Here is a 113,425-nt window from a genome sequence, read left to right as displayed (position 1 = left end):
ATAAAAGTGCGCAGGCCCCCTGTAAGAGGATGAAAACGCCATTTCGATCGCCTCTGCGGCGGCGGCAAGCGCCAACCTGGCGAATCTGGGTAGCCGGCGACTTACCCGCGCAGCAACGCCCTCCAGCGGCGGTTCAGACTCCAGCAAAGCAAAAAAGCGCGCGTGGATCCCTGCCGCCGATTTATCGTGATAGCGATAGGCCAGGCGGCTGGCCATGATAGCCTGCCAGTTTTGCTGCGCATTGCCGCCCAGCGCGGTGACGGCACCGTAACCGGTGACCACCACTCGTCTTATTTTCTCCATGCTTATTCTCCTTGCCCCGATGCGAAAGCCTCGTTGCCGCCCAGCGCCAGCCAGAGCTGCATCGTGGCGTTCAGGTAGCGGTATTGCAGCGCCGACAGCGAGTTTTCGCTGGTCAACACCGCCTCTTGCGCATCCAGCAGCGTTTGCAGCGCGACGGAACCAGCCTGATATTGATGCCGCGCCAACGCCACGGCTTGCCGGCTCATCGCCAGATGCCGCCGCTGGTTGCCGATTTGCCGCTGTGCTTCCAGGCGTTGTCGCATGGCGTTGTCCACATCGGCCAGCGCGCGGTAGACCGCATCGCGAAATTGAATCTCCGCCCGCTGCGCCTGCAACGCCGCTTTGTCACTGGACAAGCGCATCTTGCGCCATTCGATAAACGGCAGCGTCAACGTGGCCCCCAGCGAACGCGAAGGTTCACTGAACCACCGGCGGAAAAGCCCACTGCCGGCATCCAACCCGGCTTCCAGGCTCAGCGTCGGATAAAAACTCAACCTGGCAGCCTCGGCACCGGCCAGCGCCGCTCTCAGGCGGCGCTCTGCCGCCTGAACATCCGGCCTGCGTGCAATCACCGCCGCCGGCAGGCGCTGCGCGATAGCCACCTCTTCAAGCGGCAACGAACGTCGTTCGCTATAGCGCAGCAGCGGCGATCGCCCAAACAATAACGCCAGCGAGTTACGCGCGTCTTCCCGCTGCCGCTCCAGCTCATGCAGCTGATTCTCTCTCGCCAACAGGTTCTGTTCCGCCTGCAACAGCTCGAATCGGCCAACGTCGCCCGCGGTGTGACGTGCAGCCACCAGCCGCAAAGTTTCACGCGCGATCGTCACCATCCGTTGCTGATGGATAACTTGCTGATTCAAATCGGCAATCTGCCAATACCCGCGCGCGGTAGCCCCTATCAAGGTCAACGCGGTATTGCGCCGGTCCAACGCCGAGGCGACGGCCTGCCATTCTGCCTGTTCGCGAATGCGCGCCAGCTTGCCCCATAAATCCAGTTCATAGCTCAGAGAAAGCCCTGCACGGTAGCTTTCCTGCGGCGTAGTCGTGCCCCGCAGCGCTCGGGTATTGCGGCCACTCAGGCTGGCGGCCAGATCCGGCGTCAAATTGCCCTGCGCTAACCCGGCCTCCAACATGGCCTCACGCCACTGCAATCCGGCCAGCGCCAGATCCTGATTCGCGATCAGCACGCCGTCGATCAGCGCCGACAGTTGCGGATCGTTGAAGTTTTCCCACCAGGCGATGCCCGCGCGCAGTGAACCGGAGCGCTCATCGACCACGCGCCACTGCGGCGGCAACGACGGTGGCGCCGTGGCGTCGATCGGCCGCCATCCGCAGGCGCTCAGCGACAGCATCACCAGCCCACAAACCCAAAGTCGGCTCATTCTCGCGCCAGCGCCTCCACCGGCTGCAGGCGCGCGGCGGTGCGGGCGGGAAAGAACCCGAACCCGACACCGATCAACGCCGAGAATCCGCAGGCCAGCAACAGCGGCGGCCAGGTAAAGATCATCGTCACCTGCGGCGCCAATCCGCTCAGAGCCCCTTTAACCAACGCGGCGCAGGCGATCCCCAACACGCCCCCCAGGCTGCAGATCACCACCGCCTCGATCAGAAACTGCCGCATAATGTCCCTCTCAGCGGCGCCCACCGCCAATCGAATGCCGATCTCATGGGTCCGTTCCGTCACCGAAACCAGCATGATGTTCATTACTCCCACACCACCCACCAGCAGCGAGATGGCGGCAATCGCGGTAATCAGCAGCTGCATGGAGTCTGAGGCGCGCTGAATGGATTGCGTCAGCTGATCGTCGGTCAGGGTGAAGAAATCCCGCCGCCCGTGTTCTACGATCAAACGCCGGGTCGCATCCCGCCCCGCCTCTTCCAGCGTCAGTTTTTCATTCACTCGCATCACAATGGATTCCAGCGGCATATCGCCGGCGATGCGGCCGGTGAGGGAGGTATAGGGCAGCCAGGCAAGCGGTTGAGAGCCGGCGTATTGGGCGCCGCGACGCTGCGCGACGCCAATCACCCGATAAGGCACGCCCGCTATCAGCAATACCGCGCCTACCGGGTCTTGCCGGGAAGAAAACAGCGCCTGCTTTAGCAAGGGATCAATCACCGCTACCGGTGCACGCTCACTCAGATCCTGCGCGGTTAACAGGCCGCCGGAAAGCAGGCGAATGCCCTGCGTGCGGAAATACCCATCGCCGACGCCCATCACGGCGAGTGGCACCTGTTTGCTTTCGCGAACGGCCAGCAGTTGGGTGCCGATCACCGGCGAGACGCTGTCGACGTAAGGCAGCGCCGCCAAAAATGCAGCATCGCGCGCGCTCAGCGAACGCGCGAAATCAGGGCGCGATTTTTCCCACCCGAGGCCAGGGCGAATCTCCAACGTGCTGGTGCCAAGCTGGCTGATTTCCTTGAGAATATTACGCCGTGTGCCTTCTCCGATGGCGATGGCGGAGACCACCGCCGCAATGCCGATAATGATGCCGAGCATCGACAACACGGCCCGGACCCGATGCCCCAGCAATGCCCGCCAGGCCATGCCGACAGCCTCTTTCAGCGCCACACCCGGTGCCATGCGCTTCAGGGGGGCCACCGGCGATAGCGGCCGTTCGAACGTAGCAGGCTGTCGGGAGGCCTCATGGCGACGATCCGCCACGATCTCGCCGTCGCCGATCTCAATGATCCGCCGTGCCTGCTCGGCGATCCGCCGATCGTGCGTCACGATAACGACGGTGTGCCCGAACGCGTTCAGCTCGTGCAAAATGGCCATCAACGCCTGACCGCTGGTGCTATCCAGCGCGCCGGTCGGTTCATCGGCCAAAATGATTTCCGCACCGTTCATCAGGGCACGGGCAATACTGACCCGCTGCTGTTGCCCACCGGAAAGCTGCGCCGGGCGATGACCGCCGCGCTGCGCCAACCCGAGCCGAGCCAACAAATACGCTGCCCGCTGGCGGCGCTCTGCGGCCGGCATGGCGGTATACAACGCCGGGATCGCCACATTCTCGCCGGCGGTCAGATAGGGCATCAGATGATAGCGCTGGAAGATAAAGCCGATATGCCGGCTGCGAAGCTGCGCCAGGCGATCGCCGTCGGCTTGCCCAATAGCCACCCCGTTGATGTACACATCGCCCTGAGAAGGCTTGTCCAGACAGCCGATGATGTTCATCAGCGTCGATTTTCCAGAACCGGAAGCGCCAACGATAGCGACCATTTCCCCCCGCTGAATGCTCAGGGATACGCGCTTGAGGACCGCAATTTTCTGCTCCCCGGCCTGAAACTCGCGCGAGACGTTTTCCAACGCAATAATGGGCTCGGCGTTAGCTGACATGGCCTTCCTCCGCATCAGGCTGCTGATCCAGCAGCACCCGTTCCCCTGCGCTCAGCCCTTCCAGCACTTCGGCATAGCGACGATCGCGGGTACCGATACGCACTCGGCGTACCACGGTCTGCTCGCCATCCAACACCTTGACCTGGTAATCCCCTTCATCCAATGCCTCGCCCAGCGCAGCCATCGGCACCCGCACCACGCCCTGCGCGCGTTCGGTAATGATAAATACCTGCGCCGTCATCGAGGTGCGCAATCGGCGTTCGTCGTTGGCGACGGCAAACACGCCGTTGTAATACACCGCCGCCGTTTGCTGGCTTGAATTCCTGCCCAGCGGGTCGGTTTCCAGCGCCTCCGCCGGCGCCTGCTGTATCGCACCCATGGCCCCCTCATATCGGCGGCTGGGATCGGCGGCGACGTAAAACCACAGCGGCTGCCCCGTCTTCACCTGCAAGATGTCATTTTCCGATATGCGGGTGTGCACCATCATGGTATCCACGTCTGCCATCACCAAAATGGTCGGCGCGCTTTGCGACGAGACGATGGTCTGCCCTTCCTGGGTGACAATGCCCAGTACCTCGCCGTCGATAGGGGCGGTAATACGGGTAAAAGCCAGATTGGCCCTGGCGGTTTCCTGCGCCACTTCGGCCTGGACGATCTGCGACTCGTTCACTTTCAGCTGCGCCAGTTGCGCGTCGCGCTGCGCCTGCGCTTTTTCCAAATCGCTGGCCACGCCGGCGCGGTCACGCGCCAGCGCCCTTTGCCGCGTCAGTTCCAGCTGGTACTGCTTCAGCTGCGCCTGGCTCGCCAGTTTCTGTGCCTGTGCGCTGCGTAATTCGGCCTGTGACTTGCGCAGCTCGTTAAGCTGCAGCGTCGGATCTATCTCGGCCAACAGCTGCCCCTGGGTCACCCTGTCCCCCTGTTTGACATACAGTTTTTTCAACTGCCCGTTGACCTGTGCGCCAACGTTCACCTGCCGGATCGGTTTTAGAATACCGGTCGCCAACACGCTTTTTTCGATGTCACCGCGCTCGACGCGCGCCGTTTGCGGTGGTTGCATGTCAGGAGACCGATTCATCAACGACAGCCCGCCAACCACCGCCACCAAAACGCCCAGCGCCAGCGCCACTCGCCGCCAGCGTCTCTTCCCGGACTCGTCACTCCACCGCAGCACAATCATTCATCCTGACGTCATGGGGGAATTCAGGCACCAACCGCCCCTGGGACATGCGCAAGACCCGATCGAACAACGGCAACAGCCGCGGATTATGGGTGACCGTCACCAGGGTTTTACGATTTTCACGGCAATGCGCCACCAGAGCCGACATCACCGTCGCCGCGGTCTTTTCATCCAGATTCGCCGTCGGCTCGTCCAGCACCAACACCGGGCAACGGCTGTACATGGCGCGCGCCAGCAACAGACGCTGGCGTTGCCCCAGCGACAGCCCGGCATGGCTCTCCCGCACCAGGGCATTCACGCCCCCCGGCAGCTGCGCCACCGCGTCCGCCAACCCCAGGCTGCGCAGCGCCTGCTCCACCTGCCGTTGCTGGCCCGGCGCCGACGGCGCGAACAGCGTGATGTTCTGCAACACCGAGGCATTGAACAGAATGTCCTCCTGGCTTTGCAGGAAAAACAGCCGCTGCGCGGCGGCGCTTGCCAGTACGCGCCCATCCAGCGCCAGCGCCCCCTGCTGCGGCGTCAGCAGACAGGCGAGCACCTTCAGCAACGTGCTTTTACCCGCGCCGGAACCGCCGCAAATGGCAATACACTCTCCCCGTTCCAGCGTCAGAGACAAATCGCGCAACACCGGTTGGCCGGCATCGTAAGCGAAGGTCACCCCCCGATACGCCAGCCGCGCGTCAAAATGGCTCACGCTTTCGTCCTCAGACGGTGCCCGAACGGATACCGCAGGAAACAGGTCCCGCGCGCGTTCATCGATGACGTGCAGCTGGTTTTTCTGCAAAACGGCGAAAAAGATCTTGCTGCTGTACGAGGTAAAGATTTCGCGCAGAAAGCTGTAGGCGAAGAATGCCCCCAGGCTGAGCTCGCCCTCCTTGAGCAGCGGCAACGCCAGCAGCATGAACAACACCATCTCCAGACTGCCGATCAGCTGGTAAATGCTGCCCTTTATCTGCTCATAGATCTTTTGCTGCTGCAGGCAGTTGAACAGCGAGCGGGCATGTTCGGCGAACCCTTCCTGCCGCTGGCCGGCCAGGCCGGCGGACTTGATGGTCGAAAACCCCTGGATGGTTTCCAGGATGAAGTCATTTTGCACCGCGCCTCGTACCTGCAGCTGCTGGGTGTAATGCCGATCGCGGTAGATGGCCCACACGCTGACCGCCCCCATCAGCAGCACGCCGACAACCGGCACCAGTGCCAGCATCGGGCTCAGATACCCCATCACCGCCAGCGCGATGGCCCCAATGATCCAGTCGGTGCGCAGGCCGTTATCCAGTTCGATTTTCTGGCCGGCGGCCATCTGCCAACTGGTGAAACGGCTGAAGATCTCGCCGGGGGCGCGTTTGCTGAAGAAATTGAGCGAGTTTTCCAGCAGGCGAGAAAAACCGGCGGCGCCGTGCAACAACACGAAATTTTTGATGAAGCGTTCGGTAAAGATGCGAGCAACCAGCGCCAACGCCGTGGACGCCACGAACGCCAATAGATAGTAGGCATAGGGGAACGCGACCTCGCCGGCCATGGCGAACACCTGATTGATCGCGCTGGCGACCATCATCGGCATGATGAACAGCGTCAGCGAGATAAAAAACGTCATCGCCGCCAAGCGATAAATGCCGGCGATGCCGGCGGTATCCTTCAGGCTTAAGCTGGCGAAAGCGCGCCGGCGGCCGCTGCGCGGGGCCGGTGCACCAGCCGGTATCTCATCGCGATCCAGCACCAACGCATAACCGCTGATTTCCGCTTTCAGGGCAGCGTACGGCAGCAGTTGCTGCCCCAATGCCGGATTCATTACGCATACGTACCCCCCCTGGCGATACGCCAGCAACACATAGTGGCCTGCGCCGTAATGCAAAATGGCCGGTAAAGGCAGCGCCGCCAGATCCTGATGCTCAAACGCCACCGGATAAGCCGGTAGCGCCAGCTCTCCCAAAATGGCGCACAGCGTCGCCAGCGAAGTGCCGTGCTGCGAAGCGGGATAACGCTCCCGCAGTTCCGTCAACGGTGCGCGAATGCCCTGAGTTTCCGCCAGCATGGCGATACAGGCCAGCCCGCACTCATTGATTTCGCTCTGCAAGACCGGCGTAGGAAGGATGTTTTCCATACGTAGTGATATCCCTGACTTATTCGTTGATGAAAAATAAAGAGTGCGAATGCCATAACAGCCAATCATCCGCATGCCGCCGGAGGGTTCGCTCGACGATCGCCGGCATGGCGCGGTCGACCCGGTCTGCAGCGACCGGCTCTTCGATGTGAATGCGGATGCCGCGATCGAAATAAAGCGAATAGAACACCACCTGAGCCCGTAGCGCCCGGGACAGCCGAACGAGGCCGCTGTGCAAATGCGCCGGCCGGCCGAACAGATGACAGGCCAGTTTGGCCGCAACATCCTGACTGCTGTGCAGGGTGTAATCCGGCGTGATGTCCGGGAAGAGGATGATGTTGCGCCGATGTTCCGCCGCTTCCAGCATCGCCTGCGATAAGGTACCGGCGATGTGCCGCGGATCGTCGTGAATCGAGCAATAGTCGAGCCGCTGCCGCCATTCGTCTTCCGGTGCTCGCCGCGCAAACGCCTGCACATCGCCGGAAACGATCACCGTGGCTCGTCTGGGATAAACATTCGCACCGACCAGCGTCGCCAACACGTCGGAGACCGTATGCATCGGCGCCAGCAGCACCGGCACGCCCGCGCGATGCAGCGGTTCCACGACCCGATCGAGCTGCGCGGAACAGTGCGCCAAATGCTTCATCAGCGCCGCATTGCGAGCATAGACCGCCGCGAGATCCAGCCACTGCCGCCGCTGCATCAGCCAGGCGAAGTCCAGCTTGCTCTCCCCCAACAGGCTCTGGCGGTTCGCCAGCGCTACCGCATGCCGGTGGCGAAAGCGACGCTGCGGTCTGCTTCCCCTCAACCGCCGGCGCACTTCCAGCCACAGGCGATAATCCACGCGTCGCAGCACAGCACACGTCATGCGGTTGCCCATCCCGGCACCCGTTGCCGATAAGCGGGCCATCGCGTCCAGACCGTTGCGCCAGGCCAAATACCCACGAACCGCGAGCAGGCGCATCACGGGGCCAGCGGCTTATCGTGCTGCAGCAGCGACAGCAGCTGCCGGCTGAAAGCAGAAAACTCACGATCTTGCAGCGCCAGCCATTTGCGATTGACGATAAAACTGGGGGTCGCGTTGATCTGGTAATAGCGGCTCACTGCCGTCATATACGCCAACAGCTCTTTGACCCGCTCTGACCCTCTGGCCTGCTGATAGGCAGCCTCATCGATACCGTTGGCCGTCAGCCAGGCGCTGAGCTGTTTGTCGTCCGCCAGGTTGAGGTTTTCTTTGATAATGGCGCGGTAAGCGGCGGGGCGATGCTGCGCTTCGATCCCCATGATCGTCAGCGTGGCGAACAGGGGCGCAAAGGCCGCCATGCCGGCTTGACTGTCGTCGCTAAGGTGCAAGCGCACCAATTTGGCCCCCGCCGGTAAACTTTTTTCCAGCTCGGCCACGCCGCTTTCGTTGACTTCACAATAGTGGCAGGCATAGGAGAAGACTTCGACAATGGTATTATCGTCTTGCAACGGGCTTTGCTCGATTTTTTCCGGGGCGATAAAGCTCAGGCTTTCTGCCTCCGGCGGTTGCATGACGTAATGTTTAAAATAAAAGGCGGTCAGAAAAGAAGAGGCAAAAATAATGACAAGCGTGTAGCTAATGAAAAGCAAGGGACGTTTATACATAACGGACGCATCCTGCGCATATATTAATACTCACCCGGCAGGGTGAATACATGAAAAAGAGTTAATACCGTAAATAATGAGAACGTAAAGATGACTTTTCGCCCGGTATCAGGCGGGCCAGCGCGAACGCTGCCCGCCTGCCCACCGCTAATCTAAATGCAGGGGATTAACCCGCCTCAGCTTGGCGTGGTTGGGTTAGACGGGCAGCTTGCTACCGGCGCCGGGTGATAAGTCTTTCTCACACCGCCAAACTTATCGGCACAGGTGGTGACCAGCTGGCAGGTGCGGTTATTGCCGCTGCCCACCCAAGCAAACTCCTTGGTACAAACAAAAGTACCGCCGACGATGTTTCCCGCTTCTGACAGATTGATTTTCTTCATTACAATATCCTTATATATATTAAAATATAAACACACTACCCATTACTCTGTCGGCAGACAGAGCAATTCTTCAATACATTTTAAAACCATCTAATTAATAACAATGAGAGCGCTTCGGGAAAAAGCATAGCCATCCCAAACGAGCAGATCAATACAATTATTTACACTGCAAGAGAAAGTTAATCGAATAAGTAAGCCGTGAATGCGGGACTATTCCAATTTAAATTAGTCTAAAAACAAGAAAAGTAGATCAAAGCCTATTAAAGCAAGAAAAACATAAAAGGATAATTCTCAATAAAATGAAAAAACAAATAAGAAAAATTCAGATCTGACCAGTTGGCGACGACGTGCAACACGCTGAAAAGATTGCTTCCTGCCGCGCCGGATTTACACTGGGCAGCAGGACTCTCACTCTACAGGATGCCCATGCTCGCCACTCACGAATACGCCAACGACCTGATTCTGTTCGCCCTGATTGTCGACTGCGGCTCGTTCAGCAAGGCCGCAGAGAGCGCCGGCATCACCAGCTCGGTGATCAGTAAACGCATCGGGCGGCTGGAAAAATCGCTGGGTGCCCGGCTGTTATACCGCACCACCCGCAGCCTGACGCTGACCGAAAGCGGCCAGGCGCTCTACCAGCAGGCCAAAGAGATCGGCGCCAAAGTGCAGGAGGCGCTGTACGCCGTCAGCGAAAAGAGCGAAGAGTTGACCGGCACCATTCGCATGTCGGTGCCGACCATTTCCGGCGAGCTGCTGCTGAGCGAGAGCGTGGCGGAATTTTGCGCTCTGCACCCCAGCCTGAAGGTCGAGATGCGGCTGGAAAACCGCTTTGTCGATCTGGTGGAAGAAGGTATCGATCTGGCGATCCGCACCGGCACCATGCCGGATTCGAGCCTGATTGCCCGGCCGATCTTCGATTCCCGCTGGGTGATCGTCTGCTCGCCGGGGTACCTGGAAAGCCACCCGGAACCGCGTAGCGCCGAAGACCTGCTTGGCCACAACTGCCTGACCTACACCTACCAGGAGAGCGGCACCGCCAACTGGCTGATGAAACGACCGGGACGCAACGAAATCTACGAGCTGCAGGTTAACGGCAACCTGTCGGCCAACAATGCGCGAGCGATCCGCAAAGCGGTGATCGGCGGCCACGGTATCGCCATGGTGCCGCGCTGCATGGTGTATGAAGATTTGCAGGACGGCAAGCTGACCGAGATCCTGGTCGGCCACTGCGGCAAAGTATTGGGCATTTACGCCGTCTATCCTTACACCCGCAATCTGCCGTTAAAAACCCGTCTGCTGATCGAACATATCATCGGTTCCTACCAAAATATCAGCCATTATTTTTGAGTTCCCTGCTCTGATTATTTCCCCGCGGCCGCAAAAAGCCGCGGGGATTACCGCATTTTTGGACATAATCTATTGAACATTACCGCTTAATTAATGTGAACCCACGCATTTATCACACAAAATCGCTTCCTATCAAACTGATTTTAAAGCAGTTAATTTAACCCCTTCTGCCGGCCAGTTTCCCACCGCCGCCGCCGTTCGCCGATGTTAAAAAAATACCGCATGGCATCGTCACCAACGTTGTGATTAGAATGAAAATGTTGCGGTAATTAACCTTTCAGCTACATATCTCTGCCCATAAAAATAATAACCCTGAGGATCTTATGCCCCTGCTTTTCAGTATTGCGCCCATCGTCCTGCTGATTTGGATGATGACCAAAAGGAATGGCGTGCCCTCTTACCTCGCCCTGCCGCTGACGGCCGCCGTGGTGTATGCCGTACAGCTCCTGTGGTTCGATGCCTCGCTGCGGCTGTTGCATGCCAATATCATCACCGCGCTGGTGTCGACGCTAACGCCGATCACCATCATCGCCGGCGCCATCCTGCTCAACAAACTGATGCAGATAAGCGGCGCGGAAAACGTGGTGCGGCGCTGGCTGGAAACCATCAGCCCCAATCCCGTGGCCCAGCTGATGATTATCGGCTGGGCCTTCGCCTTTATGATTGAGGGCGCCAGCGGCTTTGGCACACCGGCCGCCATCGCCGCGCCGATTCTGGTCGGGCTGGGCTTCAACCCGCTGCGCGTCGCCCTGCTGACGCTGGTGATGAACTCGGTACCGGTCTCCTTCGGCGCCGTGGGCACCCCCACCTGGTTCGGCTTTGCCAACCTCGGTCTGTCGGACGCCAGCCTGCTGGAGATCGGCCGGCAGACCGCGCTGATCCACTTTGTCGCCGGCTTCGTCATTCCTCTGCTGGCGCTGCGCTTTATCGTTTCCTGGCAGGATATCCGCCGCAACCTACCGTTTATCCTGCTCAGCGTGCTGAGTTGCACCGTGCCCTATCTGCTGCTGGCTCAGGTGAACTATGAATTCCCGGCGCTGGTCGGCGGCGCGATCGGCCTGGCGCTCTCGGTACTGTTGGCACGCTGCGGCATCGGCCTCACCCGCAGCGACAAATCGCAGAGCGCCGGGCAGGCGGTGCCGTTATTACAGGTGGTCAAGGCCATGACCCCGACCCTGCTGCTGATTGCTATTCTGATAGTGACACGCGTCCACCAGCTGGGCCTTAAAGCGCTGCTCAACAACACCGCGCTGCTGTGGCAGGAAAACCTCGGCTGGCTCGGGGAACTGCGCATCAGCCGGGCGCTGATCGTCGAACTGCAGCAGGTGCTGGGTACCTCCGCCGCTGCCGGCTACAAAACGCTGTATGTCCCGGCGCTGATCCCGTTCCTGCTGGTGGTGCTGCTGTGTATTCCTCTGTTCCGCCTGAATGGCGACCAGGTGCGGCAAATGTTCAGCGAAACCGGCGGGCGCGTCGCACGGCCCTTTATCGCCCTGTTCGGCGCGCTGGTGATGGTCAACCTGATGATGCAGGGCGGCGACAACGCGCCGGTGATCCTGATCGGCAAAGCGTTGGCGGCGCTGACCGGCGAGAGCTGGCTGCTGTTCTCGTCGTTCCTCGGCGCGCTGGGCTCGTTCTTCTCCGGTTCCAATACCGTCTCGAACCTGACCTTCGGCGGCATTCAGCAGTCGATCGCCCAGAGCAGCGGCCTTGACGTCAATCTGACGCTGGCCTTGCAGTCCGTCGGCGGCGCCATGGGCAACATGGTGTGCCTGAACAACATTATCGCCGTCTGTTCGATCCTCGGGATCGGCAACGCCGAAGGCAAAATCATCAGAAAGACCGTGCTGCCGATGCTGGCGTACGGCGGGATTGCGGCCGGTATGGCAGCGATCCTCACGCTCTGACTGAACACTCGTTATCGCAAGCAAGACAAGAAGGTAAACACTATGATCATCTCCGCGTCAACCGACTACCGGGCCGCCGCCCAGGCCAAACTGCCACCGTTTCTGTTTCACTACATCGACGGCGGGGCCTACGCGGAGCATACGCTGAAGCGCAATACCGCAGATCTGGCCGATATTGCCTTGCGCCAGCGCGTGCTGCGCAATATGTCCGAACTCAGCCTGGAGACCACGCTGTTCGGCGAACAGCTGGCGATGCCGGTGGCGCTGGGGCCGGTGGGGTTGACCGGCATGTACGCCCGCCGCGGCGAAGTGCAGGCCGCGCGCGCCGCGGCTAAAAAAGGCATTCCGTTCACGCTGTCCACCGTGTCGGTCTGCCCGATCGAAGAGGTGGCGCCGGCGATCGATCGGCCGATGTGGTTCCAGCTTTACGTGCTGAAAGATCGCGGCTTTATGCGCAATGCGCTGGAGCGCGCCAAGGCCGCCGGCGTGAAAACGCTGGTGTTTACCGTCGACATGCCGGTGCCGGGCGCCCGTTACCGCGACGCCCACTCAGGGATGAGCGGCCCTAACGCCGCGCTGCGCCGCGTGCTGCAGGCGTTTGCCCATCCGCAGTGGGCCTGGGATGTCGGCCTGCTCGGCAAGCCGCACGATCTGGGCAACGTCTCGGCCTACCGCGGCAAACCCACCAGCCTGGAAGACTACATCGGCTGGCTGGGCGCCAACTTCGATCCGTCGATTTCCTGGAAAGATCTGGAGTGGATCCGCGAATTCTGGGACGGCCCGATGATCATCAAAGGCATTCTGGATCCGGAGGACGCCAAAGACGCGGTGCGCTTCGGCGCCGACGGCATCATCGTCTCCAACCACGGCGGCCGCCAGCTGGACGGCGTGCTGTCGACCGCGCGCGCCATGCCGGCGATCGCCGACGCGGTGAAAGGCGACATCACCCTGTTGGCCGACTCCGGCATCCGCAGCGGTCTGGACGTGGTGCGCATGATCGCCCTGGGGGCCGACAGCGTGCTGCTGGGGCGCGCCTTCGTCTATGCGCTGGCGGCGGCCGGCGAAGCCGGGGTGGCTAACTTGCTGGATCTGATCGACAAGGAAATGCGCGTCGCCATGACGCTCACCGGCGCGAAAACCATCGCGGAGATCAACGCCGGATCGCTGGTCAGAAACGCCTGAATCAAAGCGGCTGCACGCCTTCTGGGTAGGCGTTGTAGCTCATCTTGCTGATGAAGGCCCCGGCCGGTGACACCAACACCCGGCCGGCGGCGTCCAGCCCGAGGAAGGTACCGGTGCAGCGCCCGGAAATAAAGTCGAAGAAGAACACCGAGCACACCGGGATAATCTTTTCCCGGAAGGTGAACAGGAACATCTCGTCCTCAAACTTGTAGTAGGTGGCGTAGTCCATATCGCCGTGGCCGAATTGCTCGCCGCGCAGGTTTTGCCAGGCATAGCGCTCGGTATTGACGTAGAAGTGTTCGTAATAGTGGTTGGGGCTGTAGACATTCAGCGTACGATAGCCGATCAGCTCGCGGGTCAGATGCGGCGCGACGCCACTCGGCGTGACGCCGACAATCCGGCCGACGTGGAAGCTTTGCTTGAGGCGCGAGCCCTTTTCCACCGTCTGTTCCGGCAACAGCGTGCTGCGCACCAGCAGCGCCCGGCCGCTGTCACGATTGAGTACCAGCGTCAGGCACTCGTTGCCCGGTGACTGCAGCGGAATATTGAAGAAATAGCGCGCGGCGGAGGTTTGCACCTCTTCGTAAGCATCCTCACCGCTCTCCCCTCCCCAGGCCCACAGCACCCGTTGCCGATCGGCACTGAAGCGCAGCGTGATTTCCCCGTCGTTGTCAAAGGCGATCTGCAGCGTTTTGCCCCGCCAGTCCTGGGTGCCCGGCAGGCGGTTAGTGTCGATACCGCGCGCGAAATCGTCGTAATTCTTCCAGTCCGGCTCGGCATTTTGATTCAGTACGGATTGTTCTGCTGACATCTTCGCTCTCCTTGATTGAATGGGATGAAAACCGCCTCAAACGTCGGCGACGCTCGCCGGTTTCACCGCTCTGCGGCTCACCACCGCGGGGGCGGTTTCATCGAGAAAACAACTCAGTACGCCGGCGCACACGGCGCCCGCGGCCGCCAGCCACATCACGCTGACCAGCCCGTAGCGATCGGCGATCAGCCCGGCGATAAACGGCGCCAGACAGCCGCCAATCACCTCGCCAATCCCCATCACCAGCCCCAACGCGGTGGCGATACGGGCCGGCGATACCGTTTCCGACGGGATGGTGGCCATAAACAGCGTGAAGCAGCCAAGGCCGGTATAAGACAGGAACACCAGCACGCCCAGCAGCCACGGGTTATCGACGTAGCTCAGGAACAGCGGGCAGCACACCGCCAGCAGCGAAAAGAAGATCAGCGTCGGCTTGCGGCCGAGGCGATCGGAAATCGCCGGCACCGCCACGCCCCAGAACACCCAGGCGGCGCCGATGGCGCTCATGATGCCGCCCATCGTGCCTTCGCCGAAGCCGCGGTCGGTCACCAAAAAGTTGGGGGTGAAGGTAATGATGATCATGAACCAGGTGACGAACACGCAGGAGATCAGAATGCACAGCGCCACATTCTTGATTTTAAACAGCTCGCCGTAAGCGGCTTTGTTCGCCGCCTTGCCGGCCGCCGGCGCGGCGCTGAAAGCGGGATCCTTCTTGCCGTTCACATAGCGATAGATCAGCCACGCCAGAATGATGCCCGGCACGGCGGTCAGATGAAACGCCATGCTCCAGCCCCATTTCTGTGCCAGATAGATGATCAGCGGCGGCGCGATAATGCCGCCCAGCAGCCCCGGCGCCGCCCCCTGGATCAGCCCCATGTTGAAGCCACGGCGCTGCGGCTGCGATTTTTCCACCATCAGCGATTGCGCGATCGGCAGCACCGGCCCTTCGGCGATCCCCATCAGCGCGCGGAAGATCAATAGCATGGCAAAGCCGCTGACCAGCCCCGACAGCGCGGAGAACAGCGAAAACACCAGGATCGACAGGATCAGCATCGGTTTACGGATATTGAAGCGATCGGCAATCGCCCCCAGCCCCGCCCCGGACAGCGCCCAGGTCAATGCCAGCACCGCCGACAGCGTACCAAGATGCACGTTGCTCAGCTTCAAATCGGCGGCGATCATCGGAAACAGGAAAGAGATAGTCAGGCGATCGACGAACACGCAGCCGAACACGAAGAATAAAATAATCAGCAATCGGTTCTCTTCGCTCAATCGCGAGCGCTGCCCTGGCGAGTTATTCATAGCGTCATTGGTCCATAAGTTAACTTATGAATGGCGAGCGGCCATGGCATAAGTCGATTAAGCGCGCAGCCAAGAGAAACATTGGCCATCGGTCACGATAACAACTCATTAACATATTAACGATATAAACTTATCTCAAGTAACGGGCATGTCAAACGGCCGTTGAAAACGACGACCGGGTGGCAAATCAGGTATTTTTCACAGAGCGCGAATGACATGAAAATAAATCAACATTATGTTTTTACTGATTTAAATAAAATTACCCGGCACTTTTTACTTTTATTGAAAAAGCCAAAATGCCGTGATTTATAAACAGGTTAATAAATAAAACTTAACCTTCCCTTATAAATTGACGCTATTTCCCTTTTCATCGGCCGCATTGCCCCACCCGCTTTATTATTTGAATCCGTTTGCTTTATCGCGGTTATGGCGCGAACGATTAACTCCATTGTGTTAATCAATAATCACGTTATGACATTATCAATGCTGAATAATAATAAAAGCGTAGGCCGTGACAGGAATCACAAACAGAACGCCCTTTAACGCCCTGTGAATGGGTTATTACCGGCTCGGCTAGCTTATGCCAACTCGATCCAACCACGGATGAAAAAACGGCGGCATGATAAGCAGCAGGTAACCAGCAAGGAGATGAACATGACGACAGCACTGACAAAAGCCGGTTTCTGGCGCAAAACCGCCGACTCTTCATCGCTGCGTGAGCCACGCGTGCTGATTCGGGTCTATGTTGGCGAAGGCGAAATCGATCGCACCATCGCGTTTTACGAGCAGCTGCACAGCGTAACGGCGGACATGCGCTTCGATTTTCCCGAGCATCGGCTGGTATTGGCGGCGGTGGGGCCGTTTCTGATCCTGGAGGGGGCGGAAGAGCAGTTGCGCCCTTTCCGCAGCACCGTCGGCACGCTGCTGGTCGATGACATTTATCCCTACCACCAGCGGCTGCTGGCCGCCGGAGCAGAGATTTTCTTCGGCCCGGTGGAGGTGCCCACCGGCGCCTGTTTCAATGCGCGCCTGCCGGACGGCACGACTGTCGAGTACGTGCATCACCGGCCGCGTGCAGACGAATAAACCGCCTCAGGGCAGCACCGGCTTCATGGCGTAACGACACAGATCCTTGCGCAGGCTGACCATGTACAGCACGATCACCGCCGAGAACGGCAGGCCGCACAGCACCACCGCCGTCTGCATCGCGCTGAAACTGCCGGCATACAGCAGGCCGGCGCATACCAGCGTAGTCACCGCCGCCCAGAATACCCGCAGCCAGGCCGGCGCGTCATCATGGGCGGAACCGCCCTGGCAGGAGAGGTTCGCTATCATCAGCGTGCCGGAATCGACCGGCGTCAGGAACAGCACGAAGCTTATCACCACCACAAAGCCGGCGGTCAGCTGGGTATAGGGCAAGTATTCGAACAGCTTGAACACCGCCATCGGCGGATCGCTTTGCGCCACCTGCCCCAGGATCGCCTGTCCGCCTTCCAGCACCAGGCTGATGGCGGTATTGCCGAAGATGGACAGCCACGCCAGCGTGAAGCCCAGCGGGATCAGCAGCACGCCGAAAATCAGTTCGCGAATGGTGCGTCCTTTGGAAATGCGCGCGATGAACAGCCCGACGAACGGCGCCCACGCCACCCACCAGGCCCAGTAGAACAGCGTCCAGGCGCCCTGCCACTGGCGCGCCTTGCCGTACAGATACATATCGAAGCTGCGGCTGACCAGCGAGGTCAGATAATCGCCGAGGTTCTGCAACATGCCGTTCAGCAGATTCAGCGTCGGCCCGGCCAGAAACACGAACAGCAGCAGCAGGCACAGGAAGCCGACGTTGATGTTCGACAACATGGCGATGCCCTTCTCGACGCCGGTGACCGCCGCCAGCGTGGCCACCACCATCATCACCACGATCAGGGCCAGCAGCACGCCGGTGCTTTGCGGAATATCGAACAGATAAAACAGTCCAGAGTTCACCAGCAGCGCGCCGATCCCCAGGTTAGTTACCATCGAGATCACCGTCACCAGAATGCCGAAACTGTCCACCAGATGGCCGACGCCGCCGTGGGTGCGCTCGCCGAAGATCGGGTATAACGCAGAGCGCAGCGCTAGCGGCAGGCCGCGGCAATAGGCGAAATAGGCCAGCGCGGTGGCGATCAGCGCATACAGCGCCCAGCCGTGCAGCCCCCAGTGCAAAAAGGTCAGCGCCATCGCCTGTCGCGCCGCCTGCACGGTACCGCCGCTGCCTTCCGGTGGCGACAGGAAATGATCCAGCGGTTCATAAGCGCCGTAGTACACCAGCGCAATGCCGATGCCCGACGAGAACAGCATCGCCACCCACGAGGGATAGCTGAACTGCGGCGGCTCGTCATCCTGGCTGAGGCGAATATGGCCGAAGCGCGACAGCGCCAGCCAGAAGACGAATGCCATACAGGCGACCATCAACAGCATGTAGTACCAACCGAACACGTCGGCGACCCAGCTTTGCGCGGCGTTCAGCCACAGTTTGCTGGCGGAGGGAAACAGCACGACCAGCGATCCCAGCAGCAGGCTCACCGCCGCCGAGCCGAAAAATACCGGAGCATTCAATCTGACAGGTTCTTCGTCAAGCGATGGAGGAGTTTTTGTTGTCATTGGCAGGCTTCCATGGTGCGAAAGACAGACGATTTCAATGCAACCTTCAGTTAACATTTTATCGTCATTTATTTGACATTTTTGCAGCATATAGAGTATTGATTGACCGTTCAATCAATCAAATCCAAAGTGTGATTGGCCTATCAGTTGGGGAAAATATGTACCGCAGAGATATTCCGGAGCAGCGTAAGGAGCAGCTGATTAACGCCGCCTTCGAGACCATTAACGTCGTCGGGCTGGCCGGCGTCACCCTGTCTCAGGTGGCGAAAGAAGCCGGGCTGTCGACCGGCATCGTCAGCCACTATTTTGGCGATAAAGAGGGGTTGCTGAGCGCCACCATGCGCAAAATCCTGCGCGATCTGCGCGACGCAGTGGCCGAATGCCGCGCGCAGGCGGCGAGCGACAGCCAGTCACAGCTGTTCGCCATTATCCAGGGCAACTTCCATCCCAGCCAAACCAACGCCGTGTCCATGCGCGCCTGGCTCGACTTCTGGGCCGCCAGCATGCACCAGCCGGTGCTGCGCCGCCTGCAGCGCGCCAACGATCGGCGACTCTATTCCAACATTTGCTGCCAGTTCCGCCGCGAGCTGCCGCTGCGGCAGGCGCGTGATGCCGCGCGCGGGCTGGCGGCCATGATCGATGGGCTCTGGCTGCGCGGCAGCCTGGCCGGCGACGAGACAGACCTGAAGCAGGACTGCCGCATCGCCTGCGACTACGTGGCACAGCGGCTCAATGCCGCGCAGCCGCTGGGGTGAACGCCCTCGTCAGCGCGATTCCTGCTCTTCGCTGTACTGGGTTTGCCACATCGCGGCGTAGCGGCCGTTCGCGGCCAGCAGCGCCTCGTGCCCCCCGCGCTCGACGATCGCCCCCGCTTCCAGCACGATGATCTCATCGGCGTCCACCACGGTGGATAGCCGGTGGGCGATCACCAGCGTGGTGTGGTTGCGGCTCACCTCGCGCAGGTGCCCCTGGATTTCACGTTCGGTCTGGGTATCCAGCGCGCTGGTCGCCTCGTCGAACACCAGGATGGCCGGATTTTTCAAAATGGTGCGTGCGATCGCCACCCGCTGCTTTTCACCGCCCGACAGCTTCAGCCCGCGCTCACCCACCCGGGTGTCGTAACCGTCGGGCAGACCGACGATAAAATCATGGATATGCGCCAACCGCGCCGCCCGCTCGATTTCTTCATCGCTGGAGCCGGTTTTGCCGTAGCCGATGTTGTAGCGCAGCGTATCGTTGAACAGCACCGTATCCTGCGGCACGATGCCGATCGCCTGCCGCAGGCTGGCCTGGGTCAGCTGGCGAATGTCCTGGCCGTCGAGGGTAATGGCGCCGCTCTGCACGTCGTAGAAGCGAAACAGCAGGCGCGACAGCGTGGACTTGCCCGCGCCGGAGGCGCCGACCACCGCCACCGTGTGGCCCGCCGGAATGGTAAAACTCACCTGCTTGAGGATCGGCCGGCGCGTGTCGTAACCGAAGCTGACCGCATCGAACCGCACTTCGCCGCGATCGAGGCGCAGCGGCTGCGCATCCGGGCTATCGACGATTTCACGCTTTTCCTGCAGCAGATCGAACATGTTCTCCATGTCGATCAGCGCCTGGCGCACCTCGGAATAAATAAAGCCGAAGAAGTTCAGCGGCTGATACAGCTGCAGCAGGTAGGCGTTGACCAGCACGAAGTCGCCGACCGTCATCGTCCCCTGCGTAATGCCCTGCGCCGCCATGGCCATCATCACGATCAGTCCGATCGAAATAATGGCGGTTTGCCCCAGGTTGATCGCCGTAAAACTGAATTGGTTCTTGATGGCCGCGTATTCGTACAGCCGGCGCGACAGGTCGAAACGCTCGGCCTCGAACTCTTCATTGCCGAAGTACTTTACGGTCTCATAGTTCAGCAGGCTGTCGATGGATTTGCTGTTGGCGTCGGCGTTGGCCTTGTTGAGCTCGCGGCGAAAGCGGGTGCGCCAGCTGACCGCCAGCACGGTAAACAGGATGTAGCAGCCGACCGTCGTCAGGATAGCCAGCGCGAACCAGCCGTTCAGCATATGCCACATGATCGCCGTGACCAGCGAGAGCTCGAACAGGATCGGCACGATGGAGAACAGCAGCCGCGACAGCACCGTGGACACCGCCTGGGTGCCGCGCTCGATGGACAACGACAGCCCGCCGGTCTGGCGCTCCAGATGGAAGCGCAGACTCAGCGCATGCAGCTGGCGAAACACCCGCACGCCCAGCAGGCGCGTGGCGTTCTGGCTGACGTGGATGAACATCACGTTGCGCAGTTCCTCAAACAGCGCGCCGCCCACCCGCGCCACGCCGTAGGCGACGATCAGCCCCAGCGGCACCGCCAGCATTTTCGCCGTCTCGCCGCTCAGCGCATCGACCATCGCTTTGTAGGCCAGCGGCACCAGCGTGGTGCTGACCTTGGCCGCCACCATGAACACGAAGGCCACCACCAGATACCCCCGCAGGCGCGGGTTGTCTTTCGGCCACAGGTAGGGCAGCAGGAATTTCAGCAAACGGGAACGATCCATCATGTAATATTCATCTTCTCGGTCGGGATCGCGGCACACGGCCGCGCGGGGGTTATGAGTTTGGCCTGGCCGGCGGCAAACGCCGCAGCCATCCCGTTGTCCTGCGGCGGCAACTCAGCATCATCCGTCAGGAGAAGCGGCGGCGGCTCGGGCAAAGTTCAGGCATGGAGGAGACAATCACATGACCCAGACGTACGCAAAGCGCTTTGCGCAGGTCTTTGACTATATCGATCGCCACCTGGACGAGGCGCTCACCGTCGAAAAACTGAGCGAAGTGGCCCACTTTTCGCGCTTTCACTTTCAACGCCAGTTTAGCGCGTATTGCGGCATCTCGGTGTGGCGTTATATCCAGTGGATGAGGCTCAAACGCGCCTCGTACCGCCTGGCGTATAACCCGCTGGAGCCGGTGATTGACATCGCGCTGGACGCCGGTTTTCAAAACCCGGAGTCCTTCAGCCGCGCCTTCAAACAGGCGTTCAGCCAAACGCCAAGCCAGTTTCGCAAACGGCCGGCCTGGATCGATTGGCAGCAGCGCTTTCCCGAGCCGAAACACAAAAGGAAACAACCCATGAAGGTAGACATTGTCGACTTCCCGGCCACGCCGGTGGCGATGATCGAACATCGCGGCCCGTCCGCGCTGGTCAACGAAACCGCCGCGCGCTTTATCGAGTGGCGCAAAACCAGCGGCCTGTCGCCGGTCAGAAGCAGCCGTACTTTCGGCATCGCACCGCACGATCCGGCCACCACCGAAGCGCAGGACTTCCGCTTCTTCATTTGCGGCGAGGTTACTGCGCCGATCCCCGAGGACAACGCCTTCGGCGTGGTGAACAGCACGCTGCCGGCCGGGCGCTGCGCGCTGCTGCGCCATCACGGCTCGCTGGATGGGCTCTCGGAAAGTGCCCATTATCTGTACCGCGAGTGGTTGCCGGCCAGCGGCGAGGAACTGCGCGATTTTCCGCTCTATTTCCACTACCACAACTTCGTGCACGAAGTGGCGGAATATGAACTGGTGACCGATCTTTACCTGCCGCTGAAGTAACTGACATCTGGCTCCGCAAGGAGCCAGATTGACGTTAACAGGACGGCGACGAACCTTGCGGCGGCAGATAGCGCTGCGGATCGAGCGCGGTCGCGCGGTAGCGGATCTGGAAGTGCAGGAACACCGAATCGGTGCCGGTGCTGCCCATGGTGCCGATCTTCTGCCCCGCCTTCACATCCTGGCCGTTGCGCACCAGCGTGGTGTCGTTGTGCGCATAGGCGGTAATAAAGTCTTCGCCGTGCTTAATCATGATCAGGTTGCCGTAGCCGCGCAGCTGGTTGCCGACGTACACCACTTTGCCCTTGGCGGAAGCGTAGATCGGCTGGCCGCGTTTGCCGGCGATGTCGATGCCCTTGTTGCCGCCATCTGAATTGGAGTAGGCCTGCACGATCCGGCCGCTGGTCGGCCAACGCCAACAGCGGGCAGCGCCCGGCGGCGGCGTTTGCTTGGCGATCGCGGCGGAAGAAGAAGAGGTTTTACGGCGCGTGGCGGCGGTTTTGGTCGGTGCGCTGCCGCTCAGCCGCAGTTTCTGCCCCACTTCCAGGCTATAGGGCGGGCGTATCTTGTTGATTCTGGCGAGATCGCTGACTTCGCTGTCGGTGATCCAGGCAATGTAGTACAGCGTATCGCCCCGTTTGACGGTGTAGGACTTGCCGGTGTAGCTGCCCTTCGGCAGTTTGTCGTAATCGCGGTTGTAGGTGTTTTTACCCGAACACCCGGCCAACAACAGCCCCAATGTCAGACACACCGCGATGCGGCGCCACCCAGCCCATTTGCTTCCTGTGCTCAAATCCAGTCCTCAGTCGTCGTTTCGGTTCTGATACGCGTCAGCCGCACAGTGTAACATTTGCGCCGGGTCAGTCAAAAACCCCCAGACGGTCTATGCTAAACAGGTAAGGATGACTGATTAATTACCCAACGACGAAATGGAGTACTGTCATGTTGAACCTCGACCGCAATAATCTGCCCCTCCTGAGCGAAGAACTGCTCAAAAAGCAACGCACCACCCTGCTGATCATCGCCTTCCTGCTGCTGGCGGGCGGGATACTGTGCCTGGTCAATCCTTTCGCCTCCGGCGCAGCGCTGAGCATCGTGGTCGGCATCCTGCTGCTGTTGAGCGGCGCCGGGCTGATTATCGCCATGATCGCTAACCGGGCACAGAATACCTGGCCGATGATCGGCGGCATTTTGCTGGGCGTGGCCTACCTGATTATCGGCTATGTGTTCATCACCAGTCCGCTGGCGGGCATTCTGGCGCTGGCGGTATACCTCGCCGTGCTGTTCGCGCTTGGCGGCATCGCTCGCCTGGCAGCGGGCTACATGCGCCGCGGGCTGCCGGGCAACTGGCTGCAGTTCGTTATCGGCGTGCTCGACTTGATCATCGCCTGGATGCTGATCGGCTCAGGCCCGGCGGCATCGGTCACGCTGGTGACGGCCATCGTCGGCATCGAGATGCTGGTCAGCTCCTTTGCGCTGTTCCAGGCGGCGAATCTGTTTAAACGCGCCTGACGCTACCGGCCCGCCGCCGCGGGCCTCATCGCTTTCGTTGTTTCCAGACAAAACAAGGCGATACCCCCTCTGCTTGTCCGTGGTTATCTTCATCGGTAAGTGCCAATATAGGCGCAGACAAGGGAGCTGAAACCGATGACAACCCATTCCAACCCGTTGAACTCGCGGGAAGTCTGCCTGCAATTACGCCACTTCAATCAGGTAATCGGGCAACAATGCCGCAATATGGCGCGCCAAAAAACCACCTGCCCATGCTGCCTGACGGACATTGCCACCGGCTGCGACGCCGGTATCAAACTATGCGGGCAACAGTTAGCCAAACCCAGCCCGCAAACCCCGTTATTCCAGCAGATTCGCAACTTGCTGCTCGATCTGCGCGCCGAAGCGAAAGGGGTTCGCCGAATCGAGACGCTTAATCGCACCAACAACGAAATATCCTGGCTGTTGCGCGAGCTGTATTTCGAGACGTTCTGACCCCGCCTTTGTCGGGGCAGCTAAAGCGCCAGACTGTAGTAATGTTCTTCCTTTTCAATCTTGCCGGTAAAGCGAAAGCCGAAGGTGAGATACAGGCTTTTGGCGACGAGATTATGTTCATCAATCATTAGCGTCACCTGCTCTATGCCGTGCAACCTAAAATCCGCGAGTATCGCGGCGAAGCTCTCACGCCCCAATCCCTGCCCCATAAACTTATGGTCAAGCATATAGCGACACAGCTCGGCCTCATGTGGGTTATGCGGCCAGCACTTGTACATGAAAAAACCGATGAGCTCGCCGTCGCGGTAAAGCGCGCGGGGCTGGCATTCCGGAAAAAACGCCGCCTCGGAAATAGAGATGGCGTTACAGCAAATAAACGCCTCGAACACGGTGCCAACGCCGTCTTGATTCGACGTCAGTTCGCACACGTCAAACAGGTTATCGCGGTTAATCTCGCGTATTTCAATCATAACGGTATCCCAGTAGAAGTAAGCGGCGAACTCCAGCATTCACCCTGGCGCTAACCATTGCTCTGCAGTCAGCTCGCTACTTTAACGCATCGCCGCCGGCATACAACGCTCCCACTGTTCACCCCACTTTACGACCGCCGTCACACCTCACCACCGCCAAATTGCGTTGGTTATAGAGTCGTCTACAATTCAATCGAATTACCCCCTACAACATCAGAAATTATTATTATTAGAGGTGATTATGTTACAGAAACACGAAAACGTAATAAGTATGACTGTGCTAAGCCCGCAAGCCACCCAACAACTGATGCCTTCGTTTTCCTCCTTGCCCCACACGCAACACGCCGACGGCAAATATCGCCTGCGCCGTTATTCGGTCGTCAAATACCTCAACCCCAACGTCGCCGAAGTGGGGCCGCGCACCTTCATGCAGTCCGATCAGATCAACCACTTCCAAGGCAACGTGGTGCGCCGCTTCGAGCCTATCGACAGTGCCGTGCTGCAGAGCGCCGGCATGGCGGAGATGTGCAACCTGTTTGCCGAAAATAACGAACTGCCGGAGGGTGCCGAGATAGAGATCCACCAAATGCGCGTGGTCGCCATCCAGAAAGATACGCTGGTGGCGCCGGAAGGCATTCACCAGGACGGTTTCGACCATATCGCCATGATCGCCATTCACCGGCACAACATCGTCGGCGGTGAAATCATGCTGTACGACGACAGCCACCACGATCCCTTCTTTAAAAAAGCGCTGGCAGACGGTGAGGCCGTGCTGCTGGCAGACAGCAAACTGTGGCACAACGCCACGCCGATCAACGCCGTAAGCCCGAAAGAAGAAGGCTATCTGGATCTCTTCGTCCTCACCGCGCGGGGAGAGAAAGCATGACCTTTACGCCCGAGCTCGCCCGCGCCCAGTTCAGCGCCCTGTCCCAGCACATCGACGGCAAGCCGGCGATCTTTTTCGACGGCCCCGGCGGCGCACAGGTTTCACGGGGCGTGCTGGAAAAAATGACGGACTACCTGGGGAAATACAACGCCAACCTGGGCGGCCACTACTTCTCCAGCCGAGTCACCGGCGAAGTGATGGGCCAGGCGCGAGAATCGGTGCGCGCCTTATTAAATGCGCCTTCGCCCGACAACATCGTTTTCGGCATGAATATGACCACGCTGACTTTCCATCTCAGCCGCATCATCAGCCGCGACTGGCAAGCCGGCGATGAAGTCATCGTCACCGCGCTCGATCACTACGCCAACGTCTCCAGCTGGCAGCAGGCCGCCGCAGACCAAGGGGCCGTGGTGCATCAGATACCGCTGGAGAGCGCCGACTGCGCATTGGACGCCGCAAAGGTGTGTGAGCGCATCAACGCCAATACCCGCCTGGTGGCAGTCAGCTACGCCTCCAACGTCACCGGCAGCATCGTCGATATCAAAACCATCGTCGAAGCTGCGCATCGGGTCGGCGCGCAGGTGTATGTCGACGCCGTGCACTATGCGCCGCATAACCTGATTGACGTGCAGGCGCTGGGCTGTGATTTCCTGGTGTGCTCCGCCTACAAGTTCTTTGGCCCGCACGTCGGCATGGCCTATATCGCGCCGCAGTGGCTGCAACGCCTGCGGCCGTACAAAGTCGAGCCGGCCACCGATGTCGGCCCCGGCCGTTTCGAGACCGGCACGCAAAGCTTCGAGGCGCTGGCCGGCGTCGCGGCGGCGATCGACTATCTGGCACAGTGGGGGACGCCGGGCGCGCCGTTAAGGCAGCGTTTGCAGGAGAGTTTCGCCGCCTACCACCGGCATGAAGAGGCGCTGTGCCGCCACTTTTTGCAACGGCTGCAGCAACTCGACGGCGTGCGGCTCTACGGCCATTCACAGGCGGACAGCACGCGCCGCACGCCAACCTTCGCCCTGACCTTCAGCGGCCAGACGCCTGACGCGATCGCCCGCCGCCTGGGGCAGCACAACATCTGCGCCGGCAGCGGGCATTTCTATGCGCTGGGCCTGATCCAGCAGCTGGGGTTGCAGGATGGCGGCGTGCTGCGCATCGGCATGATGCACTACAACACCCAAGGCGAAATAGACACGCTGTTTAAGGTGATCGCCGAAGATATCCTCAGTTAACTCGCCACATCGGCCCGCTCACCTTATTGAGCGGGCCATCGCGGCACGCTGGGGGTAGAATCAAGGGGATTTTATTTTAGAAATGGATTTTTACTTTGCGAAAATATGCAGTTATCGCCGCCGCATTGATGATGTCTTCCTGTGCCACGCCGGAGAAATGGGAAGCGCAAACGGCAACCCCTACGCCCCTTGAAGCGGCCAGAACCCACTGCCGGCAAGAAGCCGAACAGCGCTATCCCGTGAACCTGTCTTTGCACACCAGCTCGCCGACCTTCTCCTCCATGACGATCAACGGCACGGAGATCCCCAACGCCGGTAGCGGCGCTTTCCCCTCGGACAGCAATGAAATGCGCAGAAAAGAATTCGTTAATGCCTGCATGAAATTGGAAGGATGGGAAAATAAAAATAAGGTGACGGGATTATTGGCATTTTTATTTAACTAACGGCAACACAGAATAACTCGGAATTACCGCGCTCAGGCAGCGGTAATTCCGCCTTATTAACCGGCACCGACAGCCTGACTATTTTGCTACGATATAACAGGTTACACCTCTCCTCCATTCAGGGCGATAATCAAACAAATGGAATAAATCAATTTATGAGTGAGAAAGACACCCCCCTAAAAAAGCCGCAGAGCCATATCAACAAAGCGGTATTCTTCACCTCTGCAGTCCTCATTTTTCTTCTGGTCGCGTTCGCCGCCTTTTTCCCCGACGTCGCTGACAAGAACTTCAAGCTTCTGCAGCAACAAATTTTCACCAACGCCAGCTGGTTTTATATTTTGGCCGTGGCGCTGATTTTGCTCAGCGTGACGTTTCTGGGGCTTTCCCGCTACGGCGACATCAAACTTGGCCCCGATCATGCGCAACCCGATTTTCGCTACCACTCATGGTTTGCCATGCTGTTTTCAGCGGGGATGGGCATCGGCCTGATGTTCTTCGGCGTGGCAGAACCGGTTATGCACTATCTCTCGCCACCGGTCGGCACGCCCGAGAGCGTCGAGGCGGCCAAACAGGCCATGCGCCTGACCTTTTTCCACTGGGGGCTGCACGCCTGGGCGATCTACGCCATCGTGGCGTTGATTCTGGCCTTCTTCAGCTATCGGCATGGCCTGCCGTTGACTCTGCGCTCTGCGCTTTATCCGATCATCGGCGAACGTATTTATGGCCCTATCGGCCATGCCGTCGATATCTTCGCCGTCATCGGCACCGTATTCGGGGTCGCAACCTCGCTGGGTTATGGCGTGTTGCAGGTCAACGCCGGGCTTAACCACCTGTTTGGCGTGCCGATCAACGAAACCGTTCAGGTGATCTTGATCGTGGTGATTACCGGGCTGGCCACCATTTCCGTGGTTTCAGGGCTGGAGAAAGGCATACGCTTTCTGTCAGAGCTGAACCTTGGCCTGGCGCTGTTGCTCCTGGCCCTGGTCTTGCTGTTGGGGCCAACCGTCCTGCTGTTGAAATCCTTTGTGGAAAATACCGGCGGCTATCTGTCCGAGCTGGTCAGCAAGACGTTCAATCTGTATGCCTACGAGCCAAAATCCAGCAACTGGTTAGGCGGATGGACGCTGCTCTACTGGGGGTGGTGGCTCTCCTGGTCGCCTTTCGTCGGTATGTTCATCGCTCGGGTTTCCCGCGGCCGAACCATCCGCGAATTTGTCACGGGCGTGCTGTTCGTCCCGGCAGGCTTCACCCTCATGTGGATGACGGTGTTCGGCAACAGCGCCATTTACCTCATCATGGAACAGGGCGCGACAGACCTCGCCACTACGGTACAGCAAGACGTGGCGTTGGCGTTGTTTAACTTCCTGGAGCATTTCCCGTTCTCCAGCGTGCTTTCGTTTATCGCCATGGCGATGGTGATCGTCTTTTTTGTCACGTCCGCCGATTCCGGCGCCATGGTCGTAGATACGCTGGCTTCGGGCGGCTCCAGCAACACGCCGGTTTGGCAACGCATTTTCTGGGCGTCGCTGATGGGCATCGTCGCCATCGCCTTGCTGATCGCCGGGGGGCTCAGCGCGCTGCAAACCGTCACCATCGCCAGCGCATTGCCGTTCTCGGCCATCTTGCTGATATCCATTTACGGTTTGCTTAAAGCGCTGCGCCGCGACCTGACCAAGCGCGACAGCCAAAATATGGCCACCATCGCCCCCACCGCCGCCCGCAATCCCATTCCCTGGCAGCGCAGGCTGCGCAATATCGCCTATCTGCCAAAACGCTCGCTGGTTAAGCGCTTTATGGATGAGGTTATCCAACCGGCCATGACGCTGGTGCAGGAAGAGCTGAGTAAACAAAACACGCTCAGCAGTATCAACGCCACTGCGGAAGACCGCATTCGTTTCGAGGTCGATTTGGGCGATGAGCTTAACTTTATCTATGAAGTCAGACTGCGCGGCTACAGTTCGCCGACGTTCGCTCTGGCCGGGCTGGATAACGATGAACAGCAAGCCGAGCAGCACAAGTATTATCGCGCGGAGATCTACCTGAAAGAAGGCGGCCAAAACTACGATGTCATGGGCTGGAATCAGGAGCAGTTGATCAACGATATTCTCGACCAGTACGAAAAACACCTGCATTTCTTGCATCTGGTGCGCTGAAGGCCAACATGCCGTCCCCCGGGGCGGCATTTTTTTGCCCTGCTTTCCTCACCACGGCGCTGATGATGCTGGTGGGATGGCGGACAACCAGTGATAACGCTTACAGGGGCAAAGGATTGGGTTGGGGTAATCTTTCGGAGAATCAGGATATTTTCAGGAGGGAGTACTGGAGCGGGTGAAGGGAATCGAACCCTCGTATGCAGCTTGGGAAGCTGCCGTTCTACCATTGAACTACACCCGCATCGGTGTGCGACAGGCATTATAACCGGTTATCGGCGGCGGGCAAGCGGAGATGGCACGTAACTGTCGATGTTTTAAGCGGTTAAGTCCGGTGGGCGAAAAAAAACCGGCGCAGTTGCCTGCACCGGTGGTTTCACGCTAAACGGAATTATTTCTGTGGGCGCATCGCCGGGAACAGAATCACGTCGCGGATGGTATGGCTGTTAGTGAACAGCATCACCATACGGTCGATACCGATGCCCAGACCGGCGGTCGGCGGCAGGCCGTGCTCCAGCGCGGTGACGTAGTCTTCGTCGTAGAACATCGCTTCGTCGTCGCCGGCGTCTTTGGCGTTCACCTGATCGGCAAAGCGCTGAGCCTGGTCTTCGGCGTCGTTCAGCTCGGAGAAGCCGTTGCCGATTTCACGGCCGCCGATGAAGAACTCGAAGCGGTCGGTGATTTCCGGGTTAACGTCGTTACGGCGCGCCAGCGGCGACACTTCAGCCGGGTACTCGGTGATGAAGGTCGGCTGAATCAGATGGCTTTCCGCCACTTCTTCGAAGATCTCGGTCACGACGCGGCCCAGGCCCCAGCTTTTCTCAACCTTGATGCCGATGGATTCGGCGATGGCCACCGCTTTGCCCATGTCGGCCAGGTCAGCCAGATCGGTTTCCGGGCGGTATTTCTTGATCGCCTCGGTCATGGTCAGCTTCTCGAACGGCTTGCCGAAGTCGAACACTTCGTCGCCGTACTGTACCTGAGAGGTGCCCAGCACTTTCTCGGTCAGGGTGCGGAACAGCGTCTCGGTCAGCTCGATCAGGTCTTTGTAATCCGCGTAAGCCATGTAGAGTTCCATCATGGTGAACTCTGGGTTGTGACGCGGAGAAACGCCTTCGTTACGGAAGTTGCGGTTGATTTCGAACACGCGCTCAAAGCCGCCGACCACCAGACGCTTCAGATACAGTTCCGGCGCGATGCGCAGGTACATGTCGATATCCAGCGCATTGTGGTGCGTGATGAACGGACGCGCGGACGCGCCGCCCGGGATCACCTGCATCATCGGGGTTTCGACTTCCATGAAGCCGCGTTCCACCATGAAGTTGCGGATAGCAGACATCACCTGAGAACGCACCTTGAAGGTGTTGCGCGATTCTTCGTTGGCGATCAGGTCCAGGTAACGCTGGCGGTAACGGGTTTCCTGATCCGCCAGGCCGTGGAATTTGTCCGGCAGCGGGCGCAGCGCTTTGGTCAGCAGACGCAGCTCGGTGCAGTGGATCGACAGTTCGCCGGTCTTGGTTTTGAACAGCTTGCCGCGTGCGCCGAGGATATCGCCCAGGTCCCACTTCTTGAACTGGTCGTTGTACACGCCTTCAGCCAGATCGTCGCGCGCGACGTACAGCTGAATGCGGCCGCCCACGTCCTGCAGCGTGACGAAGGATGCCTTGCCCATAATACGGCGGGTCATCATGCGGCCGGCGACGGTCACTTCTACGCCCAGCGCTTCCAGCTCTTCGTTGTCTTTATCGCCGTACGCGGCGTGCAGTTTGTCGGAGGTGGAGTCACGACGGAAGTCGTTCGGGAACGCAATGCCGTTCTCGCGCAGGCCGGCCAGTTTCTCGCGGCGGGACTGCAGTTCGTTATTGAGATCCAGCGCCTGATCGGCGCCCTGTACTTGTTGTTCAGACATTTCTATTCCTCATAACCCGGCTTTCAAACTTGCCTCAATGAATTTATCCAGGTCGCCATCCAGTACGGCCTGCGTGTTACGCGTTTCGACGTTGGTGCGCAAATCCTTGATGCGGGAGTCATCCAGCACGTAAGAACGGATTTGGCTGCCCCAGCCGATGTCGGACTTGTTGTCTTCCATCGTCTGCTTATCAGCATTTTTCTTTTGCATCTCAAACTCGTACAGCTTGGCTCGCAGCTGTTTAAACGCTTGATCCTTGTTCTTATGCTGAGAACGATCGTTCTGGCACTGCACCACGATGTTGGTTGGCAGGTGAGTAATACGTACGGCGGATTCGGTTTTGTTGACGTGCTGACCGCCCGCACCGGAGGCGCGGTACACGTCGATACGCAGATCCGCCGGGTTGATTTCGATATCGATATCGTCGTCGACTTCCGGGTAGATGAACACCGAGCTGAACGAGGTGTGGCGACGGCCGCCGGAGTCGAACGGGCTCTTGCGCACCAGGCGGTGAACGCCGGTTTCAGTGCGCAACCAGCCGAACGCGTAGTCGCCGATGATCTTGATGGTGGCAGACTTCAGGCCCGCGACGTCGCCGTCGGACTCTTCGATCACTTCGGTCTTGAAGCCCTTGGCTTCAGCCCAGCGCAGGTACATGCGCAGCAGCATGCTGGCCCAGTCCTGCGCTTCGGTGCCGCCGGAGCCGGCCTGGATATCCAGGTAGCAGTCGGCGCTGTCGTATTCGCCGGAGAACATGCGGCGGAATTCCAACTGATCCAGCTTGCTCATCAGTTGATCCAGCTCGGCGACCGCTTCGTTGAAGGTCTCTTCATCGTCGGCTTCCACCGCCAGTTCCAGCAGCCCGCCGACGTCTTCGCCGCCCTGCTCCAGCTGATCGATGGTTTCAACGATGGCTTCCAGCGCGGCGCGCTCTTTGCCGAGCGCCTGTGCGCGCTCCGGCTCGTTCCAAACGTCCGGCTGCTCCAGCTCGGCGTTGACCTCTTCTAGGCGTTCCTTCTTGGCATCATAGTCAAAGATACCCCCTAAGAACCGCAGTCCGCTCGGACAGGTCCTGAATTCGGTTTTTTACCGGGTTAATTTCAAACATGGTTTCGTTCTTTTACGTTGATGTCGTCGATGGCGGAATGCCATTGGAACCGCTAATTCTAACGGATCCGGGCGGCAGTTTATAGCGAGTTGGTCAGTTTTTGTGGCGATCGGGCGACAAAGCGGGTGGCAAGGAGAGCAGGAATTTCGCCAGCGTTTTATTACCGGTGCCCCCCACGCCGCTAAGCTGTTCAAGTATTGAGCAAGGTGGTCATTGAGACTATAGTCGCTATGATGACTCACAGGGACAGGTGGTGCCAAAATGGACATTTTCGTCACGGATGATTTCGACAAATTTATGAAGAAAAATCGCATCGTCGATCAAAAGATTTGCACGGCGGCTCACGAACTCGCGCACGGTAACCATGACGGCGATCTGGGCGGTGGCGTCTACAAGAAGCGCATTTCGCTCAATCGGGGTAAACGGGGTGGAGCCCGATCCATCGTGGCGTTTAAACGCGGACATCATCAGTATTTTGTTGATGGGTGGCTGAAAAACGCCGTAAAACAGAGCGGTGCAAAAGAAATCAACGATGATGAATTGGCAACCTATCGCGAGCTCGCCAGAGATTTTCTTGCCATGCCGCCGGAAATTATCAAACGAGCCATCGATAGCGGCTACTTGCGAGAGGTGAAATGCGATGACTGATAATCGCCTGCTCAGACTGCAAAAAATGGCACAGCGTTTTAATGAGGTCGGTGCCGTGTCAGACGACACAATGCGCAACATCACTGCGCGAGTTCAGGCGCAGGAACAACATGCCCGGCGTGAACAGCATGAGCAAATGGACGGCGCACGCATCAAAATGCTGCGCAGACGGCTCGGCCTGAGCCAGGCCGATTTGGCGGCCGTGGTCAACATGTCGACCACCAGCGTACAAAAATGGGAACGTAACGCGGTAAAACCCCAGGGAGCCGCGCTCAGAATGCTGGAGATTATCGAACAGAAAGGGGTCGCCAGCCTGATCATCTCGCCACGAAACTGATGGGCGTTCGTGCACCGTTCACTTACCGCTGCACGAACGTCAATTTCACTTCAGCGCGGCCAAAGATGCTGGATCAGCAGCTGCACGTTGCGGTTGCCGCGAAACTCGTTGACGTCGAGCTTGTAGGCCAGTTCGACCTCGCGCACGCTGCTGTCTGGCCACAGCGTGGTGTCCACGTTGAACGCGATGCCGTCGAGCAGCGGGCCGCCGCCGAGCGGTTCCACCATCAGCTTCAGGTGTTTCTCGCCCACCAGCCGCTGCTGCAGGATGCGGAATTTGCCGTCGAAGGTCGGTTCCGGGAACGCCTGGCCCCACGGGCCGCCCTCGCGCAGCAGCTCCGCCGTGGTCAGCGACAGCTCCTGCATCGCCAGTTCGCCGTCGGACCAGATCACCCCTTCCAGCATCGCCGGATCGAGCCATTCCCCCACCAGCTCGCCGAAGCGCTGGCGGAACTCGTCGAACCTGGCCTCTTCCAGCGACAACCCGGCCGCCATCGCGTGGCCGCCGAACTTCATCATCAGGCCGGGGTTCAGCATATCCAGCCGCTCCAGCGCGTCGCGCATGTGCAGGCCGGGCACCGAACGGCCGGAGCCTTTCAGGATGCCGTCACCCGCCGGTGCGAACGCGATTACCGGGCGGTGGAAACGCTCTTTGATACGTGAAGCGAGGATACCCACCACGCCCTGGTGCCATTCAGGGTGATACATCGCCAGCCCGTAAGGCAGCTCGGTGCTGGTGCGCTCCAACTGGTCGCACAGCTGCAGGGCTTCCACCTGCATGCCCTGCTCTATCTCGCGCCGCGTCTGGTTCAGCGCGTCGAGATCGTTGGCCAGCATTCGCGCCTGCGCGATGTCGTCGCTCAGCAGCAGCGCCACGCCGATCGACATGTCGTCCAGCCTGCCGGCGGCATTGAGACGCGGGCCGAGGGCGAAACCGAGATCGTTGGCCGCCAGCTGGCGGGCGTCGCGGTTGGCCACCTCAAGCAGCGCGCGGATGCCCGGACGGCATTTGCCGGCGCGGATGCGGTTTAACCCCTGATACACCAGAATGCGGTTGTTGGCGTCCAGCGGCACCACGTCGGCCACGGTGCCGAGCGCCACCAGATCCAGCAGTTCCGCCAGATTGGGCATCGCCAGCGCGCGCTGCTCGAACCAGCCGCTGTCCCGCAGCCGGGCGCGCAGCGCCAGCATCAGGTAGAACGCGACGCCCACTCCGGCCAGCGATTTGGACGGGAAGGCGCAGCCGCGCAGGTTGGGATTGACGATCGCTTCGGCCGCCGGCAGGGTCTCGCCCGGCAGGTGGTGATCGGTCACCAGCACCTGCATACCCTTGGCGTGCGCCACGTCGACGCCGGCGTGCGAGGAGATGCCGTTATCGACGGTGACGATCAGCTCCGCGCCGCGCGCCGCCGCCTGCTCCACCACTTCTGGGCTCAGGCCGTAGCCGTCTTCAAAGCGGTTCGGCACCAGGTAGTCGACGGCTGCGCCGCCCATGCTGCGCAGCGCCAGCACCGTCAGCGCGGTGCTGGTGGCGCCGTCGGCGTCGAAATCGCCCACCACCATGATGCGGCGACCGTCGGCCAGCGCCTGTTGCAGCAGGCTGACGGCGTCGTCGATGCCGTCCAGCTGTTGCCAGGGCAGCATGCCCTTGACGCCGCGCTCCAGCTCCTGCTCACCCTGCACGCCGCGCAGGGCGTAAAGCCGGCGCAGCAGCGGCGGCAAACTGGCGGGCAGATGCGTGTCGTCCGCCGCCGGACGGCGGCGTAGTTGCGTTTTAATACTCACCGGCGATTAACCACCGGCTTTGGTGGCGGCCTGGTGCGCATCCAGCATGGCGGCCATTTCTTTTGGCCCCTGATAGCCCGGGATCATCATGCCGTTTTCCAGAATGATCGCCGGCGTGCCCTGAATGCCGAACTGCACGCCCAGCTCGTAATGCTTGCTGATGTCAGTTTTGCAGGTGGCCGGAGAGATGGCGTCGCCCTTCATGGCGGCGTCGAACGCCTTGGCCTTGTCGGCGGTACACCAGATAGACTGCATGTCTTTCTCAGCCTGGGAAGCCAGCCCCTGACGCGGGAACGCCAGATAACGCACGGTGATGCCCAGATCGTTGTACTCTTTCATCTGCTGGTGCAGCTTATGGCAGTAACCGCAGGTGATATCGGTGAACACGGTGATCACGTGTTTCTCTTTCGGCGCTTTGTAGACGATCATCTGATCTTTCAGCGCGTCCATCTTGCTGCTCAGCAGTTGGTTGGTCACGTTGACCGGCTCTTTGCCACTGACGTCGAACAGCGGGCCCTGCAGGATGTGCTTGCCGTCTTCGGAGGCGTACAGCACGCCGCTGTCGGTCAGCACGGTTTTCAGGCCGTTAACCGGCGAAGGCTGCACGTCCGCCTGCTGGATACCCAGGCTGGCGAGCGCTTTTTTGATCGCCGCGTCATCGGCATGGGCGGCACCGGTCACCGAAGCCACCAGCAGAGAGAGCAGCATTAAACCTTTTTTCATTGTTCCAATCCTTTCGAACCCGCCGCTCAGGCGCGCGGGTGATGCTGTTGATGTAGCTGTTTCAGTCGTTCGGTCGCTACATGAGTATAAATTTGCGTGGTCGAGAGATCGCTGTGCCCTAACAACATCTGTACGACACGGAGATCGGCCCCATGGTTCAGCAAATGGGTGGCGAACGCGTGCCGCAACACGTGCGGCGACAGACGTTCGCTGTCGATGCCCGCAAGGATGGCATAGTGTTTGATGCGATGCCAGAACGTCTGTCGGGTCATTTGCTGGCAACGGGTGCTGGGGAACAACACATCCAGCGTCTGGCCGTTGACCAGCCAAGGGCGGCCATGTTCCAGATAATTTTCGATCCAGTAGACTGCCTCTTCACCCAGCGGCACCAGCCGCTCCTTGTTGCCCTTGCCGATCACCCGCACCACGCCCTGGCGCAGGCTGACGTCGCTGATGCTCAGCCCCACCAGTTCGGAAACCCGCAGCCCGGTGGCGTACAACACTTCGAGCATCGCCTTGTCGCGCAGCTCCAGTGGTTGATCGACGCAGGGCGCCTGCAGCAGCGCATCGACCTGCGCCTCGCTCAGATCCTTCGGCAAACGCTGCGGCAGTTTGGGAGACGCCAGCTGCGCGGTGGGATCGTCGGCGCGCAGTTTTTCGCGATACAGGTACTGAAACAGGCGGCGCATGGCGCTCAGCAAACGCGCGGAGCTGGTGGCCTTGTAGCCGCCGTCCACCCGCTCGGCGAGAAAGGCCTGCAGATCCAACGCCTGCGCCTGCAGCAAGGCGGTGTTTTGATGGCCAAGCCAGGTGCCCAGGGCCTGCAAATCCAGCCGGTAGGAGGCCAGCGTATTTTCCGCCAGATTGCGCTCAAGCCACAGCGCATCCAGGAATTGTTCAATCAGCGCATTGTCTTGCTGTTGCACGCGGTCCTCTCTTTGTTGCATTTCCACCCGCGCCATTATGCCTTAAGCCGACGCAAATCAGGTATACTCGCTGCAATTCTCTAAACAGCAACGTAACGGTTTACACATGAAGATTGGTCTGTTTTACGGCTCCAGCACCTGCTACACCGAGATGGCGGCAGAAAAAATCCGTGAGATTCTGGGTGAAGACCTGGTCGACCTGCACAACCTGAAAGACGTCTCTCCCAAGCTGATGGAGGACTATTCCATTCTGATCCTCGGTATCCCGACCTGGGATTTCGGCGAACTGCAGGAAGACTGGGAAGCGATCTGGCCGCAGCTGCCTGCGCTGGATCTGAAAGGCAAGATCGTCGCCATGTACGGCATGGGCGATCAGCTCGGTTACGGTGAGTGGTTCCTCGACGCGCTGGGTATGCTGCACGATCAGATCGCGCCGCTGGGCGTGCAGTTCGTCGGCTTCTGGCCGACCGACGGCTTCGAGTTCACCAGCCCCAAACCGCTGAGCGCCGACGGCAAACACTTCGTTGGCCTGGCGCTCGATGAGGTCAACCAATACGATCTGAGCGAAGAGCGCCTGCAGCAATGGTGCGAGCAGATCCTGTTGGAGATGGAGCCGCTGCTGTAGCCGCTGTCGGGCGCTGAGCGCGCCCGATTTCCCCACTTATTTCCACAGACGGAAGCGTGGCTCCTCTTCCCCGGCCGGCGTTTCCTTGGTCAACCGCGCCGGATCCGCCACCTGATACCAGTCCAGCTTGCGCGTCAACAGCATAATGCCCGCCAGAATGGCGAACAGCAGCCCCGCCCCCAACACCAACGCATTGTCCTCCGACTGCAACAGCAAATAGAGCACGCCGTACAACAGCAATAGGCTCGCGGCGAACAGCGCACCGCGCAGCTTGCCGCGCAGTACGGCGCTCAGATAGAAGCCGATCAGACCGCTGCAGGCGATGCTGGCCGCCAGGTAAGCGAGAGCGAATCCCAGGTGTTCGGAGAAGGCCAGCAGAATCAGGTAGAACAACACCAGCGCCGCGCCCACCAACAGGTACTGAATTGGGTGCACCCGCAGCCCGGTCAGGGTTTCGAACAGGAAAAACGCCATAAACGTCAGCCCGATAAACAGCAGCGCGTATTTGACCGCGCGCTCGGCCAGCTGATAGTGATCGACCGGTTCGACCAGGCTGGCGCTGAAGGCCGGCAGCTTGTCCTCATCGATAATGCTATCGTCGTAATGGAACGCACTGTTGATATTGTTGGCGAACCAGGTGCTGCGCCAGCGAGCGCTAAACCCTTGCTCCGTCACCTTGCGTTCATCAGGCAGGAAGTTGCCGAGGAAATTCGGGTGCGGCCAGTTGCTTTGCAGCTGCAATTCGCTGCTGCGCCCCAGCGGCACCAGCGACAGGCTGCTGGTGCCCGCCAGCGTCAGGGTGAAGTCGGCGTTCAGCCCCTCTTTTTGTTGCAGCGCCGCCAGCGTCAGCGGTGCGTGGATCCCCTGGCGCAACGATCCCACGCCGGTGCCCGGTTCAAACGCCACCGGCTGCGGTATTTCCAGAGGAGAAATGCTCTTGATGCCGCGAGAGTCGCTCAGCGCCACCAGCAGGAACGGCTGGCCGAGGGTCACGTTGGCACGTTGCAAATCCGCCAGTTCCGGCTGGCCGAAACGCACCTTGAAGTTCAGCGGCCCCTGGTAAACCTGCGTCTGATAAATGCCCAGTTTACGCACCTCTACTTTCGGCGCCCCCAGCACCTGAAACGACTCCGGCAGCAAATAGCGGTAATGCTGCACCCGCTGCACTACCGTTTGTCCTTTCTCGTCTTTCTTCTCTTCTCGTTCGACGTAGGGAATGACAATCAACGGGCCGAGCACGCGCTGTGCCCCGCTGGTGCTTTCGCTTACCTGCCCGACCACGCTTTGCCGATAGCCGCTGCGTTCGTCGATCACGCTCATCAGTTGGGCGATGGGGATCAACATCACCACCATCAATCCCAGCAGCGTGGTTATTTTCCAGAAAAGTACCGATTTCATCATGCTCGCTCCTCATAGGTAATGAGGCCACGATAAAACCCGCAGGTGAAATCAGAATGTGGTTATGTGAAGGGAAGGTGAAGTCACAGCGATAACCTGAAAGTCGCTTCCACCCCGTGCGGCCGGCGGTTGCGCAGGTGAATGCCGCCATGATGCAGGCGGGCGACCTCCTGCACGAAGTTCAGCCCCAGCCCGCTGCTTTTTGGCCGTTCGGCGCGCGGCAGCGAATAAAAACGTTCGAACACCTTATCGAGCGCATAGTCCGGAATGCCGCTGCCGTCATCGCAAACGCTGATGCAGTAGTGCTGTTCCCGCCGTTCGCCTCGTACGCTGACGCAACCGCCCGGCGGGGTAAAGTCGATCGCGTTGTCCAGCAGGTTGGTCAGCGCCTGGCTGATCAGCAACGCATCGCCGTTCAGCGTCACCTCTGCCAGCGCCTCCAATTGTAACCTGACGCCGCGCTGCGTCGCCTGCGCCTCTTTGCCCGCCACCGTCTGGCTGACCAGCGTCGCGATCGCGATGGGCGCGGTCTCCATGTCTGGCCGACTCTCCAGCCGCGCCTGCACCAGCAGTTTGTCCACCAGTTGCTGGATGCGTGCGCTTTGCTGCTCGATATTGGTGAGAAAACGCCGGGCGGTCTCCGGCGGCGGCAACTCTTGCAACAGCTCTGCCGCGCCCCTGATCGCCGCCAGCGGGCTTTTCAGCTCATGCGTCAGGGTATGTGCATACTGTTCGATATATGCTTTGCCTTCCAGCTTCAGTCGCATGCTCTCCAGCGCCTGCGCCAGCTGCGTCAGTTCCCGGCCGCCCACTTTGGGCAGCGGCGCGTTTTCTCCCTGCGCCACCCCGTCGGCATAGCGCACCAGCCGGCCTATCGAACGGGTGATCCACCAGACGAATACCGCCCCGATCAGCAACGCGATCCCCAGCAGCAATGCGCCGGCCCACAGAATGCGCCGTTCGCTGCGTTTGATCACCGGCGCCATGGTGCTGTTGGGTTTGCCCACGGTGAGTACGCCGATAATACGCCCTTGTTCTATCACCGGCGCGGCCACATACATCACCGAACTGTTTTCATCCTGCGGGTCGCTGCGGGTACTGCGGGCGCCGTACTGGCCGCGCAGCGTCCGATAAACGTCATTCCAGCGCGAATAGTCCTGCCCCTGCGCGCGGCCGGCAGAATCGAAGATAACTCGCCCCTGGGCATCGGTAAGATAGACGTGGTATTCGCTGCGATCCTTGCGGATGCCGGAGATATTGGCGCCGATCGGGCGCTGGTTCAGCTGCGTAAACGCCTGCGCCAGTTGACCATGCGCCGCATCGCCGCGCTGCATGTCCTGACGGGCGATCTGCGCCAGCAGGTTAGCGGTGTCCACCAGCGTGCCTTCGGTAGCGCGCCGCACGCCGGGCTTCACTTCCTGGACGAAAATGCTCAACACGAAGTACCCGGCCACCGCCACGATCAGAAAATATCCCAGCAGCAGGCGCAGCCCAATTTTCATGGCTGGCGGCTCACGCTGTAGCCCAATCCGCGGTGGGTGTGGATGGGCGGCTCACCGGGTTCCACCGCACGCAGCTTGGCGCGCAGCGTTTTGATGTGGGTGTCGACGGTGCGATCCAGGCTTTCTTCCGCCTGCGCCCAAACGCTTTCCATCAGTTGCTGCCGCGAGAACACCCGTCCGGGCGCCAACAGCAGAGTCTTCAGCAGCAGGTATTCGTAACGGGTCAGCGGCAGCGGCCGCTGATGGTAGGAGATGGTGGCCGCGTCTTCGTCGAGCGTGAAAGCGCCGAAACGGTAGAGCGCGCTCTGTTGCAAGCGCTGCTGCTTATACAGGCGGCGCAAAATGGTGCGCACCCGTGCGCTAACCTCGCGAGGGGAGAACGGCTTGGCGACATAGTCGTCGGCGCCGATCTCCAGCCCGATCAGGCGATCTACTTCATCACTGCGGGCGGTAAGAAACAGAATCGGCAGATCGGCCGCCTGAGCCAGCAGGCGGCGACACAATTCAAAGCCGTTGATATCCGGCAAACCGACATCGAGGATAGCGAGCGCGGGCGCGCCTTGCGCCAGCGCCTGCAACGCCGGTTCCGCGCGTTCGAACCAGCGCACCTCGAAGCCTTCGCTCTCCAGCGTGTAAACCAGCGTATCGGCAATGCTGGGTTCATCCTCCACCAACCAGAGTACGGGTTTCATCAGGCCTCCTCGCCGTCACCCGCCGGCGGATACAGCAACAGCTGCCGCAGGTGGCGCCACTCCTCTTTGCTCATGCAGTCGGAAGCCAGCCACAGCCGGCGGCGCTTTTTGCCCTCCGTCGGCTGCAGCGTCAGCAGCATGCCGTAACCCGGCATCCACGGTTTTTTCGCCAGCCGCCACTCGCGGCCGTGCCAGCTGAAGCGCCGGTCCGCCAGCAGCCGCAGCTCGCCCTGCACCGCGGCGATGCGCTTCTGGCTGCGAATGCACTGAAACACCACCAGCGTCAGCAACACCAGCCAGAGCGGGCCCAAGCCTTCCGGCCAGGGCGAAATCAGGATCAGCAGGATCAGAACGCCGTGGGTCAACAGGGAAAACAGCTGAGTGCGCCAGGAAATGCGGATATCACATCGCCACTGGGCCACGGTCTTTATTTCGCGTTTGGATCAGGGTCACCATTCTCTGCAGCTCGCTGTCCTGCGGCGCGCCATGATTCATCAGCCAGTTGAACAAATCGGGATCGTCGCACTCCAGCAGGCGGATGAACAACGCCTTGTCCGCGTCATTCAGGCTGTCGTATTCGTATTCGAAGAACGGCATGATGGAGATGTCCAGCTCGCGCATGCCACGGCGGCAAGCCCAGTGAATACGTGCTTTGTTGTTAATATCCATGTTGTTATGACTCACCTCTTTTCAGCGCGGCAGCGCCAGCGCAGGGTTCAAATGACACACTGTATGGCAACGCCGTCGCAATATAATTCCATCAGCCGGGGATCTGTCTGCAAGGGTGCCCAGGCCGCAAGCCTATAGAGTAACAATTTGACATACACGCCGGGAAGGCGCTTTGCTGCGGAAAACGTAATAAAGCGCAAAATGCCAAAAAAAGCGCACCCCGGCCCCACGGCGCGAATAACAGTTTGCAAAGCCCGCCGCCTCTTTTACCATGGGTTCAATACCCTTCAGGTAAGCTAAACGTTGAGCAGGAACTTACTATGGCGCATAACATTCCATTCCCACCCCGTCAGCCCTCCGCTTCCACCCATCTGCCCCTGACGCTGATCTCGCTGGAAGATTGGGCGCTGGTGACGCTGAACGGGCCGGACACGGTGAAGTATCTCCAGGGCCAGGTGACGGCGGACATCGACGCGCTGGCGGCCGATCGGCACGTGCTGTGCGCCCACTGCGACGCCAAGGGCAAAATGTGGAGCAACCTGCGTCTGTTCCACCGTGGCGAAGGCTTCGCCTATCTGGAACGCCGCAGCGTGCTGGACAGCCAGCTGGCTGAAATCAAAAAATACGCGGTGTTCTCCAAAGTCACCATCGCCGCCGATAACGATGCGGTGTTGCTGGGCGTCGCCGGTTTCCAGGCGCGCGCCGCGCTGGCGGGCCTGTTCGCCACGCTGCCGGACGCCGAACACCCGGTGGTGCAGGACGGCGAGACCACGATTCTGCACTTCAGTGCACCGGCGGAACGTTTTCTGCTGGTGACCCGCCCCGCCGTGGCCGAACAGCTGATTGGCAAACTGCATGATCAGGCGGAGCTGAATGACAGCGGCCAATGGCTGGCGCTGGAGATCGAAGCCGGCTATCCGGTTATCGACGCCGCCAACAGTGCGCAGCTGATCCCGCAGGCCACCAACCTGCAGGCGCTGGAAGGCATCAGCTTCAGCAAGGGCTGCTATACCGGTCAGGAGATGGTGGCGCGCGCCAAATTCCGCGGTGCCAACAAGCGTGCGCTCTACTGGCTGGAAGGTAAGGCGGCCCGCGCCCCGCAGGCGGCGGAAGATCTGGAGCTGCAGCTGGGTGAAAACTGGCGCCGCACCGGCACCGTACTGGCGTCGAGCCAACTGGCCGACGGCACGCTGTGGGTACAGGTGGTGATGAACAACGATTTGGACGCCGACAGCAAGCTGCGGGTGCGCGACGATGCCGCCAGCCAGCTGGCGATCAAACCTTTGCCGTACTCGCTGGCCGAAGAGAAATAATCCATCGGCCGCAGGCGCCCTGCCTGCGGCCGTCTTCGTTACTCGTCCAATTCCCCGTCGCGCTGCACCAGATAGATCAGCACCAGGATGATGGTGACGAAGAAGCGAAACGCATCGGGCACGCCGTTCCATTGTTTCGACATCCACATGCCAAACCACTCTCCCCCAATCGACATAAAGCCGACCTGCCAGGTGAGGAAGCCCAGCGTCAGCCCCACTACCGCCAGTTTTTTCCGGCCGTTGAAGGTTTTAGCGGGCAGTTTCAGGCCGCACAGCAGGCGCAGGCCGCCGATCCAGCACAGCAGCGCGGTCAGGCTCTCCAGCGCGATGATGAAGATATAGCCGGCGTGATGCAGCCACGGCGTCTGTATCGAACGGTAGCCAATGGTGGCGTCGGGAAAAATGGTGTCCATCATAAAGACGTGGCGCACAAAGGCGAAGTTGGAGCCGTAATCGGTGATATTGCCGAAGGCCACCAGCGAAGCGAACAAAGCGATAGCGCAGACCAGCAGCGCTTTGGATAAGCGAACGATCATCGTGATGAGTCCTGAACAAAGTTAAGAGAAAGAGTATGCGGGCTCAGAAATGAAAGAACGGGCTTGCTGGATACCCGAAAGAAGCAAGCGCCTCTTTTTTAAAACAAAAGAGGCGCCTGTTCAATACGCATTCAGACGTAGCGATAACGTTTAGACGTAGAGATAGATCGCCATGAAATGGCAGGCGCTGCCGCCGAGCACGAAGGCGTGCCAGATGGCGTGGCCAAAGCGGATGCGCTTGGAGGCGTAGAAAATCACGCCGAGGGTATAGACCACCCCGCCTATCGCCAGCAGCGTGACACCGCCGGCCTCCAGCCGCGTAACCAGCTGATAAATCACGATCAGCGACAGCCAGCCCATCGTCAGGTAGGTCACCAGCGACAGGGCTTCAAAACGGTGGGCGAAGGCCAGCTTGAACAGCACGCCGAGCAGCGCCAACCCCCAGATTACCGCCATCAGGCCCTTCGCCAGCGGCGAATCCAGCCCCACCAGCAAAAACGGGGTGTAAGTCCCGGCAATCAGGAGATAAATGGCGCAGTGGTCAAATTTTTTCAGCCAATGCTTGGCCTTCTGATGCGGGATCGCATGGTACAGCGTGGAAGCGAGAAACAGCAGGATCATGCTGCCGCCGTACAGACTGTAACTGGTGATGGCCGTCGCATCCGCGCCGGTATTCACCGCCTGCACCAACAGCAACACCAGGCCGACGATACCGAACACCAGCCCGATGCCGTGGCTGATGCTGTTGGCGATCTCTTCCGCCCACGGATAAGCCGCGGCGACAATCTTATTGTTTCCGGCTTTCACTACGTCCGTTTTCCCCATAACGCGCAACCCCTCAAAATGCCCTACTTTGTGCGAAATTAACGCAAAGCAGCTTAACTGAGAATAATTCCAGTGTACACGTGTACGCTAAAATAAAAATGTGAACGCGTGTAACCATCGAAATCGCCCGTCCGGTGGTCTACAATCGTCAGGCTTCAACCCACCCACCTTGAGGTTTACACCATGTCATCCGCTGTACCCGCGTTAGATTTCGGCTCAATGACCCAGGTCATCCAGTTCCTGATGGAAATCGATAAGTTGAAAGGCGTGCAACGCCGCACCAAAGTGCTGGGCACCCAGCGCCAGGAAAACTCCGCCGAACACAGTTGGCATTTCGCCATCGCCGCCATGAGCCTGGCGCCCTACGCCGGTGATGACGTAGACATTCAGCGCGTGATCCAGATGGCGCTGCTGCATGACATCGTGGAAATCGACGCCGGCGACGTGCTGGTCTACGATCTGGCGGCCCGCGCGGCGATCCACGATCAGGAAGTGGCGGCGGCGCGCCGTCTGTTCGGCATGTTGCCGGAGGCTCAGCGCGAGTATTTCACCGCTTTATGGCAGGAATATGAAGATGGCGAAAGCGCCGATGCACGCTTCGCTTTGCTGCTGGATCGCACCATGCCGATGCTGATGAACCTGCACAATGAAGGCCAGAGCTGGGTAGAGAACGGCATCAGCCTGGAGCAGGTGCTGGCGCGCAATGCATCGATCGCCGACGTGCACCCCGAGCTGTGGCACCACATGGAGCAACACCTGCGGGATGCGCAGCGTAAAGGCTGGTTGAAGTAAGTGAACCGGGCTGCCGCCGCAGCCCTTCAACGTCAAGCGAACGCCCGTTGGCGTTCCAATGCCTCCTCATAGCTCGGCATCGACCCCGCCGCCCCGGCGCGCTCCACGCAGACCGCCGCGTAGGCGGCGGCAAAGCGCACCGCATCGGCTAACGGCACCTGATTCGCCAGCTGCGCCGCCAGGGCGCCGTTAAACGCATCGCCCGCGCCGGTGGTGTCTTTCGGCTGCGCTGGAAACGCCGGGATCAGCTCGCTGTTTTCCCCGTCCGAGAACAACGCCCCCTGCGTGCCCAAGGTCACGATCAGTAAGCGAATGCCTTTGGCATGCAGCACCTGCGCCGCCTGGCGCGCCGAAGCCACATCCCGCACCGGCACGCCGGTCAGCAACGTACACTCGGTGGCGTTGGGCGTCAGCATATCGACCTGTGCCAGCAGGCTGTCCGGCACCGGCTGAAACGGCGCCGGGTTGAGAATGATGAACGTCTGCGCCTCACGGGCGATGGCGATCACCTGCTCAATCGCCGGCAGATTGTTCTCCAGCTGGGTCAACAGAATGTCCGCCGCGGCGATCGCCGGCCGACACTGGCGCACCTCGTCTTCGCTGACCGTCAGGTTGGCGCCGGGATCGACGGCGATCATGTTCTCCGCCTCCTCACCGGCAACGTAGATAAGCGCATTGCCGGTCGGGCAATCGCCGGTCGAGAACAGCGTCACCGCATCGAAACCAGCGGCGGCGAGGTGGCGCCGGGCGAAGGTGCCGAAGTCATCGCGCCCCACCTTGCCGATATAATGCACCCTTGCCCCAGCGCGCAGCGCAGCGGTGGCCTGGTTGGCCCCCTTACCGCCCGCGCCCATCATGCTGTTGCGGGCGATCAGCGATTCGCCGGGCTGCGGAAAGCGCGCCATGCCGGCGACGATATCCAGGTTGAACGAACCGAACACGCAGACTTTGCCTTTCATTGCGGGTACTCCCTGCTCAATTGGAGGTGGCGCCGGGCGGCCAGGCAGGCGCCTTTGCTGCCGGTTTCATCGGTCAGGCGGCTGATGGAGATCGCCAGCCCCTGCGCCGGCTGCGGCCCGCGCAAATGGCGGCGGATCTCCTGCTCAAGGCGCGCCAACGGGAAACCGCTCATGGCGATCACGCCGCCGCCCAGGATCAACTGCTGGGGATCGAGCACGTTCATTTCGATGGCGATGGTCTGCGCCAATCGTTCGACGAAGCGCCGCAGATCCGGATGTTCGCCGTGGCGTTCGAACAGCCGTTCGAACGGCGTTTGCGCCGTGTTGGCGCGCGCCCAGCCGGTCAGCCAGTGGCCCGAGGTCAGGCTCTCGACGCAGCCCCGTTTACCGCACGGGCACTCACCCTGATGGCCCGGCCAGGGAATGTGCCCCAGCTCACCGGCGGCGCCGTGCGCCCCGTGATAAAAGTCGCCGTTCAGCCACAGGCTGTTGCCCATGCCGGTGCCCAGATACAGCCCCACCGCCACCTGCGGCAGCGCCGGCAGCTGCTGCAAGTCCCACCACAGCAGGTGATTGACGTCTTTATCCATCCGCACCGGCAGCGCCAGCGCATCGGCCAACAGCGCCGCCACCGGCTGGGCGTCCAGCGCCGGAATGAACGGCAGCGACAGCACCCGCGAGCGATCCCGGCTGAGGATCCCCGGCAGCCCGAGCATCACCTGCGCCACCTGACGATCTTTGCAATGCCCGGCGATCAGGCGGCCCAACGCCACCAGCGGATCGGCCTGCCGTGCCCAATCGGCGGTCGCTATCTTGCGGTACCCGCTGAACTCGCCGTCATCATCCATCAACAGCAGGCGGGTATTGGTGCCGCCGACGTCTACGCCAAGAAAATGCCGCATCATGTCCCCCGCCTCAGGCCGCCTGCCGCATCTGATCCAGCATTTTTTCCCATGCCGTCTCCAGATCCGGATCGAGGTTGAACAGCCCGGAGCTGCCGACGATCAAGACTTCCGCGCCGGCGCCCATCAGATCGCGGTAGGTGCGCTGATTGCAGGATCCGTCGATCTCGATCAGATAGCTCAGGTTTTGTTGGCGTTTCAGATCGCGCAACTGGCGGATCTTTTCCAGCATTTCGGGAATGAACGGCTGCCCGGCATAGCCCGGATCGACGGTCATCACGGTGATCTTGTCCAGCAGATGAAGGTAGTGGCGGATAAACTCCACCGGCGTAGCCGGGTTCAGCACCACCCCCACTTTTTTACCCAGCGCGCGGATCTGGTTGATCACCCGGAACGCATCGCGGTTGATGGTTTCGGCGTGCGGGCAGATAAAGTCCGCGCCGGCACGGGCGATCGGGTCGATAAAATCGGTCGGGTTCTCCACCATCAGATGCACGTCCAGCAGCAACGAGGTGTGCGGGCGGATCTGTTCGATAAAGAACGGCGACAGCGTGATGTTTTTCACGTAGTGCCCGTCCATGATGTCGATATGCAGCATATCGGCGCGGCGGTTCAGCACCGCCAATTGCTGGCGGATATCCATCAGGCTCATGCACATCAGTGAAGGTGAAATCTGGTATTTCATTAGCGTTATCCTGCGCAAAAGGGAAAAGGATCAGTGGCCCGCTGCGGCTCTGGCCTGGGCCGCGCTGCGGCGCATCGCCCGCCACTGCCGATAGCGATGGCGGAAAAACTTCAGCGCCAGCACTGCGATCAGCACCGCGCCCCACATCGCCAGGCTGAAATGCGGGCTGACGTTCATCAGGTTCAAACCGGTGGCGATCACCTGCAGCACTACCAGCGCCAGGACCACGCCGCTGACCCGGCCAAAACCGCCGAACGGATCGGTGCCGCCCAAAATGATCGCCAGCACCGTCAGCAGCAGATAAGAGTCGCCGTAGCCCATGCGCGCCGAGTTGAAGCGCGCCATCATCACCAGCCCGGCGATCACGCACAGCAGGCTGGAGAGGGTGTAAATGGCGATCAACACCCGATGGGTATTCACGCCGCTGAAGTGGGTGGCGTTGATGTTGCTGCCACTCATGTAGATGCATTTGCCGAGCCGGGTTTTCTGCAAGAACAGCGCCAGCAGCACGGCAACCGCCAGGAAGATCCACAGCGGTACCGGTACGCCCAGCACGCGCTCGGCGCCGATAAACCGCACGATCTCCGGCATGCCGCTCAGGGCCGCACCGCGCGTCAGATAGATACCGATGCCGTTGACCGTGGTCATGGTGGCCAGCGTCACCAGAATCGGATGCGCGCCGACGTAGGCCACCAACGCGCCGGTCGCCGCGCCGATCATCACGGCCAGCAGCATCGCCGCCGCCAGCGCCAACACCAGCCACAGCGCCTGCAGCCCCAGCCCGGCGTCCGGCGGCAGATAGCTGATGAACAGCCAGGCCATCATCAGGCTAGTCAAGTTGGCGCTGGCGATAATGCACAGGTTCAGGCCGCCGCTGAGGATCGGGATGAACATCGCCAGGGTCAGCAGGCCCAGCTCCGGCAGCTGGAACGCCACGCTGGTGAAGGTGGCGCCGCTGAAGAAGCGCCCCGGCATCAGCAGGCTGAAGGCCAGCACCACCGCCACCAGCAGCGCCAACAGGCCGACGGCGGTGCCGTCCGGACGAAATTTCAGGTAGTTGCCCATCAGGCGCTCCTCAGGCGAAACCGACGTCGGTTTCTTTGCGTTTCTTGTAGTGGGTGACGGTAATCGCCGCGACGATCACCAGGCCGATCACCACGTTCATGAAGTAGCTGGACACGCCGATCAGGTTGAGACCGTTTTTCAGCACACCGATCAGGAATACGCCCATCAGCGTGCCGATCACGCTGCCCTTGCCGCCGTTCAGGCTGGCGCCGCCCAGCACCGCCGCCGCCAGTACATCGAGCTCACCGCCCACCAGCGCATTGGGCACCACCTCCCCCATGCGGTACACCTGCACCAGGCCGCCGATCGCCGCCATCACGCCCAGATAGCCATAGGCGAACAGGTGCAGCAGGCCGACGCGGATGCCGATGCGCCGCGCCGACTCCGCATCGCCGCCGACGGCAAACAGCTGGCGCCCGAGGTGCGTCTTGTTCAGCAGCAGCCAGGTCAGCAGCGCCACCGCTAGCATCACCAGCGTCGGCAAACCGAGCTGATAGCTCTGTTCACCCAGCTGAAACGGCAGCACGCTGCGCGGCAGCGTCCACCAGTCCGGCAGCGCGTACAGGCTGCGGCCGTTGGTCAGCCACATCAGCATGCCGAACAACAACGCCTGCATACTGATGGTGACGATGATCGAGACGATGCGCAGGCAGTAGATCAACAGCGCGTTGACCATGCCCAGCGCGGCGCCGATCGCCAACGCCAGCAGAATGCTGCCCACCGGGCTGGCCAGCCCGTAGTGGGTCGCCAGCGTGGCGATCAGGTACTGCACCACCGAGGCCACCGCCGCGAAGGAGATATCGATACCGCCGGTCACCAGCACCACGAACAGGCCGAGGGCGAAAATGCCGCTCACCGCATAGCTTTCGCTGAGATCGAGCAGGTTTTGCACCGTCAAAAACCGATCGCTGAGCAGCGAAAAAACGATGACCGTCAGCAACAGTACCCAGGCCAGGTAGCCTTCGTTGCCGCGCGGTTTCAGGCTGAATCTACGCATTGACCGCCTCCGCCAGCTGTTGCTGGCTCACCTGCCCCGGCAGGTATTCGCCGATCACGCTGCCGCCGCTGAAGTGCAGCACCCGATCGCAGTTGTAATACACCTCCGGCACCTCGTCGGAGATCAGTAAAATGGCGATCCCCTCCTGCGCCAGCAGATGGATCAGTTGATAGATGCTGGCCTTGGCGCCAACGTCGACGCCGACGGTCGGCGAGTCGAGGATCAAGATCCGCGGCTGGGTCAGCACCCACTTGGCCAACACGATCTTTTGCTGATTGCCGCCGGACAGCGTCGAAACCGCCTGCTCCGGATCCGCCACCCGCACGCCAAGTTTGGCGATCCACTCCGCGACGATGCGATTCTTGCGGTAGTCGTCAATCAGGCGAAAACGCCCACGCAGCTTATCGAGAATGGTCAGCACCGCGTTGTCCGCCACCGACTGTTGCTGCACCAGGCCGAGCGTCAGGCGATCCTCCGAGACGTAGCCGATACCGGCCTTGATCGCGTCCTCATGGCCGCGAAAGCGCACCGGTTTGCTGTCGAGGTAGAGCTTGCCGCTGTCCGGCCGGGTCATGCCGAACAGGCTCAGCGCCAGCTCGGTGCGCCCGGAGCCGAGCAGGCCGCATAGACCGAGCACCTCGCCCTGATGCAGCCGGAAGCTCACGTCCTTATACTGCCCGGTGCGGCTGAGGCGATCCGCCTCCAACATCACCCGATCCTTATTCATGCTCGGTGACTTCAGGCGATAGTCCAGCTTCAGACCGGTCATCAACTCGGTCAGACGATCGCCGGTGATCTCCGCCGCCGGCCAGGTGCCGATCTTGTTGCCGTCGCGGATCACCGTGACGCGATCCGAAATTTCCAGCACCTCGTCCAGCCGGTGGCTGACGAACACCACGCAGATGCCTTTCGCTTTCAGGTAATCCACCGTGCGCAGCAGCTGATTGACCTCGGTGCGGGTCAGCGAGGCGGTCGGTTCATCCATGATCACCAGCCGCGCCTCCGCCACCAGCGCGCGGCAGATCGCCACCTGCTGGCGCTGGGCGATCGGCAGCTCCGCCACCCGTTTGTCGAGATCCAGATGGAAACTCAGCTCCTGCAACAGCCGCTCGGCGGTGCGCCGCAGCCGGGCCGGGCGGAACCATCCCAGCAGCCCATGCAGGTTGTGCTCGAAGGCGATGTTTTCCGCCACCGTCAGGTTGGGAAACAGCGACAGATCCTGGTAGATCACCTGAATGCCGAAGGCGCGCGCCTGATCCGGCGACAGCCGACCGAAGGTTTGCCCGTCGATGGTGATGCGGCTGCCGTCGTCCGGTTGATACACGCCGGCGATCGCCTTGATCAACGTACTCTTGCCGCAGCCGTTGGTACCCGCCAGGCAGTGCACTTCCCCCGGCATCAGCGCCAGCGAGATAGCGTTCAGCGCACGCTGGCCGCCAAAGGTCATCGACAGCTGCTGCAGCGCGATCAGCGGCGCGCCCTGCGTTGCCGTATTACCGGAAATCGCCATGATTACAGCCCCATCTTCACCAGCTTCGGCAGGTTTTGCTTATCCAGGCTTTCGGTGGCGTTGCCGAGAATGGTGTGCTGCTGCGCATCCACCTGCACCTTGCCCATGCCTTCGATGGTCATGCCGTCGGTGATTTTTTCTCCCTTATGCATCATGTCGGCGATGCGCACGAACACTTCGCCCGCCACCAGCGGATTCCAGATATAGCCACCCTTGATGGCGCCACGGTTGACCAGCGAAGCGCCCTGGCCCGGGCTGAACGGCCCGATGACGCAGATATCGTTGCTTTTGCCGCGGTTGAGCACCGCGCGCCCGGCGCCGATCGGCCCCTGTGAACCAAAGGCCAGCACGCCTTTCAGATCGGGATATTTGGCCATCAGATCGTTGGTGGTGCGCACGCTGTCATCCAGCGATTCGCCCACGCCGAACTTGTCGCCCACCAGCTGCATGTTCGGGTAGTGCTGCTTCTGGTAGTTGATCGCCGAGTCTGACCAGGTGATGTGCAGCGGCACCGTCAGGCTGCCGACGTACACCGCGTACTTGCCCTGCTCTTTCATGCAGGCGGCCAGCGCTTTCATGTGGTTGACGCCGTGCTGCGAGGCGTCCACCAGTTCAAAGTCCCAGTCGGCGTACTTTTGGCCGGGGGATTCGTGCACGATCACCTTGATGCCCGCTTCCTGCGCGCGCTTGAGCACCGGCTCCAGCACCCGGGCGTCGTTCGGCACCACGCCGATGATGTCCACCTTCTGCGCGATCAGATCTTCGATGGCGCGCACCTGCAGCGCCGGATCCGCCGCCGTCGGCCCGACCATCCAGGCATCGATGCCGCGTTTGGCGCCCTCGCTTTTGATGCCGGCCTCCATGGCGTTGAACCAGGGAATGCCGCCGATCTTCACCACCACGCCCATTTTCAGCTTGTCCGCCGCCTGCGCGGAGACCGAAAGCAGCAGCGAGGCAAACAGACCGACCAGTACGGATTTTTTCATTGTTCTCTCTCCACAAGTGTTGGCTGTAATAAAGGGTTTTCGTTGTTGTTATCGCGCCGCCCTTTTCGCGGCGGGTGAAACTTCAATCACGTCGACGTTGTTCCAGGCCAGTTCCTGACGAAATTCGTCGTCGCTGAGCCGATCGGTGATTAAGGTATCTATCTCCCGGTAGTGGCAGATGCGCGCGAACGAGCGGCGGCCGAACTTGTTGCTGTCCACCAGCAGGAACTTGCGCTCCGACGCCAGCAGCATCTGCTGCTTCAACCGCGCATGGTGCTCGTTGCTCTCGCGGATGCCGCCGTCCTGACAGATGCCGTGGCAGGAGAAGAACAGCTTGTTGATCACAAACTCCTTCAACATCTGTTCCGCCAGCACGCCGATAAAATCCTCGTACTTGGCGGAATACTCGCCCCCCAGTCCGATGGTGCGCACGTTGGCCTTGCAGGCCAGCGTCTGGATGATGTGCAGCGAGTTGGTCAATACCACCAGCGAGATATCCGGCAGTTGGCGCGCCAAAAACCAGCTGGTGGAGCTGCTGTCCAGCAGCAGACAATCCCCTGGCGCGATAAATTCCAGCGCGCGTTTGGCGATGCGCGTTTTCTGCTCCGGCGCCTCGTTGCTGCGCTGACGGAAAGATTCCCCCTGGTCTATCTCGGCGGGCACATAGGTTTTCTCCACCGCCGGCGGCTCGACGAACACCGCGCCGCCGTGGCTGCGCAGCAGCAGGCCGCGCCGTTCCAGCAAGGCCAAATCACGCCGCGCCGTCTCGATAGAGATATGGCACAGCTGCGCCACCTCCTGCACCATCACGCGGCCGCGCTGGCTCAAGACTTCGGTGATAAAGCGATGACGTTCTACAGGCAGCATGTTTCTTTTCTCCTCCAGGACGATGATTACGATATCGATTTGCCGCGCCGCGTTTTGCGCGCAGACGCAAAGCGCATCGCCCCGCGATCGGTCAACGATGGCGGTGTGATAGTTGTCAAAAAAATCGGGAAGGAAATGAAATGAATAATTACGAAAGTGTGGAGTAACAGGCAGTTATGATGCGTGTGCGTCTGAGACAGACAGGAGAGAAACGGTAAACGGTCACAATTCCACGTTCCGCAACATGACCGTTAATGACCGTTTTTGTGGTTTTGACCGAACGCTGCCGAGCGGCAGCTAATGCTGGTAGGCAATACACTCCGCACGACGGGATGTCAAAACCCCCTCATGCGTTCAACGCCCGCCGGCGGCCTCGATAAAGGTGCCGGTCACGTAAGACGCGGCGTCAGACAGCAGCCAGGCGATCGCCTCCGCCACTTCCTGTGGCTGCCCACCGCGCTGCATCGGCAAACTGTCCTTCACGCGATCCACCCGGCCGGGCTCGCCGCCGCTGGCGTGCATCTCGGTATAGATGAATCCGGGCCGCACGCCGTTGACGCGGATGCCCTGCGCCGCCACCTCGCGTGATAACCCGATGGTCAGGGTATCGACGGCGCCTTTCGAGGCGGCGTAATCGACGTATTCCCCGGCCGCCCCCAACCGGGACGCCGCGGAGGAAACGTTGACGATAGCGCCTCCCTGCCCGCCATGGCGCAGCGCCATGCGCTTCACCGCCTCGCGGCAACACAGGAAGTAACCGGTCACGTTGGTGCCGAGCACCTGATTGATGCGCTCGGCGGTCAATTTTTCAATGTTCGCCTGCTGGAACAGAATCCCGGCATTGTTGACCAGCGCGCTGAGCGTGCCCAGCCCGGCGTCCAGCGCAGCGAACATCGCCATCACCTGTGCTTCATCGGCCACGTCGGCCTGCAGCGCCAGCGCCTTGCCGCCCTGCGCCTCAATCTGCGCCACCACCTGCCGCGCCGCGCTTTCGTCGCGCAGGTAATTCACCCCCACCGCATAGCTCTGCCGGGCCAGCAGCAAAGCGGTCGCACGACCAATTCCCCGGCTCGCGCCTGTGACCAATGCCACTTTCGTCATATTGTTTTTCTCTGGTTGGCGATATCAACACAGCGGCCTGTGCACAGGCGCCCCGTTTGCCCGTCAGAGTATAGAGCCGCGCGCTAAAAAACGCTTTAAAGCTGAGCCAGGCGGCGCAGCTGCTTTTTAATGCGCGCTTTGACGCAGCCGTAGGCGTCCGGCGTCGTCACCTGATGCCCCCGTTGTAAGCCGGCAGCATGCAGGCCGCTATGGCCATGGCTCTGGGCGTCGCCGCGAAAAGACAGCATCAACAGAACGAGCACGGCCGCCACGCCTGCATATATCAGCCGCCGCGAGGTGCCCGCGAGCGGGGAACCGTCAGTCTGCATGTTTCGCTCCTTCTGTTGTGGTATCGAATGGCAGCAAAATAACTGAAATTCCACCGCGTTCCCTTAACGCGAGATTAAAGCCAGATTAAGGTTTGCTTAAGAACGCGCAGGCAAAGCGAGTTTCCCCGTTGTCTTCCCGGCAGGGTTATAGTTAGATAATCGCGACTTGAAGATCTCAGCGGAACAAACGTGAACATACTGTTGGTGGAAGACGACCTGCAATTAGGCAAGGCGCTGTGCCGCGCATTGGAGCTCACCGGCTTTAATTTGTGCTGGGTGCGCCTGCTCGCGGACGCGGAAAATAAACTTTCACCCGGCGGGTTCGACCTGATGCTGTTGGATCTTACGCTGCCGGACGGCGACGGTTTGCAAAAGCTAATCGCCTGGCGCGCCGCCGGGCAAAATATCCCCATCATCATCCTGACCGCCCGCGACCGCATCGAAAGCCTGGTGAACAGCCTGGATTCCGGCGCGGACGACTTTCTGGCCAAACCCTTTGCGCTGCCCGAGCTCATCTCACGCGTCAAGGCGGTCAACCGACGCATGGCGGGCTTCGCTTCGCAAACCTGGAGCCTCGGCACGCTGTATCTCGACCCGGTCAACCATCAGGTGACGCTGGATAACGCACTGCTGATGCTGTCGAAAAAAGAGTATCACCTGCTGCACGAGCTGATGCGCTGTGCCGGCACCGTGGTGCGCAAAGCGGTGTTGGAACAGCGGCTGTTCGGCCACGGCGACAGCGTGGAAAGCAACTCGCTGGAAGTGCACATGCATAATTTACGGCGCAAGATCGGTAAAGAAAGAATTATTACCGTACGCGGCATTGGTTATTTGCTGAAGAAAGAGTAGCAGGATGATCGGTTTCAAATCCTTCTTTATGCGCACCATTATTTTCCAGGTCCTGGCCATTTTATTATTGTGGGGGATCCTCGTCGCCTGGGTGAAATATTGGTATTACCCCGACATGGAAAAATATTTCGATAACCAGCAACGCATTGTCGCCGTGGGTATCGCCAATATTCTCGATGAAACCGGCACCGACAATATCGATTACCGCGGCATCATCAAGACCATTGAAGGCATGTACATTGATTCCATCAATAACGGCATGCAGGATCAAATCGATTACCACCCGCTGTTCGTGGTTTACGATCGGGACAACCGGGTGCTTTACAGTTCGCAAACGCAGGGAGAACCGCTGCGCCTGCCGCCTTCGGTGCTGTCCGGCTCCGTTAAGTACGCCGGCGCCAACTGGCATCTTGCCGGCAGCTGGAGCGAAAAGCGTCAATACCGGGTGATCGTCGGCGAGTCGTTCAACGATCGCACCACGCTGTTCGGTAACCCGGCGGAAAGCACCGCCATGCCGCTGCTGGGCATTCTGGCGGCGATCATCATCACCCTGCTGTTTACCGCCTACTTCAGCCTGCGACCGCTGCGCCAGATCGCCCGCACCATCTCCGATCGCCAGCCGGGTAACCTGTCGCCGATCAACGTCAGCGAGCAGTATCAGGAAATCCGGCCGGTGGTGGTGGAGGTCAACAAGCTGATGGCGCGCATCGACGCCGCCAACCAGCGCGAAAAACGCTTTATGGCCGATGCGGCACACGAACTGCGCACGCCGATCGCCGCCGTGCTGGCGCAGCTGCATCTGCTGACCCAGGTCTCGGAGCAACAGGAGCGCCGGGAGATCATCGGCGACATGCAGCAGGGGCTGGATCGCGCGGCGTCGCTGTCGCGCCAGCTGATCAACCTGGCCAAGCTGGAGGCGGAGGATTTTCCGCTGAAAATCGAGGTGGTGGACATCTACGCCGACATTGGCAAATGCATCGCGCAGCACGTCCCCTATGCGCTGGAAAAGGATGTGGAACTCTCGCTCGACGGCAGCGAGGACGTGGTGATAAACACCGATCGCCATGCGCTGATCGCCATCTTCACCAATCTGCTGGACAACGCGCTCAAGTACGCGCCGCCCGGTAGCCGCATCGAAGCCAATATCCGTTCGCTGGCACCGCTCGGCTGCTATATTACGTTGCGCGACAACGGCCCCGGAGTGAGCGAAGAGCACCTTCCGCGCCTGTTTGAACGCTTTTACCGCGTGCCCGGCACGCAGCAAACCGGCAGCGGGCTGGGATTGGCCATCGCCCGGAACCTGGCCGACAAAATCGGCGCGCAGCTGCGCGTCACCGAAGGCCTCGACGATCGCGGCATCGGTTTTATTATCGATTTGCCGGAAAGTTACCGGCCACAGACTGAGAGTGAATAACGATCATGAGCGCCCCTGTTCTGCTGCAACGGCAGCAACTCGACCGCCTATGGGATATCGACCGCAGTGAAATCATCGACACCCTGTATCGCCTGCAGGACGGCAAGCTGCAAGCCTACCCGGACTACTACGACGTGCGCGGCTGGGATCCGCACGACCGGGAAACCTATACGCCAATCCACGAAGCCTGCTTCGATCGCGGCGGCGCGTTCTTCGCGCGGTTCGAAGGCGAGGAGATCGTCGCGGCGGCGGCGCTGGACACCGAGCCGCGCGGCCCGCAGCGGGATCTGCGCCAGCTGTTGTTCTTTTACGTCAGCGCGCACCAACGCGGCCTGGGGCTGGGCAAGCAGCTGTTTCAACTCTGCCTGCGTCAGGCGGCACAGGAAGGCGCCGCCGGGCTATACGTCTCCTCCATCCCTAACAAAAGCACCGTAGACTTCTATCTGGCGCAGGGCTGCCGGCTCATCGAGCGCCCGGATGCCGAGCTGTTCGCCCGCGAGCCGGAGGATATTCACCTGGTCTGCCCTTGCCGTTAACGGCAAGGGCCTAACGGGCGATGCGTATCACCGAACGCACGTCGCTTTTCTTGTTCAGATCCCACACCTCGGCGATCTCCGCCAACGCGTGCTCCTGCGTCTCGATAGTGAGCGCGCCCGTCGCCGCCAGCGCCAGAATTTCGGTCGCGTAGCGCTGCATCTCCGGAATCGGCGGGAAGTTGCCGGTGCCGCTGCCGAGGATCTGCAGCTGATTGCTGCGCAATACCGCCGCCGGCAGCCGGATGTCCGGCGCGGCCATCGAGCCGACGTTGACCAGGCGAATACCGCGCCCGCCGGCGTAAGACGAGAGATCGTGATTATTGAGCGTCGCGAGCAGCGCTTCGGTCGCCGGGCCCCAGATATAATCGACGATCACCTGATAACCGCCCGGCCCCGCCGCCGCCGCGAAGGCCTGCGTCAGCGCCTCGCCCTGCAGGCTCAGATCCACCGTGGCATCCACGCCCAACGCCTCCAACACGCTCAGCCGACGGCCGGCGGCAACGATGCGCCCGGCTCCCGCCTGACGCGCCGCCGCAACCGCCAGTTTGCCCGAGGTGCCGGTAGCGCCGATGATCAGCACCGTTTCACCGGGCTGCAGATCCGCTCGCCAGCGCAGCGGCAGCCAGGCGGCGAAGGCCGGATTGATCAGCGCCGCCGCCGTGGCGTCGTCTACCGCCTCCGGCACCGGCACCGTCCATGACGCGACGCTGCGCTCAGCCATCGCGCCGTAAGGACGGCGGAAGGAGGCGAAATAGACCCGTTGCCCGTCGGCCGTCCGGCCCACGCCGTCGGTGCCGGGCACGATCGGCAGCTGCTTGGGGCTGGAGTAATGGGTGCCGGCGACGGTAGCGCGATCCAGCTGTTTGATGCCGGCCGCCAGAACCTCGATCGGCACTTCATTCGCCTGCGCCTGGGGCTCCTCAAAGGTGCCGAAAACCGGGGCTTGCCCCAGCGCTGTTACGATTGCCGCTTGCATGGTGACTCCTCAAATCGTGGGAACGTACAGAAAAGAATAGGCCGCAATAAAATAAAAAGGGACACCGCATGATGCGGTGTCCCCCGAACACAAACTTTGCCGAACGTGTTATTCGTAATCGCTCATCGGCACGCAAGAACAGAACAGGTTACGGTCGCCGTAGACGTCGTCCAAACGCTTAACGCTCGGCCAGTACTTGTTCTCGCGCACGCCGGCCACCGGGAACACCGCCAGCTCGCGGCTGTACGGGTGCTGCCAGTCGCTGACCAGCTCCGCCTGCACGTGCGGCGCATTCACCAGCGGGTTATCTTCCAGCGGCCATTCGCCTTTGGCGACGCGATCGATCTCGCTGCGGATCGCCAGCATCGCATCGATAAAGCGATCCAGTTCCACCTTGCTTTCCGACTCGGTCGGCTCGACCATCAGCGTGCCCGCCACCGGGAACGACATGGTCGGCGCGTGGAAGCCGAAGTCGATCAGGCGCTTGGCGATGTCCATTTCGCTGATGCCGGTCTCTTCCTTCAGCGGGCGAATATCGAGGATACATTCGTGCGCCACGCGGTGATCGCGGCCGGTATACAGAATCGGGTATGCGCCTTTCAGGCGGGTAGCGATGTAGTTGGCGTTCAGGATAGCCATCTGGCTGGCCTGCTTCAGGCCTTCCGCGCCCATCATGCGGATGTACATCCAGCTGATAGGCAGGATGGAGGCGCTGCCGAACGGCGCTGCGGAAACCGCACCCTGCTGGGTGGTTACGCCGTCGATCTGCACAACGCTGTGGCCCGGCACGAACGGCGCCAGGTGCGCTTTCACACCGATCGGGCCCATGCCCGGACCGCCGCCGCCGTGTGGGATGCAGAAGGTTTTATGCAGGTTGAGGTGCGAAACGTCCGCGCCGATGTAGCCTGGCGTGGTGATACCCACCTGGGCGTTCATGTTGGCGCCGTCCAGATACACCTGACCGCCGAACTGATGCACGATCTGGCACACTTCGCGGATGGTTTCTTCATACACGCCGTGGGTCGACGGGTAGGTCACCATGATGCAAGAGAGTTCTTCGCCCGCCTGCTCTGCCTTGACGCGCAGATCGTGCAGATCGATGTTGCCGTTCTTGTCGCAGGCGACCACCACCACGCTCATGCCCGCCATTTGGGCAGAGGCCGGGTTGGTGCCGTGTGCCGAGCTCGGGATCAGGCAGACGTGGCGGCCCGCTTCGTTACGGCTTTCGTGGTAGCGACGGATCGCCAGCAGGCCGGCGTATTCGCCCTGCGCGCCGGAGTTCGGCTGCATGCACACCGCGTCATAGCCGGTCAGCTGTACCAGCCACTGAGACAGTTGGCCGATCATCTGCTGGTAGCCGGCAGCCTGCTCCGGCGGGCAGAACGGATGCAGCTCGGAGAATTCAGGCCAGGTGATCGGGATCATCTCCGCCGCAGCGTTCAATTTCATGGTGCAAGAACCCAGCGGGATCATCGCCTGGTTCAGCGCCAGATCCTTACGTTCCAGACGGTGCATGTAACGCATCATCTCGGTTTCGCTGTGATAGCGATTGAATACCGGATGGGTCAGGATCGGATCCTGACGCAGCATGGCGGCCGGGATCGATTGGCTGCTCTTGCTCACCGCCGCGTCCAGCGTGTCGATGTCCAGGCCGTGGTTGTCGCCGGCCAGCAGTGCGAACAGCGTCTGCACGTCTTCCCGCGAGGTGGCTTCGTCCAGCGTGATGCCCACGGCGCCGTGGATATCGGTACGCAGGTTGATGCCGAAGCTCAGCGCGCGTTCCAGCACCGCCGCTTTGTCTTTCACTTCAACGGTCAGGGTGTCGAACCAGGTGTTGTGACGCAGCGTCAGGCCGGCCTTCTGCAGCCCGGCGGCCAGAATGTCGGTCAGGCGATGGATACGCCCGGCGATGCGCTGCAGCCCCTGTGGGCCGTGGTACACCGCGTACAGGCTGGCGATGTTGGCCAGCAGCACCTGCGAGGTACAGATATTCGAGTTGGCCTTCTCGCGGCGGATATGCTGCTCGCGGGTCTGCATCGCCATGCGCAGCGCGGTGTTGCCGGCGGCATCTCGGGAAACGCCGATGATACGGCCCGGCATCGAGCGCTTGAACTCGTCGCGGCAGGCGAAGAAGGCGGCGTGCGGGCCGCCGTAGCCCATCGGCACGCCGAAGCGCTGCGCGGAGCCGAACACCACGTCGGCGCCCTGCTTGCCCGGCGCGGTCAGCAGCACCAGGGCCATGATGTCGGCGGCCACGCTGGTGATGATTTTGCGCGATTTCAATTCGGCCAGCAGCGCGCTGTAGTCGTGCAGCTCGCCGGTGGTGCCCACCTGTTGCAGCAGCACGCCGAACACGCCGTCCAGCTCCAGCACTTTTTCCGCTTTATCGACGATGACGTCGAAGCCGAAGGTTTCGGCGCGGGTGCGCACCACGTCCAGCGTCTGTGGATGCACGTCGTCAGCCACGAAGAAGCGGTTGGCGTCTTTCAGCTTACTGGCGCGTTTGGCCAAGGCCATCGCTTCGGCGGCGGCGGTGGCTTCATCCAGCAGCGAAGCGGAAGCCAGATCCAGGCCGGTCAGATCGAGGGTCACGGTCTGGAAGTTCAGTAGCGCTTCCAGGCGGCCCTGCGACACTTCCGGCTGATAAGGGGTATAAGCGGTGTACCAACCCGGATTTTCCAGCATGTTGCGCAGGATCACCGGCGGCGTCAGCACGGCGCTGTAGCCCATGCCGATATAGGATTTGTAGCGCTGATTTTGCGAGGCGATCGCCTTCAGCTCAGCCAGCGCCTGGTGTTCGGTCGCCGCGTCGCCGACCGGCGGCGGCCCCGGCAGCTGAATGTCCGCCGGCACGATCTGTTGGATCAGCGCGCTGAGCGAGCGAGCGCCCACCGCTGCCAGCAACTCCTGGCGTTGTTCCGCAGAAGAGCCGATGTGGCGTTCAATGAACGCTTCGCTGTGTTCGAGTTGGCTGAGTGTCTGAGTCATTGCTACAAATTCCTGAATGCTTGCGTGATACGGGATATAGCTTGAGCGGTAACTAAAACGCCCCGGCCAAAAGGCCTGGGGCGTGGTCACGATTACTCGTCGATCGAGGCCTGATAAGCCGCGGCGTCCAGCAGGTTCGCCAGCTCGCCTTCGTCGGCGGCTTTAATCTGGAACAGGAAGCCGTCACCGTAAGGCTCGCTGTTCACCAGCTCCGGGGAGCTTTCCAGCTCGCCGTTCACCGCCACGATTTCGCCGCTGATCGGCGCGTAAATGTCCGACGCCGCCTTGACGGACTCCGCCACGGCGCAATCTTCACCGGCGGCGACTTTGCGGCCCACTTCCGGCAGATCGACAAACACCATATCGCCCAGCAGTTCCTGCGCGTGTTCGGTGATGCCTACGGTGTAAACGCCGTTACCTTCTGAACGAACCCACTCGTGGGAGGATGCGTATTTCAATTCTGTTGGCACATTGCTCATCGCCGGTTACTCCTTCGAAGAAATAAAAGAATCAATCAATAAAAAATCAATTTGTCAGCGGCTTGCCGGCGCGAACGAAACCGGGCTTGGTCACTTTGACCGGCATTTCACGGTTGCGGATCTGCACGATGGCCTGCTCGCCGATACCTGCCGGCACGCGCGCCAGCGCGATGCTGAAGCCCAGCGTCGGAGAGAACGAACCGCTGGTGATCACGCCTTCGTGAGTTTGCCCCGCCGCGTCGGTGAAACGCACCGGCAGCTCATTACGTAATACGCCTTTTTCCGTCATGATCAAGCCGACCAGTTGCTCGGTGCCCTGCTCGCGCTGTTGTTCCAGCGCTTCGCGGCCGATGAAACGGCGATCGTCCGGCTGCCAGGCGATGGTCCAGCCCATGTTGGCGGCCAGCGGTGAAACGCCTTCGTCCATCTCTTGCCCGTAGAGGTTCATGCCCGCTTCCAGACGCAGCGTGTCGCGCGCGCCCAGACCGGCCGGCTTGACGCCCGCGGCCAGCAATTTTTGCCAGAAATCCGCCGCCTGCTCTTTCGGTAGCGCGATCTCATAGCCGGCCTCGCCGGTGTAACCGGTGGTGGCGATGAACAGCTCGCCGGCCTGCACGCCGAAGAACGGCTTCATGCCTTCGACCGCACTTTTTTGTTCCGGGGTGAACAGCGTGCCGGCACGCTCTTTGGCCTGCGGGCCCTGTACCGCGATCAGCGCCAGATCGTCGCGCACCGTCAGCGCAACGCCATACGGCGCGGCGTGCTCTTCGATCCAGGCCAGGTCTTTGTCACGCGTGGCGGAGTTCACCACCAGGCGGAAATAGTCTTCAGTGAGGAAATAAACGATCAGGTCGTCGATCACGCCGCCGGAGGCATTCAGCATGCCGGTGTACAGCGCCTTGCCGGGTTGGGTCAGTTTGGCGACGTCGTTCGCCAGCAGGTAGCGCAGGAACTCGCGGGTGCGGGCACCGTGCAGATCCACGATGGTCATGTGAGACACGTCGAACATGCCGGCATCCTGACGCACCGCGTGGTGCTCATCGAGCTGCGAGCCGTAGTGCAGCGGCATCATCCAGCCGTGAAAGTCTACCATGCGCGCACCGCACGCCACGTGCTGGTCGTACAGTGGGGTTTGCTTTGCCATCTTTTCCCTCTTTCCACTCGTCGCTAGAAGTTAGGGTGCTGCCACGCAATGCGGCGGAGCCTGGCTCGCGGCCCGATCGCCATGGCGCACTGACTGCTCAACACAAATGCTGCGCCGGGACGGGCGGAAACTGCGTGCAACCGCCGTGACGCAAACGATACCTTTCCCTCGAACTTATCACCGAACGACCACATTAACCATAAGTTAAAATAGGCTCATCGCCGTTCCAGGGCGGTAAAATGCCGGGCTAGTGTGCAGAGTTTTTCACTGGAAAAATGCGCTTTAAGGCACAAAATTAACAATTAAAGCGGCAAAACTCCGAAGTTATATAACAAACCGACGGCCGCGCATGAGATTCCGACTTTTGATAACCGAACATGGAATTAGAAAAAGTAATGATAAAAAGCGGCTGAAATTAGATTATTTCAAATGAAGGGTTATATAAGGAAAGACGATGGCATAAGGCGAGAAGCGCGAGCCCGCTGGGGGCTCGCAGAAGGCAGGTATCAGGCAAGCCACTCGGGCAGATCGTTCAGGCCCATTGCCTGACGCACCAGCTTTGGCTTGACGCCCGGCAGGCTGTCCGCCAGCCGTAGCCCCACGTCGCGCAGCAGCTTTTTGGCCGGGTGGTTGCCGTCGAACAGTTCGCGGAAACCCTGCATGCTGGCCAGCATCACCGCCGCGCCATGTTTGCGGCGGCGCTCATAGCGGCGCAGATAGAGGTGCTGGCCGATATCCTTGCCCTGCCGCTGCAGGCGGCGCAGTTCGGCAATCAGCTCGGCGGCGTCCATAAAGCCCAGGTTCACGCCCTGCCCGGCCAGCGGATGCACGGTATGCGCCGCATCGCCCACCAGCGCCAGGCGGTGCGAGGCGAAGCTGCGCGCATAGCGGCCGGTCAGCGGGAACGCCAACCGTTCGCTTTCCAGGCTGCAGGCGCCCAAGCGCATATCGAAGGCCATCGCCAGTTCGCGGTTGAACTGCTCCGGCTCAAGCTGTTTAAGCCGCTCGGCGTCTTCCGGCGTCACCGACCAGACGATGGAACTCAAATGCGGATCGCTGAACGGCAGGAACGCCAGAATGCCGTCGCCGTGGAAAATTTGCCGCGCCGTCGCCTGATGCGGCTCTTCGGTGCGAATGGTGGCCACCAGCGCATGGTGGCGGTAATCCCAGAAGGTGAGCGGGATGTCGGCATGCTGGCGCAGCCACGACTGGGCGCCGTCGGCGCCGATCACCAGGCGGGCGGTCAGCATACGCCCGTCCTCCAGCGTAACGAAGGCATCGTTCTCGCCCCACGCCACCTGCTTGAGCGCGGCCGGGGTAATCAGCGTGATGTCCGACAGGCTTTCGGCGCGTTTCCACAGCGCCTGCTGGATCACCGAGTTTTCGATGATGTGGCCGAGATGGCTGAAGCCGCACTCGTCGCCGCGGAAGGCGATTTTGCCGAAGCTGTCGCGCTCCCACACTTCCATCGCGTTGTAAGCGCTGGCGCGCTGCTGGAGAATGTCGTCCCACACGCCGATGTGCTGCAGCAAACGCTCGCTGGCGGCATTGATGGCGGAGACGCGCAGCGCAGGCTGCTCCGACGGCGGCGCCATGTCCGGCTGGCGTTGTTCCAGCACCGCCACGCGCAGCCCGCTGCCCTGCAGGCCGCAGGCCAACGCCAGCCCCACCATACCGCCACCGGCGATAATCACGTCAAATGATTGCATGCTGCTCGATTTCCTTAAATAACGCGCGACGCCTTGCCGCGCCGCGTTTTGGGCGCGCCACAGGGCGCCCGATTCTGTGTCTAACGTTCCACCCAGCCCAGCGTGCGCTTGGCGAAGGCGTCGCGCACCGCCGGCAAACGCGCCATCGCCATCAGCCCCAGATTACGGCCGACCACCAGCGGGACATAACGGTTGGCGAACAGGCGGATCAATCCGTCGGTCACGCCGATCGTCGCCTGCTGATCGTTTTGCCGCCGCTGCTGATAGCGACTCAGCAGCGCATAACCGCCGGCGTCTTCGCCGCTGTCTACCGCTTCCGCCAGCGTTTCCGCCAGCGACATCACGTCGCGCAGGCCGAGGTTGAACCCCTGCCCGGCGATCGGGTGCAGCGTCTGCGCCGCGTTGCCCACCAGCGCCAGACGATGGCTGACATGACGATCGGCGGTCAGCAGGCTGAGCGGATAACTGTGCCGTTTACCGGCCTTGAGGATACGCCCCAGCCGCCAGCCGAAGGCCTGTTGCAGCTCGGCGATAAAACGCTCGTCGTCCCAGACATCCACCCGGGCGCGATCTTCGCGCGCGTGGCACCACACCAGCGAACTGCGCCCCTGCGACATCGGCAGCAGCGCCAGCGGCCCGTAGCGGGTAAAACGCTCGAAGGCGCGCCCCTGCGGATCTTCCGCCGTGGTGACGTTGGCGATGGTGGCGAACTGCGGATACTCCTCCTGCCGCCACTGCACGTTGCAGGCCTGCGCCAGCGCCGAACGCGAACCGTCGGCCGCCACCAGCAGCTGCCCGCACAGGCGCAGACCGGTATCCAGTTGCACTTCCGCCCGCTCTGCGGTGCGAATCACGTCCACCACCCGCGCGGGGCAATGCAGCGTAACGCCCGGCGCCTTCGCCAGCAGCGCGAACAGCCGCTGCCCGGCGTCGTGCAGTTCGATCACCTGGCCAAGCGCATCGACCTGATAATCCTGCGCCTGCAGATTCACGAAACCGGCATGGCCGCGATCGCTGACGTGCACCTGAGTGATCGGCGTGGCGCAGTCGCGCAGCGCCGGCCAAACGCCGATGCGCGCCAGCTGTTGGCAGGTGCCCTGCGCCAATGCGATGGCGCGGGCGTCAAAGCCCGGATGGCTGCGGTCATCCGGCCGAGTCGCCTCGACCAGATCCACGGCCATTCTTCCCTGAGTAAGCGACGAGATAGCCAGCGCCAGCGTCGCGCCCGCCATACCGCCACCAACGATAATTACGCTCATTCCGTTACCTTGCCGCCGCCATCAAAGCCTCGATGGCATCGGCGTCTTTCACCACGGTGGCGGTCAGGTTTTCGTTGCCGTCGGCGGTGATCACGATGTCGTCCTCGATGCGGATGCCGATGCCGCGGTATTCCGCCGGCACGTCCGCATCCGGCGCAATGTACAGCCCCGGTTCCACGGTCAGCACCATGCCCGGCTCCAGCAGCCGATCGCGGCTCGGCGTGCCGTAGTGGCCGACGTCGTGCACGTCGAGGCCCAGCCAGTGGCTCAGCCCGTGCATGAAGAACTGCCGGTGCGCTTGTTCGGCGAGCAGCTGGTCGACTTCACCTTTCAAGACGCCCAGTTCCACCAGCCCGACCACCATGATGCGCACCACTTCGTCGTTGACTTCACGGATGCTGGTGCCGGGTTTGAACAATGCCAAAGCGCGCAGCAGCGACGCCAGCACAATGTCGTACACCGCGCGCTGCGGCTTGCTGAACTTGCCGTTGACCGGGAAGGTGCGGGTAATGTCGCCGGCATACCCCTGATACTCGCAGCCGGCGTCGATCAGCACCAAATCGCCGTCGCGCATCTGGCTCTCGTTCTCGGTGTAGTGCAAGATGCAGCCGTTTTCGCCGCTGCCGACGATGGTGTTGTAAGACGGGTAGCGGGCGCCGAGGCGGGTGAATTCATGGTGAATCTCCGCTTCCAGCTGGTATTCGAACATGCCAGGGCGGCATTTTTCCATCGCGCGGGTATGCGCCAGCGCGCTGATCTCACCGGCGCGGCGCATCACCGCCAGCTCTTCCGGCGATTTGAACAGGCGCATGTCGTGCAGCCACGGCCGCCAGTCGGTCACGGTGGCCGGCGCCTGCAGGTTCTGGCGGAACCCCTTGCGCAGCTTGTCCAGCGCGCCGAACAGGATCTGATCGGCGTAGGCATATTCGCCCTGCGCATGGTAGACCACGTCCAGGCCGTTGAGCAGCAGGTGCAGCTGGTCATTGATTTCATCGAACGGCAGCGCGCGATCCACGCCCAGCTTCGCCGGCGCAGCGTCTTGCCCCAGGCGGCGGCCAAACCAGATTTCCGCCGTCAGATCGCGCACCCGGTTGAACAACACGCTGTGGTTGTGCGTTTCGTCGCTTTTGATCAGCACCAGCACCGCCTCCGGCTCATTGAAGCCGGTCAGGTACCAAAAGTCGCTGTTCTGCCGATAGGGATAGTCTGAATCTGCACTGCGCGTCGTTTCCGGCGCAGAGAAAATAACCGCCGCACTGGCCGGCGCCATTTTCGCCAACAGCGCCTGACGGCGGTTGTTGAATTCCTGCTGAGTCATTACCTTCTCCTGAAATCATGCCATCCGCACCGCCGGCGGAGGGGCGATAAGACGCTTAGTGCAACGTCGGTTTGATGTTTTCCGGCGCCGTTGATTTGTGACGGGTGAATTCGCCGTGGCACATGATGGCGGCAACCCGCACATACTCCGCCACTTCTTCCAGCGACTGTTCCAATTCTTCCTGATCTTCGTCTTCGTCGTAGCCCAGCTGCGCGATGTTGCGCAGATCGTCGATCGCTTCCCCAACTTCGTCTTTCACCTGGGCCAGCTTCGGCTGCATCATCCCCAGGCCGAGCAGGAAGTGGTTGACCCAACCGGCCAGCGCGTCGGCGCGATCGAACACGCTGACGATCTCCCCTTCCGGCAGCATCAGTTGGAACAGGAATTCGTCGTCTTCGAGCGTTTCGCGCGTCACTTCATACAGCTGTTGCAGCGGTTGGCTGAGCGCCTGCGGGAAGGCGACGCCTTCGTTGGTCAGATCGTGCACCAGCGCCTGCCAGCCGGCATCACGGCTGCCGCCGCACAACAGGCCGCTGATCAGGCCATGCATTTCTGCCGCGGTCAGCGCCACCGACTGCTGGTTGAGGGCCACGGTCAAAGATTGGTAACTTGGAAATGTATTCTGTATAGACATGCGCATTCGTCATCGTTGGCAGGATAAGTTCGTGTTATGCTACCACCAAGGTCCGTCGCTATACCAGATAAGCGCGACACCTCAGTGGCTAGTTATAATCGCGATGTGGCAGGTTTCACACTGCGCCGTCGGGTGGCGAAAGTGCGGTAAATACGCATTTTGAAACCCTTTTTTGACTGGCAATGTGCGCCACAGTAGATTACAACCAGGTACTGAAAAAGGGGTTGTATCTTGGTACCGAGGTATATATAGTGGCGCCCGCTTTGACGGCCCGGCCAGGGCGGACAAGGCTGGCGCGAAATTTAGGCAGGAAGGTGGCATGTCTGCACAACCGGTAGATATTCAAATTTTTGGCCGCTCGTTAAGAGTCAATTGCCCGCCAGAACAACAAGATGCGTTGAATATGGCGGCGGACGATCTTAACCAACGGTTGCAAGATCTTAAAGTTCGCACTAGAGTCTCCAATACTGAGCAACTGGTTTTCATCGCGGCATTGAACGTCTGTCACGAACTTGCTCAAGAACGGTTGAAAACCCGTGACTATGCGTCCAATATGGAACAACGCATACGGATGCTGCAGCAGACCATTGAACAAGCGCTGCTTGAACAAGGTCGCATCTCTGAACGTCAGGATGCACAATTCGAATAACTTAAGTTGTTGAAATCACAGTTTCGGCAACGAGTACAAAATTTCTCTGAGATGTTCGCCAGCGGGCCAGTCCCCTGAGCCGATATTTAGTACAAACAGAATGTGTTGCTCCGCGATCGGTGAGCACGCTCGGTGCGCCGAGAAGCCTTAAGATTGCGACGGCACGTTCACCTTGAACCATGGGTTCAAGGGTTACAGCCTGCGACGGCATCTCGGAGATTCCCCTTCTCAGCGGTTTATGTGTGCCGAACGCCACACTGAGCAAGCCTGATACGATGCCTTTTCAACCCCAATTCGCGCAGCAGCGCCAAGCCATTCGTCAACTGATTCGCCAACGTCGGCGCGAGCTTACGCCGGGCCAGCAACGCTTTGCCGCAGAGAAAATAGCCGAGCGCCTCGTCGCGCATGCGCACATTAAGGCGGCGCACAGCATCGCGGTATTCCTGTCGTTTGACGGTGAACTCGATACCGGGCCGCTGATCGAGCAGCTGTGGACGCTCGGAAAACGGGTTTACCTGCCGGTGCTGCATCCGTTCAGCCCGGGCCACCTGCTGTTCCTGCGCTATGCGCCGGAAACGCCGCTGGTGCGCAATCGCTTCAATATTCTTGAACCGCGCCTCGATGTGCGCCAGGTGTTGCCGCTGGGCGAGCTGGACGTCGTGCTGACGCCGCTGGTAGCATTCGATCATACCGGGCAACGTCTGGGTATGGGTGGCGGCTTTTACGATCGCACCCTGCAAAACTGGCAGAGCGACGGCCCTTATCCCATCGGGCTGGCCCATGATTGCCAGCAGGTGGAGCACCTGCCGACCGAGCACTGGGATATCCCGCTGCCGGAAATCCTCACCCCGCTCTGCAGCTGGGCGTGGCACGAACCTAAATAGCAAAAGGCCGGATCGCTCCGGCCTTTTTCGTTGCGGCATGCCGCCTAATCAGAACAGCAGACGGGCGCGAATAGTGCCGTCGATGGCCTTCATGCGCTGCAGCGCGGCGTCGGCGCGCGCGGTTTCCGCTTCGATGTCGATCACCACGTAGCCGATTTCCGGGCCGGTTTGCAGATACTGCGCGGCGATGTTAACCCCCTCTTCGGCGAAGATCTGGTTAATCTGCGTCAGCACGCCCGGACGGTTTTCGTGGATGTGCAGCAGGCGGCTGGCGTTCGGGCCATGCGCCGGGAGCGACACTTCCGGGAAGTTGACGGCGGACAGGGTCGATCCGTTGTCGGAGTATTTCGCCAGCTTGCCGGCCACTTCGTCGCCGATGTTCTCCTGCGCTTCCTGAGTGGAGCCGCCGATGTGCGGCGTCAACAGCACGTTGTCGAACTCACACAGCGGCGAGTTGAACGGATCGCTGTTGGTTGCCGGCTCTTCCGGGAAGACGTCGATCGCCGCGCCCGCCAGGTGATTGCTGGCCAGCGCATCGCACAGCGCGGGAATATCCACCACGGTGCCGCGCGAGGCGTTGATCAGAATGGCGCCTGGTTTCATCAGCGCCAGCTCTTCCGCTCCCATCATGTTCTTGGTGGCCAGCGTTTCCGGCACGTGCAGCGTCACCACGTCGCTCATATTGAGCAGATCGGACAGATGGCGCACCTGCTGCGCATTACCTAACGGCAGCTTGTTCTCGATATCGTAGAAGAACACCTTCATGCCCAGCCCTTCGGCCAGAATGCCAAGCTGGGTGCCGATATGGCCGTAGCCGATGATACCCAGCTTTTTACCGCGCGCCTCATAGGAGCCCACGGCCAGTTTGTGCCACACGCCGCGGTGCGCCTTGGCGTTGGCGGCCGGAATGCCGCGCAGCATCAACAGCAGCTCGCCCAGCACCATTTCGGCCACGGATCGGGTATTGGAGAAGGGGGCGTTGAAGACCGGAATACCGCGTTTGGTCGCCGCTTTCAGATCAACCTGGTTGGTGCCGATGCAGAAGCAGCCCACCGCCACCAGTTTTTCTGCGGCGGCAAACACCTCTTCGGTCAGATGCGTACGCGATCGGATGCCGACGAAGTGTGCATCGCGGATGGATGCCTTCAGCGATTCGGTGTCTAACGCACCCTTGTGGTATTCGATGTTGGTATAACCGGCGGCACGTAAATTATCGACCGTGCTCTGATGAACCCCTTCCACCAACAGGAATTTAATCCTGTCTTTCTCCAATGATACTTTTGCCATTTACCCGACCCTATGTTCAGACTTCAGAAGCGGCTGTGACGACACAGCTCCCATCCAACATAACAAAAATAACGCGGGCGGCAATACAAACGATTGCCTGCCCGGCAGGACAAGGCGCAGCGTTGATGGCGGTTTACGGCAGAAAATGCCATAGGGAAAGTTTTCGGCAGAAGCTTTGGGGAGTCAGGTTTCACAATGTGATATAAGTCACCAAATTTGCCGTTTTTCAGAAAAGATATTTTAACCGAAGAATTATGCGGCCCGGCGCTACCGGGCCACAGACGGCGGAGGCTTATTTGACCACTTTCACGCCTTCCGGGGTGCCGACCAGCGCCACGTCCGCGCCGCGGTTGGCGAACAGCCCCACGGTCACCACGCCGGCGATGCCGTTGATCTTGTTCTCCAGCGCGATGGCGTCGGTGATGCTCAGGTTATGCACATCGAGGATCACGTTGCCGTTGTCGGTCACCACGTTCTGACGATACTCCGGCAGGCCACCGAGTTTCACCAGCTCACGCGCCACGTAAGAGCGGGCCATCGGGATCACTTCCACCGGCAGCGGGAACTTGCCCAGCACGTCCACTTGTTTGCTGGCGTCGACGATGCAGATGAATTTCTTGGCGATGGCGGCGATGATCTTCTCGCGCGTCAGCGCAGCGCCGCCTCCCTTGATCATCTGCATATGGCCGTTGATTTCGTCCGCGCCGTCCACGTAGATATCGAGCGAGTCCACTTCGTTGCTGTCGAACACGTGGATGCCGAGGCTTTTCAGCTTGGCGGTGGAGGCGTCGGAGCTGGATACCGCGCCTTCGATCTGGTGCTTGATGGAGCCCAGCGCGTCAATAAAGTGGGCGGCGGTAGAGCCGGTGCCGACCCCGACGATGGTGCCCGGCGTCACGTATTCCAGCGCCGCCCAACCCACCGCTTTTTTCAGTTCATCCTGCGTCATAATATGTCCCTTGCCTCTGTACGAAAACGTGTGCGTATTATAGGGTAAAACGCTGTTTTTCACGCCGGCAGGATCACACTTATTTACCGCAGCCCGCATTTTTACCCGCTTGGCGGCGAGGTGGGGGCGTGATTTTCCACCTGCGCCGTGCGCAAAATGTGGCATAGTGCCGGTATCATTCTAATTTAAGGGATATCTTTCCGATGAAACGCCCAGACTATCGTACGCTGCAAGCGCTGGACGCGGTGATCCGTGAGCGCGGCTTCGAGCGCGCCGCTCAAAAACTCTGTATCACGCAATCGGCGGTATCCCAACGCATCAAACAGCTGGAAAACCTGTTCGGCCAACCGCTGCTGGTTCGTACCGTGCCGCCGCGCCCGACCGAACAAGGGCAAAAGCTGTTGGCGCTGCTGCATCAGGTGGAATTGCTGGAAGAAGAGTGGCTGGGCAACGACACCGGCGTCGACACGCCGCTGCTGCTGTCGCTGGCGGTCAACGCCGACAGTCTGGCAACCTGGCTGCTGCCAGCGCTGAAGCCGGTGCTGGCGGACTCCCCCATTCGCCTGAATCTGCAGGTGGAAGATGAAACCCGCACCCAGGAGCGGCTGCGCCGCGGTGAGGTGGTGGGCGCGGTGAGTATTCAGCCGCAGCCGCTGCCGAGCTGCCTGGTGGATCGGCTGGGGGCGCTGGATTACCTGTTCGTGGCCTCCCGCGGCTTCGCCGAGCGCTACTTCCCGAACGGCGTCACCCGCTCCGCGCTGCTGAAAGCGCCGGCGGTGGCCTTCGACCATCTCGACGACATGCACCAGGCATTCCTGCAGCAGAACTTCGATCTGTCGCCGGGCAGCGTGCCCTGCCACATCGTGAACTCGTCGGAAGCCTTCGTGCAGCTGGCACGCCAGGGCACCACCTGCTGTATGATCCCTCACCTGCAGATCGAAAAGGAGCTGGCATCCGGTGAACTGATCGATCTGACGCCGGGGCTGTACCAGCGCCGCATGCTGTACTGGCACCGCTTCGCGCCGGAAAGCCGCATGATGCGCAAAGTGACCGACGCGCTGCTGGAACACGGCCACCAGGTGCTGCGCCAGGATTAAAACGAAAAAAGGTTCGCCGCAGCGAACCTTTTCTTCAATACGAACACCTTACTGCGCGGCGTTGCGCTGCAGCTCGAACACCACATCCACCTGATCGTCGAAGTGAATGCTTTGCTGTTCATAGGTTTGCGCCGCGTCGCTTTCCGCCGCCGCACCGGCCGCCTTATACATCCGCGCTACCGGCATCGGCTGGTAGTTGGCGACCCGGTAGCGAATGCTGTACACCGGCCCCAGCTTGGCGTGGAAGCCTTTGGCCAGGGATTCGGCCTGCTGAGTCGCGTTCTCGATCGCTTTTTGCCGCGCCTGCTCACGATACACGTCCGGTTTGGCCACACCCAGCTCCACTGCGCGGATCTCGTTCAGGCCGGATTTCAGCGCGCCGTCCAGCAGCTCGTTCAACTTGTCCAACTGACGCAGGGTCACCTGCACCTGGCGCACCGCCCGGTAGCCCTTCAGCACCGACTCGCCGGTTTTCAGGTAGTCATATTCCGGCTGGGTGCGCAGGTTGGCGGCGCTGATGTCTTTCTTCTCGATGTTATTTTTCTGCAGGAAATCAAAGTACTGCGCCACACGCTCGTCCACCTGCTTCTTCGCCTGGGCGGCGTCTTTGGAGGAAACGCTCACTTCGATCGCCAGGGTGGCGATATCCGGCGTGGCGTCCACGCTGGCGGTGCCGGAGGTGACGACGTGCGGCCCTTCAGGCACTTCAGCCGCCTGCAGCGCCATCGGTAACGTCCCTAATCCGACCATTGCGGCCATAGCCAATGCTTTTAGCTTCACAGTGTCTCCTTAATGACAGGCTGTCTCTGATCGCCGGCTTTTCCCTGTGAGAACCGCCGGATTCCTGGCATCAAACGTAGCATATCGCGCGGCGTTTTGAATTCGGATTAGTGACAAATTCTTATAAATTTGCCCCCTGCCAGGCCAGCTGCAGCGCGATGCCCCACATCACCAGCCCGACCAGCGCGTTGATGATGCGCTGCGCCCGCTGCGTGTTCAGCCACGGCGCCAACCAGGAGGCCAGCAGCGCCAGCCCGAAGAACCACACCGCCGACGCGCTGACCGCCCCGAGCGCGAACCAGGAGCGCACGTCCGCCGTCAGCTGCCCGCCCAAACTGCCGAGCACCACAAAGGTATCCAGATAAACGTGCGGGTTCAGCCAGGTGACCGCCAGCATGGTGACCACGATGCGCCAGCGGCTCTGCGCCAGCTCCTGCGCCGCGGCCTGCGCCGGTTGCGGGCTGAAGGCGGAACGGAACGCGCCCCACCCGTACCACAGCAGAAACGCCACCCCGCCCCAGGTGACCAGCGCCAGCAGCAGCGGCGAGCGGGTCAGCAAGGCGCTGCCGCCGAAAATACCGGCGCAGATCAGCACGATATCGCTCAATGCGCACAGCGAAGCAATCATCAAATGATACTGGCGGCGAATGCCCTGATTCATCACGAATACGTTCTGCGGGCCCAGCGGCAGGATCATGGCGGCGCTCAGGGCAAAGCCCTGCAGGAAGACGGCTAGCATGGGGATTCCTCGAATGATAAAAGGCGCCGGACGAGGGCGCGTGTCGGTCAACACGCGCATCATACGAGGAAGCGATCATTAGGTGAAATTGATGTTTCTAATCCAGTATCAGCGACGCTAATACTCAAATCGGCGTGACGAAACCCAGCTCCTGCGAGATGCGTTGCGCGGTGGCCAGCACCGGTTTAATCAGGCTTTTGACGCCGATTTGCTGCAGCTTGGCGGTCGGCAGAGAAACCGACACCGCATAAGGCACGCGCTGTTGAATATCGAACACCGGCGCTGCCACGCAGGAGACCCCCAGCTCGTTTTCCTCGCGATCCATCGCCATGCCGCGCTGGCGAATATCGGCCAACTCCTCATGCATCTTCGGCAGCTCGGTGATGGTATTGCGCGTCAGCGTCTGAATCTCCTGCTGGTGAGTCTGCCAGTAGTGGGCCGGGTAATCATCGTTGCCGTAGGCCATGAAGATTTTCCCCATCGCCGAACAGTACAGCGGCATATGCTGACCGATATAGGCGCGGGTGCGCATCATGCCGGTGGTCGGCTCCAGCTTGTAGATCAGGATGACGTGGTCGTCTTCGCGGCTGGAGAAGTTGACCGTCTCGCCCACTTCCAGGTTCAGCTGTTCCAAATGCGGCGCAGCCACGTGAATGATATTGAGTGACGACAGCGCCTTCTGGCCGATGGAAATGAACTTGGTGGTCAGGCGGTAGCTGCCCGGCGACGGCGCCTGGGTCACATAGCCGCTGGTGTGCAACCCCTGCAGCAAGCGGTGCACCGTGCTCTTGTTCATACCGGCCAGCTCGGACAGATGCGCCAGCGGACATCCGTTGGGGAAATTGCTCAGGATCTCAATCAACTGCAAACCGCGGAACAGGCTTTGGCTGCCCAGCGGTTTGTCTTTCTTGTCATCTTTCTCGTCGACGGCTTTCAGGCTCATAGCGAAAATCTCTCCAGTGTCGAACCGCCAACCGGCGCTGCGGCGAAGTCAGCAGGCTCTTTGCCGGGCATGTTACCCCAAGGCCTGCATCAGGTGAAGACGGAACGCCGTTTCATTGTCCGCAGCGGGCCAAAAATCCGCAATATTTCCCCCTTATTGAAGTGAGCCATCGGTCACACTTCCGCAAAGTAAAAAATAACTCATTGTTTAATATCAATAATTAAAACCTCATCGCCTTTGATTTAGCGCAACGAACGTCATATTATTTTTGAAATTGAATTTCGCATGTTGAAATTTAAAGGCCAGATACTCACCAGCGGTTTAGCTGATTTGCCCGGCATCTTCGCACGGGCGCAACACCAGGGGCGCATCACATGACTATCGATAATGCGGCACAGCCCATCCTTACCCTCAGCCACATCGTCAAACGATTTGGCGGCAACGTGGCGGTCAACGACGTCAGCCTGCAGGTGATGCCGGGCGAGGTTCTGGCGCTGCTGGGCGAAAACGGCGCCGGCAAATCGACGCTGATCAAAGTGCTGGCGGGCGTCTACCCGCGCGACGGCGGCGATATTCGTTTTCAGGGCGCAAGCATCACCTCCGCCGCCGCGATAAAAAGCGCCAGCCGCCAGCCGATCGCCTTTATTCATCAGGATCTCGGCCTGATTGAATGGATGACGGTGGCGGAGAACATGGCGCTGGTGATGGGGTTTCCCCGCCGCTTTGGGTTGATCGACTGGCGCGCCATTCGCCGCCGGGCGGCGCAGGCGCTGCAAGACGTCGGCATCGCGCTCGATCCCGATGCGCGCGTCTTCGAACTCTCGCGCACCGAAAAATCGCTGCTGGCGATCGCCCGCGCGGTGGCGGTCAATGCCGAGCTGCTGGTGCTGGATGAACCGACCGCCTCCCTGCCCGCCAACGACGTGCGTCATCTGTTCGCCGTGATCAACCGGCTGCGCGCCAAAAAGGTCGGCATGATTTACGTCACCCACCGCCTGGACGAAGTGATCGAAATCGCCGATCGGGTCTGCGTAATGCGCGACGGGCGCTATGTCGCCGGCGGCCGCACCGCCGACTACTCGCTGCGCGATCTGGTGCAAACCATCGTCGGCGAAGCGATGGCGGACGATCAGCGCGAACCGCTGCCGGAACATCGTCCGCCGGTGCTGCAGCTCGATAGCGTCACGGTGGGCGACATCGGCCCGGTGAGCTTCGATTTGCAGCCGGGCGAGATGCTGGCGCTGGCCGGCCTGCGCGGGGCCGGGCAAGAAGAGATTGGCCGGCTGCTGTTCGGGTTGCGCCAGGCCGACGGCGGCGCGATTCGGTTTCGCGATCGGCCCTATCAGGCGAGCTCCCCACAGCAGGCGATGGCCTGCGGCGTTTCGCTGGTCGCGGGCGATCGCACCGGCGAAAGCCTGGTGATGTCGATGAGCGTGCGTGAAAACCTGTTTATCAACCCCTGCGCCAGCGGCCACCGGCTGCTCTCCCGCTACGGGCGGCGAGCGGAGATCGGCGCCAGTTGGTGGAAGGTGCAGCTGTTCGACGTACGCCCCAAGGACGTCAATATCGATATCAGCGCGCTGTCCGGCGGCAACCAGCAAAAGGTGGTGATGGCGCGCTGGATGCATCTGGGGGCGCCGCTGCTGATCCTCGAAGATCCCACCGCCGGCGTGGACGTCGGCGCGCGAGCGGAAATCTACCACCTGCTGAATAAATCCCTGGCGGAAGGCGTGGCGGTGCTGGTGATCTCCAACGATTTCGAGGAGATCGCCCATATTTGCAACCGCGCACTGGTATTCAACCGCGGGAAAGTGGTCGGCGAGCTGAAAAATCAGCAGGTGTCATTCGCCAATTTATTGGAGCTGGCCTCTGCCAGCACCGGGGAAAGCGTCGCAATCACGTCAGAATCCGAGGTAGGCCATGTCTAAAACATCCGTTAAATCAACCGCGTTGGAGCAGCGCGTCAGTCTGGCGCAGGACGGCGCCGGCCCGTGGCTGATGCAGGTCCTCACCCGCTATGGCCTGCTGCTGCTGTGCATCGCGCTGGTCGTGCTGTTCTCACTGCTCACCCCCTCCTTCGCATCAATGCTGACGCTGCAGGCTATCTTGTCGAGCAAGGCCAAAATCGCCCTGTTGGCGCTGGCGGCGACCATCCCGATGATCGTAGGCAAGATCGATCTTAACGTCGGTTTCGGCATTGTGCTGTGGCACATTCTGGCGATCACGCTGCAGGTGGAATACGGCTTCTCCTGGCAGATGGCGGTGCTGACGGTGCTGGCGATCTCGGCGCTGTACGGGTTGCTGAACGGCATTCTGGTGGCGCTGGCCGATATCGACAGCTTCGTCGCCACTCTCGGCTCCGGCACCGTACTGTACGCCATTGCCCTGTGGCACTCCGGTGGGCGGCAGATCGTCGGCGACTTGCCGGATGCCTTTATCGCACTGCACCACACCGAGATCGCCGGCATTCCAATCGTGGCGTTTTACGTGCTGATCGTCGCGGTGGTGCTGTGGCTCATCACCGAACACACCCCGCTCGGCCGCTGCATGTATGCGGTGGGCGGCAACCCGGCGGCGGCGCGCCTGAACGGCATCTCGGTCAACCGCTTTACCATCGGCGCCTTCATCGCCTCCAGCGTGCTCACCGGTTTCAGCGGCGTGTTGATCGCCGCCGAACAGGGCGTCGGCCAGGCCAGCGTCGGCATGGACTATCTGCTGCCGGCGCTGGTCGGCGCCTTCCTCGGCAGCACCACCATTCGCCCAGGGCGCGTCAACGTCTGGGGTACCGTGGTCGGCATCGCCATTCTGGCTATCGGCATCGCCGGCATTCAGCAGTTCGGCGGCGAATTCTGGGTCGAGCCGCTGTTCAACGGCGCGACGCTGTTGCTGTCGATCACCCTGGCCGGCTATGCCCAACGCCGTCGGCTGCTCAATCAGAAAGCGGTACAACGCAGCCAGGCGACGCCGGCTGACAACAACAATCAGACAGCGACCCACCCTTAAACCAGGAGCACACCATGAAACGCATTTGGCTGTTACCGGGGTTCACCACATTCTTGCTCGCCGCATCGCCGGCCTGGGCCGACGCCTATCTCGATCAGGCCACCGCCGCCGTCGCGAAGGCTACCGCCAGCGCCACCCAGTGGGACGGCCCCACCAGCGGCCCGCAGCTGCAGGCCAACAAGAAGATCATTTTTATCGCCTCCGACATGAAGAACGGCGGCGTGCAAGGGGTGCAACAGGGGTTGAGCGAAGCGGCGAAAGCCGCCGGCTGGAAGCTGGAAACGCTCGACGGCGGCGGCTCGGTGAAAGATCAGCTGGCATCGCTCAATCAGGCCATCGCCCAAAAACCGGACGGCATCGTGATCGGCGGCTGGAACCCTAACGTCGCCAAGATCCCGCTGAAAAAGGCCGTGCAGCAGGGCATCGTGCTGACCGCCTGGCACGCGGTGCCGGAACCGGGCCCCATCGCCAAATACAACGTGTTCTATAACGTCACATCGGATTCCAACGAAGTGGCGCGCATCGCCGCGCAATACGCGGTGGTGCAATCCGGCGGCAAGGCGAGCGTGTTGATCTTCACCGACTCGCTGTACCAAATCGCCTTGGACAAGGCCAACGTCATGAAAGAAGAGATCGCCAAATGCAGCGGCTGTACGCTGCTGGAATTCATCGACACGCCGCTGGCCGATACCGCCAACCGCATGCCGGCGATGACCTTCAGCCTGCTGCAGAAGTACGGCGACAAATTCCAATATGCGCTGGCGATCAACGATCTGTACTTCGACTTTATGGCGCCGGCGCTGAAGACCGCTGGCAAAGGCGGCAAGAACGCACCTTACAACGTATCGGCCGGCGACGGTTCGATCTCCGCTTATCAGCGTATCCGCTCGGGCGACAGCCAGTCGGCGACGGTGCCGGAACCCTTGAAGCTGCACGGTTGGCAACTGCTGGACGAATTCAACCGCGCCTTCGCCAAGCAGCCGCCTTCCGGCTACGTCACCCCAGCGCATCTGGTGACCCGCGACAATATCGCCGCCGACGGCGGCGCCAATAACCTGTATGACCCGCAAAACGATTACCAGGGCCACTACAAAGCGATCTGGGGCGTGAAGTGAACGGCGATTCATTGCACGCACACGCCCGGCTCGAGCGCCTGTGTTCGCCGGCGATCTGGGCCGAGGGGCCGGTCTGGCTGCCGCAGGAGGATGCGGTGGTGTTCAGCGACGTGAAAGGCAATCGCATGTTCCGCTGGTCGCGCCGGGGTGAGCTGACCCTATACCGCTCGCCGTCGCACTACGCCAACGGCAATGCGTGCGACGGCGAAGGGCGCGTGGTCAGCTGTGAACACGGGCGGCGCGGCATCAGCCGCACCGAAAGCGATGGCGAGGTGCGCCTGTTGATCGATCGCGTCGACGGCAAGCGCTTTAACTCGCCGAACGACGTGGCGGTGCGTTCCGACGGCACCCTGTGGTTCACCGATCCGCCCTACGGCATCATCGGCGACGAAGAGGGCTACAAATCAGAAAGCCAGGTAATCGGCTGCTATCTCTACAGCTTCGATCCACGCGACGGTTCGCTGACTATCGCCGCCTGCGACCTGCAGCGCCCAAACGGCCTGGCGTTTTCACCGGATGAAAAATGGCTGTACGTCGCGGACATGTCGATCGTGGATTTTCCGACGCTGGGCCGCCGCGAGCTGCGCGTCTATGCGGTCAACGGCCGCGAGCTGGAAGCCGGCCGCCGTTTTGCAACGGTGGGGCCCGGTTTTCCGGACGGCTTCTGCGTCGATCGAGCCGGCAATCTGTTTTGCAGCTGTGCCGACGGCGTGCTGGTCTTTGATCCACAGGGGCGACAGATCGACAAAATCAGCGTGCCGGAACGCGTCTCCAATTGTACCTTCGGCGGCCCGAACGGCGATGAACTCTATATCACCGCCACCACCTCGCTCTACCGCATGGTGCTGAACACCCGCGGTTAGCCGGGATCTCGCAAGACGCAGGGTGGGTTTCGATCCGCCCTGCTTTGTCACGTCTGAAGCACGCCATCTCCACCAAAATGTGGCGACGATCACAAAATCACCACTCAATTTTAACGTCATGTTTTTCATGAATAATTTTACTCCCCCTTGCTTTGACTTCCCTGAATCGCCGGGATAGCATTTATTTGAAATGCAATTTCGTATATTGAAATTTAGCGAACCAAAAACAGGCGATTCGCACAGGTGGAGATCCGGCATGAGAGTGAGTTACAGCGAGTTAAAACACCAATTCAAACGCGTGCTGCTGGCGCGCGGCGTGGCGGAGCACACCGCCGATGACTGCGCCGGCATGTTCGCCGACACCACCGCCAGCGGCGTTTATTCCCACGGCGTTAACCGCTTTCCGCGCTTTATTCAGCAGCTGGACGCCGGTGATATCGTGCCGGACGCCGAACCCAGCAAACTGTTGTCTCTGGGGGCGATCGAGCAATGGGATGCGCACCAGGGCATCGGCAACCTTACCGCCCGCCGCATGATGGATCGCGCCATGCAGTTAGCCGACGATCATGGCATCGGCCTGGTGGCGCTGCGCAACGCCAACCACTGGATGCGCGGCGGCGGCTACGGCTGGCAGGCGGCGGAGAAAGGCTATATCGGCATTTGCTGGACCAACTCGATCGCCGTGATGCCGCCGTGGGGCGCCAAAACGTGCCGTATCGGCACCAACCCGCTGATCGTCGCCGTGCCCGGCAACCCGATCACCATGGTGGACATGTCGATGTCGATGTTTTCCTACGGCGCGCTGGAGCTGAACCGGCTGGCGGGCAAAACCCTGCCAGTGGACGGCGGCTTCGACAACGACGGCCACCTGACCCGCGATCCGGCCACCATCGAAGAGAATCGGCGCATTTTGCCAATGGGGTATTGGAAAGGATCGGCGCTGTCGATCGTGCTGGACATGATCGCCACCCTGCTGTCCGGCGGCGCCTCGGTGGCGGAAGTGACGGAAGATCACCGCGACGAATACGGCGTCTCGCAGGTGTTCATCGCGATTGAGATAGACCGGTTGATCGACGGCGACAGCCGCGATCAAAAACTGCAGCGCATCATGGATTACGTCACCAGCGCCGAACGGGACAACCCCGACGTCGCCATTCGCCTGCCGGGCCACAAGTTCCCGCGCATTCTGGAAGAAAACCTGCGCGACGGTATTCCGGTCGACGAACGGGTTTGGGCGCGCATTCAGGCGCTGTAACGGGAGGATCATCATGATATTCGGCCACATCGCCAACACCGCGCCCGAGCAGTACCCAGCGCCGGTCGCCAACGCCGTCGCCTATCTGCAGCGCACCGATTTCAGCGTCTTGCCCGCAGGGCGCTATGAAGATCCCGCCACCGGCTACGTGGTGCAAGTGCTGGATCTGCATACCCAACCGCCGGATGCGCTGCGCCCGGAAGTACACCGGCAAAACGTCGACGTGCAGTTTCTGGTCAGCGGTACCGAGCTTATCGGCGTAGCGGCGGACAACGGCGACAACGTCATTCATCAGGAACTGCTGGCGCAGCGCGACATCCTGTTTTATCAGAACGTCACCGACGAATCCTGGCTCACGATGCGGCCCGGCAACTTCGCGGTATTTTTTCCGCAGGACGTGCATCGCCCGGCCTGCATTAACCAACGCCCCTGCGCGATACGCAAGGTGGTGGTGAAGATACCGCTGGCGTCGTTTAGCGCCTGATAGACGCAACACCCGTAACGATAACAACACCGGTCCATGAGGCCTGTGCGGGCGCCCTTGCGCCCAAATCAAGCAAAACAATAACGCCCGACCCTACAAAAAGCGAACATCGAAAGAGGTCCTTATGAATACAGCCTCCGTTTCCGTCAGCCAAAGCCAGGCGATACCCAAGCTCCGCTGGCTGAGGATCGTGCCGCCTATCCTCATTACCTGCATCATTTCTTACATGGACCGGGTCAACATCGCCTTCGCCATGCCCGGTGGCATGGATGACGAACTCGGCATCACCGCCTCGATGGCCGGGCTGGCCGGCGGCATCTTCTTCATCGGTTACCTGTTTCTGCAGGTGCCCGGCGGCAAGCTGGCGGTATACGGCAACGGCAAGAAATTCATCGGCTGGTCACTGTTGGCCTGGGCGGTGATCTCGGTACTGACCGGCCTGGTCACCAACCAGTACCAGCTGCTGTTCCTGCGCTTCGCCCTCGGCGTTTCCGAAGGCGGCATGCTGCCGGTGGTGCTGACCATGATCAGCAACTGGTTCCCGGATAAGGAGCGCGGCCGCGCCAACGCCATCGTCATCATGTTCGTACCGATCGCCGGCATTCTCACCGCCCCGCTGTCGGGTTGGATCATCACCGCCTGGGACTGGCGCATGCTGTTCCTGGTGGAGGGCGCTCTCTCGCTGGCGGTGATGGCGCTGTGGTATTTCACCATCAGCAACCGGCCCCAAGAGGCCAAATGGATCTCGCAGGCGGAAAAAGAGTATCTGGTGAAGACCCTGCACGACGAACAGCTGCTGATCAAAGGAAAAACGGTGCGCAACGCCTCGCTGCGCCGGGTGCTGGGCGACCGGATCATGTGGCAGCTGATCCTGGTGAATTTCTTCTACCAGACCGGTATCTACGGCTACACCCTGTGGCTGCCGACCATTTTGAAAGGGCTGACCCACGGCGATATGGAGCAAGTGGGCCTGCTGGCTATCTTGCCCTATATCGGCGCCATCTTCGGCATGCTGATCATCTCCACCCTCTCCGATCGCACCGGCAAGCGCAAAGTCTTCGTCGCCCTGCCGCTGGCCTGCTTTGCCGCCTGCATGGCGCTGTCGGTGCTGCTGAAGGATCACGTCTGGTGGTCTTACGCTGCGCTGGTCGGCTGCGGCGTGTTTATTCAGGCGGCGGCCGGGGTGTTCTGGACCATCCCGCCCAAATTGTTCAACGCCGAAGTGGCCGGCGGCGCGCGCGGCGTGATCAATGCGCTGGGCAACCTCGGCGGCTTTTGCGGCCCGTATATGGTCGGCGTCCTGATCAGCCTGTTCAGCAAGGATGTCGGCGTCTACAGCCTGGCGGCCTCGTTGGCGATCGCCTCCGTGCTGGCGTTGATGCTGCCCAATAAATGCGACCACAGCGCGAGGAGCGAATGATGGAATATTGGCTGGGGCTCGACTGCGGCGGTACCTTCATCAAGGCGGGTTTATACGACCGCAGGGGCCATGAACACGGCGTTGCGCGGCGCAATCTGGCGATCGTCGCGCCGCAGCCCGGCTGGGCCGAGCGCGATATGGCGTCGCTGTGGCGCACCGCCGCCGACGTGATCCGTGAAGTGCTGTCCGCCAGCGGCGTCGCCGCCGGCGCCATCCAGGCCATCGGCATCTCGGCGCAGGGTAAGGGGGCGTTTCTGCTGGATAAGCAGGGGCAGCCGCTGGGCAACGCCATGCTCTCTTCCGATCAGCGCGCGCTGGCGCTGGTGCAGGAATGGCAACGGCAGGGCGTGCCGCAGGCGCTGTATCCGCAAACGCGCCAAACGCTGTGGACCGGGCACCCGGTCTCGCTGCTGCGCTGGCTGAAGCGGCATCAGCCGGAACGTTACGCCCGCATCGGCAGCGTGCTGATGGCGCACGACTACCTGCGCTATTGCCTGACCGGCGAGCTGGCCTGCGAAGAAACCAATATCTCCGAATCCAACCTGTATCAGATGCGCAGCGGACGCTATGACCCGGCGCTGGCGCAGCTGCTGGGTATCGGCGACATCATGCCCGCCCTGCCGACGATTGTCGGTTCGGCCGAGATCGCCGGGCGCGTCGCGGCAAACGCCGCGGCCATCACCGGCCTGCAAACCGGCACCCCGGTGGTCGGCGGGTTGTTCGACGTGGTGTCCACCGCGCTGTGCGCCGGACTGCAGGACGAAACCCGACTCAATGCGGTGATGGGGACCTGGTCGGTCACCAGCGGCATCACCGACGCCATCGTCGAGGGTTTCGATCATCCCTTTGTCTATGGCCGCCACGCCGAAAACGGCCAATACATCGTGCACGAAGCCAGCCCCACTTCCGCCGCCAACCTGGAGTGGTTCTGTCACCAATGGGGGCTGCAGGACTACGACCAGCTTAACCGCTGGGTCGCCGCCCTGCCGAAAGCCGCCGGCGATCTGCTGTTCGCCCCTTTCCTGTATGGCTCCAACGCCGGCCTGGGGCTGAGCGCCAGCTTCTACGGTCTGCAGGCCTTCCACCAGCGCGAGCACCTGGTGCAGGCGATCTACGAAGGCGTGGTGTTCTGCCACATGACGCACCTTAACCGCATGCGCCGGCGTTTCCCTGAGGCACAGGCGCTGCGCGTGACCGGCGGCCCCGCCAAATCCCTCCCCTGGATGCAAATGTTCGCCGACGTCAGCGGCCTGCCGGTTGAGCTGCCGCAGGTGGAAGAAACCGGCTGTCTGGGCGCGGCGATGGCGGCCATGGTCGGCAGCGACGTCTTCAACGATTTCACCGCCGCCCAGCACCGGCTGGCGCCGCGTATCGAGCGGCTGCTGCCTGATGCGGCCGCTGCCGAAGCTTACGACAACAAACACCAACGTTATCAGGCGCTGATTGCTGCATTGCAACATCTGCAGTCCGCCAACAAGGAGGCCCCATGAGCACGAAACCGCGCCTGCAGCTGGCGCTCGATCAAACCCGTTTGGATACGGCGCTGCGCACCGCCGAGACCCTCAGCCCCCATGTGGACATCATCGAGGCCGGTACCATTTTGTGCATCAGCGCCGGCATTCAGGCGGTTAGCGCGCTGCGCGAGCGCTGCCCGCAGCACACGCTGGTGGCCGACCTCAAGGTGGCCGACGCCGGTGCGACGCTGGCCGAGCAGGCCTTCGGCCAGGGCGCGAACTGGATGACGGTGATCTGCGCCGCGCCGTTGGCCACCATGGCCAGCGCGCGGGAGGTCGCCGAGCGTCACGGCGGTGAAATCCAGATCGAACTGTTCGGCCGCTGGACATTGGAGGATGCGCGGCAATGGCGCGGCCTCGGCATCCGCCAGGCGATCTATCACCGCGGCCGCGACGCGCAGGCCAGCGGGCAAACCTGGGGCCGGCAGGATTTGGATCGGATGAAGGCGCTGTCCGATCTGGGCATCGAGCTGTCGGTGACCGGCGGCATCACGCCCGCCGACCTGCCGCTGTTTAAAGAGATCGCCGTCACCGCCTTTATCGCCGGCCGCGCGCTGGCCGAGGCCGGCGATCCGCCGGCGGCCGCCAGGCAGTTCCGCACCGCCATCGATGACATCTGGAGATCATGATATGCGTCAGCACCCGTTGGGAATTTACGAGAAAGCGCTGCCGAAACACCTGAGCTGGCCCGAACGCCTGGCGCTGGCCAAGGCTTGCGGCTTCGACTTCGTCGAAATGTCGGTGGACGAAAGCGATGAACGTCTGGCGCGCCTGAGCTGGAGCAAAGCTCAGCGCCTGGCACTGGTGGACGCCATGCTGGAAACCGGCATCCGCATTCCGTCTATGTGCCTCTCCGGCCACCGGCGCTTCCCGTTTGGCAGCCACGATCCGGCGCTGCGACAGCGCGCCTTCGACGTGATGGAACAGGCCATTCAGCTGGCCAAAGATGTCGGTATCCGGACGATCCAGCTGGCCGGCTACGACGTGTATTACGAAGAGCAGGACGAGGGGACGCTGGCGCGCTTTAGCGAAGGCATGCAGTGGGCGGTAGACCGTGCCGCCGCCGCCCAGGTGATGCTGGCGGTGGAAATTATGGATACCGCCTTTATGAACTCGATCGGGAAATGGAAAGCCTGGGACACCCTGTTGGCCTCGCCGTGGTTCACGGTGTATCCGGACGTCGGCAACCTCAGCGCCTGGGGCAACGACGTGCCGCGCGAGCTGGAGCTGGGCATCGATCGCATCGCCGCCATTCACCTGAAAGACACCTACCCGGTCACCGCCACTTCGCCGGGGCAATTCCGTGACGTGCCGTTTGGCGAAGGCTGCGTCGACTTCGTCGAGGTGTTTCGCACGCTGCAGCGCCTCAATTACCGCGGCGCATTCCTGATTGAGATGTGGACAGAAAAAGCCGAGGAGCCGGTGGCCGAGATCGTTCAGGCCCGCCGCTGGATCGAACAGAAAATGCAACAAGGGGGCATGACATGCTGACTCAGTTAAAACAACAGGTGCTGGAGGCCAATCTCGATCTGCCGCGCCATAAGCTGGTGACCTTTACCTGGGGCAACGTCAGCGCGGTGGATCGCGAACGCGGTCTGGTGGTGATCAAGCCTTCCGGCGTTGAATACGAGCATATGACGGCGGAGGATATGGTGGTGGTCGATCTGGCCAGCGGCCGCACCGTCGAGGGGGCAAAAAAACCGTCGTCGGACACCGCCACCCATCTGGCGCTGTACCGCGAATTTGCCGATATCGGCGGCATCGTCCACACCCATTCGCGCCACGCCACCATCTGGGCGCAGGCCGGGCTGGACATCCCCGCCTGGGGAACCACCCACGCCGACTATTTTTATGGCGCGATCCCCTGCACTCGCCTGATGACCCAGGATGAAATTGAGCACGATTACGAACTGGAAACCGGCAACGTGATTATCGAAACCTTCCGCCGGCGCGATATCAATCCCAACGCTATCCCAGCGGTACTGGTCAATGCCCACGGCCCCTTCGCCTGGGGCAAAGACGCCCACAACGCGGTGCATAATGCGGTGGTGCTGGAAGAAATTGCCTACATGGGCATTTTCTCGCGCCAGCTGACGCCGGGCATTCACAGCATGCAGCGCGAGCTGTTGGACAAACACTATCTGCGCAAACACGGCCAAAACGCCTACTACGGGCAGTAGGGCCGCCGGGGCCCCAGCCGTTGCACCCGATGCTTTGCCGCATCGGGTGCAACGGGCATGAGGCGCAGTGTAGCGAAAACCGCATTCGCTCATCGACGCGAAATTCGCTATCATCCGCACCCACCCTCCAGCCGGCCGCCCGATGTCTACGATCACCGATACCTTTATCGCCCCGTCATGCCATGACCAAATAGAGATCCTCTATCAGGACGATCATCTGGCGCTGATCAATAAGCCGGCCGGGCTGCTCAGCCTGTCGGGCAAGAATCCGCAGAATCTCGATTCGGTACACCATCGGCTGGTACAGATCTTCCCCGGCTGCGCCCTGGTGCACCGCCTGGATTTCGGCACGTCCGGGTTGATGGTGGTGGCCCGCAACAAGGCCGCCAACGCCGCGCTCTGCCGGCAGTTCAGCGAGCGCACCGTCAGCAAAGTGTACAGCGCGCTGCTCTGCGGCCATCTGGCGGATAACGAAGGGATCATAGACGCGGCAATCGCCAAAGATCCGGCGCTGTTCCCGCTGATGTCAATTTGCGCCCTCCACGGCAAACCCGCCCGCTCCCACTATCGGGTCGTCGAGCGTTTTTATCGTGAAGCGGAGGGCGGGATCTCGCTGCCGCTGACGCGGGTGCAGCTCACCCCAGAGACTGGGCGCACCCACCAGCTGCGTATTCACAGCCGGCAGTTGGGCCACCCTATTTTAGGCTGCGATCTGTATGGCGGGCGTCTGCTGCCGGGTACCGAACAGACGCCGCGGCTGATGTTGCACGCCAGCGAACTGGACTTTGTGCACCCCATCAGTGGAGAGCGGATCGCCGCTCGTCACGCCGCGCCGTTCTGAACGCGGCTTACCACATCAAATCGTCAGGCACTTTGAAGTCGGCGTACGGATCGTCTTCATCCTGCTCTTCCTGACTCAGCGCGCTGTGCAGCACAATGCTGGCCGCATCGCGCTGCGCGATTTTATCGGCGACGCTCGCGGGGATAATCGCGTATTCACACTCTTCGCGGTTCTCGACCACCAAGCGGGCAATGGCGAGACGGCCATTGATCAGCTGGGTCTGCGTCGCCTTATCCACCAGGATTTTCTTGATCAGGTTACCGTCGGTGAAGTTGAAACCGATATCGCCTTTCGCCAGGACGATGCGGTTCATCTCGATCAGCTGCTTCACCTGCGCCTTGTATTCTTTGGACAGCGCGGCCTGCTTTTGCTGTTCGCTCAGCTGCTTATCGCGCTCAAGCTGTGCTTTTTTGTTCTCTTCCACCGCCTCTCTGGCCTCACGGGCCTGAACGCGTGATTTTTTAGCCGTTCTTTGGACTTTGGCCATTTTCTTGCTGGTAACCAAGCCCGCTTTGAGCATCTGCTCTTGTAAGGTGAGTTTTGTCATGTTCGTGTCTGAAGCCGTGGGGTCATGGGGGGATTATACCCGTAATTTTTCAGGCTGCACCAGGTTGCCGGCCCGTACGTTGGCGGTTTGCGCCGCAGGGCAACGGCGGCAAACCGGCCCGAACGCCAGATCATGAATACCGCTCATGTAGTAATGAAATTAAGTCTCTTTCACTCCCATCGGGACTCTGGCAAAAATAGACCTCATTAACGACAGACAATATGAAATCGGCTGAATAAAAAAAGAGAAAAACAACCCATTGAAAGAAATGGATAAATCCAGCCTTCATATCATATAACAGGATGCTATAAGACGATGAATAGAGACTTTGCCTTTACGATTAAGAGCAGTTCTTTCGATGAAGATTATAACCCTTCTGAAAGTACGCGTATCACCACCAACTTCGCCAATTTGGCCAGAGGGGAAAACCGCCGGGAGAACCTGCGCAACACGCTGGTGATGATTAACAATCGCTTCAATTCGTTGGCGCATTGGGATAACCCCAAGGCCGACCGCTATTCGGTTGAGCTTGAAATCATTTCGGTTGAGATGCGCGTTGAAGATCAGGGGGCCAGCTTCCCGGTGATTGAAATCCTGAAAACCAACATCATTGATAAAAAAACGCAAAAGCGTCTTGAGGGCATCGTCGGGAATAACTTCTCGTCTTACGTGCGCGATTACGACTTTAGCGTCTTGCTGCCGGCGCACAATAAAAACACGGCGGAATTCAACATTCCGGATGATTTCGGCGATTTGCACGGCAATATCTTTAAGCACTTCGTCAATTCAAACGCATACCATGAGAATTTCAGCAAACCGCCGGTGATCTGCCTCAGCGTGTCCAGCAAAGACACCTATCATCGGACGGGCAATCAACATCCGGTGTTGGGCGACGAGTATCGGCAAGACGGCGCTTCGCTGACCGACCGGTATTTTAAAAAAATGGGCCTGCAGGTGCGCTACTTCATGCCGAAAAATAGCGTTGCGCCCCTGGCGTTTTATTTCCCCGGAGATTTGCTGAGCGATTACACCGATCTGGAACTGATCGGCACCATCAGCACGATGGAGACCTTCCAGAAAATCTATCGGCCTGAAATTTACAATGCCAACTCGGCGGCAGGGCAATGCTATCAGCCAAGCCTGAATAACCAGGATCATTCATTAACCAAGATTGTTTACGATCGCGAAGAGCGTAGCCGGTTAGCGATTGAGCAGGGGAAATTTACGGAAGAGCAATTTATCCAGCCCTACAAGTCCATTCTTGAGCAATGGTCTGCTCACTACGCGCTTTGATTCACTCAAATACAGGTCATCTATTATGAAAATATTGCTCCCTACGTCGACCGCCGGCAGCTTGCCTAAACCTTCCTGGCTGGCCCAGCCGGAAACCCTGTGGTCGCCCTGGAAATTGCAGAATGAAGAATTAATCGAAGGGAAACAGGACGCCTTGCGTTTGTCGCTGGCAGAGCAACAACAGGCCGGCATCGATATCGTCAGCGATGGCGAGCAAACGCGCCAGCACTTCGTCACGACGTTTATCGAGCACCTCAGCGGCGTCGATTTCGAGAAACGCGAAGTGGTTAAAATTCGCAATCGCTATGAGGCGAGCGTGCCAACCGTCGTGGGGGCGGTCGCGCGCCAAAAGCCCGTTTTCGTTGAAGACGCCAAATTTTTACGCCAGCTGACCAAGCAGCCGATTAAATGGGCCCTGCCGGGGCCGATGACCATGATCGACACGCTCTATGACAACCACTATAAAAGCCGCGAAAAATTGGCCTGGGAATTCGCCAAGATCCTCAATCAGGAAGCCAAAGAGCTCGAGGCCGCCGGCGTCGACATTATTCAGTTTGATGAGCCCGCATTTAACGTGTTCTTTGACGAAGTGAATGACTGGGGCATCGCCGCCCTGGAAAGGGCCGTTGAGGGGCTTAAATGTGAAACGGCGGTGCATATCTGCTATGGATACGGCATTAAGGCCAACACCGACTGGAAAAAGACGCTGGGCTCTGAGTGGCGGCAATACGAAGAGGCGTTCCCCAAGCTGCAAACGTCTACTATCGATATCATCTCGCTCGAGTGCCATAACTCGCACGTCCCGATGGATCTGCTTGAACTGATTCGCGGTAAGAAAGTGATGGTTGGCGCCATTGATGTGGCGAATCATACCATTGAGACGCCGGAGGAAGTGGCCGCTACGCTGCGCAAAGCGCTGCAGTTTGTCGATGCCGACAAGCTCTACCCGTCGACCAACTGCGGCATGGCTCCCCTGCCTCGCCAGGTCGCCAGCGGCAAGCTGAATGCCTTGAGTGCGGGTGCCGAGATCGTGCGCCGGGAACTGCTGGCCAAATAACCTTGCCAAACGCCCACCGCAGGTACCTCCTGCGGTGGGCGATGATCATCGCCTCCCTCTCCCCGCAACGCCCCCCCCTCTGGTGTATACTCGGGTTTCTACGCGATGCCAGCCACAGCGGCCTGAACGGCCCCTCAGCCAGCCCACACCAGCTTAATAACAGTGGAACCCTCATGAGCCCAGATACCGCTCGCATCAGCGAAATCATCGATCGCGCCAGGATCTCGCCTTATCAAATCCTCATCCTTACCCTGTGTTTCCTGATCGCCCTGCTGGACGGCTTCGATACCGCCATCATCGGCTATATCGCCCCGGCGCTGCGTGAAGAGTGGGGCCTGCAACCCTCGCAGCTCTCTCCCGCCTTCGGCGCGGGGCTGTTCGGCCTGCTGATCGGCAGCCTGCTGTTCGGGCCGATCGCCGACGCCATCGGCCGCAAACGCGTGCTGCTCGTCGCAGTGCTGGTGTTTGGCGGCTGCACCCTGGCTTCGGCCTATACGCAATCGATAGAATCCCTGACCTTGCTGCGCTTCATCACCGGCATTGGCCTCGGGGGGGCGATACCGACCTGCATTACCCTCAGCTCGGAGTACTCACCGGCGCGCCGCCGCATGCTGATGGTCACCCTGAGCTGGAGCGGCTTTACCGCCGGATTGGCCCTGGGCGGCCTGCTGGCCGGGCAGATCATTCCGGCGTTCGGCTGGCGCGGCGTGCTGCTGGTCGGCGGCCTTGCACCATTGGCGCTGCTGCCGCTGCTGGCCTGGCAGATGCCCGAGTCGGTACGCTTTATGGCCGCCAACGCCAAACATGCCGATCGGCTGCGCCGGGTGGTCGAGCGTATCACCGGCCGGCGTTGGACGGGGGTCACCATCGTCGATGACGAACGCCCGGCACAGGCCAAGTCGCCGATCTCGCACCTGTTTATCGAAGGGCGCGCCGTGCGCACCCTGTTGCTGTGGGCGGCGTTCTTCTGTTCGCTGTTCGTGTTCTACCTGCTCACCAGCTGGCTGCCGACGATCCTCAAAGACGCCGGTTACGATATCGCCCACGCCTCGCGCATCGGGGCGATGGTGCCGCTCGGCGGCACCCTGGGCGCCATCCTGATGGCGCTGCTGATGGACCGGGTCGGGCCCTACCGCGTGCTGGCCCTCTCCTACCTGGGCGCCGCGCTGGTGATCGGCGCGACCGGGTATCTGATGGGCGACGTCTATACGCTGGCCGCCGTCGTGTTCCTGATTGGCTTCGGCGTGGCCGGTGCGCAAAACGGCCTGAACCTGGTCTCCGCCACCCTTTACCCGACCGCAGCCCGCGTGACCGGCGTCAGCTGGGCCATGGCCAACGGCCGCTTCGGTTCGATCGTCGGCTCGATGCTCGGCGCCTGGATGATGACCGCCGCCGGATCGGCGGAAGTGTTCTTCCTCTGGCTGGCGCTGCCGGCGCTGCTGGGCGCGGTCGCTATCTTCCTGCTCTATCGCCTCAGCCTGCACCGCCGCACATCGCTCTCCACGCCGGTCGCCGGCGCCTGAGCTCGCGGAAAAGAAAAGGCCGAGACGCCTTCGATAGCGTCTCGGCCTGTAATGAAAAAAGGGGCCAAGGCCCCCTTCTCTGTTATTCCGCCTTGGCGGAAGCGTCTTCGGTGCGATACAGGTGCACGTCCATCTGCGGGAACGGAATGCCGATGTTGTGGGCATCCAGCGCGCGCTTGAAGTTTTCCATCAGATCGAAGTACACGTTCCAGTATTCCGCGTTGGTGGTCCAGGAACGGGTGACGAAGTTCAGGGAGGACGGCGCCATCTCGTTCAGGCGCACGGTCACGCCTTTGGCGTGCATGATGCGCTTGTCGGCGGCGATCACGTCGCCCAGCACCTTCTTCACCACGTCGATATCGGCATTGTAGGCCACGCCTACCACGATATCCACGCGGCGGTTCGGTTCACGGGAGTAGTTGATGATGTTGCCGGCGATGATTTTACCGTTCGGCACCACGATGGTTTTGTTGTCGGAAGTCCGCAGGGTGGTGGAGAAAATCTGCACCTGATCGACGGTACCGGCCACGCCGCCCAGATCGACATATTCACCCACGCGCAGCGGGCGGAAGATCACCAGCAGCACGCCGGCGGCGAAGTTGGACAGCGACCCTTGCAGCGCCAGACCGACGGCCAAACCGGCGGCACCCAGCACGGCGATCACCGAGGTGGTCTGCACGCCAACGCGCCCCAGCACCGCGATGAAGGTGAACGCCAGCACGCCGTAGCGCACGATCGCCGACAGGAAGTCTGCCACCGTGGCGTCGATGCCGCGCAGCTTCATCACGCGGTTCAGCGCATTACCGACCACGCGGGCCACGATCGAACCGATGATCAGGATAACGATGGCGGCGACGATATTCACCGCGTACTGGATCAACAGATCCTGGTTCTTCACCAACCAGTCGCCGGCACCGTTGATGCCGTCTACTACATTCAAATCTTTCATTCGTGTCGTCCTAACTCAGTCCCTAACGGGAGAAACTCGCAAAAATACACTGGCCTCGGCGGCCAGTAGGAAACCACCGCCTAAGGGTAACCAACATTAAAGGCTCATGCCAACCGTCAGCGTTAAAAATAGCCGAAACCGCCCGCCGCTTCTTCTATGCTGAGAACAGCGCGTTGGCCATTTCACGACAAGGGATCCGTTAATCATGCACATTCGCTCTTCGCTCAAACACTATTGGCAAGTGCGGCCCAGGCTGCTGTTTTCCGTCGGCGCAGGGCTGCTGTGCTTTCTGCTGCTGCCCGCCCAACTCTCGCTGCTGCAGCGCCTGATGATCGGCTGGAATACGCTGGCATGGCTCTACCTGCTGTTTCTCTGGCGGCTGATGCTGATCAGCACGCCGCAGCACATTCGCCAGATCGCCCGGCGGCAGGATGAAAGCGCCAGTATGGTGCTGACGCTGGTCAGCCTCGGTTGCCTGGTCAGTTTACTCGCGATCCTGTTTGAACTGAGCAGCGCCAAACAGGTGGCCGGCTCTCTGAAGACGCTGCATTTGCTGCTGACCGGTGCCACGCTGGTGGTCTCCTGGCTGCTGCTGCCGACCGCCTTCACCATGCACTATGCCCACCAGTTTTATCGCCAGGGTGCACAGCAGGATCCTTTGCCGCTGCTGTTCCCCGGCAACCTCACCGAGCCGACCTATCTGGATTTCGCCTACTTCTCCTTCACCATTGCGGTGGCGTCGCAAACCGCCGATGTGGCGGTCGGAGCAGCGGAGGTGCGTAAGGTCACCTTGCTGCAGTCGGTGATCTCCTTCGCGTTCAACATGCTGATCCTGGGCCTGTCTATCAACGTCGGCGCCGGCCTGCTGGGCTGAAAACGAAAAAGGCTCCCCGCAGGGAGCCTTTTGCATCGTGCAACAGGTGCCGAAGATTACAGAACGTCTACCGCGTTCAGATCTTTGAAGGCCTGCTCCAGACGCGTCACCATGCTGGTCTGCGCTGCGCGCAGCCATACGCGTGGATCGTAGTATTTCTTGTTCGGCTGATCGGCGCCTTTCGGGTTGCCCAGCTGGCCCTGCAGGTACGCTTCGTTCGCTTTGTAGTACTGCAGGATGCCGTCCCAGGTCGCCCATTGGGTGTCGGTGTCGATGTTCATCTTGATCACACCGTAACCCACAGACTCTTTGATCTCTGCGTCGGTAGAACCGGAACCGCCGTGGAACACGAAGTTCAGGCTGTTGTGCGGCAGGTTGAATTTCTTGGACACATAGTCCTGAGAATCACGCAGGATGGTCGGGGTCAGCTTGACGTTGCCTGGCTTGTACACGCCGTGCACGTTACCGAAGGAGGCAGCGATGGTGAAGCGCGGGCTGATGGCGTTCAGTTTTTCGTACGCGTAAGCCACGTCTTCCGGCTGGGTGTACAGAGCGGATGCGTCCATATGGCTGTTGTCCACGCCATCTTCTTCACCGCCGGTGCAGCCCAGTTCGATTTCCAGCGTCATGCCGATTTTGGCCATGCGCTTCAGGTAGGCGCTGCAGATCTCGATGTTTTCTTCCAGAGATTCTTCAGACAGATCGATCATGTGGGAAGAGAACAGCGGTTTGCCGGTAGCGGCGAAGTGCTTCTCGCCGGCGTCCAGCAGGCCGTCCAGCCATGGCAGCAGTTTCTTCGCGCAGTGGTCGGTGTGCAGGATCACCGGCACGCCGTAGTGTTCAGCCATCTGGTGAACATGGTGTGCGCCAGAGATGGCGCCCAGAATCGCTGCGCCCTGAGGCACATCGGTCTTCACGCCTTTGCCGGCGATGAACGCGGCGCCGCCGTTGGAGAACTGAACGATGACCGGCGCGCGCACTTTAGCCGCGGCTTCCAGCACTGCGTTGATGGAGTCGGTACCCACGCAGTTTACCGCTGGCAGCGCAAAGTTGTTCTCTTTAGCAACTGCGAAGACTTTCTGAACGTCATCACCCGTGATGACACCCGGTTTTACGAAATCAAAAATTTTAGACATGTTACTTTGTCCTGTTTCGTCGGCCGTAGATGGATGTAAATCGATGTTTTCACGCCGCGCAGCATTAGCCGCGCGGTATAAAACAAACGGGCGGCTTTCGCCTCCCGTTGTCTGAATTACTGCTTAGCGCGCTCTTCCAGCATCACGACTGCAGGCAGCGGTTTCCCTTCAACGAATTCCAGGAATGCGCCACCGCCGGTGGAGATGTAGGAAATTTTGTCAGCGATACCGAACAGATCGATGGCTGCCAGAGTGTCGCCGCCGCCAGCGATAGAGAAAGCGTCGCTATCGGCGATCGCGCGGGCGACAATTTCGGTGCCCTTACGGAAGTTAGGGAACTCGAATACGCCAACCGGGCCATTCCACAGAATGGTCTTGGCGTTCTTCAGGATAACGGCCAGACGCTCGGCAGAGACGTCGCCCATATCCAGAATTTGCTCGTTGTCCTGGATCTCGTTGGCCTGCTTCACGGTCGCGGTCGCAGTTTCGGAGAACTCGGTCGCTACACGCACGTCGGTCGGAACCGGGATGTCGCAGGTTTCCAGCAGTTTCTGCGCGTTCGGGATCAGGTCAGGTTCGTACAGGGACTGGCCCACGTTGTTGCCCTGCGCCGCCACGAAGGTGTTGGCGATGCCGCCGCCGACGATCAGCTGATCGGCGATTTTGGACAGGGAATCCAACACGGTCAGTTTGGTGGACACTTTAGAACCGCCCACGATGGCGACCATCGGACGGGCCGGGTTGCCCAGGGCCTTGCCCAGCGCTTCCAGCTCGGCGGACAGCAGCGGGCCGGCACAGGCGACAGGCGCAAACTTGCCCACGCCGTGGGTGGAAGCCTGCGCGCGGTGCGCGGTGCCGAACGCGTCCATCACGTACACGTCACACAGCGCCGCGTATTTCTTGGACAGGGCTTCGTCGTCTTTCTTCTCGCCCTTGTTGAAACGGACGTTTTCCAGCACCACCAGTTCGCCTTCGGCGACGTCGACGCCATCCAGATAATCCTTCGCCAGACGCACTGGGGATTTCAGGTGATCTTTCAGGTAGTTGACCACAGGCAGCAGGGAGAATTCTTCGTTGTACTCGCCTTCGGTAGGACGACCCAGGTGGGAGGTCACCATCACGCGGGCGCCTTGCTTCAGCGCAGCTTCGATAGTCGGCAGGGAAGCGCGGATACGCGCGTCGGAAGTCACTTTACCGTCTTTTACCGGCACGTTCAGATCGGAGCGGATCAGTACGCGTTTACCCGCCAGATCCAGATCGGTCATCTTAATTACAGACATGGTGAACCCTCTTTATTGAATCTCTATAAAATTGCCTGAGCAGCGCGCCTGTCACGCCGGCGCCGCCGTACTAGAAACCGCTGGCGGCCATTGCCCGTGTGGTATCCAACATCCGATTGGCAAAGCCCCATTCATTGTCGCACCAGACCAAGGTCTTTATCAGGTGCTGCCCGCTGACCCGGGTCTGCGTACCGTCGACGATAGCGCTGTGCGGGTCATGGTTAAAATCGATCGAGACCAATGGTAATTCCGTGTAGTCAACTATACCACGAAATGACTCCCGTGCGGCCTTTTGCAACAGCTGGTTGACCTCCGCCACCTTCACCGCGGCGCTCACGCTGACGCTAAGATCGATAGCCGTCACGTTGATGGTCGGCACGCGCACCGAGATAGCCTCGAAGCGATCGCAAAACTGCGGGAAGATACGGGTGATGCCCGCAGCCAGCTTGGTATCGACCGGAATGATCGACTGGCTCGCCGCACGGGTGCGCCGCAAATCCGCGTGATACGCGTCGATCACCGGCTGATCGTTCATCGCCGAGTGAATGGTGGTCACGGTGCCGGATTCGATGCTGTAGGCGTCGTCCAGCAGCTTGATCACCGGAATAATGCAGTTGGTGGTGCACGAGGCGTTGGACACGATGCGATGTTCCGCCAACAGCGTCTGATGGTTGACGCCGAACACGATGGTAGCGTCCAGATCGTTGCCGCCCGGATGGGCGAACAGCACTTTCTTCGCCCCCGCCGCCAGATGGGCTTCGCCATCCGCCCGGCTGCCGTACACGCCGCTGCAGTCCAGCACCACGTCGACGCCCAGCTCGCCCCAGGGCAACTGCTCCACCGCCGGCTGGTGCAACAGGCGAATCGCGTCGTCCCCGACGCTCAGCGTGTCGCACTCTTGCCGCACATCCCACGCAAAGCGGCCGTGGCTGGAATCGTACTTCAACAGATGGGCCATGCCTTCGGCGTTCGCCAGCTCGTTGATCGCCACCACGGAGATTTCCGCCCGTCGTCCCGATTCGTACAGTGCGCGCAATACGCTGCGGCCGATGCGGCCAAAGCCGTTTATCGCTATGCGGATGGTCATGCTGCTCCTGAAAAAGGGCCGTCCCCGCCGGGCTGACTCACCGGCGCCGGGCCGGCGCTGACTGGTTGTCTCACTAACCCGCATAGAGTAGTGGATCGCACCGCCCGCTGTGAATCGCCGCGTTTGCATTATTCCCGCGCTTCAGCGGCTTTTCGCCGCCGTCACATCGGCATTTCTGTCGAAGAGTGCTTCAACTGAAACGCTTCAGCTGAGCATAAACCAAAGTTTTGGCAAAAGGAACAGGTGCAACAGTTCCACAAGTAACGGAGGGGAGTTTTACGAGCATAAGATGATCTGGCGCACATTTTTGGCCTCAAGGCCGCGGCGAATTTTCACTCGCCGCCCCCGTTTCGCCATAGTGCTCACGGAAATAGTCGCGCAAAAATTCGACCGTCACCCGCACTTTCGCCGACGTTGCCAGCCGGGAAACGTACACCGCCCAGATGTTGGCCGGCTGAAAATACTCCGGCAGAATGTGCACCAACCTGCCGCTGTCGATGTTCTCTTTCACGTCCCAGGCGGAACGCAGCGCAACGCCCTGCCCGTCCAGGCACCACTGGTGCACGATTTCGCCGTGGTTCGACGCCAGCGCCCCCGTCACCTTCACCGTCTCTTCGCCGCCCGGCCCCTGCAGCCGCCACAGCCCGAACGGGTGATCGCGCTCCTTGATCACCAGGCAAGCGCGGCCCGCCAGCTCCGCCACGCTTTTCGGCACGCCGTGGCGCTGCAGATACGCCGGCGAAGCGCACAGGATGCGCTGGTTGTCCGCCAGCTTGCGCGCGATCAGATTAGGGGCGATATCGTCGCCGATGCGGATATCCAGATCGAACCCTTCGCTGACCAGATCCACCAACCGATCGGACACGTCAAGCCGCAGCTCCAGCTGCGGATACTCCCGCGCCAGCGCCGACAGCGCCGGGGCCACGAAGCGCCGGCCGAAGCCGAAGCTGCTGACCACGCGCAGCATGCCCTGCGGCGCCTGACGCACCTCGGACAGTTCGTCCATCATCTGATCGACATCGTTGAGAATGCGCTGCGCCCATTCGTAGATGCGCTCGCCGTCCTCGGTGATCGCCACCCGCCGCGTGGTGCGGTGCAGCAGCGACACGTCCAGCGCCTTTTCCAGCAACGCGATGCGTTTGCTGATAAAGGCCGGCGACACGCCCAGCTCTTCGGCGGCGGCGGCAAACCCGGCGCGGCGCGCCACCAGCACGAACACCCGCAGGTCACTCAGGATCGGCATATTGTTCATGATTCGTGTTTTATGTTTCACCGTTTTCGAGATTGATTAACAGTTAGTCAATTATAGGATAACAGTGTTGTCAATCTCCCCTACCTACAAATGAGACCTCTGTATGAGCAAAAATTACAAGATTGCCGCTATCCCCGGGGACGGTATCGGGCGGGAAGTGTTGCCGGAAGGCATACGGGTATTGCAGGCGGCGGCGGCGCGCTGGGATCTGTCGCTGGAATTCAACACCTTCGAGTGGGCCAGCTGCGACTACTACCAGCACCACGGCCAGATGATGCCTGACGATTGGTTTGAGCAGCTCAAGGGCTTCGACGCCATCTATTTCGGCGCCGTCGGCTGGCCGGATACGGTGCCCGATCACATTTCGCTGTGGGGTTCGCTGCTGAAATTCCGCCGCGACTTCGAGCAGTACGTCAACCTGCGCCCGGTGCGGCTGTTTCCCGGCGTGCCCTGCCCGCTGGCGAACAAGCAGCCGGGCGACATCGATTTCTACGTGGTGCGCGAAAATACCGAAGGGGAATACTCTTCGCTCGGCGGGCGGATGTTCGAAGGCACCGAACGCGAGATGGTGATCCAGGAATCGGTCTTCACCCGTCAGGGCGTGGACCGCATTCTGAAATACGCCTTCGAGCTGGCGCAGCAGCGCCCGCGCAAACGCCTGACCGCCGCCACCAAGTCCAACGGCATGGCCATCAGCATGCCGTACTGGGATGAGCGCGTGGCGGAGATGGCGCGCCAGTACCCTGATATCGGCTGGGACAAACAGCACATCGATATTCTGTGCGCGCGCTTCGTGCTGAACCCCGAACGCTTCGATGTGGTGGTGGCCTCCAACCTGTTCGGCGATATTTTGTCGGATCTCGGCCCGGCCTGCACCGGCACCATCGGCATTGCGCCGTCGGCCAACCTGAACCCGGAGCGCAACTTCCCGTCGCTGTTCGAACCGGTACACGGCTCGGCGCCGGACATTTTCGGCAAGAACATCGCCAACCCGATCGCCATGATCTGGAGCGGCGCGATGATGCTGGATTTCCTCGGCGACGGCGATGCCCGTTACCGCCAGGCGCACGACGGCATCCTGCAGGCGATCGAGCGCATCATCGCCGACGGGCCGCGCACGCCGGACATGCGCGGCGATGCCTCCACCCAGCAAGTTGGCCAGGCGATCGCCGCCCTGCTGCAACGCTAAGCATCACCGGTTTTCCTGCGCAGGGCGCCCTTTCGCGCCCTGCTTTGCCACGTCCGTTTTTCCGCTTCGATCGCCGCCGCAAATCCGCTGAAAACCACCGCAGAAAGCACGCCAATACCCCGGCCAAGATCACAACAAATTGTTTACATACTGTGTTTTATCCTTTTACAGATGCCCCAATTGTGGCCCTCCTGTAATTTGTGCACACTCGAAAATGTTAATGAAGAGTAAATATTCTCGGCGGCGTTTTGCCGGGGCGTTTGCTCCTCGCGGTGTAACAAAACAAAGGGTTCAAACCAATAAGGCCCGGGCGCACCCTACGCTTCGCGCACCGGCCCACCACCGATAACAGGAGTTCACTCCCATGCAGAGCACCCCTAAAAAGGATGTCACGCTCATCGCCATCAGCTTGTGCAGTATTGCGCTGATCGCCATTTGCCTGATGCTCTTTCCGGCTCAATCCGCGCTTATCGCCAACACCATTTTCAACGGCGTCACCCGGCTGTTCGGTTCAACCATTCAAATCCTGGTGCTGATCGCCCTGCTGGTGGTGCTGTATCTGGCGTTGAGCAAATACGGCAACATCCGCCTCGGCGAAGGCAAACCGCAATACTCCACGCTGGCCTGGCTGTTCATGTTCATCTGCGCCGGCCTCGGCTCGTCCACCCTGTATTGGGGGGTAATGGAGTGGGCGTATTACTACCAGACGCCAGGGCTGAACATCGCGCCGCGCACCCCAAAGGCGCTGGAATACAGCATCAGCTACTCCTTCTTCCACTGGGGCCTGAGCGCCTGGGCAACCTACGCCCTCGCCTCGCTGATCATGGCCTACCACTTCCACGTGCGTAAGAACAAAGGACTCAGCCTGTCGGGGATCATTTCCGCCATCACCGGCGTGCGCGCCAACGGCCCGATCGGGCGGATGGTGGATCTGATTTTCCTGGTCGCCACCGTCGGCGCCCTCACCATTTCGCTGGTGCTGACCGCCTCCACCTTTACTCGCGGGCTGACGGCGCTGACCGGCATCCCCGACAATTTCGTGGTGCAGGCGACGGTGATCCTGCTGGCGGCGGTGATTTTCTGCCTCAGCTCCTACATCGGCATCGACGGCGGCATGCAGCGCCTGAGCAAAATGGTCGGCTGGGGAGCATTCGCCTTCGCCGGGCTGGTGCTGCTGGTCGGCCCCACCGAGTTCACCATCAACAACACCATCAACGCCATCGGCCTGACGGCGCAAAACTTCCTGCAGATGAGCCTGTTCACCGATCCGATGGGCGACGGCAGCTTCAGCCGCAGCTGGACGGTGTTCTACTGGCTGTGGTGGATCTCTTACACCCCGGGCGTGGCGATGTTCGTCACCCGCGTCTCGCGCGGCCGCAAGATTAAAGAGGTGATCTGGGCGCTGTTGCTCGGCAGCACCCTCGGCTGCTGGTTCTTCTTCGGCTCGCTGGAAAGCTACGCCATGCACCAGTTCATCAGCGGGCAGCTCAACGTGCCGGAGATCCTCAGCACCCAGGGCGGCGAAACCGCCGTGCAGATGCTGCTGACGGCGCTGCCGCTCGGCAAGCTGTTCCTGGCCGCCTATCTGTTCATCATGATCATTTTCCTGGCCTCGCACATGGACGCGGTGGCCTACACCATGGCCGCCACCAGCACCCGCAACCTGCAGGAGGGGCAAGATCCCAGCCCGATGCTGCGCCTGTTCTGGTGCGTGGTGATCACCCTGATCCCGCTGTCGATCCTGTTCACCGGCGCCTCGCTGGACACCATGAAAACCACGGTGATCCTGACCGCGCTGCCGTTCCTGCTGGTGCTGCTGGTGAAAACCTACGGCTTCGCCCGCTGGCTGAAGCAGGACTACGCGGCCATTCCGGCTCACCTGATCGAAAGCAGCGCGCCGGCGCTGCCCGAGGCGCCGCCGGCCGCCGAACTCTCCGCTCCATCGTCGTATCAACCGCGCCCTATGGCGAAATGACAATAAGAAAAGAGGAAGGTTAACTTATGAGCACTCTGATCCCTGAATTTACCTTACCGAAAGATTTCTGCGCCGACGCCCGCGAGGCTTACACCATTCCGGCCCGGTTCTATACCCACCAGGCGGCGTTCGAGCACGAAAAAGAGCAGGTGTTCGCCACCAGCTGGATTTGCGTGGCGCACCGCAGCGAGCTCGCCGAACCGAACGACTACATCACCCGCGAGATCATCGGTGAAAACATTCTGGTGGTGCGTGGCCGCGACAAAGTGCTGCGCGCCTTTTACAACGTCTGCCCACACCGCGGCCACCAGCTGCTGGCGGGCGACGGCCGGGCGAAAAACGTCATCACCTGCCCTTATCACGCCTGGGCGTTCAAGCTGGACGGCGAACTGGCACACGCGCGCAACTGCGAAAACGTGCAGAACTTCGATAAGGAAAACTCGCACCTGATGCCGGTGCGGGTCGAAGAGTACGCCGGGTTTATTTACGTCAATCTGGACTCGCAGGCCGGCACGGTGGAAGACCAGCTGCCGGGCCTCGGCGCCAAAGTGCGCGAAGCCTGCCCACAGGTCGACGATCTCAAGCTGGCGGCGCGCTTCGTCACCCGTACCCCGGCCAACTGGAAGAACATCGTCGACAACTATCTCGAGTGCTACCACTGCGGCCCGGCGCACCCCGGCTTCGCCGACTCGGTGCAGGTCGACCGCTACTGGCACACCCTGCACGGCAACTGGACGCTGCAGTTCGGCTACGCCCGCCCTTCCGAGCAGTCGTTCAAGTTTGAAGAGGGAAAAGAAGCCAGCTTCCACGGCATTTGGCTGTGGCCGTGCACCATGTTCAACATGCCGCCGCTGGAAGGCATGATGACGGTGATCTATGAATTCCCGGTCGATGCAGAAACCACCCTGCAGCACTACGACATCTACTTCACCAACGCCGATTTGAGCGACGAGCAGCTCAAACTGATCGACTGGTACCGCGACGTGTTCCGCCCGGAAGATTTGCGGCTGGTGGAGAGCGTGCAAAAAGGCCTCAAATCGCGCGGCTATCGCGGCCAGGGGCGCATCATGGCCGACGGCGCCGGCAGCGGCGTCAGCGAACACGGCATCGCCCACTTCCACAACCTGCTGGCGCAGGTTTATCAACCCTGATGCGACGGGGCCCACGGGCCCCCTCCCCCTGACTTGTGAGGTTCTTTGTGAATATTTCCGATCGGGCGCTATTCCGCCAACAGGCCTACATCAACGGGCAATGGCGCGATGCCGACAACCAGGAAACCCTGCCGGTGAGCGATCCCGCCACCGGCCAACTCATCGGCAGCGTGCCCAACATGGCGACGGCCGAAACCCAACGGGCGATCGACGCCGCCCAGCAGGCGCTGGAAGGCTGGCGCGCGCTGCCGGCACAGCAACGCGCGCAGCTGCTGCGCCGCTGGTTCGAACTGATGCTGGAACACCAGCAGGATCTGGCCAGCCTGATGACGCTGGAGCAAGGCAAGCCGCTGGCGGAGTCGCTGGGCGAGATCCGCTACGCCGCTTCCTTTATCGAATGGTTCGCCGAACAGGCCAAGCGCACCAATGGCGACATCATTCCCTCGCCGAGCGGCGATAAACGCCTGATGGTGCTGAAGCAGGGCATCGGCGTGTGCGCTGCGATCACGCCCTGGAACTTCCCGGCGGCGATGATCACCCGCAAGGCCGCGCCGGCGCTGGCGGCCGGCTGCACGCTGGTGGTCAAACCCGCCAACGAAACCCCTTACTCGGCGCTGGCGATGGCCGAGCTGGCCGAGCGCGCCGGCATTCCCGCCGGGGTGTTCAACGTGGTGACCGGCAACTCGCAGGCGATCGGCGCCGAGCTGACCGGCCACCCGCAGGTGCGCAAGCTGAGCTTTACCGGCTCCACGCCGGTGGGCAGGCTGCTGATGCGCCAGAGCTCGGACACCATCAAGAAAGTGTCGCTGGAGCTGGGCGGCAATGCGCCGTTCATCGTGTTTGACGATGCGGACATCGATGCCGCGGTGGAAGGCGCGCTGATCGCCAAATACCGCAACGCCGGGCAGACCTGCGTTTGCGTCAATCGGTTCTATGTGCAGCGCGGCGTTTACCCACAGTTCGCCGAGAAGTTTGTCGCCCGCGTGGCGGCGCTGCAGGTCGGCAACGGCTTCGAACCCGGCGTGCAGATCGGCCCGCTGATCAACCGCAAGGCGCGCGACAAGGTGCTGGAACTGCTCGATGACGCGCTGAGCAAAGGCGCTCAGGTGCTGACCGGCGCCACGCCGCACGCGCTGGGCGGCAATTTCTTCACGCCAACGGTGCTGGGCGACGTGCAGCCTGGCTCGCTGCTGCTGGAAGAAGAGATCTTTGGCCCGGTCGCGCCGCTGGTGGTGTTCGATGACGAAGCCGAGGCGATCCGCCAGGCCAACGACACCATTTACGGCTTGGCCGCCTACTTCTATACCCGCGATGCGGCGCGCATCTGGCGCGTTTCGGAGCGGCTGGAGTACGGCATGGTCGGCATTAATACCGGCCTTATCTCCAACGAGGTAGCCCCGTTCGGCGGGGTGAAGCAGTCGGGTCTGGGGCGTGAAGGCTCCGAATACGGCATCGAAGACTATCTGGAGCTCAAATACCTGTGCCAGGCGGTATAACTTTTTCATGCGCGGGGACGCCCGCGCTTTGGAGCCAATGAATGACCAGCTATCAGATGCTTGATGTTCGCGTCGTCGACATCGAACCCGTCACCGCACAGGTCAAGCGCTTTACCCTGGCGGATCCGCAAGGCCGGCCGCTGCCCGCCTTCAGCGGCGGCAGCCACATCATCGTGCAAATGCAGGACGGCGAGCAGCGTTACAGCAATGCCTATTCGCTGCTGAGCTCACCGTTCGAGCTCGACCGTTACCAGATCGCCGTGCGCCGTGAGTCCCCTTCCAAAGGCGGTTCCGACTTCATGCACGATCGGCTGGCGATCGGCGATACGCTGACCATCAGCACCCCCAATAACCTGTTCGCGCTGGCGCCAGAGGCGCAGCATCACGTGCTGATCGCCGGCGGCATCGGCATCACGCCGTTTATGGCCCATCTGCACGAGCTGCAGCGCAGCGGGCAACGCTATCATCTGCACTACTGCTTCCACAGCGAGGAACACAACGCCTTCCAGCAGCAGCTGACGCAAGCGCCGTTCACCGACAACGTCAGTTGCCATGTCTCCAGCCTTAACGGCCGGTTGGATCTGGCACGCACGCTGGCCGACGTGGAGCCCGGCGCCCATATCTACGTCTGCGGCCCGGCGGTGCTGAACGAAGCGGTGTACCGGACCGCCGCCGAACTGGGCATCGCCCCCGGTCGCTTGCACAGCGAAGCCTTTGCCGCCGAAGACACGGCGGGCGGCGCCTTTACGCTGGTGCTGGCCCGCTCAGGTATTGAGCTTGAAGTGGCGGAAGACATGACCATCCTGCAGGCGCTGGAAAACAGCAAGGCGGCCAAGGTCGAGTGCCTGTGCCGCGAAGGCATTTGCGGCACCTGCGAAACCCGCATCGTCGAGGGGGAAGCCGATCACCGCGATCAGTATCTCAGTGACGAAGAGCGCGCGGCGCAGCAAACCCTGTTGATCTGCTGCTCGCGCGCCAAAGGCAACCGGCTGGTGCTGGATCTGTAAACGGAACGCCCGCGCCTGCGGGCGTCGTGATTAGGCTTTCGGGAATATCCACAGATGCTCGGCCGGCAGGGAGAGCCGGCACAGCGCCCGATCGCGCGCTTCGTGGCCATAGGCGCGCACCACGAAATCCTCGGCCACGGTGCGGAACAGGTATTCCCAACGATCGCCGAGGTACATGCTGGTCAACAGCGGCAGCTCAAGCTGGTTGCCCTGCGGATCTTCGCCCAACCGCACGCTTTCTACGCGGATCACCGCCGAGCCCTCCTGGCCAACCTGCACGCCTTCGCCCGCTTTGCCCCACAGCGCCCAGTCCTTGCCTTCGATGCGCGCCCGATCGCCTTCCAGCGCCACGATCTTGCCCGGCAAGCGGTTGTTGCTGCCCATGAACTCAGCGGTGAACAGCGTAGTGGGTGAACCGTACATCTCCTGCGGCGTACCCTGCTGTTCGATTTTGCCGTTATTGAGCAGCAGGATGCGATCGGAGATGGCCATCGCCTCGTTCTGATCGTGGGTCACCATCAGCGCCGACAGGCCAAGCTTGATGATCAACTCGCGCAGGAATACCCGCGCCTCTTCGCGCAGCTTGGCGTCAAGGTTGGACAGCGGCTCGTCCAGCAGGATCACCGGCGGGTTGTAGACCAGCGCACGCCCAATCGCCACGCGCTGCTGCTGGCCGCCGGAAAGCTGGTGCGGATGGCGCTTGGCCAGATGCCCCAACCCGAGCTGATCCAGCACCGCCTGCACCCGCTGGGTGATTTCCGCCGAGGCGATCTTACGCAGCTTCAGCGGGTAAGCGACGTTCTCAAACACCGTTTTATGCGGCCACAGCGCATAGGACTGAAACACCAGCCCCAGATTGCGCTCTTCGGCGGGAATTTCGCTGCGCGCGCTGCCGTTGTACACCGCATTATTGCCGATGACGATTCGGCCCTGGCTCGGTTTCTCCAGCCCGGCCACCGCCCGCAGCAGCGTGGTTTTGCCGCTGCCCGACGGGCCCAGCAGCGAGACCACTTCGCCCCGTTTCAGCTCCATCGACACCCCTTTCAGCACCGGGTTGTCGCCATAGGTCAAATGCAGATTCTCTACCGAAAGTTCAATCATGTAATTTCACTCCAAAGCGCAAGGCGATCCCCAACCCCAGCACCACCAGCAGGATATTGATGAACGACAGCGCGGCGACGATATCGATAGCGCCCGCGGCCCACAGGGAAACCAGCATCGAGCCGATGGTTTCCGTGCCCGGAGACAGCAGATACACCCCGGTAGAATATTCGCGCTCAAAGATCAGGAACATCAGCAGCCAAGAGCCGATCAGGCCGTAGCGCGACAGCGGAATGGTGACGTGACGGGTGACCTGGCCGCGGCTGGCGCCGGCGCTGCGCGCCGCCTCCTCCAGCTCCGGCCCCACCTGCAGCAGCGTGGAAGAGATCAGCCGCAGGCCGTAAGCCATCCACACCACGGTGTACGCCAGCCAGACGCTGAAGATGGTGCTGCGCAGCGAACGCAGCCAGACAATCCAGTTAGCACGCAGCCACTCGGCCATCGGCAGCGCCGACAGCCAGCCCTCCTTGAGCGATTTGTCCAGCCACATCGGCAGGAACAGAAACACCCACAGGAATGCCAGGCCGGCCAGCAGCCCCGGCACCGCACGCGGCACCAGCACGCTGTAGTCGAGGAAGCGCGTGGCGCCATCCGGCTTGCGGTGCATGGCGATGCCGATAAACAGGTAGCACGCCACCGCCAACGCCCCGCCGATCACCCCAATCGCCATTGAGTTGACGATGGCGCGCAGCAGGTTGGGCTGCGCCCAGATGGTGCGGAAGGTGTTGATCGACAGCTCGTCCCAAACAGACACGCCCACGCCCCAGTTGGAGATAAAGGCGCGCAGCACCACGCCGATCAGCGGCACGCCGATGGTGACGGTCAGCCAAAACACCACCACCGCGCCGGCCACCCAGCGCCATTTGCCCAGCGGCAGCGCACGGGCCTGCGAGGCTTTGCCCTTGACGGTGACGAAACGGTTGGCGGTGCGCATCAGCCGGCGCTGCAGCATCACCAGCGGAATGGTGATGCAGATCAGCACCACCGCCACCGCCGCCATCAGGTGGTAAGACGGCGTGCCCAGCTTGTTGGTCAACTGGTACAGGTAGGTCGCCAGCACCAGGTTGCCCTCTGGGTCCCCCAGCACCAGCATCAGGCCGAACACTTCCAGCCCGAGGAAGAACAGCAGCACTCCGGCATACAGGATAGACGGCCGCACCATCGGCAGACTGACGGCGGTCATGACCTGCAGCGGCGTGGCGCCGGCGGTGCGCGCCGCTTCTTCAACGTCGGAGCCCACGCTGCGCAGCGCCGAGGAGATATACAGATACGCGTGGGGCACGTGCGTCAATCCGGCAATCACCACGATGCTGGCCATCGAATAGATATTCCACGGCACGAAGCCCAGCAGCGCCTCCGCCCACAGCGAGAAGAAGCCCACCGGCCCCGCCGCCACCACGTAGCCGAAGCCCAGCACCATCGGCGACACGAAGATCGGCACCAGAATCAGCGGCTCGATGATCCGCCGCCCCGGCAGATCGGTGCGCACCATCAGGAAGGCCAAAATCCCGCCGAGCGGGATGGCGATGATCACCAGCCCGAATGCCAGAATAAAGCCGCTCTTCAGCGCCTTATAGAAATCCGGATCGGTAAAGATGAACTCGAAGGCCTCCAGGCTGAAGACCTTGGAGGGAGAGAAGAACGGTGCCGAGAGGAAGCTTTGAATGATGATAAACGACAGGGGGACATAGATAACCAGTGCGGTTATCAACACCACCAGGCCGCGCGGCAGGCTCTGCCACTTTCTGCGCCATGCTTGCATAAATGCTCCCTATGGTTGTAAACGCCGACCAAAGGGCGCGCGCCTCTAAGGCAGACGCGCGTCCGAATGCAGTCCCTGTTATTTCGCCGCAGCGGCGCGCCATTGTTTGATGTAGTCGAGGCGTTTGGCCGGCTGCAGGTATTCCAGCAGGCTATCGTCGACCGGGATCGGCTTGAGCGCGTTGCCCAGCAGCTTGGTCATGCCGTCAATGTCGTTCTTGCCTTCGATGTCGTTGCGGATCGAGGGGATATCCGCCTGATTGGCGAGAATATTTTGCCCTTTTTCCGACAGCACGTAGTCGAACCACAGCTTGGCGGCGTTAGGGTTGCCGGCCTCTTTGCTGATGAAGCTCACGCGCGACAGCACCAGGGTATAGTCTTTCGGATAGACGATGCCGAGCGACGGATCGCTCTTGGCGCGGGCCTCGGCGTACGAACCGAGGATATTGAAGCCGATCAGGTTTTCACCGGAGGAGACGCGCTCCATCATGGTGCCGGTGGAGGATTGTACCGCCAGCCCGCCCTTGGCCACGTCGGCCAGCGTTTTGAAGTAGTTAGGATCGGCCTTGAAGTCCTGCACCGACAGCATGAAGCCGACGCCAGATTTTTCGATGTCGTACGTGGTGACTTTCTTCTTGAATTTGTCCGTCTGGCCGGCGATCAGTTTAGCCAGCGCCGCGTGCGAATCCGGCACATCGCCTTGCGGGATCAGGCGTTTGTTATAGATAAACACCACCGGCTCATAGGTGGTGCCATACACCTTATCTTGCCATACCGCCCATTTCGGCAGCTGAGCCTGCTCGGGGGAGGCGTATTCCTGTGCGTAATCGCCCGCCAGTTTCAAAATGGTGTCCATCGACGAGCTCCACACCACGTCGCCGCTGGTGCCGCCGGCCGCCTGCTCGCTGATGAAGCGGTTATACAGTTCGGTACTGTTCATGTCGTTGTATTCCACCTTAATGCCCGGATACAACGCCTCGAACCCCTGGATCAGCGGCGCCGCCGCCTTGGTGTCGGTGGTCGAGTAAATCACCACCTTGCCTTCTTTCTTCGCGCCGTCGACCCGTTTCTGATAGTCGGCGGGGTAGCCCGCCGGGAAGGCTGCATAGGCGGAAACGGAGCCCAGTAAGGTGATTGCAGCTACGGTAGCGCTGATTTTTTTCATCATCATCCATCCCCTGATCACATTTAATAAACCAAAAATTAACATATAGTTAATAAGTGTGACGAGGCAACGGCGTTGCTTTGTTATCTTTCGGTTTTGTGAGGTTGGCCATTTTTCAGCCAATAAAAAAGCCCGGCAGCGCGGGCTTTACGGCACTTCCTGTTGCAGACTATTCGGCCAGGCGAGAGCGCCGCAGCAGGCGAATTCGCTGTACGATGGCGACCCCCAGCAGCGTCAGCACAAATCCTGCCAGCTGCAGCAGCGACAGCGCCTCGCCAAACAGCACGTACGCCTGCAGTGCCGCCGCCGGCGGCACCAGCAGCATCAGCGCGGTAATGCGAGTCAAATCGCCGTGGCGCACCATCCAGATAAACAGCGCGGTGCCGCCCAGCGACAACACGCCGGCCGACCACAGCAGCGAGAACCACAGCGTCGGCGAATTGTCCCAGGCGCCGGAGCCCATCACGGCCGCCAGCACGCCGGTTACGATCGCGGCGCCGAGGTGCTGAATGGCGCCTGTCGCCCGCAGATCGGCCGCCGCCAGCGAAGACTTCTGCACCATGATGCCGATCGTCAGCGCGACGATGCTGCCAAACCCCATCAGAATCGGCAACAGCGCCATATTGCCGACGTCGATACCGGTCAGCCGAGGGGAGAGCACCAGCGCAACACCGATAAAACCGACCGCCAGCCCAGCCCAGGAACGCAACCCTATCGATTTGCGCAGCACCAGCGCGAAAATCAGCGCGGTGAACAGCGGCTGCAATCCGCCAATGAGCGACATCACCCCGGCCGCCAGGCCGTTCGCCACCGCCCACCAGCTTGCGGCGAGATAAACGCCGTTCATCAGCATGCCGGTCAGCAGGTGCATCACGAACTGTCGCCCCTTGGGCCAGGCGCAATGCAGCGCCAGCAGGGCGAATACCGCAGCGGCGATCAAAAAGCGCAAAGTCAGGAAAAGGTTGGGATCGGCATGATCCGCCACCGCCCGCGCGGCAATAAAACCGGTCGACCAAATTAATATCAGGAAAAACGGCGCGATAAATGCCTTTCGCCGATCGCGTTTTTCGCGCTGGGTTATTTCCATATCACTACCTGAAAAATGCGGCTGATGAGTTAATGCGGAACATACTAACCAATTTAACACCGGCTTAACAGCACCGACACCGGCCCCCCCAAGCCTGCGTAATGAACACAATGGCGGGAAATCATGACGTTTCAATTTTATATAATTCACCAAGCTTATAATTAATCCCACCCCGTTACGACAATGTAAATTAATTGCTACATCCGGTATAACTATTCCCCTCCTGGCGGCGTTGTCGGAATAATTCCCCTTTGCTAGCCTTCCTGAAGCCACTTAATTAACTGGACTGACTTATGGCCGAAATCACTGATTTTATGAAACTGGATATGCGTATTGGCGAAATTATTTCCGTGGAATATAACGACAAGGCGTTAAAGCCCGCCTATAAGCTGCGCATTGATTTCGGCGAAGAAATTGGCATTAAAAACAGCTCGGCGCAATTATGCGAAAACTATCAGGAAGATGATCTGCTCGGCAAAAAAGTCATCTCCGTCGTTAATTTCCCCGCCAGGCGGGTTGCTGGATTTAAATCCGAAGTGCTGGTACTTGCCGCGGTCACCCGGGATCAAGGCACCGTCTTGCTGAAAACCGACTTCGACGTGGAGATCGGCAGCAAGATTTTATAATCGCCACATCATTCGTGAGGCCCCCGAGAAATGCGACAGTTATCCCTGCTTGATGAAGTTAAGAAGGCGTATCAGGAACACCGTTCAGCCTTTATCCCCGGCGCCACCATGCAAGCGATCCTGCTGGCGCTGGGCGCGCGGCCGGAAGATTTCGCCAAGCTGCAGCAGGTCAGCGGCAATCTGGCGGACGATCCCACGCTGCCTTTCCGCAAGTCCAGAAACGGCCGCTTCTGTTTCGACTTCGATCGCGCCCAGATTGAGCGGCTGGAGTTCCAGCCTTTCGTGCTCTCGGTCGAGGAAGACTTCATCCGTTACGATTCGGGCAAGGTGCGCCACTTCCGCGGCATCAACGACGATCTGCAGTTGAATACGGCATTCCAGGCGCTGATGAAATTCAAAGCCTACGTGATCGATGGCGTGAGCGTGACGCCGCGCGCCCGGCTTAATCAGGAGATCAACAAATTCGTCTGCACGGTGTTCAACCTGCGCACCGTCACCACGCCGCAGATGCTGGGCGAACCGGCGCTGGAAGGCGTGCACAGCGACGGCGTCGACCACACCATGACGACCTTCCTCGGCTGCGACAACATGACCGACGACAGCGCCAAGACCTTTATTCACGATATGCGCGAAACCAGCGGGATCAAATTCGATCGGGCCCGGCCAGAATGGATTTTGGGCGAAATACAGCATCGGCATTTCCTCGATACCCTGCTGATTGTCGATCATGAACGCAAACACAGCCTCTCACCGGTGGAAGCGCAGGACAAACGCCGGCATTCGACCCGCGATATGCTGATCTTTTTCACCCGCAAACCGGTCGAAGACGGCCACGTCTCTTTCGCGTATGACTCTTTCAAACCGCATATCGAAATCCCGCTGTCGATAGACATGGTGGCGCGCGCGAGCTAACGCGCAGCCGGGCCGGCCGCCATGATCCCTCTGTGCGGCCGGTTCACGCCAGGATAAACAGCGCTGGATTAATCAGGTTTTTCTCGCCGAATTATTATATCCTGCCGGACGAAAATTTTGCGGGCGCTCGCTGCCCTCTGCGCCTGCCCTCTGCAGTTATCCATTCCGCAGCAGGCCGTTTATTTCATGAATACAGGCAGTGCCATACCGTTATGACCAAGAATTTATCCCCGAAAGACATTATCGCCCTGGGCTTTATGACCTTCGCCCTGTTTGTCGGCGCCGGCAACATCATTTTCCCCCCGCTGGTGGGGCTGCAGTCCGGCGAACATCTGTGGCCGGCCGCCCTCGGGTTTATGGTGACCGCCGTCGCCTTGCCGGTGATCGCCGTGATCGCGCTGGCGCGCGTCGGCGGCAGCATCAGCCTGCTGACCGGCCCCATCGGCCGCACCGCCGGCCTGCTGTTGGCGACCGTCTGCTATCTGGCGCTCGGCCCGCTGTTCGCCACGCCGCGAACCGCCAATGTCTCTTTCGCCCTCGGCATCGCGCCCTTCACCGGCGACGGCACCCTGCCGCAGTTCATCTACAGCCTGCTGTTCTTTACCCTGGCGATGATCGTCTCGCTGTATCCCGGCCGGTTGCTCGATAACGTCGGCCATATTCTGGCGCCGCTGAAAATCCTGGCGCTGGCCGCGCTCGGCATCGCCGCCCTGGTTTGGCCCGCCGGTGAACCGGTCTCCGCCGTCGGCAGCTATCAGGCATCGGCGTTTTCCACCGGCTTCGTGCAGGGTTATCAAACCATGGACACGCTGTCGGCGCTGATGTTTGGCTCGATTATCGTCACCGCCGCCCGCTCGCGCGGCGTCAGCGACAGCGGCCTGCTGCTGCGCTACACCCTGTGGGCCAGCCTGATCGCCGGCGTCGGCCTGACGCTGGTCTATATCTGCATGTTCAAACTCGGCGCCGGCAGCGGCAGCCTGGTCGAGAGTGGCGCTCAGGATGGCGCGGCAATCCTGCACGCTTATGTGCAACACACCTTCGGCGATCTGGGCAGCGTCTTTATGGCAGTGCTGATGTTCATCGCCTGCCTGGTGACGGCGGTCGGCATGACCTGCGCCTGCGCGGACTTCTTCTCTCGCTACCTGCCGCTCTCTTACCGCACGCTGGTGGTTATCCTCGCCCTCTTCGCCATGCTGGTCTCCAACATGGGGCTGGCCAACCTGATCCGCGTCTCGCTACCGGTGCTGACGGCGATCTATCCGCCCTGCATCGCGCTGGTGTTGCTCAGCTTCAGCCAGAACCGCTGGCGCAGCGCCAAGCGCGTCTTCGCGCCGGTGATCGCCACCAGCCTGGTGTTTGGCCTCGCCGACGGCCTGAAGGCCTCCAGCTTCAGCGGCCTGCTGCCCGCCTGGTTCGATAAGCTGCCGCTGGCCGAACAGGGGCTGGTCTGGCTACAGCCTACGCTGCTGGTGCTGTTGCTGGCGGCGGCTTATGACCGGTTGCGCAGCGTCGAAAGCGCCAACGTCGCGTCGTAAGCGCGGGTTACGCCCATAAAAAAAGCCGGTCACGATGACCGGCTTTTTTATCGGCTTGCGCCAGGCCGCTTACTTCAG

The 113,425-nt window shown here is 60.7% G+C and carries 106 protein-coding genes, 1 tRNA gene and 1 other RNA gene (1 of these 108 cut by a window edge); 48 read left to right on the top strand and 60 right to left on the bottom strand.

All coding sequences use genetic code 11. The features are described from left to right. From EKL15_RS00540 to EKL15_RS00505, 8 genes are all read right to left on the bottom strand, one after another. A protein-coding gene (locus EKL15_RS00540) for a beta-ketoacyl-[acyl-carrier-protein] synthase family protein (protein ID WP_060441331.1) crosses the window boundary here: on the bottom strand, window positions 1-303 show its 5' end (the start). The gene continues 951 nt to the left of window position 1, outside the view; only the first 303 of its 1,254 coding nucleotides appear in the window; the start codon lies at window positions 301-303; the stop codon falls past the left edge of the window. A gap of 2 nt (window positions 304-305) precedes the next feature. Then, window positions 306-1,685 carry an efflux transporter outer membrane subunit gene (locus EKL15_RS00535; protein WP_070913809.1) on the bottom strand — a complete coding sequence of 460 codons (1,380 nt, stop codon included), beginning with the start codon at window positions 1,683-1,685 and terminating at the stop codon, window positions 306-308. Beyond that, window positions 1,682-3,640 (bottom strand): ABC transporter permease, encoded by a 1,959-nt coding sequence (locus EKL15_RS00530; RefSeq protein ID WP_080440269.1) that lies wholly within the window; start codon window positions 3,638-3,640, stop codon window positions 1,682-1,684. Before EKL15_RS00530 ends, EKL15_RS00535 begins: the two co-directional genes overlap by 4 nt. Beyond that, window positions 3,630-4,715 carry an efflux RND transporter periplasmic adaptor subunit gene (locus tag EKL15_RS00525; protein ID WP_060441370.1) on the bottom strand — a complete coding sequence of 362 codons (1,086 nt, stop codon included), beginning with the start codon at window positions 4,713-4,715 and terminating at the stop codon, window positions 3,630-3,632. The genes EKL15_RS00530 and EKL15_RS00525 overlap by 11 nt, the downstream gene beginning before the upstream one ends. 79 nt (window positions 4,716-4,794) lie before the next feature. Further along, on the bottom strand, window positions 4,795-6,918 hold the full coding sequence (locus EKL15_RS00520; RefSeq protein WP_100396830.1) for a peptidase domain-containing ABC transporter: 2,124 nt from the start codon (window positions 6,916-6,918) through the stop codon (window positions 4,795-4,797). 19 nt (window positions 6,919-6,937) lie between these two features. Continuing rightward, window positions 6,938-7,882 carry an ABC transporter gene (locus tag EKL15_RS00515; RefSeq protein ID WP_100396831.1) on the bottom strand — a complete coding sequence of 315 codons (945 nt, stop codon included), beginning with the start codon at window positions 7,880-7,882 and terminating at the stop codon, window positions 6,938-6,940. Beyond that, the gene (locus EKL15_RS00510; RefSeq protein ID WP_070913813.1) at window positions 7,882-8,547 is read right to left on the bottom strand and encodes a DsbA family protein; all 666 of its coding nucleotides are present in this window, start codon (window positions 8,545-8,547) and stop codon (window positions 7,882-7,884) included. Before EKL15_RS00510 ends, EKL15_RS00515 begins: the two co-directional genes overlap by 1 nt. A 176-nt stretch (window positions 8,548-8,723) precedes the next feature. Continuing rightward, the gene (locus tag EKL15_RS00505) at window positions 8,724-8,927 is read right to left on the bottom strand and encodes a DUF4762 family protein (protein ID WP_087763657.1); all 204 of its coding nucleotides are present in this window, start codon (window positions 8,925-8,927) and stop codon (window positions 8,724-8,726) included. A gap of 426 nt (window positions 8,928-9,353) precedes the next feature. Between EKL15_RS00505 and EKL15_RS00500 the strand changes: the two genes are divergently transcribed. The 3 genes from EKL15_RS00500 to lldD all read left to right on the top strand — a co-directional run bounded on the left by EKL15_RS00500 (window position 9,354) and on the right by lldD (window position 13,363). Further along, window positions 9,354-10,274, top strand: a complete 921-nt coding sequence (locus EKL15_RS00500) for a LysR family transcriptional regulator (protein ID WP_100396832.1) — start codon at window positions 9,354-9,356, stop codon at window positions 10,272-10,274. Window positions 10,275-10,597: 323 nt separating this feature from the next. After that, window positions 10,598-12,181: an L-lactate permease gene (locus EKL15_RS00495; RefSeq protein ID WP_100396833.1), complete on the top strand. Its 1,584-nt coding sequence runs from the start codon at window positions 10,598-10,600 to the stop codon at window positions 12,179-12,181. A 42-nt stretch (window positions 12,182-12,223) separates the two neighbouring features. Further along, window positions 12,224-13,363: an FMN-dependent L-lactate dehydrogenase LldD gene (gene lldD, locus EKL15_RS00490; RefSeq protein WP_047570674.1), complete on the top strand. Its 1,140-nt coding sequence runs from the start codon at window positions 12,224-12,226 to the stop codon at window positions 13,361-13,363. Window position 13,364: 1 nt separating this feature from the next. On the opposite strand, the gene EKL15_RS00485 is transcribed toward lldD, so the two are convergent. Continuing rightward, a complete protein-coding gene (locus EKL15_RS00485; protein WP_049273488.1) occupies window positions 13,365-14,174 on the bottom strand; it encodes a MoaF C-terminal domain-containing protein in 810 nt (269 codons plus the stop codon). Between the two features lie 36 nt (window positions 14,175-14,210). Beyond that, a complete protein-coding gene (locus EKL15_RS00480) occupies window positions 14,211-15,476 on the bottom strand; it encodes an MFS transporter (protein WP_047729954.1) in 1,266 nt (421 codons plus the stop codon). A 654-nt stretch (window positions 15,477-16,130) separates the two neighbouring features. Between EKL15_RS00480 and EKL15_RS00475 the strand changes: the two genes are divergently transcribed. Continuing rightward, complete coding sequence (locus EKL15_RS00475) at window positions 16,131-16,562, top strand: VOC family protein (RefSeq protein ID WP_100396862.1); 432 nt, start codon at window positions 16,131-16,133, stop codon at window positions 16,560-16,562. Window positions 16,563-16,568: 6 nt separating this feature from the next. Here EKL15_RS00475 and EKL15_RS00470 read toward each other — a convergent pair whose 3' ends face one another. Then, complete coding sequence (locus EKL15_RS00470) at window positions 16,569-18,113, bottom strand: BCCT family transporter (protein WP_203088654.1); 1,545 nt, start codon at window positions 18,111-18,113, stop codon at window positions 16,569-16,571. A 158-nt stretch (window positions 18,114-18,271) separates the two neighbouring features. On the opposite strand from EKL15_RS00470, the gene betI reads away from it, so the two are divergent. Then, on the top strand, window positions 18,272-18,868 hold the full coding sequence (betI, locus tag EKL15_RS00465) for a transcriptional regulator BetI (protein ID WP_060441322.1): 597 nt from the start codon (window positions 18,272-18,274) through the stop codon (window positions 18,866-18,868). Window positions 18,869-18,877: 9 nt separating this feature from the next. On the opposite strand, the gene EKL15_RS00460 is transcribed toward betI, so the two are convergent. Then, window positions 18,878-20,647, bottom strand: a complete 1,770-nt coding sequence (locus EKL15_RS00460; RefSeq protein WP_060441369.1) for an ABC transporter ATP-binding protein/permease — start codon at window positions 20,645-20,647, stop codon at window positions 18,878-18,880. A 181-nt stretch (window positions 20,648-20,828) separates the two neighbouring features. Between EKL15_RS00460 and EKL15_RS00455 the strand changes: the two genes are divergently transcribed. After that, the gene (locus tag EKL15_RS00455) at window positions 20,829-21,686 is read left to right on the top strand and encodes a GyrI-like domain-containing protein (protein ID WP_047729951.1); all 858 of its coding nucleotides are present in this window, start codon (window positions 20,829-20,831) and stop codon (window positions 21,684-21,686) included. 34 nt (window positions 21,687-21,720) lie between these two features. On the opposite strand, the gene actS is transcribed toward EKL15_RS00455, so the two are convergent. After that, complete coding sequence (gene actS / locus EKL15_RS00450; RefSeq protein ID WP_048234629.1) at window positions 21,721-22,476, bottom strand: amidase activator ActS; 756 nt, start codon at window positions 22,474-22,476, stop codon at window positions 21,721-21,723. Window positions 22,477-22,625: 149 nt separating this feature from the next. On the opposite strand from actS, the gene EKL15_RS00445 reads away from it, so the two are divergent. Together EKL15_RS00445 and EKL15_RS00440 are read left to right on the top strand one after the other, a co-directional pair. Then, on the top strand, window positions 22,626-23,195 hold the full coding sequence (locus EKL15_RS00445; RefSeq protein ID WP_033644791.1) for an HdeD family acid-resistance protein: 570 nt from the start codon (window positions 22,626-22,628) through the stop codon (window positions 23,193-23,195). Window positions 23,196-23,330: 135 nt separating this feature from the next. Beyond that, window positions 23,331-23,669: a hypothetical protein gene (locus EKL15_RS00440; RefSeq protein WP_049194795.1), complete on the top strand. Its 339-nt coding sequence runs from the start codon at window positions 23,331-23,333 to the stop codon at window positions 23,667-23,669. A 20-nt stretch (window positions 23,670-23,689) separates the two neighbouring features. Here EKL15_RS00440 and EKL15_RS00435 read toward each other — a convergent pair whose 3' ends face one another. Further along, window positions 23,690-24,178, bottom strand: a complete 489-nt coding sequence (locus EKL15_RS00435) for a GNAT family N-acetyltransferase (RefSeq protein WP_060422919.1) — start codon at window positions 24,176-24,178, stop codon at window positions 23,690-23,692. A 232-nt stretch (window positions 24,179-24,410) separates the two neighbouring features. Here EKL15_RS00435 and EKL15_RS00430 point away from each other — a divergent pair, with 232 nt between their 5' ends. The 4 genes from EKL15_RS00430 (at window position 24,411) to EKL15_RS00415 (ending at window position 28,850) form a co-directional block, all read left to right on the top strand. After that, window positions 24,411-25,025 (top strand): 2OG-Fe dioxygenase family protein, encoded by a 615-nt coding sequence (locus tag EKL15_RS00430; protein ID WP_224217742.1) that lies wholly within the window; start codon window positions 24,411-24,413, stop codon window positions 25,023-25,025. After that, window positions 25,022-26,254, top strand: a complete 1,233-nt coding sequence (locus EKL15_RS00425; protein WP_100396836.1) for a cysteine desulfurase-like protein — start codon at window positions 25,022-25,024, stop codon at window positions 26,252-26,254. Before EKL15_RS00430 ends, EKL15_RS00425 begins: the two co-directional genes overlap by 4 nt. A gap of 95 nt (window positions 26,255-26,349) precedes the next feature. Next, the gene (locus EKL15_RS00420) at window positions 26,350-26,697 is read left to right on the top strand and encodes a hypothetical protein (RefSeq protein WP_232734436.1); all 348 of its coding nucleotides are present in this window, start codon (window positions 26,350-26,352) and stop codon (window positions 26,695-26,697) included. Window positions 26,698-26,852: 155 nt separating this feature from the next. Beyond that, a complete protein-coding gene (locus EKL15_RS00415) occupies window positions 26,853-28,850 on the top strand; it encodes a choline BCCT transporter BetT (protein WP_047729946.1) in 1,998 nt (665 codons plus the stop codon). A gap of 167 nt (window positions 28,851-29,017) precedes the next feature. Here EKL15_RS00415 and EKL15_RS00410 read toward each other — a convergent pair. The 3 genes from EKL15_RS00410 to prfB all read right to left on the bottom strand — a co-directional run bounded on the left by EKL15_RS00410 (window position 29,018) and on the right by prfB (window position 31,864). Next, a tRNA-Gly gene (locus EKL15_RS00410) sits at window positions 29,018-29,091 on the bottom strand. A gap of 147 nt (window positions 29,092-29,238) precedes the next feature. Beyond that, entirely contained in the window at window positions 29,239-30,756 is a 1,518-nt protein-coding gene (gene lysS, locus EKL15_RS00405; RefSeq protein ID WP_033649459.1) for a lysine--tRNA ligase, read from the bottom strand. Between the two features lie 9 nt (window positions 30,757-30,765). Then, a protein-coding gene (gene prfB, locus EKL15_RS00400) for a peptide chain release factor 2 (RefSeq protein WP_096242572.1) occupies window positions 30,766-31,864 on the bottom strand; the annotation gives its coding sequence in 2 pieces (ribosomal slippage) (window positions 30,766-31,788 and window positions 31,790-31,864; 1,098 coding nt in all). A 261-nt stretch (window positions 31,865-32,125) separates the two neighbouring features. Between prfB and EKL15_RS00395 the strand changes: the two genes are divergently transcribed. Beyond that, window positions 32,126-32,512: a type II toxin-antitoxin system RelE/ParE family toxin gene (locus tag EKL15_RS00395; RefSeq protein WP_060422886.1), complete on the top strand. Its 387-nt coding sequence runs from the start codon at window positions 32,126-32,128 to the stop codon at window positions 32,510-32,512. After that, the gene (locus tag EKL15_RS00390; RefSeq protein WP_060422882.1) at window positions 32,505-32,849 is read left to right on the top strand and encodes a DNA-binding transcriptional regulator; all 345 of its coding nucleotides are present in this window, start codon (window positions 32,505-32,507) and stop codon (window positions 32,847-32,849) included. The genes EKL15_RS00395 and EKL15_RS00390 overlap by 8 nt, the downstream gene beginning before the upstream one ends. Before the next feature lie 50 nt (window positions 32,850-32,899). On the opposite strand, the gene recJ is transcribed toward EKL15_RS00390, so the two are convergent. The 3 genes from recJ to xerD are packed head-to-tail and all read right to left on the bottom strand — an operon-like array spanning window position 32,900 to window position 36,282. Next, entirely contained in the window at window positions 32,900-34,633 is a 1,734-nt protein-coding gene (gene recJ / locus EKL15_RS00385) for a single-stranded-DNA-specific exonuclease RecJ (protein WP_049199214.1), read from the bottom strand. A 6-nt stretch (window positions 34,634-34,639) separates the two neighbouring features. Then, the gene (gene dsbC, locus EKL15_RS00380; protein WP_060441317.1) at window positions 34,640-35,356 is read right to left on the bottom strand and encodes a bifunctional protein-disulfide isomerase/oxidoreductase DsbC; all 717 of its coding nucleotides are present in this window, start codon (window positions 35,354-35,356) and stop codon (window positions 34,640-34,642) included. Between the two features lie 26 nt (window positions 35,357-35,382). Next, window positions 35,383-36,282, bottom strand: coding sequence for a site-specific tyrosine recombinase XerD (gene xerD / locus EKL15_RS00375; RefSeq protein ID WP_060441367.1), 900 nt, complete (start codon window positions 36,280-36,282; stop codon window positions 35,383-35,385). A 106-nt stretch (window positions 36,283-36,388) separates the two neighbouring features. Between xerD and fldB the strand changes: the two genes are divergently transcribed. After that, on the top strand, window positions 36,389-36,907 hold the full coding sequence (gene fldB, locus EKL15_RS00370; protein WP_038871234.1) for a flavodoxin FldB: 519 nt from the start codon (window positions 36,389-36,391) through the stop codon (window positions 36,905-36,907). Between the two features lie 36 nt (window positions 36,908-36,943). Here the strand turns inward: fldB and creD are convergent, their stop codons facing one another. The 5 genes from creD to sdhE all read right to left on the bottom strand — a co-directional run bounded on the left by creD (window position 36,944) and on the right by sdhE (window position 41,168). Beyond that, window positions 36,944-38,308, bottom strand: a complete 1,365-nt coding sequence (creD, locus tag EKL15_RS00365) for a cell envelope integrity protein CreD (protein ID WP_100396837.1) — start codon at window positions 38,306-38,308, stop codon at window positions 36,944-36,946. 80 nt (window positions 38,309-38,388) lie between these two features. Next, window positions 38,389-39,807 (bottom strand): two-component system sensor histidine kinase CreC, encoded by a 1,419-nt coding sequence (gene creC, locus EKL15_RS00360; protein WP_087763650.1) that lies wholly within the window; start codon window positions 39,805-39,807, stop codon window positions 38,389-38,391. Then, window positions 39,804-40,499, bottom strand: a complete 696-nt coding sequence (gene creB, locus EKL15_RS00355) for a two-component system response regulator CreB (protein WP_049277068.1) — start codon at window positions 40,497-40,499, stop codon at window positions 39,804-39,806. Before creB ends, creC begins: the two co-directional genes overlap by 4 nt. Further along, window positions 40,499-40,921 (bottom strand): protein YgfX, encoded by a 423-nt coding sequence (locus EKL15_RS00350; protein ID WP_060422869.1) that lies wholly within the window; start codon window positions 40,919-40,921, stop codon window positions 40,499-40,501. Before EKL15_RS00350 ends, creB begins: the two co-directional genes overlap by 1 nt. Further along, window positions 40,902-41,168, bottom strand: a complete 267-nt coding sequence (sdhE, locus tag EKL15_RS00345; RefSeq protein ID WP_019455657.1) for an FAD assembly factor SdhE — start codon at window positions 41,166-41,168, stop codon at window positions 40,902-40,904. The genes EKL15_RS00350 and sdhE overlap by 20 nt, the downstream gene beginning before the upstream one ends. Window positions 41,169-41,488: 320 nt before the next feature. Here sdhE and ygfZ point away from each other — a divergent pair, with 320 nt between their 5' ends. Further along, a complete protein-coding gene (gene ygfZ / locus EKL15_RS00340; RefSeq protein ID WP_049199219.1) occupies window positions 41,489-42,481 on the top strand; it encodes a tRNA-modifying protein YgfZ in 993 nt (330 codons plus the stop codon). Between the two features lie 38 nt (window positions 42,482-42,519). On the opposite strand, the gene EKL15_RS00335 is transcribed toward ygfZ, so the two are convergent. Beyond that, entirely contained in the window at window positions 42,520-43,017 is a 498-nt protein-coding gene (locus EKL15_RS00335; RefSeq protein WP_060422863.1) for a DUF2165 family protein, read from the bottom strand. Between the two features lie 150 nt (window positions 43,018-43,167). Beyond that, a complete protein-coding gene (locus tag EKL15_RS00330) occupies window positions 43,168-43,842 on the bottom strand; it encodes a hemolysin III family protein (RefSeq protein WP_038871224.1) in 675 nt (224 codons plus the stop codon). Window positions 43,843-44,025: 183 nt separating this feature from the next. Here EKL15_RS00330 and EKL15_RS00325 point away from each other — a divergent pair, with 183 nt between their 5' ends. Continuing rightward, the gene (locus tag EKL15_RS00325) at window positions 44,026-44,634 is read left to right on the top strand and encodes an HD family hydrolase (RefSeq protein ID WP_025304127.1); all 609 of its coding nucleotides are present in this window, start codon (window positions 44,026-44,028) and stop codon (window positions 44,632-44,634) included. A gap of 32 nt (window positions 44,635-44,666) precedes the next feature. Here the strand turns inward: EKL15_RS00325 and rbsK are convergent, their stop codons facing one another. From rbsK to EKL15_RS00275, 10 genes are all read right to left on the bottom strand, one after another. Next, complete coding sequence (gene rbsK, locus EKL15_RS00320) at window positions 44,667-45,593, bottom strand: ribokinase (protein ID WP_038871218.1); 927 nt, start codon at window positions 45,591-45,593, stop codon at window positions 44,667-44,669. Further along, complete coding sequence (gene alsK / locus EKL15_RS00315) at window positions 45,590-46,498, bottom strand: allose kinase (RefSeq protein ID WP_203088653.1); 909 nt, start codon at window positions 46,496-46,498, stop codon at window positions 45,590-45,592. Before alsK ends, rbsK begins: the two co-directional genes overlap by 4 nt. Window positions 46,499-46,508: 10 nt before the next feature. Beyond that, window positions 46,509-47,180: a D-allulose 6-phosphate 3-epimerase gene (gene alsE, locus EKL15_RS00310; protein ID WP_100396839.1), complete on the bottom strand. Its 672-nt coding sequence runs from the start codon at window positions 47,178-47,180 to the stop codon at window positions 46,509-46,511. Between the two features lie 30 nt (window positions 47,181-47,210). Further along, the gene (locus EKL15_RS00305) at window positions 47,211-48,245 is read right to left on the bottom strand and encodes an ABC transporter permease (protein ID WP_203088652.1); all 1,035 of its coding nucleotides are present in this window, start codon (window positions 48,243-48,245) and stop codon (window positions 47,211-47,213) included. A gap of 10 nt (window positions 48,246-48,255) precedes the next feature. Continuing rightward, window positions 48,256-49,242, bottom strand: a complete 987-nt coding sequence (locus tag EKL15_RS00300; RefSeq protein ID WP_060441312.1) for an ABC transporter permease — start codon at window positions 49,240-49,242, stop codon at window positions 48,256-48,258. Then, window positions 49,235-50,752 carry a sugar ABC transporter ATP-binding protein gene (locus tag EKL15_RS00295; protein ID WP_197786559.1) on the bottom strand — a complete coding sequence of 506 codons (1,518 nt, stop codon included), beginning with the start codon at window positions 50,750-50,752 and terminating at the stop codon, window positions 49,235-49,237. The genes EKL15_RS00300 and EKL15_RS00295 overlap by 8 nt, the downstream gene beginning before the upstream one ends. Window positions 50,753-50,754: 2 nt before the next feature. Beyond that, window positions 50,755-51,738, bottom strand: coding sequence for a substrate-binding domain-containing protein (locus EKL15_RS00290; RefSeq protein WP_060422843.1), 984 nt, complete (start codon window positions 51,736-51,738; stop codon window positions 50,755-50,757). Window positions 51,739-51,786: 48 nt separating this feature from the next. Beyond that, complete coding sequence (locus EKL15_RS00285) at window positions 51,787-52,605, bottom strand: DeoR/GlpR family DNA-binding transcription regulator (protein WP_004931653.1); 819 nt, start codon at window positions 52,603-52,605, stop codon at window positions 51,787-51,789. A gap of 354 nt (window positions 52,606-52,959) precedes the next feature. Further along, the gene (locus tag EKL15_RS00280; RefSeq protein ID WP_203088651.1) at window positions 52,960-53,706 is read right to left on the bottom strand and encodes an SDR family oxidoreductase; all 747 of its coding nucleotides are present in this window, start codon (window positions 53,704-53,706) and stop codon (window positions 52,960-52,962) included. A gap of 95 nt (window positions 53,707-53,801) precedes the next feature. Further along, a complete protein-coding gene (locus EKL15_RS00275; RefSeq protein ID WP_060422831.1) occupies window positions 53,802-54,035 on the bottom strand; it encodes a hypothetical protein in 234 nt (77 codons plus the stop codon). 189 nt (window positions 54,036-54,224) lie between these two features. Here EKL15_RS00275 and EKL15_RS00270 point away from each other — a divergent pair, with 189 nt between their 5' ends. Genes EKL15_RS00270 through EKL15_RS00260 form a run of 3 tightly spaced genes read left to right on the top strand, consistent with a single transcriptional unit; the run spans window position 54,225 to window position 56,834 of the window. Continuing rightward, a complete protein-coding gene (locus EKL15_RS00270) occupies window positions 54,225-54,884 on the top strand; it encodes a response regulator (RefSeq protein WP_187321685.1) in 660 nt (219 codons plus the stop codon). 4 nt (window positions 54,885-54,888) lie between these two features. Next, a complete protein-coding gene (locus EKL15_RS00265) occupies window positions 54,889-56,298 on the top strand; it encodes an ATP-binding protein (RefSeq protein ID WP_100396843.1) in 1,410 nt (469 codons plus the stop codon). Between the two features lie 5 nt (window positions 56,299-56,303). Then, the gene (locus EKL15_RS00260; RefSeq protein ID WP_100396844.1) at window positions 56,304-56,834 is read left to right on the top strand and encodes a GNAT family N-acetyltransferase; all 531 of its coding nucleotides are present in this window, start codon (window positions 56,304-56,306) and stop codon (window positions 56,832-56,834) included. Between the two features lie 10 nt (window positions 56,835-56,844). Here the strand turns inward: EKL15_RS00260 and EKL15_RS00255 are convergent, their stop codons facing one another. From EKL15_RS00255 to EKL15_RS00220, 8 genes are all read right to left on the bottom strand, one after another. Further along, window positions 56,845-57,810 (bottom strand): zinc-binding alcohol dehydrogenase family protein, encoded by a 966-nt coding sequence (locus EKL15_RS00255; protein WP_060441306.1) that lies wholly within the window; start codon window positions 57,808-57,810, stop codon window positions 56,845-56,847. Between the two features lie 108 nt (window positions 57,811-57,918). Next, entirely contained in the window at window positions 57,919-60,798 is a 2,880-nt protein-coding gene (gene gcvP / locus EKL15_RS00250) for an aminomethyl-transferring glycine dehydrogenase (RefSeq protein WP_100396845.1), read from the bottom strand. A gap of 92 nt (window positions 60,799-60,890) precedes the next feature. Then, a complete protein-coding gene (gene gcvH / locus EKL15_RS00245; protein WP_049199255.1) occupies window positions 60,891-61,277 on the bottom strand; it encodes a glycine cleavage system protein GcvH in 387 nt (128 codons plus the stop codon). 46 nt (window positions 61,278-61,323) lie between these two features. Then, entirely contained in the window at window positions 61,324-62,421 is a 1,098-nt protein-coding gene (gene gcvT, locus EKL15_RS00240; RefSeq protein ID WP_060448418.1) for a glycine cleavage system aminomethyltransferase GcvT, read from the bottom strand. A 506-nt stretch (window positions 62,422-62,927) separates the two neighbouring features. Beyond that, window positions 62,928-64,130, bottom strand: a complete 1,203-nt coding sequence (gene ubiI / locus EKL15_RS00235) for an FAD-dependent 2-octaprenylphenol hydroxylase (RefSeq protein ID WP_100396846.1) — start codon at window positions 64,128-64,130, stop codon at window positions 62,928-62,930. An 80-nt stretch (window positions 64,131-64,210) separates the two neighbouring features. Beyond that, window positions 64,211-65,389 (bottom strand): 2-octaprenyl-6-methoxyphenyl hydroxylase, encoded by a 1,179-nt coding sequence (gene ubiH / locus EKL15_RS00230; RefSeq protein ID WP_100396847.1) that lies wholly within the window; start codon window positions 65,387-65,389, stop codon window positions 64,211-64,213. A 4-nt stretch (window positions 65,390-65,393) separates the two neighbouring features. Further along, window positions 65,394-66,707, bottom strand: a complete 1,314-nt coding sequence (pepP, locus tag EKL15_RS00225) for a Xaa-Pro aminopeptidase (RefSeq protein ID WP_049199264.1) — start codon at window positions 66,705-66,707, stop codon at window positions 65,394-65,396. Between the two features lie 55 nt (window positions 66,708-66,762). Beyond that, window positions 66,763-67,341: a YecA family protein gene (locus EKL15_RS00220; RefSeq protein WP_100396848.1), complete on the bottom strand. Its 579-nt coding sequence runs from the start codon at window positions 67,339-67,341 to the stop codon at window positions 66,763-66,765. Between the two features lie 319 nt (window positions 67,342-67,660). Here EKL15_RS00220 and zapA point away from each other — a divergent pair, with 319 nt between their 5' ends. The 3 genes from zapA to EKL15_RS00205 all read left to right on the top strand — a co-directional run bounded on the left by zapA (window position 67,661) and on the right by EKL15_RS00205 (window position 68,874). Further along, window positions 67,661-67,990, top strand: coding sequence for a cell division protein ZapA (gene zapA, locus EKL15_RS00215; RefSeq protein ID WP_004931621.1), 330 nt, complete (start codon window positions 67,661-67,663; stop codon window positions 67,988-67,990). A 40-nt stretch (window positions 67,991-68,030) separates the two neighbouring features. Continuing rightward, window positions 68,031-68,213, top strand: a non-coding RNA gene (gene ssrS / locus EKL15_RS00210) — 6S RNA. Window positions 68,214-68,265: 52 nt separating this feature from the next. Beyond that, window positions 68,266-68,874 carry a 5-formyltetrahydrofolate cyclo-ligase gene (locus EKL15_RS00205; protein WP_100396849.1) on the top strand — a complete coding sequence of 203 codons (609 nt, stop codon included), beginning with the start codon at window positions 68,266-68,268 and terminating at the stop codon, window positions 68,872-68,874. Between the two features lie 48 nt (window positions 68,875-68,922). Here EKL15_RS00205 and serA read toward each other — a convergent pair whose 3' ends face one another. Both serA and rpiA read right to left on the bottom strand, forming a co-directional pair. Next, the gene (gene serA / locus EKL15_RS00200) at window positions 68,923-70,161 is read right to left on the bottom strand and encodes a phosphoglycerate dehydrogenase (RefSeq protein WP_025304156.1); all 1,239 of its coding nucleotides are present in this window, start codon (window positions 70,159-70,161) and stop codon (window positions 68,923-68,925) included. A gap of 292 nt (window positions 70,162-70,453) precedes the next feature. Further along, a complete protein-coding gene (rpiA, locus tag EKL15_RS00195; protein ID WP_025304157.1) occupies window positions 70,454-71,110 on the bottom strand; it encodes a ribose-5-phosphate isomerase RpiA in 657 nt (218 codons plus the stop codon). A 203-nt stretch (window positions 71,111-71,313) separates the two neighbouring features. Here rpiA and EKL15_RS00190 point away from each other — a divergent pair, with 203 nt between their 5' ends. Then, complete coding sequence (locus EKL15_RS00190; RefSeq protein WP_060441301.1) at window positions 71,314-72,207, top strand: LysR family transcriptional regulator ArgP; 894 nt, start codon at window positions 71,314-71,316, stop codon at window positions 72,205-72,207. Window positions 72,208-72,255: 48 nt separating this feature from the next. Here the strand turns inward: EKL15_RS00190 and EKL15_RS00185 are convergent, their stop codons facing one another. From EKL15_RS00185 to EKL15_RS00175, 3 genes are all read right to left on the bottom strand, one after another. Beyond that, window positions 72,256-72,987, bottom strand: a complete 732-nt coding sequence (locus EKL15_RS00185; protein ID WP_025160209.1) for an oxidative stress defense protein — start codon at window positions 72,985-72,987, stop codon at window positions 72,256-72,258. A gap of 121 nt (window positions 72,988-73,108) precedes the next feature. Further along, window positions 73,109-73,726 carry an arginine exporter ArgO gene (argO, locus tag EKL15_RS00180; RefSeq protein WP_004931603.1) on the bottom strand — a complete coding sequence of 206 codons (618 nt, stop codon included), beginning with the start codon at window positions 73,724-73,726 and terminating at the stop codon, window positions 73,109-73,111. A gap of 124 nt (window positions 73,727-73,850) precedes the next feature. Then, the gene (locus EKL15_RS00175) at window positions 73,851-74,669 is read right to left on the bottom strand and encodes an IclR family transcriptional regulator (protein ID WP_049199270.1); all 819 of its coding nucleotides are present in this window, start codon (window positions 74,667-74,669) and stop codon (window positions 73,851-73,853) included. Between the two features lie 374 nt (window positions 74,670-75,043). On the opposite strand from EKL15_RS00175, the gene EKL15_RS00170 reads away from it, so the two are divergent. The 12 genes from EKL15_RS00170 to EKL15_RS00115 all read left to right on the top strand — a co-directional run bounded on the left by EKL15_RS00170 (window position 75,044) and on the right by EKL15_RS00115 (window position 87,344). Then, window positions 75,044-76,597 carry a sugar ABC transporter ATP-binding protein gene (locus EKL15_RS00170; RefSeq protein WP_070913827.1) on the top strand — a complete coding sequence of 518 codons (1,554 nt, stop codon included), beginning with the start codon at window positions 75,044-75,046 and terminating at the stop codon, window positions 76,595-76,597. Beyond that, a complete protein-coding gene (locus EKL15_RS00165; RefSeq protein WP_016930014.1) occupies window positions 76,590-77,672 on the top strand; it encodes an ABC transporter permease in 1,083 nt (360 codons plus the stop codon). Before EKL15_RS00170 ends, EKL15_RS00165 begins: the two co-directional genes overlap by 8 nt. Before the next feature lie 14 nt (window positions 77,673-77,686). Next, window positions 77,687-78,787 (top strand): substrate-binding domain-containing protein, encoded by a 1,101-nt coding sequence (locus tag EKL15_RS00160; protein WP_025304163.1) that lies wholly within the window; start codon window positions 77,687-77,689, stop codon window positions 78,785-78,787. Continuing rightward, window positions 78,784-79,650 carry an SMP-30/gluconolactonase/LRE family protein gene (locus tag EKL15_RS00155; protein WP_060441298.1) on the top strand — a complete coding sequence of 289 codons (867 nt, stop codon included), beginning with the start codon at window positions 78,784-78,786 and terminating at the stop codon, window positions 79,648-79,650. The genes EKL15_RS00160 and EKL15_RS00155 overlap by 4 nt, the downstream gene beginning before the upstream one ends. 256 nt (window positions 79,651-79,906) lie before the next feature. Continuing rightward, the gene (yiaK, locus tag EKL15_RS00150; protein ID WP_064290724.1) at window positions 79,907-80,905 is read left to right on the top strand and encodes a 3-dehydro-L-gulonate 2-dehydrogenase; all 999 of its coding nucleotides are present in this window, start codon (window positions 79,907-79,909) and stop codon (window positions 80,903-80,905) included. Between the two features lie 13 nt (window positions 80,906-80,918). Beyond that, on the top strand, window positions 80,919-81,389 hold the full coding sequence (locus EKL15_RS00145) for a YhcH/YjgK/YiaL family protein (RefSeq protein WP_100396851.1): 471 nt from the start codon (window positions 80,919-80,921) through the stop codon (window positions 81,387-81,389). A gap of 124 nt (window positions 81,390-81,513) precedes the next feature. Further along, on the top strand, window positions 81,514-82,809 hold the full coding sequence (locus tag EKL15_RS00140) for an MFS transporter (protein WP_100396852.1): 1,296 nt from the start codon (window positions 81,514-81,516) through the stop codon (window positions 82,807-82,809). Further along, on the top strand, window positions 82,809-84,299 hold the full coding sequence (locus EKL15_RS00135) for an FGGY-family carbohydrate kinase (RefSeq protein WP_100396853.1): 1,491 nt from the start codon (window positions 82,809-82,811) through the stop codon (window positions 84,297-84,299). The genes EKL15_RS00140 and EKL15_RS00135 overlap by 1 nt, the downstream gene beginning before the upstream one ends. Then, entirely contained in the window at window positions 84,296-84,952 is a 657-nt protein-coding gene (gene ulaD, locus EKL15_RS00130) for a 3-keto-L-gulonate-6-phosphate decarboxylase UlaD (RefSeq protein ID WP_060422776.1), read from the top strand. Before EKL15_RS00135 ends, ulaD begins: the two co-directional genes overlap by 4 nt. A gap of 1 nt (window position 84,953) precedes the next feature. Further along, entirely contained in the window at window positions 84,954-85,814 is an 861-nt protein-coding gene (locus EKL15_RS00125) for an L-ribulose-5-phosphate 3-epimerase (RefSeq protein ID WP_060422773.1), read from the top strand. After that, entirely contained in the window at window positions 85,808-86,503 is a 696-nt protein-coding gene (araD, locus tag EKL15_RS00120; RefSeq protein WP_043142679.1) for an L-ribulose-5-phosphate 4-epimerase, read from the top strand. Before EKL15_RS00125 ends, araD begins: the two co-directional genes overlap by 7 nt. Before the next feature lie 142 nt (window positions 86,504-86,645). Then, the gene (locus tag EKL15_RS00115) at window positions 86,646-87,344 is read left to right on the top strand and encodes an RluA family pseudouridine synthase (protein WP_100396854.1); all 699 of its coding nucleotides are present in this window, start codon (window positions 86,646-86,648) and stop codon (window positions 87,342-87,344) included. 7 nt (window positions 87,345-87,351) lie between these two features. Here EKL15_RS00115 and EKL15_RS00110 read toward each other — a convergent pair whose 3' ends face one another. After that, complete coding sequence (locus EKL15_RS00110) at window positions 87,352-87,891, bottom strand: DUF2058 domain-containing protein (RefSeq protein ID WP_025160208.1); 540 nt, start codon at window positions 87,889-87,891, stop codon at window positions 87,352-87,354. A 315-nt stretch (window positions 87,892-88,206) separates the two neighbouring features. On the opposite strand from EKL15_RS00110, the gene EKL15_RS00105 reads away from it, so the two are divergent. The 3 genes from EKL15_RS00105 to EKL15_RS00095 all read left to right on the top strand — a co-directional run bounded on the left by EKL15_RS00105 (window position 88,207) and on the right by EKL15_RS00095 (window position 91,764). Further along, window positions 88,207-89,184 carry a DUF1852 domain-containing protein gene (locus EKL15_RS00105; RefSeq protein WP_100396855.1) on the top strand — a complete coding sequence of 326 codons (978 nt, stop codon included), beginning with the start codon at window positions 88,207-88,209 and terminating at the stop codon, window positions 89,182-89,184. 25 nt (window positions 89,185-89,209) lie between these two features. After that, window positions 89,210-90,241 (top strand): methionine synthase, encoded by a 1,032-nt coding sequence (locus EKL15_RS00100; protein ID WP_047729896.1) that lies wholly within the window; start codon window positions 89,210-89,212, stop codon window positions 90,239-90,241. Between the two features lie 173 nt (window positions 90,242-90,414). Next, window positions 90,415-91,764: an aromatic acid/H+ symport family MFS transporter gene (locus EKL15_RS00095; RefSeq protein ID WP_100396856.1), complete on the top strand. Its 1,350-nt coding sequence runs from the start codon at window positions 90,415-90,417 to the stop codon at window positions 91,762-91,764. 82 nt (window positions 91,765-91,846) lie between these two features. Here the strand turns inward: EKL15_RS00095 and mscS are convergent, their stop codons facing one another. Continuing rightward, on the bottom strand, window positions 91,847-92,713 hold the full coding sequence (mscS, locus tag EKL15_RS00090; protein ID WP_019455618.1) for a small-conductance mechanosensitive channel MscS: 867 nt from the start codon (window positions 92,711-92,713) through the stop codon (window positions 91,847-91,849). Window positions 92,714-92,918: 205 nt separating this feature from the next. Here mscS and EKL15_RS00085 point away from each other — a divergent pair, with 205 nt between their 5' ends. Further along, window positions 92,919-93,587: a DUF1345 domain-containing protein gene (locus EKL15_RS00085; RefSeq protein ID WP_048234646.1), complete on the top strand. Its 669-nt coding sequence runs from the start codon at window positions 92,919-92,921 to the stop codon at window positions 93,585-93,587. 56 nt (window positions 93,588-93,643) lie between these two features. On the opposite strand, the gene fbaA is transcribed toward EKL15_RS00085, so the two are convergent. The 4 genes from fbaA to EKL15_RS00065 all read right to left on the bottom strand — a co-directional run bounded on the left by fbaA (window position 93,644) and on the right by EKL15_RS00065 (window position 98,363). After that, window positions 93,644-94,723, bottom strand: a complete 1,080-nt coding sequence (fbaA, locus tag EKL15_RS00080) for a class II fructose-bisphosphate aldolase (protein ID WP_025304179.1) — start codon at window positions 94,721-94,723, stop codon at window positions 93,644-93,646. A 116-nt stretch (window positions 94,724-94,839) separates the two neighbouring features. Beyond that, complete coding sequence (gene pgk, locus EKL15_RS00075; protein ID WP_084827177.1) at window positions 94,840-96,003, bottom strand: phosphoglycerate kinase; 1,164 nt, start codon at window positions 96,001-96,003, stop codon at window positions 94,840-94,842. Between the two features lie 70 nt (window positions 96,004-96,073). Continuing rightward, window positions 96,074-97,090, bottom strand: a complete 1,017-nt coding sequence (epd, locus tag EKL15_RS00070; RefSeq protein ID WP_004931582.1) for an erythrose-4-phosphate dehydrogenase — start codon at window positions 97,088-97,090, stop codon at window positions 96,074-96,076. 313 nt (window positions 97,091-97,403) lie between these two features. After that, on the bottom strand, window positions 97,404-98,363 hold the full coding sequence (locus EKL15_RS00065; protein ID WP_280524769.1) for a LysR substrate-binding domain-containing protein: 960 nt from the start codon (window positions 98,361-98,363) through the stop codon (window positions 97,404-97,406). Window positions 98,364-98,445: 82 nt separating this feature from the next. Here EKL15_RS00065 and EKL15_RS00060 point away from each other — a divergent pair, with 82 nt between their 5' ends. The 5 genes from EKL15_RS00060 (at window position 98,446) to EKL15_RS00040 (ending at window position 105,160) form a co-directional block, all read left to right on the top strand. Further along, window positions 98,446-99,531 carry a tartrate dehydrogenase gene (locus tag EKL15_RS00060; RefSeq protein ID WP_100396857.1) on the top strand — a complete coding sequence of 362 codons (1,086 nt, stop codon included), beginning with the start codon at window positions 98,446-98,448 and terminating at the stop codon, window positions 99,529-99,531. A gap of 364 nt (window positions 99,532-99,895) precedes the next feature. After that, window positions 99,896-101,506, top strand: a complete 1,611-nt coding sequence (locus tag EKL15_RS00055) for a BCCT family transporter (protein WP_102985217.1) — start codon at window positions 99,896-99,898, stop codon at window positions 101,504-101,506. A gap of 26 nt (window positions 101,507-101,532) precedes the next feature. Then, window positions 101,533-102,657, top strand: a complete 1,125-nt coding sequence (locus EKL15_RS00050; RefSeq protein ID WP_019455611.1) for an aromatic ring-hydroxylating dioxygenase subunit alpha — start codon at window positions 101,533-101,535, stop codon at window positions 102,655-102,657. 47 nt (window positions 102,658-102,704) lie between these two features. Then, on the top strand, window positions 102,705-104,153 hold the full coding sequence (locus EKL15_RS00045) for an NAD-dependent succinate-semialdehyde dehydrogenase (protein WP_060422739.1): 1,449 nt from the start codon (window positions 102,705-102,707) through the stop codon (window positions 104,151-104,153). Between the two features lie 41 nt (window positions 104,154-104,194). Next, window positions 104,195-105,160, top strand: coding sequence for a PDR/VanB family oxidoreductase (locus EKL15_RS00040; RefSeq protein ID WP_087763637.1), 966 nt, complete (start codon window positions 104,195-104,197; stop codon window positions 105,158-105,160). Between the two features lie 30 nt (window positions 105,161-105,190). Here EKL15_RS00040 and EKL15_RS00035 read toward each other — a convergent pair whose 3' ends face one another. From EKL15_RS00035 to EKL15_RS00020, 4 genes are all read right to left on the bottom strand, one after another. Next, window positions 105,191-106,261, bottom strand: a complete 1,071-nt coding sequence (locus tag EKL15_RS00035; protein WP_203088650.1) for an ABC transporter ATP-binding protein — start codon at window positions 106,259-106,261, stop codon at window positions 105,191-105,193. Next, window positions 106,254-108,023 carry an iron ABC transporter permease gene (locus EKL15_RS00030; RefSeq protein WP_060422728.1) on the bottom strand — a complete coding sequence of 590 codons (1,770 nt, stop codon included), beginning with the start codon at window positions 108,021-108,023 and terminating at the stop codon, window positions 106,254-106,256. The genes EKL15_RS00035 and EKL15_RS00030 overlap by 8 nt, the downstream gene beginning before the upstream one ends. A gap of 78 nt (window positions 108,024-108,101) precedes the next feature. Beyond that, complete coding sequence (locus tag EKL15_RS00025; RefSeq protein ID WP_060441366.1) at window positions 108,102-109,190, bottom strand: ABC transporter substrate-binding protein; 1,089 nt, start codon at window positions 109,188-109,190, stop codon at window positions 108,102-108,104. 166 nt (window positions 109,191-109,356) lie between these two features. Beyond that, window positions 109,357-110,274, bottom strand: a complete 918-nt coding sequence (locus tag EKL15_RS00020; protein ID WP_197783758.1) for a DMT family transporter — start codon at window positions 110,272-110,274, stop codon at window positions 109,357-109,359. 293 nt (window positions 110,275-110,567) lie between these two features. On the opposite strand from EKL15_RS00020, the gene EKL15_RS00015 reads away from it, so the two are divergent. From EKL15_RS00015 to brnQ, 3 genes are all read left to right on the top strand, one after another. Continuing rightward, window positions 110,568-110,900 carry a tRNA-binding protein gene (locus EKL15_RS00015; protein ID WP_048234649.1) on the top strand — a complete coding sequence of 111 codons (333 nt, stop codon included), beginning with the start codon at window positions 110,568-110,570 and terminating at the stop codon, window positions 110,898-110,900. Window positions 110,901-110,930: 30 nt separating this feature from the next. Further along, window positions 110,931-111,812 (top strand): 2OG-Fe dioxygenase family protein, encoded by an 882-nt coding sequence (locus tag EKL15_RS00010; protein WP_038871106.1) that lies wholly within the window; start codon window positions 110,931-110,933, stop codon window positions 111,810-111,812. Window positions 111,813-112,024: 212 nt separating this feature from the next. Further along, window positions 112,025-113,347 (top strand): branched-chain amino acid transport system II carrier protein, encoded by a 1,323-nt coding sequence (gene brnQ / locus EKL15_RS00005; protein WP_203088649.1) that lies wholly within the window; start codon window positions 112,025-112,027, stop codon window positions 113,345-113,347. The last annotated feature ends 78 nt before the right edge of the window (window positions 113,348-113,425 follow it).

This window comes from Serratia sp. 4542, assembly GCF_016805595.1.
Lineage (GTDB): Bacteria > Pseudomonadota > Gammaproteobacteria > Enterobacterales > Enterobacteriaceae > Serratia > Serratia nevei.
Note: the sequence above shows the minus strand (reverse complement) of the source record. Positions and strands in the feature narration are given on the sequence as shown.

Excerpts from the sequence above, each read along its gene's own strand:
- EKL15_RS00415 (WP_047729946.1), top strand. The coding sequence starts at position 26,853 with ATGAGTGAGAAAGACACCCCCCTAAAAAAGCCGCAGAGCCATATCAAC.
- EKL15_RS00220 (WP_100396848.1), bottom strand. The coding sequence starts at position 67,341 with ATGTCTATACAGAATACATTTCCAAGTTACCAATCTTTGACCGTGGCC.
- EKL15_RS00110 (WP_025160208.1), bottom strand. The coding sequence starts at position 87,891 with ATGACAAAACTCACCTTACAAGAGCAGATGCTCAAAGCGGGCTTGGTT.
- mscS (WP_019455618.1), bottom strand. The coding sequence starts at position 92,713 with ATGAAAGATTTGAATGTAGTAGACGGCATCAACGGTGCCGGCGACTGG.
- EKL15_RS00275 (WP_060422831.1), bottom strand. The coding sequence starts at position 54,035 with ATGCAGACTGACGGTTCCCCGCTCGCGGGCACCTCGCGGCGGCTGATA.
- EKL15_RS00395 (WP_060422886.1), top strand. The coding sequence starts at position 32,126 with ATGGACATTTTCGTCACGGATGATTTCGACAAATTTATGAAGAAAAAT.
- EKL15_RS00480 (WP_047729954.1), bottom strand. The coding sequence starts at position 15,476 with ATGAATAACTCGCCAGGGCAGCGCTCGCGATTGAGCGAAGAGAACCGA.
- araD (WP_043142679.1), top strand. The coding sequence starts at position 85,808 with ATGCTGACTCAGTTAAAACAACAGGTGCTGGAGGCCAATCTCGATCTG.
- EKL15_RS00145 (WP_100396851.1), top strand. The coding sequence starts at position 80,919 with ATGATATTCGGCCACATCGCCAACACCGCGCCCGAGCAGTACCCAGCG.
- EKL15_RS00330 (WP_038871224.1), bottom strand. The coding sequence starts at position 43,842 with ATGGGGAAAACGGACGTAGTGAAAGCCGGAAACAATAAGATTGTCGCC.
- EKL15_RS00055 (WP_102985217.1), top strand. The coding sequence starts at position 99,896 with ATGCAGAGCACCCCTAAAAAGGATGTCACGCTCATCGCCATCAGCTTG.
- EKL15_RS00535 (WP_070913809.1), bottom strand. The coding sequence starts at position 1,685 with ATGAGCCGACTTTGGGTTTGTGGGCTGGTGATGCTGTCGCTGAGCGCC.
- EKL15_RS00530 (WP_080440269.1), bottom strand. The coding sequence starts at position 3,640 with ATGTCAGCTAACGCCGAGCCCATTATTGCGTTGGAAAACGTCTCGCGC.
- EKL15_RS00205 (WP_100396849.1), top strand. The coding sequence starts at position 68,266 with ATGCCTTTTCAACCCCAATTCGCGCAGCAGCGCCAAGCCATTCGTCAA.
- creB (WP_049277068.1), bottom strand. The coding sequence starts at position 40,499 with ATGAAACCCGTACTCTGGTTGGTGGAGGATGAACCCAGCATTGCCGAT.
- EKL15_RS00015 (WP_048234649.1), top strand. The coding sequence starts at position 110,568 with ATGGCCGAAATCACTGATTTTATGAAACTGGATATGCGTATTGGCGAA.
- gcvH (WP_049199255.1), bottom strand. The coding sequence starts at position 61,277 with ATGAGCAATGTGCCAACAGAATTGAAATACGCATCCTCCCACGAGTGG.
- EKL15_RS00305 (WP_203088652.1), bottom strand. The coding sequence starts at position 48,245 with ATGGGCAACTACCTGAAATTTCGTCCGGACGGCACCGCCGTCGGCCTG.
- yiaK (WP_064290724.1), top strand. The coding sequence starts at position 79,907 with ATGAGAGTGAGTTACAGCGAGTTAAAACACCAATTCAAACGCGTGCTG.
- EKL15_RS00295 (WP_197786559.1), bottom strand. The coding sequence starts at position 50,752 with ATGGCGATTTCCGGTAATACGGCAACGCAGGGCGCGCCGCTGATCGCG.
- zapA (WP_004931621.1), top strand. The coding sequence starts at position 67,661 with ATGTCTGCACAACCGGTAGATATTCAAATTTTTGGCCGCTCGTTAAGA.
- ygfZ (WP_049199219.1), top strand. The coding sequence starts at position 41,489 with ATGGCGCATAACATTCCATTCCCACCCCGTCAGCCCTCCGCTTCCACC.
- lldD (WP_047570674.1), top strand. The coding sequence starts at position 12,224 with ATGATCATCTCCGCGTCAACCGACTACCGGGCCGCCGCCCAGGCCAAA.
- EKL15_RS00030 (WP_060422728.1), bottom strand. The coding sequence starts at position 108,023 with ATGCAAGCATGGCGCAGAAAGTGGCAGAGCCTGCCGCGCGGCCTGGTG.
- EKL15_RS00135 (WP_100396853.1), top strand. The coding sequence starts at position 82,809 with ATGGAATATTGGCTGGGGCTCGACTGCGGCGGTACCTTCATCAAGGCG.
- EKL15_RS00430 (WP_224217742.1), top strand. The coding sequence starts at position 24,411 with ATGACTGTGCTAAGCCCGCAAGCCACCCAACAACTGATGCCTTCGTTT.
- EKL15_RS00390 (WP_060422882.1), top strand. The coding sequence starts at position 32,505 with ATGACTGATAATCGCCTGCTCAGACTGCAAAAAATGGCACAGCGTTTT.
- rbsK (WP_038871218.1), bottom strand. The coding sequence starts at position 45,593 with ATGAAAGGCAAAGTCTGCGTGTTCGGTTCGTTCAACCTGGATATCGTC.
- EKL15_RS00525 (WP_060441370.1), bottom strand. The coding sequence starts at position 4,715 with ATGAATCGGTCTCCTGACATGCAACCACCGCAAACGGCGCGCGTCGAG.
- EKL15_RS00095 (WP_100396856.1), top strand. The coding sequence starts at position 90,415 with ATGAGCCCAGATACCGCTCGCATCAGCGAAATCATCGATCGCGCCAGG.
- gcvT (WP_060448418.1), bottom strand. The coding sequence starts at position 62,421 with ATGGCAAAGCAAACCCCACTGTACGACCAGCACGTGGCGTGCGGTGCG.
- pgk (WP_084827177.1), bottom strand. The coding sequence starts at position 96,003 with ATGTCTGTAATTAAGATGACCGATCTGGATCTGGCGGGTAAACGCGTA.
- EKL15_RS00020 (WP_197783758.1), bottom strand. The coding sequence starts at position 110,274 with ATGGAAATAACCCAGCGCGAAAAACGCGATCGGCGAAAGGCATTTATC.
- EKL15_RS00425 (WP_100396836.1), top strand. The coding sequence starts at position 25,022 with ATGACCTTTACGCCCGAGCTCGCCCGCGCCCAGTTCAGCGCCCTGTCC.
- EKL15_RS00040 (WP_087763637.1), top strand. The coding sequence starts at position 104,195 with ATGACCAGCTATCAGATGCTTGATGTTCGCGTCGTCGACATCGAACCC.
- EKL15_RS00010 (WP_038871106.1), top strand. The coding sequence starts at position 110,931 with ATGCGACAGTTATCCCTGCTTGATGAAGTTAAGAAGGCGTATCAGGAA.
- EKL15_RS00140 (WP_100396852.1), top strand. The coding sequence starts at position 81,514 with ATGAATACAGCCTCCGTTTCCGTCAGCCAAAGCCAGGCGATACCCAAG.
- EKL15_RS00170 (WP_070913827.1), top strand. The coding sequence starts at position 75,044 with ATGACTATCGATAATGCGGCACAGCCCATCCTTACCCTCAGCCACATC.
- EKL15_RS00505 (WP_087763657.1), bottom strand. The coding sequence starts at position 8,927 with ATGAAGAAAATCAATCTGTCAGAAGCGGGAAACATCGTCGGCGGTACT.
- EKL15_RS00035 (WP_203088650.1), bottom strand. The coding sequence starts at position 106,261 with ATGATTGAACTTTCGGTAGAGAATCTGCATTTGACCTATGGCGACAAC.
- epd (WP_004931582.1), bottom strand. The coding sequence starts at position 97,090 with ATGACCATCCGCATAGCGATAAACGGCTTTGGCCGCATCGGCCGCAGC.
- EKL15_RS00495 (WP_100396833.1), top strand. The coding sequence starts at position 10,598 with ATGCCCCTGCTTTTCAGTATTGCGCCCATCGTCCTGCTGATTTGGATG.
- EKL15_RS00175 (WP_049199270.1), bottom strand. The coding sequence starts at position 74,669 with ATGAGCCTGAAAGCCGTCGACGAGAAAGATGACAAGAAAGACAAACCG.
- EKL15_RS00510 (WP_070913813.1), bottom strand. The coding sequence starts at position 8,547 with ATGTATAAACGTCCCTTGCTTTTCATTAGCTACACGCTTGTCATTATT.
- EKL15_RS00165 (WP_016930014.1), top strand. The coding sequence starts at position 76,590 with ATGTCTAAAACATCCGTTAAATCAACCGCGTTGGAGCAGCGCGTCAGT.
- EKL15_RS00265 (WP_100396843.1), top strand. The coding sequence starts at position 54,889 with ATGATCGGTTTCAAATCCTTCTTTATGCGCACCATTATTTTCCAGGTC.
- EKL15_RS00445 (WP_033644791.1), top strand. The coding sequence starts at position 22,626 with ATGTTGAACCTCGACCGCAATAATCTGCCCCTCCTGAGCGAAGAACTG.
- brnQ (WP_203088649.1), top strand. The coding sequence starts at position 112,025 with ATGACCAAGAATTTATCCCCGAAAGACATTATCGCCCTGGGCTTTATG.
- EKL15_RS00500 (WP_100396832.1), top strand. The coding sequence starts at position 9,354 with ATGCTCGCCACTCACGAATACGCCAACGACCTGATTCTGTTCGCCCTG.
- sdhE (WP_019455657.1), bottom strand. The coding sequence starts at position 41,168 with ATGGATATTAACAACAAAGCACGTATTCACTGGGCTTGCCGCCGTGGC.
- EKL15_RS00520 (WP_100396830.1), bottom strand. The coding sequence starts at position 6,918 with ATGGAAAACATCCTTCCTACGCCGGTCTTGCAGAGCGAAATCAATGAG.
- lysS (WP_033649459.1), bottom strand. The coding sequence starts at position 30,756 with ATGTCTGAACAACAAGTACAGGGCGCCGATCAGGCGCTGGATCTCAAT.
- dsbC (WP_060441317.1), bottom strand. The coding sequence starts at position 35,356 with ATGAAAAAAGGTTTAATGCTGCTCTCTCTGCTGGTGGCTTCGGTGACC.
- serA (WP_025304156.1), bottom strand. The coding sequence starts at position 70,161 with ATGGCAAAAGTATCATTGGAGAAAGACAGGATTAAATTCCTGTTGGTG.
- EKL15_RS00485 (WP_049273488.1), bottom strand. The coding sequence starts at position 14,174 with ATGTCAGCAGAACAATCCGTACTGAATCAAAATGCCGAGCCGGACTGG.
- creC (WP_087763650.1), bottom strand. The coding sequence starts at position 39,807 with ATGAAAATTGGGCTGCGCCTGCTGCTGGGATATTTTCTGATCGTGGCG.
- alsE (WP_100396839.1), bottom strand. The coding sequence starts at position 47,180 with ATGAAATACCAGATTTCACCTTCACTGATGTGCATGAGCCTGATGGAT.
- EKL15_RS00470 (WP_203088654.1), bottom strand. The coding sequence starts at position 18,113 with ATGACAACAAAAACTCCTCCATCGCTTGACGAAGAACCTGTCAGATTG.
- fbaA (WP_025304179.1), bottom strand. The coding sequence starts at position 94,723 with ATGTCTAAAATTTTTGATTTCGTAAAACCGGGTGTCATCACGGGTGAT.
- creD (WP_100396837.1), bottom strand. The coding sequence starts at position 38,308 with ATGATGAAATCGGTACTTTTCTGGAAAATAACCACGCTGCTGGGATTG.
- EKL15_RS00460 (WP_060441369.1), bottom strand. The coding sequence starts at position 20,647 with ATGGATCGTTCCCGTTTGCTGAAATTCCTGCTGCCCTACCTGTGGCCG.
- EKL15_RS00475 (WP_100396862.1), top strand. The coding sequence starts at position 16,131 with ATGACGACAGCACTGACAAAAGCCGGTTTCTGGCGCAAAACCGCCGAC.
- EKL15_RS00115 (WP_100396854.1), top strand. The coding sequence starts at position 86,646 with ATGTCTACGATCACCGATACCTTTATCGCCCCGTCATGCCATGACCAA.
- EKL15_RS00085 (WP_048234646.1), top strand. The coding sequence starts at position 92,919 with ATGCACATTCGCTCTTCGCTCAAACACTATTGGCAAGTGCGGCCCAGG.
- EKL15_RS00325 (WP_025304127.1), top strand. The coding sequence starts at position 44,026 with ATGTCATCCGCTGTACCCGCGTTAGATTTCGGCTCAATGACCCAGGTC.
- pepP (WP_049199264.1), bottom strand. The coding sequence starts at position 66,707 with ATGACTCAGCAGGAATTCAACAACCGCCGTCAGGCGCTGTTGGCGAAA.
- alsK (WP_203088653.1), bottom strand. The coding sequence starts at position 46,498 with ATGATGCGGCATTTTCTTGGCGTAGACGTCGGCGGCACCAATACCCGC.
- EKL15_RS00255 (WP_060441306.1), bottom strand. The coding sequence starts at position 57,810 with ATGCAAGCGGCAATCGTAACAGCGCTGGGGCAAGCCCCGGTTTTCGGC.
- argO (WP_004931603.1), bottom strand. The coding sequence starts at position 73,726 with ATGCTAGCCGTCTTCCTGCAGGGCTTTGCCCTGAGCGCCGCCATGATC.
- EKL15_RS00455 (WP_047729951.1), top strand. The coding sequence starts at position 20,829 with ATGACCCAGACGTACGCAAAGCGCTTTGCGCAGGTCTTTGACTATATC.
- EKL15_RS00190 (WP_060441301.1), top strand. The coding sequence starts at position 71,314 with ATGAAACGCCCAGACTATCGTACGCTGCAAGCGCTGGACGCGGTGATC.
- EKL15_RS00060 (WP_100396857.1), top strand. The coding sequence starts at position 98,446 with ATGAGCAAAAATTACAAGATTGCCGCTATCCCCGGGGACGGTATCGGG.
- fldB (WP_038871234.1), top strand. The coding sequence starts at position 36,389 with ATGAAGATTGGTCTGTTTTACGGCTCCAGCACCTGCTACACCGAGATG.
- EKL15_RS00335 (WP_060422863.1), bottom strand. The coding sequence starts at position 43,017 with ATGATCGTTCGCTTATCCAAAGCGCTGCTGGTCTGCGCTATCGCTTTG.
- EKL15_RS00435 (WP_060422919.1), bottom strand. The coding sequence starts at position 24,178 with ATGCTGGAGTTCGCCGCTTACTTCTACTGGGATACCGTTATGATTGAA.
- EKL15_RS00260 (WP_100396844.1), top strand. The coding sequence starts at position 56,304 with ATGAGCGCCCCTGTTCTGCTGCAACGGCAGCAACTCGACCGCCTATGG.
- EKL15_RS00025 (WP_060441366.1), bottom strand. The coding sequence starts at position 109,190 with ATGATGAAAAAAATCAGCGCTACCGTAGCTGCAATCACCTTACTGGGC.
- EKL15_RS00100 (WP_047729896.1), top strand. The coding sequence starts at position 89,210 with ATGAAAATATTGCTCCCTACGTCGACCGCCGGCAGCTTGCCTAAACCT.
- ubiH (WP_100396847.1), bottom strand. The coding sequence starts at position 65,389 with ATGAGCGTAATTATCGTTGGTGGCGGTATGGCGGGCGCGACGCTGGCG.
- betI (WP_060441322.1), top strand. The coding sequence starts at position 18,272 with ATGTACCGCAGAGATATTCCGGAGCAGCGTAAGGAGCAGCTGATTAAC.
- EKL15_RS00280 (WP_203088651.1), bottom strand. The coding sequence starts at position 53,706 with ATGACGAAAGTGGCATTGGTCACAGGCGCGAGCCGGGGAATTGGTCGT.
- EKL15_RS00105 (WP_100396855.1), top strand. The coding sequence starts at position 88,207 with ATGAATAGAGACTTTGCCTTTACGATTAAGAGCAGTTCTTTCGATGAA.
- EKL15_RS00515 (WP_100396831.1), bottom strand. The coding sequence starts at position 7,882 with ATGCGCCTGCTCGCGGTTCGTGGGTATTTGGCCTGGCGCAACGGTCTG.
- EKL15_RS00160 (WP_025304163.1), top strand. The coding sequence starts at position 77,687 with ATGAAACGCATTTGGCTGTTACCGGGGTTCACCACATTCTTGCTCGCC.
- EKL15_RS00300 (WP_060441312.1), bottom strand. The coding sequence starts at position 49,242 with ATGCGTAGATTCAGCCTGAAACCGCGCGGCAACGAAGGCTACCTGGCC.
- ubiI (WP_100396846.1), bottom strand. The coding sequence starts at position 64,130 with ATGCAATCATTTGACGTGATTATCGCCGGTGGCGGTATGGTGGGGCTG.
- ulaD (WP_060422776.1), top strand. The coding sequence starts at position 84,296 with ATGAGCACGAAACCGCGCCTGCAGCTGGCGCTCGATCAAACCCGTTTG.
- rpiA (WP_025304157.1), bottom strand. The coding sequence starts at position 71,110 with ATGACGCAGGATGAACTGAAAAAAGCGGTGGGTTGGGCGGCGCTGGAA.
- EKL15_RS00285 (WP_004931653.1), bottom strand. The coding sequence starts at position 52,605 with ATGCTGCCTGTAGAACGTCATCGCTTTATCACCGAAGTCTTGAGCCAG.
- EKL15_RS00050 (WP_019455611.1), top strand. The coding sequence starts at position 101,533 with ATGAGCACTCTGATCCCTGAATTTACCTTACCGAAAGATTTCTGCGCC.
- EKL15_RS00125 (WP_060422773.1), top strand. The coding sequence starts at position 84,954 with ATGCGTCAGCACCCGTTGGGAATTTACGAGAAAGCGCTGCCGAAACAC.
- EKL15_RS00290 (WP_060422843.1), bottom strand. The coding sequence starts at position 51,738 with ATGAAAAAATCCGTACTGGTCGGTCTGTTTGCCTCGCTGCTGCTTTCG.
- gcvP (WP_100396845.1), bottom strand. The coding sequence starts at position 60,798 with ATGACTCAGACACTCAGCCAACTCGAACACAGCGAAGCGTTCATTGAA.
- EKL15_RS00440 (WP_049194795.1), top strand. The coding sequence starts at position 23,331 with ATGACAACCCATTCCAACCCGTTGAACTCGCGGGAAGTCTGCCTGCAA.